110 protein-coding genes and 1 tRNA gene (2 of these 111 cut by a window edge) are annotated in these 111,835 nt (G+C 66.7%); 52 read left to right on the forward strand and 59 right to left on the reverse strand.

From position 1 onward, the window contains the following. The 5 genes from ACVWYO_RS20265 to ACVWYO_RS20285 form a co-directional block, all read right to left on the reverse strand. Nucleotides 1–363 carry the beginning of an aldehyde dehydrogenase (NADP(+)) gene (locus ACVWYO_RS20265; protein WP_457353907.1) on the reverse strand. Its footprint begins 1,218 nt before the window's first position, so 363 of the gene's 1,581 nt are visible here — the first part of the coding sequence; its start codon is at nt 361–363; its stop codon lies beyond the left edge, outside the window. Nucleotides 364–487: 124 nt separating this feature from the next. Next, the gene (gene xylA, locus ACVWYO_RS20270) at nt 488–1,798 is read right to left on the reverse strand and encodes a xylose isomerase (protein WP_457353909.1); all 1,311 of its coding nucleotides are present in this window, start codon (nt 1,796–1,798) and stop codon (nt 488–490) included. Nucleotides 1,799–1,817: 19 nt separating this feature from the next. Beyond that, nucleotides 1,818–3,272, reverse strand: coding sequence for a xylulokinase (gene xylB, locus ACVWYO_RS20275; RefSeq protein ID WP_457353911.1), 1,455 nt, complete (start codon nt 3,270–3,272; stop codon nt 1,818–1,820). Nucleotides 3,273–3,280: 8 nt separating this feature from the next. Then, nucleotides 3,281–4,360, reverse strand: a complete 1,080-nt coding sequence (locus tag ACVWYO_RS20280) for a glycoside hydrolase family 43 protein (protein WP_457353913.1) — start codon at nt 4,358–4,360, stop codon at nt 3,281–3,283. A 157-nt stretch (nt 4,361–4,517) separates the two neighbouring features. Then, nucleotides 4,518–4,607 (reverse strand) — tRNA-Ser (locus ACVWYO_RS20285). A gap of 106 nt (nt 4,608–4,713) precedes the next feature. Between ACVWYO_RS20285 and ACVWYO_RS20290 the strand changes: the two genes are divergently transcribed. From ACVWYO_RS20290 to mazG, 11 genes are all read left to right on the forward strand, one after another. Beyond that, nucleotides 4,714–5,760 (forward strand): lytic murein transglycosylase, encoded by a 1,047-nt coding sequence (locus ACVWYO_RS20290; protein ID WP_457353915.1) that lies wholly within the window; start codon nt 4,714–4,716, stop codon nt 5,758–5,760. Between the two features lie 2 nt (nt 5,761–5,762). Further along, nucleotides 5,763–6,662, forward strand: a complete 900-nt coding sequence (locus tag ACVWYO_RS20295; protein ID WP_457353917.1) for an SPOR domain-containing protein — start codon at nt 5,763–5,765, stop codon at nt 6,660–6,662. A gap of 18 nt (nt 6,663–6,680) precedes the next feature. Continuing rightward, nucleotides 6,681–7,850, forward strand: coding sequence for a D-alanyl-D-alanine carboxypeptidase family protein (locus ACVWYO_RS20300; RefSeq protein WP_457353919.1), 1,170 nt, complete (start codon nt 6,681–6,683; stop codon nt 7,848–7,850). Next, a complete protein-coding gene (gene tmk / locus ACVWYO_RS20305; protein ID WP_457353921.1) occupies nt 7,847–8,473 on the forward strand; it encodes a dTMP kinase in 627 nt (208 codons plus the stop codon). The genes ACVWYO_RS20300 and tmk overlap by 4 nt, the downstream gene beginning before the upstream one ends. Next, on the forward strand, nt 8,470–9,447 hold the full coding sequence (locus tag ACVWYO_RS20310; RefSeq protein WP_457353923.1) for a DNA polymerase III subunit delta': 978 nt from the start codon (nt 8,470–8,472) through the stop codon (nt 9,445–9,447). Before tmk ends, ACVWYO_RS20310 begins: the two co-directional genes overlap by 4 nt. A gap of 55 nt (nt 9,448–9,502) precedes the next feature. Further along, nucleotides 9,503–11,044 carry a methionine--tRNA ligase gene (gene metG / locus ACVWYO_RS20315; protein ID WP_457353925.1) on the forward strand — a complete coding sequence of 514 codons (1,542 nt, stop codon included), beginning with the start codon at nt 9,503–9,505 and terminating at the stop codon, nt 11,042–11,044. Next, nucleotides 11,044–11,820: a TatD family hydrolase gene (locus ACVWYO_RS20320; protein WP_457353927.1), complete on the forward strand. Its 777-nt coding sequence runs from the start codon at nt 11,044–11,046 to the stop codon at nt 11,818–11,820. The genes metG and ACVWYO_RS20320 overlap by 1 nt, the downstream gene beginning before the upstream one ends. Next, nucleotides 11,817–12,596, forward strand: a complete 780-nt coding sequence (locus ACVWYO_RS20325; protein ID WP_457353929.1) for an MBL fold metallo-hydrolase — start codon at nt 11,817–11,819, stop codon at nt 12,594–12,596. Before ACVWYO_RS20320 ends, ACVWYO_RS20325 begins: the two co-directional genes overlap by 4 nt. Continuing rightward, nucleotides 12,596–12,748 (forward strand): hypothetical protein, encoded by a 153-nt coding sequence (locus ACVWYO_RS20330; protein WP_457353931.1) that lies wholly within the window; start codon nt 12,596–12,598, stop codon nt 12,746–12,748. Before ACVWYO_RS20325 ends, ACVWYO_RS20330 begins: the two co-directional genes overlap by 1 nt. Before the next feature lie 468 nt (nt 12,749–13,216). Continuing rightward, nucleotides 13,217–13,897: an RBBP9/YdeN family alpha/beta hydrolase gene (locus ACVWYO_RS20335; RefSeq protein ID WP_457353933.1), complete on the forward strand. Its 681-nt coding sequence runs from the start codon at nt 13,217–13,219 to the stop codon at nt 13,895–13,897. 153 nt (nt 13,898–14,050) lie between these two features. Continuing rightward, nucleotides 14,051–14,794 (forward strand): nucleoside triphosphate pyrophosphohydrolase, encoded by a 744-nt coding sequence (gene mazG / locus ACVWYO_RS20340; RefSeq protein ID WP_457353935.1) that lies wholly within the window; start codon nt 14,051–14,053, stop codon nt 14,792–14,794. Here the strand turns inward: mazG and ACVWYO_RS20345 are convergent. From ACVWYO_RS20345 to dusB, 9 genes are all read right to left on the reverse strand, one after another. Beyond that, entirely contained in the window at nt 14,775–15,428 is a 654-nt protein-coding gene (locus ACVWYO_RS20345) for a GNAT family N-acetyltransferase (RefSeq protein WP_457353937.1), read from the reverse strand. The genes mazG and ACVWYO_RS20345 overlap by 20 nt on opposite strands. Next, a complete protein-coding gene (gene hflX / locus ACVWYO_RS20350; protein ID WP_457353939.1) occupies nt 15,406–16,692 on the reverse strand; it encodes a GTPase HflX in 1,287 nt (428 codons plus the stop codon). The genes ACVWYO_RS20345 and hflX overlap by 23 nt, the downstream gene beginning before the upstream one ends. Next, a complete protein-coding gene (gene hfq, locus ACVWYO_RS20355; RefSeq protein WP_457353941.1) occupies nt 16,689–17,180 on the reverse strand; it encodes an RNA chaperone Hfq in 492 nt (163 codons plus the stop codon). The genes hflX and hfq overlap by 4 nt, the downstream gene beginning before the upstream one ends. A gap of 567 nt (nt 17,181–17,747) precedes the next feature. Next, nucleotides 17,748–17,930: a hypothetical protein gene (locus ACVWYO_RS20360; protein ID WP_457353942.1), complete on the reverse strand. Its 183-nt coding sequence runs from the start codon at nt 17,928–17,930 to the stop codon at nt 17,748–17,750. Nucleotides 17,931–18,648: 718 nt separating this feature from the next. Further along, on the reverse strand, nt 18,649–20,022 hold the full coding sequence (gene ntrX, locus ACVWYO_RS20365) for a nitrogen assimilation response regulator NtrX (protein WP_140848707.1): 1,374 nt from the start codon (nt 20,020–20,022) through the stop codon (nt 18,649–18,651). Between the two features lie 3 nt (nt 20,023–20,025). Beyond that, nucleotides 20,026–22,245, reverse strand: a complete 2,220-nt coding sequence (locus tag ACVWYO_RS20370; protein WP_457353945.1) for a sensor histidine kinase — start codon at nt 22,243–22,245, stop codon at nt 20,026–20,028. 93 nt (nt 22,246–22,338) lie between these two features. Then, nucleotides 22,339–23,757, reverse strand: coding sequence for a nitrogen regulation protein NR(I) (gene ntrC / locus ACVWYO_RS20375; protein ID WP_457353947.1), 1,419 nt, complete (start codon nt 23,755–23,757; stop codon nt 22,339–22,341). Further along, nucleotides 23,754–24,836: a two-component system sensor histidine kinase NtrB gene (locus ACVWYO_RS20380; protein WP_457353949.1), complete on the reverse strand. Its 1,083-nt coding sequence runs from the start codon at nt 24,834–24,836 to the stop codon at nt 23,754–23,756. The genes ntrC and ACVWYO_RS20380 overlap by 4 nt, the downstream gene beginning before the upstream one ends. Then, on the reverse strand, nt 24,812–25,816 hold the full coding sequence (dusB, locus tag ACVWYO_RS20385; protein ID WP_457353951.1) for a tRNA dihydrouridine synthase DusB: 1,005 nt from the start codon (nt 25,814–25,816) through the stop codon (nt 24,812–24,814). Before dusB ends, ACVWYO_RS20380 begins: the two co-directional genes overlap by 25 nt. Before the next feature lie 110 nt (nt 25,817–25,926). Here dusB and ispF point away from each other — a divergent pair, with 110 nt between their 5' ends. From ispF to ACVWYO_RS20400, 3 genes are read left to right on the forward strand one after another with little or no spacing between them, the layout of a single operon-like run. After that, nucleotides 25,927–27,180: a 2-C-methyl-D-erythritol 2,4-cyclodiphosphate synthase gene (gene ispF, locus ACVWYO_RS20390; RefSeq protein WP_457353953.1), complete on the forward strand. Its 1,254-nt coding sequence runs from the start codon at nt 25,927–25,929 to the stop codon at nt 27,178–27,180. Next, nucleotides 27,177–27,698 (forward strand): hypothetical protein, encoded by a 522-nt coding sequence (locus ACVWYO_RS20395; RefSeq protein ID WP_457353955.1) that lies wholly within the window; start codon nt 27,177–27,179, stop codon nt 27,696–27,698. The genes ispF and ACVWYO_RS20395 overlap by 4 nt, the downstream gene beginning before the upstream one ends. After that, complete coding sequence (locus ACVWYO_RS20400; protein WP_457353957.1) at nt 27,691–28,221, forward strand: CinA family protein; 531 nt, start codon at nt 27,691–27,693, stop codon at nt 28,219–28,221. The genes ACVWYO_RS20395 and ACVWYO_RS20400 overlap by 8 nt, the downstream gene beginning before the upstream one ends. Here ACVWYO_RS20400 and ACVWYO_RS20405 read toward each other — a convergent pair. Next, nucleotides 28,161–28,640 carry a type II toxin-antitoxin system RatA family toxin gene (locus ACVWYO_RS20405; protein ID WP_457353959.1) on the reverse strand — a complete coding sequence of 160 codons (480 nt, stop codon included), beginning with the start codon at nt 28,638–28,640 and terminating at the stop codon, nt 28,161–28,163. The genes ACVWYO_RS20400 and ACVWYO_RS20405 overlap by 61 nt on opposite strands. Beyond that, complete coding sequence (gene lipA / locus ACVWYO_RS20410) at nt 28,640–29,560, reverse strand: lipoyl synthase (protein ID WP_457353961.1); 921 nt, start codon at nt 29,558–29,560, stop codon at nt 28,640–28,642. Before lipA ends, ACVWYO_RS20405 begins: the two co-directional genes overlap by 1 nt. A 66-nt stretch (nt 29,561–29,626) precedes the next feature. Here lipA and ACVWYO_RS20415 point away from each other — a divergent pair, with 66 nt between their 5' ends. Beyond that, nucleotides 29,627–30,256, forward strand: a complete 630-nt coding sequence (locus tag ACVWYO_RS20415; RefSeq protein ID WP_457353963.1) for a carbonic anhydrase — start codon at nt 29,627–29,629, stop codon at nt 30,254–30,256. A 45-nt stretch (nt 30,257–30,301) separates the two neighbouring features. Then, the gene (locus tag ACVWYO_RS20420; protein WP_457353965.1) at nt 30,302–30,748 is read left to right on the forward strand and encodes a hypothetical protein; all 447 of its coding nucleotides are present in this window, start codon (nt 30,302–30,304) and stop codon (nt 30,746–30,748) included. A gap of 19 nt (nt 30,749–30,767) precedes the next feature. On the opposite strand, the gene ACVWYO_RS20425 is transcribed toward ACVWYO_RS20420, so the two are convergent. Both ACVWYO_RS20425 and aspS read right to left on the reverse strand, forming a co-directional pair. After that, complete coding sequence (locus ACVWYO_RS20425; protein WP_457353967.1) at nt 30,768–31,541, reverse strand: polyphosphate kinase 2 family protein; 774 nt, start codon at nt 31,539–31,541, stop codon at nt 30,768–30,770. Nucleotides 31,542–31,688: 147 nt separating this feature from the next. Further along, nucleotides 31,689–33,512, reverse strand: coding sequence for an aspartate--tRNA ligase (aspS, locus tag ACVWYO_RS20430; RefSeq protein ID WP_457353969.1), 1,824 nt, complete (start codon nt 33,510–33,512; stop codon nt 31,689–31,691). Between the two features lie 173 nt (nt 33,513–33,685). On the opposite strand from aspS, the gene rnd reads away from it, so the two are divergent. Continuing rightward, nucleotides 33,686–34,864 (forward strand): ribonuclease D, encoded by a 1,179-nt coding sequence (gene rnd, locus ACVWYO_RS20435; RefSeq protein ID WP_457353971.1) that lies wholly within the window; start codon nt 33,686–33,688, stop codon nt 34,862–34,864. A 143-nt stretch (nt 34,865–35,007) separates the two neighbouring features. Here rnd and ACVWYO_RS20440 read toward each other — a convergent pair whose 3' ends face one another. Genes ACVWYO_RS20440 through ACVWYO_RS20455 form a run of 4 tightly spaced genes read right to left on the reverse strand, consistent with a single transcriptional unit; the run spans nt 35,008 to nt 40,639 of the window. Further along, entirely contained in the window at nt 35,008–36,516 is a 1,509-nt protein-coding gene (locus ACVWYO_RS20440; protein ID WP_457355075.1) for a Ppx/GppA phosphatase family protein, read from the reverse strand. Nucleotides 36,517–36,538: 22 nt separating this feature from the next. Beyond that, the gene (locus tag ACVWYO_RS20445) at nt 36,539–38,716 is read right to left on the reverse strand and encodes an RNA degradosome polyphosphate kinase (protein WP_457353973.1); all 2,178 of its coding nucleotides are present in this window, start codon (nt 38,714–38,716) and stop codon (nt 36,539–36,541) included. Then, nucleotides 38,713–39,348, reverse strand: coding sequence for an HdaA/DnaA family protein (locus ACVWYO_RS20450; RefSeq protein ID WP_457353975.1), 636 nt, complete (start codon nt 39,346–39,348; stop codon nt 38,713–38,715). Before ACVWYO_RS20450 ends, ACVWYO_RS20445 begins: the two co-directional genes overlap by 4 nt. 19 nt (nt 39,349–39,367) lie before the next feature. Continuing rightward, a complete protein-coding gene (locus ACVWYO_RS20455; protein ID WP_457353977.1) occupies nt 39,368–40,639 on the reverse strand; it encodes a heavy-metal-associated domain-containing protein in 1,272 nt (423 codons plus the stop codon). A gap of 62 nt (nt 40,640–40,701) precedes the next feature. Here ACVWYO_RS20455 and purM point away from each other — a divergent pair, with 62 nt between their 5' ends. From purM to ACVWYO_RS20475, 4 genes are all read left to right on the forward strand, one after another. Then, nucleotides 40,702–41,811, forward strand: coding sequence for a phosphoribosylformylglycinamidine cyclo-ligase (gene purM / locus ACVWYO_RS20460; protein WP_457353979.1), 1,110 nt, complete (start codon nt 40,702–40,704; stop codon nt 41,809–41,811). 84 nt (nt 41,812–41,895) lie between these two features. Beyond that, entirely contained in the window at nt 41,896–42,405 is a 510-nt protein-coding gene (purN, locus tag ACVWYO_RS20465) for a phosphoribosylglycinamide formyltransferase (protein ID WP_457355077.1), read from the forward strand. Then, entirely contained in the window at nt 42,402–42,779 is a 378-nt protein-coding gene (locus ACVWYO_RS20470; protein ID WP_457353981.1) for an MmcQ/YjbR family DNA-binding protein, read from the forward strand. Before purN ends, ACVWYO_RS20470 begins: the two co-directional genes overlap by 4 nt. Further along, complete coding sequence (locus ACVWYO_RS20475; RefSeq protein ID WP_457353983.1) at nt 42,776–43,438, forward strand: hypothetical protein; 663 nt, start codon at nt 42,776–42,778, stop codon at nt 43,436–43,438. Before ACVWYO_RS20470 ends, ACVWYO_RS20475 begins: the two co-directional genes overlap by 4 nt. Before the next feature lie 39 nt (nt 43,439–43,477). Here the strand turns inward: ACVWYO_RS20475 and ACVWYO_RS20480 are convergent, their stop codons facing one another. The 4 genes from ACVWYO_RS20480 to ACVWYO_RS20495 all read right to left on the reverse strand — a co-directional run bounded on the left by ACVWYO_RS20480 (nt 43,478) and on the right by ACVWYO_RS20495 (nt 46,638). Then, nucleotides 43,478–43,999: a GNAT family N-acetyltransferase gene (locus ACVWYO_RS20480; protein ID WP_457353985.1), complete on the reverse strand. Its 522-nt coding sequence runs from the start codon at nt 43,997–43,999 to the stop codon at nt 43,478–43,480. Further along, nucleotides 43,999–44,421, reverse strand: a complete 423-nt coding sequence (ndk, locus tag ACVWYO_RS20485; protein ID WP_140848663.1) for a nucleoside-diphosphate kinase — start codon at nt 44,419–44,421, stop codon at nt 43,999–44,001. Before ndk ends, ACVWYO_RS20480 begins: the two co-directional genes overlap by 1 nt. A gap of 81 nt (nt 44,422–44,502) precedes the next feature. Beyond that, nucleotides 44,503–44,949 (reverse strand): DNA polymerase III subunit chi, encoded by a 447-nt coding sequence (locus ACVWYO_RS20490; protein ID WP_457353987.1) that lies wholly within the window; start codon nt 44,947–44,949, stop codon nt 44,503–44,505. Nucleotides 44,950–45,162: 213 nt separating this feature from the next. Continuing rightward, nucleotides 45,163–46,638, reverse strand: coding sequence for a leucyl aminopeptidase (locus ACVWYO_RS20495; protein ID WP_457353989.1), 1,476 nt, complete (start codon nt 46,636–46,638; stop codon nt 45,163–45,165). Between the two features lie 197 nt (nt 46,639–46,835). Between ACVWYO_RS20495 and ACVWYO_RS20500 the strand changes: the two genes are divergently transcribed. The 4 genes from ACVWYO_RS20500 (at nt 46,836) to rsmA (ending at nt 52,405) form a co-directional block, all read left to right on the forward strand. Next, a complete protein-coding gene (locus tag ACVWYO_RS20500) occupies nt 46,836–49,073 on the forward strand; it encodes an LPS-assembly protein LptD (protein ID WP_457353991.1) in 2,238 nt (745 codons plus the stop codon). Between the two features lie 113 nt (nt 49,074–49,186). Continuing rightward, a complete protein-coding gene (locus ACVWYO_RS20505) occupies nt 49,187–50,575 on the forward strand; it encodes a peptidylprolyl isomerase (protein WP_457353993.1) in 1,389 nt (462 codons plus the stop codon). A gap of 16 nt (nt 50,576–50,591) precedes the next feature. Then, nucleotides 50,592–51,587, forward strand: coding sequence for a 4-hydroxythreonine-4-phosphate dehydrogenase PdxA (gene pdxA, locus ACVWYO_RS20510; RefSeq protein ID WP_457353995.1), 996 nt, complete (start codon nt 50,592–50,594; stop codon nt 51,585–51,587). Continuing rightward, entirely contained in the window at nt 51,584–52,405 is an 822-nt protein-coding gene (gene rsmA / locus ACVWYO_RS20515; RefSeq protein ID WP_457353997.1) for a 16S rRNA (adenine(1518)-N(6)/adenine(1519)-N(6))-dimethyltransferase RsmA, read from the forward strand. Before pdxA ends, rsmA begins: the two co-directional genes overlap by 4 nt. Before the next feature lie 90 nt (nt 52,406–52,495). Here rsmA and ACVWYO_RS20520 read toward each other — a convergent pair whose 3' ends face one another. The 3 genes from ACVWYO_RS20520 to guaB all read right to left on the reverse strand — a co-directional run bounded on the left by ACVWYO_RS20520 (nt 52,496) and on the right by guaB (nt 55,806). Continuing rightward, nucleotides 52,496–53,002: a tetratricopeptide repeat protein gene (locus ACVWYO_RS20520; protein WP_457353999.1), complete on the reverse strand. Its 507-nt coding sequence runs from the start codon at nt 53,000–53,002 to the stop codon at nt 52,496–52,498. Nucleotides 53,003–53,036: 34 nt separating this feature from the next. Next, nucleotides 53,037–54,209 (reverse strand): RsmB/NOP family class I SAM-dependent RNA methyltransferase, encoded by a 1,173-nt coding sequence (locus tag ACVWYO_RS20525; RefSeq protein ID WP_457354001.1) that lies wholly within the window; start codon nt 54,207–54,209, stop codon nt 53,037–53,039. 139 nt (nt 54,210–54,348) lie between these two features. Continuing rightward, a complete protein-coding gene (guaB, locus tag ACVWYO_RS20530) occupies nt 54,349–55,806 on the reverse strand; it encodes an IMP dehydrogenase (protein ID WP_457354003.1) in 1,458 nt (485 codons plus the stop codon). Between the two features lie 757 nt (nt 55,807–56,563). Between guaB and ACVWYO_RS20535 the strand changes: the two genes are divergently transcribed. The 3 genes from ACVWYO_RS20535 (at nt 56,564) to ACVWYO_RS20545 (ending at nt 58,550) form a co-directional block, all read left to right on the forward strand. Continuing rightward, complete coding sequence (locus ACVWYO_RS20535) at nt 56,564–57,025, forward strand: hypothetical protein (protein WP_457354005.1); 462 nt, start codon at nt 56,564–56,566, stop codon at nt 57,023–57,025. A gap of 98 nt (nt 57,026–57,123) precedes the next feature. Then, nucleotides 57,124–58,104 carry an SPFH domain-containing protein gene (locus ACVWYO_RS20540; RefSeq protein ID WP_457354007.1) on the forward strand — a complete coding sequence of 327 codons (981 nt, stop codon included), beginning with the start codon at nt 57,124–57,126 and terminating at the stop codon, nt 58,102–58,104. Continuing rightward, a complete protein-coding gene (locus ACVWYO_RS20545) occupies nt 58,101–58,550 on the forward strand; it encodes an NfeD family protein (RefSeq protein WP_457354009.1) in 450 nt (149 codons plus the stop codon). The genes ACVWYO_RS20540 and ACVWYO_RS20545 overlap by 4 nt, the downstream gene beginning before the upstream one ends. A 93-nt stretch (nt 58,551–58,643) precedes the next feature. On the opposite strand, the gene ACVWYO_RS20550 is transcribed toward ACVWYO_RS20545, so the two are convergent. The 3 genes from ACVWYO_RS20550 to ACVWYO_RS20560 form a co-directional block, all read right to left on the reverse strand. Beyond that, complete coding sequence (locus tag ACVWYO_RS20550) at nt 58,644–58,958, reverse strand: hypothetical protein (protein WP_140848638.1); 315 nt, start codon at nt 58,956–58,958, stop codon at nt 58,644–58,646. Nucleotides 58,959–58,993: 35 nt separating this feature from the next. Beyond that, nucleotides 58,994–59,449, reverse strand: coding sequence for a hypothetical protein (locus ACVWYO_RS20555; RefSeq protein WP_457354012.1), 456 nt, complete (start codon nt 59,447–59,449; stop codon nt 58,994–58,996). Between the two features lie 169 nt (nt 59,450–59,618). Continuing rightward, nucleotides 59,619–59,774 carry a hypothetical protein gene (locus tag ACVWYO_RS20560; RefSeq protein ID WP_457354014.1) on the reverse strand — a complete coding sequence of 52 codons (156 nt, stop codon included), beginning with the start codon at nt 59,772–59,774 and terminating at the stop codon, nt 59,619–59,621. Nucleotides 59,775–59,899: 125 nt separating this feature from the next. Here ACVWYO_RS20560 and ACVWYO_RS20565 point away from each other — a divergent pair, with 125 nt between their 5' ends. From ACVWYO_RS20565 to ACVWYO_RS20595, 7 genes are all read left to right on the forward strand, one after another. After that, entirely contained in the window at nt 59,900–60,607 is a 708-nt protein-coding gene (locus tag ACVWYO_RS20565; protein WP_457354016.1) for a response regulator, read from the forward strand. Then, on the forward strand, nt 60,576–62,201 hold the full coding sequence (locus ACVWYO_RS20570; protein ID WP_457354018.1) for an ATP-binding protein: 1,626 nt from the start codon (nt 60,576–60,578) through the stop codon (nt 62,199–62,201). Before ACVWYO_RS20565 ends, ACVWYO_RS20570 begins: the two co-directional genes overlap by 32 nt. A gap of 2 nt (nt 62,202–62,203) precedes the next feature. Next, on the forward strand, nt 62,204–62,638 hold the full coding sequence (locus ACVWYO_RS20575) for an HPr kinase/phosphorylase (RefSeq protein ID WP_457355079.1): 435 nt from the start codon (nt 62,204–62,206) through the stop codon (nt 62,636–62,638). Next, complete coding sequence (gene rapZ / locus ACVWYO_RS20580; RefSeq protein ID WP_457354020.1) at nt 62,635–63,600, forward strand: RNase adapter RapZ; 966 nt, start codon at nt 62,635–62,637, stop codon at nt 63,598–63,600. The genes ACVWYO_RS20575 and rapZ overlap by 4 nt, the downstream gene beginning before the upstream one ends. A 13-nt stretch (nt 63,601–63,613) precedes the next feature. Continuing rightward, complete coding sequence (locus tag ACVWYO_RS20585) at nt 63,614–64,021, forward strand: PTS sugar transporter subunit IIA (protein ID WP_457354022.1); 408 nt, start codon at nt 63,614–63,616, stop codon at nt 64,019–64,021. Further along, a complete protein-coding gene (locus tag ACVWYO_RS20590) occupies nt 64,021–64,293 on the forward strand; it encodes an HPr family phosphocarrier protein (RefSeq protein WP_140848627.1) in 273 nt (90 codons plus the stop codon). Before ACVWYO_RS20585 ends, ACVWYO_RS20590 begins: the two co-directional genes overlap by 1 nt. Before the next feature lie 125 nt (nt 64,294–64,418). After that, the gene (locus ACVWYO_RS20595; RefSeq protein ID WP_457354024.1) at nt 64,419–65,225 is read left to right on the forward strand and encodes a TrmH family RNA methyltransferase; all 807 of its coding nucleotides are present in this window, start codon (nt 64,419–64,421) and stop codon (nt 65,223–65,225) included. A gap of 9 nt (nt 65,226–65,234) precedes the next feature. On the opposite strand, the gene ACVWYO_RS20600 is transcribed toward ACVWYO_RS20595, so the two are convergent. Together ACVWYO_RS20600 and ACVWYO_RS20605 are read right to left on the reverse strand one after the other, a co-directional pair. After that, on the reverse strand, nt 65,235–65,933 hold the full coding sequence (locus ACVWYO_RS20600; RefSeq protein ID WP_457354026.1) for a tetratricopeptide repeat protein: 699 nt from the start codon (nt 65,931–65,933) through the stop codon (nt 65,235–65,237). A gap of 23 nt (nt 65,934–65,956) precedes the next feature. Next, on the reverse strand, nt 65,957–67,501 hold the full coding sequence (locus ACVWYO_RS20605) for a DNA recombination protein RmuC (RefSeq protein ID WP_457354028.1): 1,545 nt from the start codon (nt 67,499–67,501) through the stop codon (nt 65,957–65,959). Between the two features lie 152 nt (nt 67,502–67,653). Here ACVWYO_RS20605 and ACVWYO_RS20610 point away from each other — a divergent pair, with 152 nt between their 5' ends. Next, nucleotides 67,654–69,315, forward strand: a complete 1,662-nt coding sequence (locus tag ACVWYO_RS20610) for a formate--tetrahydrofolate ligase (RefSeq protein WP_457354030.1) — start codon at nt 67,654–67,656, stop codon at nt 69,313–69,315. Nucleotides 69,316–69,444: 129 nt separating this feature from the next. On the opposite strand, the gene ACVWYO_RS20615 is transcribed toward ACVWYO_RS20610, so the two are convergent. The 3 genes from ACVWYO_RS20615 to recR form a co-directional block, all read right to left on the reverse strand. Further along, entirely contained in the window at nt 69,445–69,771 is a 327-nt protein-coding gene (locus ACVWYO_RS20615; protein ID WP_457354032.1) for a hypothetical protein, read from the reverse strand. Between the two features lie 77 nt (nt 69,772–69,848). After that, a complete protein-coding gene (gene def / locus ACVWYO_RS20620) occupies nt 69,849–70,379 on the reverse strand; it encodes a peptide deformylase (RefSeq protein WP_457354034.1) in 531 nt (176 codons plus the stop codon). Between the two features lie 280 nt (nt 70,380–70,659). After that, on the reverse strand, nt 70,660–71,256 hold the full coding sequence (gene recR / locus ACVWYO_RS20625) for a recombination mediator RecR (RefSeq protein ID WP_457354036.1): 597 nt from the start codon (nt 71,254–71,256) through the stop codon (nt 70,660–70,662). A 170-nt stretch (nt 71,257–71,426) separates the two neighbouring features. Between recR and fmt the strand changes: the two genes are divergently transcribed. Both fmt and truA read left to right on the forward strand, forming a co-directional pair. Then, nucleotides 71,427–72,389 carry a methionyl-tRNA formyltransferase gene (gene fmt / locus ACVWYO_RS20630; protein WP_457354038.1) on the forward strand — a complete coding sequence of 321 codons (963 nt, stop codon included), beginning with the start codon at nt 71,427–71,429 and terminating at the stop codon, nt 72,387–72,389. Then, nucleotides 72,386–73,126: a tRNA pseudouridine(38-40) synthase TruA gene (truA, locus tag ACVWYO_RS20635; protein ID WP_457354040.1), complete on the forward strand. Its 741-nt coding sequence runs from the start codon at nt 72,386–72,388 to the stop codon at nt 73,124–73,126. The genes fmt and truA overlap by 4 nt, the downstream gene beginning before the upstream one ends. On the opposite strand, the gene ACVWYO_RS20640 is transcribed toward truA, so the two are convergent. The 7 genes from ACVWYO_RS20640 to ACVWYO_RS20670 form a co-directional block, all read right to left on the reverse strand. Then, nucleotides 73,117–74,301: a class I SAM-dependent RNA methyltransferase gene (locus ACVWYO_RS20640; RefSeq protein ID WP_457354042.1), complete on the reverse strand. Its 1,185-nt coding sequence runs from the start codon at nt 74,299–74,301 to the stop codon at nt 73,117–73,119. The genes truA and ACVWYO_RS20640 overlap by 10 nt on opposite strands. Continuing rightward, nucleotides 74,298–75,722 (reverse strand): NAD(P)H-hydrate dehydratase, encoded by a 1,425-nt coding sequence (locus ACVWYO_RS20645; RefSeq protein ID WP_457354044.1) that lies wholly within the window; start codon nt 75,720–75,722, stop codon nt 74,298–74,300. Before ACVWYO_RS20645 ends, ACVWYO_RS20640 begins: the two co-directional genes overlap by 4 nt. Further along, nucleotides 75,719–76,120 carry a hypothetical protein gene (locus tag ACVWYO_RS20650; protein WP_457354046.1) on the reverse strand — a complete coding sequence of 134 codons (402 nt, stop codon included), beginning with the start codon at nt 76,118–76,120 and terminating at the stop codon, nt 75,719–75,721. Before ACVWYO_RS20650 ends, ACVWYO_RS20645 begins: the two co-directional genes overlap by 4 nt. Next, complete coding sequence (gene ilvD / locus ACVWYO_RS20655; RefSeq protein WP_457354048.1) at nt 76,107–77,828, reverse strand: dihydroxy-acid dehydratase; 1,722 nt, start codon at nt 77,826–77,828, stop codon at nt 76,107–76,109. The genes ACVWYO_RS20650 and ilvD overlap by 14 nt, the downstream gene beginning before the upstream one ends. 9 nt (nt 77,829–77,837) lie before the next feature. After that, entirely contained in the window at nt 77,838–78,572 is a 735-nt protein-coding gene (locus ACVWYO_RS20660; protein WP_457354050.1) for an N-formylglutamate amidohydrolase, read from the reverse strand. 205 nt (nt 78,573–78,777) lie between these two features. After that, complete coding sequence (locus ACVWYO_RS20665; RefSeq protein WP_457354052.1) at nt 78,778–79,602, reverse strand: 4-(cytidine 5'-diphospho)-2-C-methyl-D-erythritol kinase; 825 nt, start codon at nt 79,600–79,602, stop codon at nt 78,778–78,780. 120 nt (nt 79,603–79,722) lie between these two features. Beyond that, complete coding sequence (locus tag ACVWYO_RS20670) at nt 79,723–81,366, reverse strand: electron transfer flavoprotein-ubiquinone oxidoreductase (RefSeq protein WP_457355081.1); 1,644 nt, start codon at nt 81,364–81,366, stop codon at nt 79,723–79,725. Between the two features lie 146 nt (nt 81,367–81,512). On the opposite strand from ACVWYO_RS20670, the gene ACVWYO_RS20675 reads away from it, so the two are divergent. From ACVWYO_RS20675 to moaB, 3 genes are read left to right on the forward strand one after another with little or no spacing between them, the layout of a single operon-like run. Next, nucleotides 81,513–82,265 (forward strand): uracil-DNA glycosylase, encoded by a 753-nt coding sequence (locus ACVWYO_RS20675; RefSeq protein ID WP_457354053.1) that lies wholly within the window; start codon nt 81,513–81,515, stop codon nt 82,263–82,265. Further along, entirely contained in the window at nt 82,262–84,064 is a 1,803-nt protein-coding gene (locus ACVWYO_RS20680) for a transglycosylase SLT domain-containing protein (protein WP_457354055.1), read from the forward strand. The genes ACVWYO_RS20675 and ACVWYO_RS20680 overlap by 4 nt, the downstream gene beginning before the upstream one ends. Continuing rightward, nucleotides 84,054–84,581 (forward strand): molybdenum cofactor biosynthesis protein B, encoded by a 528-nt coding sequence (gene moaB / locus ACVWYO_RS20685; protein ID WP_457354057.1) that lies wholly within the window; start codon nt 84,054–84,056, stop codon nt 84,579–84,581. The genes ACVWYO_RS20680 and moaB overlap by 11 nt, the downstream gene beginning before the upstream one ends. Here moaB and ACVWYO_RS20690 read toward each other — a convergent pair. Both ACVWYO_RS20690 and ACVWYO_RS20695 read right to left on the reverse strand, forming a co-directional pair. After that, nucleotides 84,578–85,612, reverse strand: coding sequence for an FUSC family protein (locus tag ACVWYO_RS20690; RefSeq protein ID WP_457354059.1), 1,035 nt, complete (start codon nt 85,610–85,612; stop codon nt 84,578–84,580). The genes moaB and ACVWYO_RS20690 overlap by 4 nt on opposite strands. Before the next feature lie 9 nt (nt 85,613–85,621). Continuing rightward, entirely contained in the window at nt 85,622–85,960 is a 339-nt protein-coding gene (locus ACVWYO_RS20695) for a VOC family protein (protein WP_457354060.1), read from the reverse strand. 56 nt (nt 85,961–86,016) lie between these two features. On the opposite strand from ACVWYO_RS20695, the gene ACVWYO_RS20700 reads away from it, so the two are divergent. Together ACVWYO_RS20700 and ACVWYO_RS20705 are read left to right on the forward strand one after the other, a co-directional pair. Further along, nucleotides 86,017–87,090, forward strand: coding sequence for a PA0069 family radical SAM protein (locus ACVWYO_RS20700; protein ID WP_457354062.1), 1,074 nt, complete (start codon nt 86,017–86,019; stop codon nt 87,088–87,090). Next, nucleotides 87,087–87,380, forward strand: a complete 294-nt coding sequence (locus ACVWYO_RS20705; protein WP_457354064.1) for a DUF167 domain-containing protein — start codon at nt 87,087–87,089, stop codon at nt 87,378–87,380. The genes ACVWYO_RS20700 and ACVWYO_RS20705 overlap by 4 nt, the downstream gene beginning before the upstream one ends. Before the next feature lie 6 nt (nt 87,381–87,386). Here the strand turns inward: ACVWYO_RS20705 and ACVWYO_RS20710 are convergent, their stop codons facing one another. From ACVWYO_RS20710 to ACVWYO_RS20740, 7 genes are all read right to left on the reverse strand, one after another. Beyond that, entirely contained in the window at nt 87,387–88,967 is a 1,581-nt protein-coding gene (locus ACVWYO_RS20710; protein ID WP_457354066.1) for a long-chain fatty acid--CoA ligase, read from the reverse strand. 103 nt (nt 88,968–89,070) lie between these two features. Continuing rightward, nucleotides 89,071–92,664, reverse strand: a complete 3,594-nt coding sequence (gene dnaE, locus ACVWYO_RS20715) for a DNA polymerase III subunit alpha (RefSeq protein WP_457354068.1) — start codon at nt 92,662–92,664, stop codon at nt 89,071–89,073. Between the two features lie 239 nt (nt 92,665–92,903). Next, nucleotides 92,904–93,383 (reverse strand): glutathione peroxidase, encoded by a 480-nt coding sequence (locus ACVWYO_RS20720; RefSeq protein ID WP_457354070.1) that lies wholly within the window; start codon nt 93,381–93,383, stop codon nt 92,904–92,906. Continuing rightward, entirely contained in the window at nt 93,380–93,955 is a 576-nt protein-coding gene (locus ACVWYO_RS20725; protein ID WP_457355083.1) for a GNAT family N-acetyltransferase, read from the reverse strand. The genes ACVWYO_RS20720 and ACVWYO_RS20725 overlap by 4 nt, the downstream gene beginning before the upstream one ends. 20 nt (nt 93,956–93,975) lie before the next feature. Then, the gene (locus ACVWYO_RS20730; protein ID WP_133188066.1) at nt 93,976–94,650 is read right to left on the reverse strand and encodes an ABC transporter ATP-binding protein; all 675 of its coding nucleotides are present in this window, start codon (nt 94,648–94,650) and stop codon (nt 93,976–93,978) included. Further along, nucleotides 94,643–95,893, reverse strand: coding sequence for a lipoprotein-releasing ABC transporter permease subunit (locus ACVWYO_RS20735; RefSeq protein ID WP_457354073.1), 1,251 nt, complete (start codon nt 95,891–95,893; stop codon nt 94,643–94,645). Before ACVWYO_RS20735 ends, ACVWYO_RS20730 begins: the two co-directional genes overlap by 8 nt. 500 nt (nt 95,894–96,393) lie before the next feature. Further along, a complete protein-coding gene (locus tag ACVWYO_RS20740) occupies nt 96,394–98,871 on the reverse strand; it encodes a TonB-dependent receptor (protein WP_457354075.1) in 2,478 nt (825 codons plus the stop codon). Between the two features lie 265 nt (nt 98,872–99,136). Here ACVWYO_RS20740 and ACVWYO_RS20745 point away from each other — a divergent pair, with 265 nt between their 5' ends. Beyond that, nucleotides 99,137–99,601 carry an Hsp20 family protein gene (locus ACVWYO_RS20745; RefSeq protein WP_457354076.1) on the forward strand — a complete coding sequence of 155 codons (465 nt, stop codon included), beginning with the start codon at nt 99,137–99,139 and terminating at the stop codon, nt 99,599–99,601. Between the two features lie 82 nt (nt 99,602–99,683). Here the strand turns inward: ACVWYO_RS20745 and ACVWYO_RS20750 are convergent, their stop codons facing one another. The 3 genes from ACVWYO_RS20750 to secG all read right to left on the reverse strand — a co-directional run bounded on the left by ACVWYO_RS20750 (nt 99,684) and on the right by secG (nt 102,176). Continuing rightward, on the reverse strand, nt 99,684–99,950 hold the full coding sequence (locus ACVWYO_RS20750; protein WP_457354078.1) for a DUF1294 domain-containing protein: 267 nt from the start codon (nt 99,948–99,950) through the stop codon (nt 99,684–99,686). A gap of 80 nt (nt 99,951–100,030) precedes the next feature. Beyond that, nucleotides 100,031–101,665, reverse strand: coding sequence for a CTP synthase (locus tag ACVWYO_RS20755; protein WP_457354080.1), 1,635 nt, complete (start codon nt 101,663–101,665; stop codon nt 100,031–100,033). Nucleotides 101,666–101,771: 106 nt separating this feature from the next. After that, nucleotides 101,772–102,176 carry a preprotein translocase subunit SecG gene (gene secG, locus ACVWYO_RS20760; protein ID WP_140848548.1) on the reverse strand — a complete coding sequence of 135 codons (405 nt, stop codon included), beginning with the start codon at nt 102,174–102,176 and terminating at the stop codon, nt 101,772–101,774. Nucleotides 102,177–102,422: 246 nt separating this feature from the next. Here secG and ACVWYO_RS20765 point away from each other — a divergent pair, with 246 nt between their 5' ends. The 8 genes from ACVWYO_RS20765 (at nt 102,423) to eda (ending at nt 109,792) form a co-directional block, all read left to right on the forward strand. Beyond that, nucleotides 102,423–102,758, forward strand: coding sequence for a MarR family transcriptional regulator (locus tag ACVWYO_RS20765; protein WP_029625324.1), 336 nt, complete (start codon nt 102,423–102,425; stop codon nt 102,756–102,758). Beyond that, nucleotides 102,679–103,071, forward strand: coding sequence for an SH3 domain-containing protein (locus tag ACVWYO_RS20770; protein ID WP_457354083.1), 393 nt, complete (start codon nt 102,679–102,681; stop codon nt 103,069–103,071). Before ACVWYO_RS20765 ends, ACVWYO_RS20770 begins: the two co-directional genes overlap by 80 nt. Then, nucleotides 103,068–103,997, forward strand: a complete 930-nt coding sequence (gene argC, locus ACVWYO_RS20775) for an N-acetyl-gamma-glutamyl-phosphate reductase (RefSeq protein ID WP_140848545.1) — start codon at nt 103,068–103,070, stop codon at nt 103,995–103,997. The genes ACVWYO_RS20770 and argC overlap by 4 nt, the downstream gene beginning before the upstream one ends. A 70-nt stretch (nt 103,998–104,067) precedes the next feature. Next, nucleotides 104,068–105,534, forward strand: coding sequence for a glucose-6-phosphate dehydrogenase (gene zwf / locus ACVWYO_RS20780; protein WP_457354085.1), 1,467 nt, complete (start codon nt 104,068–104,070; stop codon nt 105,532–105,534). Between the two features lie 51 nt (nt 105,535–105,585). After that, nucleotides 105,586–106,302 carry a 6-phosphogluconolactonase gene (pgl, locus tag ACVWYO_RS20785; protein WP_457354086.1) on the forward strand — a complete coding sequence of 239 codons (717 nt, stop codon included), beginning with the start codon at nt 105,586–105,588 and terminating at the stop codon, nt 106,300–106,302. 28 nt (nt 106,303–106,330) lie between these two features. Then, a complete protein-coding gene (edd, locus tag ACVWYO_RS20790) occupies nt 106,331–108,151 on the forward strand; it encodes a phosphogluconate dehydratase (protein WP_457354087.1) in 1,821 nt (606 codons plus the stop codon). Nucleotides 108,152–108,215: 64 nt separating this feature from the next. Continuing rightward, nucleotides 108,216–109,184 carry a glucokinase gene (gene glk / locus ACVWYO_RS20795; protein WP_457354089.1) on the forward strand — a complete coding sequence of 323 codons (969 nt, stop codon included), beginning with the start codon at nt 108,216–108,218 and terminating at the stop codon, nt 109,182–109,184. Continuing rightward, complete coding sequence (eda, locus tag ACVWYO_RS20800) at nt 109,181–109,792, forward strand: bifunctional 4-hydroxy-2-oxoglutarate aldolase/2-dehydro-3-deoxy-phosphogluconate aldolase (RefSeq protein WP_457354091.1); 612 nt, start codon at nt 109,181–109,183, stop codon at nt 109,790–109,792. Before glk ends, eda begins: the two co-directional genes overlap by 4 nt. 6 nt (nt 109,793–109,798) lie before the next feature. Here the strand turns inward: eda and ACVWYO_RS20805 are convergent, their stop codons facing one another. The 3 genes from ACVWYO_RS20805 to fabF form a co-directional block, all read right to left on the reverse strand. Then, the gene (locus tag ACVWYO_RS20805; RefSeq protein ID WP_457354093.1) at nt 109,799–110,386 is read right to left on the reverse strand and encodes a cupin domain-containing protein; all 588 of its coding nucleotides are present in this window, start codon (nt 110,384–110,386) and stop codon (nt 109,799–109,801) included. 130 nt (nt 110,387–110,516) lie between these two features. Next, nucleotides 110,517–111,482, reverse strand: coding sequence for an endolytic transglycosylase MltG (gene mltG, locus ACVWYO_RS20810; RefSeq protein ID WP_457354095.1), 966 nt, complete (start codon nt 111,480–111,482; stop codon nt 110,517–110,519). Between the two features lie 75 nt (nt 111,483–111,557). Beyond that, nucleotides 111,558–111,835: the end of a beta-ketoacyl-ACP synthase II gene (gene fabF / locus ACVWYO_RS20815; RefSeq protein WP_457354097.1), read on the reverse strand. It continues 982 nt past the right edge of the window; 278 of the gene's 1,260 nt are visible here — the last part of the coding sequence; its start codon lies beyond the right edge, outside the window; the stop codon is at nt 111,558–111,560.

Genomic DNA, 111,835 nt, shown 5'->3' on the forward strand with positions numbered 1-111,835 from the left:
GAGCCAGTCGCCCTGACGGACGACGGTCGCGAACAGGCGCAGCTGGCCGACGGTGCGGCCGCGCTCGCCTTCGATGCGCGGGCGGGGGAGGCCGCTTTCCTGGACCGCACGATCGATCAGCTCGTCGCCGATCGCGACGATCGCATCGGCGATCGCTTCGAGGAAGCGCGCGCGCGTCTCGAGATCGGTCGCGGCGTAATCGACGAACGCGGCCTCAGCCAGAGCGGCTGCATCGGCCACGGCATCCGTGCCGGCCGAGGAGAAATCGGGGGTGAGGGTCGCACCGGTCGAAGGGTCGATCCCCGAGAATCGCGTCGTCGCCTGCCGTTGCTCGGCACCGACCAAAATCGCTCCGTCGATCATAGATAACCTTCCTTGAATTAGTCCGACATAATAGAAGCTGCCGGCGCAGAGTACAAGGCGATCGGCGCAGGGCTCGGCGCGGACATCGGCCCGTCCGCGCGAAACGGACGGGCCGATCGCTTCGTCAGATGAAGCGGTTGATCAGATTCTCGATCCGCTCCTGACGGCCCGAGCGCGGCTGCGGGTCGATGCTGTGCTCGACCGCGAGATCGGCGATCCCGGCCAGATCGAGCGAGCCGATCTTCTGGCCGAAATCGGCGTCCCAGCCGGCATAGCGCTCGGTCTTGATCGCATCGAGCCGACCGTCCTCGATCAGCGCGGCTGCGTTGAGCAGGCCCTTCGCCACGACGTCGATCGCGCCGACATGGCCGTGGAACAGATCGACCGCGTCCATCGACTGGCGGCGCACCTTGGCGTCGAAGTTGAACCCGCCGGTGGTGAAGCCGCCCGCCCGGATGATCTCGAGATTGGCGAGCGTCAGCTCCTCGACCGAGTTGGGGAACTGGTCGGTATCCCAGCCATTCTGCGGATCGCCGCGGTTCGCGTCGATCGAGCCGAAGATGCCGAGCGCGGCGGCGGTCGCAATCTCATGCTCGAAAGTGTGGCTGGCGAGCGTCGCGTGGTTCGCTTCGATGTTGACCTTGACCTCGTTCTCGAGACCGTAGCGCTTGAGGAAGCCGTACACCGTCGCGGTGTCGAAATCATACTGGTGCTTTGTCGGCTCGAACGGCTTGGGCTCGATCAGGATCGTGCCGGTGTAGCCGATCTTGTGCTTGTGCTCGACGACGAGCGACAGGAAGCGACCGAGATTGTCGAGCTCGCGCTTGAGATCGGTGTTGAGCAGCGTCTCATAGCCTTCGCGACCGCTCCACAGCACATAGTTCGCGCCACCCAGGCGATGCGTCGCCTCGAGCGCATCGCGGACCTGCATCGCGCCGAACGCGAAGACTTCGGGGTTGGGGTTGGTCGCGCCGCCGGCGGCGAAGCGCGGGTGGCTGAACAGGTTCGCGGTGCCCCACAACAGCTTGCGGCCCGACGAGGCCTGGAGCGTCTCGAGATGATCGACTGCTTCGGCGAAGTTGCGGCGATGCTCGGTGATGTTGGCGGCGTCCGCCATCACGTCGACGTCGTGGAAGGCGTAGAAGGGGATGTCGAGCTTGGTGAAGAAGTCGAATGCGACCTCACGCTTCTGCGCGGCGGCGGCGGCGTCGTTCGCGCCGGCATGCCACGGGCGGTTGAACGTCCCGCCACCGAACACGTCCGAGCCCGGCCAGCAGAAGGTGTGCCAGAAGCAGGCGGCGAAGCGCAGATGGTCTTCCATCCGCTTGCCCATGACGACCCGGTCCTTGTCGTAATAGCGATAGGCGAGCTCGTCGTCGGTCTCGGGGCCCTTGAAGGCGATCTGGGGGATGTCGGAGAAGAAATCGGTGGCCATCGGGGCGCTCCTTGGGGTGTCAGTTGGAAGTGGTGAGGGGGGAAATCTGGGCATAGGCCGCGCGGAACGCTGCCTTCTTGGGCGCGAGCCGCTCGGTCAGCGTCCGATCGGGCGCGATGCGATGCGAGACGGGCGGCGCAACGCAAACCTCGGCGGGGGTTCCGCCATCGACCGCAATCTGCGCGAGCCGGGCAGCGCCGAGCGCCGGGCCGACTTCGCCGCCCTGGAGATAGACCAACGGCACGTCCATCGCTGCGGCGAGCGTCTCGCCCCAGTAGCGCGAGCGCGCGCCGCCGCCGATCACCGCGAGTTCGGCGACTTCGGTCCCGGCTTCGCGCAGCACGTCAAGCCCGTCGGCGAGCGCGAACGCGACACCTTCGAGCACCGCTTGTGCGAGCCGGTTGGGATCGGTGTCGTTGTCGAGCCCGACGAATGCGCCGCGGACCTGCGCGTCGTTGTGCGGGGTGCGTTCGCCCGAGAGATAGGGGAGGAAGATCTCGGGACCGTTGGCAGCACCCGCCGCCTCGGCGCGCTGGAAGAGTTCGGCAGCGCCGCTCGCGCCGGTGAGCCGCGCGACCCAGTCAATGCACGAGGCCGCGCTGAGGTGGACCGACATCTGGTGCCACATGTCGGGCAGGCAATGGCAGAAGGCATGAACCGCACGCGCCGGGTTGGGCCGGAACGCGTCGTTGGCGACGAAGATCACCCCCGACGTGCCGAGCGACAGCAGCGCCTTGCCGTCGGTCACGACGCCGACGCCCGCGGCACCGCCGGCATTGTCGCCCGCGCCGCCCGCGACGGGAACCTGCGGAATGCCCCACGCCTCGGCGGTGTCGGCACGTAACAGACCCGCGACATCGGTGCCCTCGACCAGCCGCGGCATCTGCGCCTCGGTCAATCCGCAGGCGGCGAGCAGCGTCTCGCTCCAGCGGCGACCCGCGACGTCGAGCCACAGCGTGCCCGCCGAATCCGACATGTCGGACGCCTTCTCGCCCGTCATCCGCAGCCGGACATAGTCCTTGGGCAGCAGCACGGTCGCAACCTGCGCGAAGATCTCGGGCTCATGCCGTCGCACCCATTCGAGCTTCGGCGCGGTGAAACCCGGCATGACGATGTTGCCGCCGACGGTGCGGAACTCGGGCGTTGTCGCCTCGAGCGCCGCGCATTCGGCAAACGAGCGGCCGTCGTTCCACAGGATCGCGGGGCGCAACGGACGGTCGTCGACGCCGAGCAAGGTCGCGCCGTGCATCTGCCCGGCGAGCCCGATCCCGCGGACCGCCCGCCGGACTTCGGGGTCGATCGCAAGGACCGCCGCGCTCGTTGCCTTCCACCAATCCTCGGGGTCCTGTTCGGACCACAGCGGCTGCGGTCGCTGGACGCTGAGCGCCGCGACGCCTTGGCCGACGACCGCGCCATGCGTGTCGAGGACGACGGCCTTGACGCCCGACGTGCCGATATCGATTCCCAGAAACATCGGCTGCCTTATTTGACCAGCGGATCGATCGCCTTGATCGTCCCGTCGGCGTTGAAGTTGAGTTCGGTCACCTTGACGTTCCGCAGGTGGTTCTTGTTGCTCAGCTGCGTGTCGGCATAAAACAGCCACCACTTCCCACCGGTTTCGATGATCGAATGGTGCGTCGTCCAGCCCTGTACCGGCAGCAGGAAATGCCCGCGATAGGTGAACGGGCCGTAGGGGTTGGTGCCGGTCGCATAGTTGAGGAAGTGCGTGTCGCCGGTCGAGTAGGTGTAATAATATTGCCCACCGCGCTTGAACATCCACGACGCCTCGAAGAAGCGCCGGTCATGGTCGCCGCCGAGGATCGGCTTGCCGGCTTCGTCGAGGATGACCGCATCGTGCGGCGTTTCGGCGAGGCTCTTCATGTCGGGGTTCATCCGCGCGACCTTGCCGGTCAGCGCGGGCTGGCCGTCCTGCAGCAGATCGGTATCGCTGCCGTTGGGATCGAATTTGCCGTTCTTCCAGCGCTGGAGCTGCCCGCCCCAGATTCCGCCGAAATACATATAGGCCTTGCCGTCGGTGTCGGTGAAGACCGCCGGATCCATCGAAAAGGCGCCGGCGATCGGCTTGGGATCGGCCTTGAACGGGCCCATCGGGCTTTTCGACGTGGCGACGCCGATCATGAATTTGCCCAGCTTGTTCTTGTCACGCGTCTTGTCGCGCGCGGGGAAGTACAGGTAATAGGTGCCGTTCTTGTACGCGGCATCAGGCGCCCACATCTGCTGCGACGCCCAGGAAACCTGCTTCACGTCGAGCGCGACCGGGCCGACGGTGACCGGGGCACCGATCTTGTCCATCTTCAGGACGCGGTAATCGTGCATCGCATATTCGTTGCCGAGATCGTCGTCGGGCGTCGCGGTCGGGACGTCATGCGACGGATAGACGTAGATCTTGCCATCGAACACGTGCGCCGACGGATCGGCGGTGTAGATCGATTTGACGAGCGGCTGCGATAGATACTGTCGACCGTCCGGCGCGCGATCCTGCGCTAGCGCGAGCGATGCTGTTCCACATGCCACCACGGCGGCTACGAAGCGATAAGCCATTGGTCCTCTCCCGGATGCGCGTAACCGCGCTATGGCGAACGGGTAGCGCTAACATTTAGCCGCCGCAAGCGGTTTCGAAAAGCCAATCCTTCTTTGGAACGCGCCTTCGTCGGCGCGGCCAGTTATCGTGAGCGGAGGCGACATTTGCGCGGGTGGCTGGCGGAGAGAGTGGGATTCGAACCCACGGTGAGCTTGCACCCACGGCGGTTTTCAAGACCGCTGCCTTAAACCACTCGGCCATCTCTCCGCGCCGCCGGTCGCATAGCCACGGGACGCCGCTTCGTGCAAGGTTTGTGATCAAGTGCGGGGCTTTGGGGGTTCATGTGCGCCCATGGCTGTGCCAATGTTGGCTTATGCGGGACAAACACACATTGCGGGCGCGGATCGTCCTTGGATTGACGGCGGCTGCGCTGTGCCTGGGGGTTGGCGGGGCCGCTGGAGCGCAGGATGATGCCGGTTTTCAGGCGTATCTGGCCACGCTGCGCGCCAAGGCCGAGGCGAAAGGGGTCAGCCGCACCACGCTCGACGCGGTGATCCCGACGCTGACGCTCAATCCGCGCGTCATCGAGCTCGATCGCGGGCAGCCCGGCGCCAATCCGAATGCCGGCATCCCCGATTTCGCGCCGTACAAGGCGCAGCATTTAAGCAATGCGATCATCGCCAATGGCCGAAGCGCGTATCAGGCCGAGCGCTGGCGGCTGCGGCGGATCGAACAGGAGACCGGTGTTCCCGAATCGATCATGGTCGCGATCTGGGGCCATGAGACAAGCTACGGTCGCGTGATGGGCGGGTTCGACCTGCCGCGCGCGCTTGCCTCACTCGCCTATGAAGGCCGGCGGCGCGATCTGTTCGTCGATGAGTTCATCGCCGCGATGCAGATGATGGACCGTGGCGTGACGCGCTCGCAGCTCGTCGGCAGCTGGGCCGGTGCGACCGGCGGGCCGCAATTCTTGCCGTCGATCTATTTGCGGCTCGCGCGCGACGGCGATGGCGACGGGCGCGCCGATATCTGGTCGAGCCACGCTGATACGCTGGCCTCGATCGGCAATTATTTTACCAATGCCGGATGGCGGCCGGGCCAGCCCTGGGGCCTCGCGGTGTCGGTCCCGCCCAGCTTCGACCGCAGCCAGATCGCCAATCGCTTGCTGTCGCCGCGCTGTCTCAAGGTCTTTGCACGCCACAGCGGGTGGAAGACGATGGCCGAATGGCGCGCGCTAGGCGTCGCGCCGGTGTCGCGCAGCTGGCCGGGCGACTCGGTGCTGGCGACGCTGATCGAGCCCGATGGTGTCGGACGCACCGCCTATCTGCTGACCGGCAATTATCGCGTGATCCTCGATTATAACTGCTCGAATTTCTACGCGCTGTCGGTCGGGCTGCTCGCCGACGCGGTCGAGCAATAAGCGTGGCGCCGCTGTTCGGTCTGGCGCTGCTCGGCGCCTTGCTCGCGTCCGATGGCGTTTCCCAGCGCGATCCGCGCGACGCGCCGGCCTTGCCGTCCGATGTCGCAGTGAAGCCGCAGGATGTGCCGCCCGAAGTCGCGCAAGGCGCCGGCCCGCGCGGCACGTCGGGGGAGGTCCACGAGGACGGCGTTGGCTATGCGGCCATGCTCACCGCACCGCCCGAAGGTCGCTGGGCGACTGTCGCGATCGGTGTCGGACACCCGACGCTTGCGGCTGGCACGCCGGTCGAGCTGACCGCGCTCGACAGCGGACGGACGATCATCGCCATGGTCGTCGCGCCGAGCAGCGGCGCGGTGGTGGCGCTCATGCCCGGAACTGCGGCGGCCTTGGGAGTCGGCGATCATGCGGGGATCCGCGTCCGCACCGTCGTCGCGTCGCCGCAGGAGTTGCGCGCGCTGCAAGCCGGGCAAGCGGCGTCGCCGCGGCTCGACGCACCGCCGACCTTGCTGGTGGCGCTCCGCCGCAAGCTACCCAATGAGCGCATCACCGCCGTGCCGCGCTTGCCCAGCCGGCCGGCGGTCAGCGCGATCCGTCCCGCTCCGGCACCACAGCGCCCTGCGCCCGTAAAACCGCGCCCCGTACCCGAGACCGAGCCGCCCGCTCGCGCAAAGCCCGCGCCTGCGCCGGTGCCGGCCCGCGGCCTTATGGTACAGGTCGCAGCGCTGTCGTCTGCCGACCGTGCCGCCGCGCTGGCCAAGCTGCTTGGCGGGCGCGTCGTTCCGCTCGGCAAGCTCTTCCGCGTCCAGCTCGGCCCCTTCGCCGATTCCGCCAGTGCGCAGCGCGCACGTGACGGCGCCGCACGACGCGGCTATGCTGACGCACGCATTTTCCACACCGACTGAAAAACGAGACCGAACCGCATGTCCTCGCGCCAGAAACTGCTTGCCGCCGCTGTCGTCGCCATCGCCGCGACGTGCCCGGCAGTTGCCGCCCCCGAATTCCAGACCCCGGCGCCGGTCGCCTACCTGCAGGATCTGTCGTCGGGCGCGATCTTGTACCAGAAGGACGCCGACCGCCGGATGCCGCCCGCCTCGATGGCGAAGATGATGACGGTCTATGTCGCGTTCGAGATGATCAAGTCGGGTGAATTGAAGCTCGACCAGAAATTCCCGGTGCGCCCCGAGACGTGGCGCGCCTGGCACTCGCAGGGCTCGACCATGTTCCTGTCGTCGGGCGAGGAGGTTAGCGTCGGGGATCTGCTCAAGGGCATCGTCACGCTGTCGGGCAATGACGCGTGCGTCGTCCTTGCCGAGGGCATTTCGGGGACCGAGAGCGCGTTCACCGAGCGGATGAACCGCGCTGCGACCAAGCTCGGCCTGTCAAACAGCCATTTCGGGACCGCCAATGGCTGGCCGGATAACGGCGTGACCTACGTCACCGCCCGCGATCTCGCCAAGCTCGCCTCATCGACGATCCGTGACTATCCTGATCTCTACAAGCGCTTCTATTCGCTGCGCAGCTTCACCTGGGGCAAGACCCTCGGCGGCGAGAAATCGATCGACCAGGCCAATCGCGATCCGTTGCTCGGTCGCGTGTCGGGTGCCGACGGCCTGAAGACCGGCCATACCGACGAGGCCGGCTACGGCTTCACCGGCTCGGCGATGCAGAACGGCCGCCGTCTCGTGCTGGTGATGGCGGGCTTCGGCAGTTCGGGCCAGCGCGCCGAGGAATCGGTCAAGTTCATGGAATGGGGCTTCCGCGCGTGGCAGGCCAAGCCGATTCTCGCGAAGGGCAAGCAGATCGAGACCGCCGAGGTCCAACTCGGCAGCGCGAGCAGTGTCGGGCTCGTCGCCGCCAATGATCTGAGCGCGACCGTCCCCGCCGGGACTGCGGGCGAGATGAAGCTCAGCGTGCAATATGACGGCCCGATCAAGGCGCCGATCAAGGCTGGCCAGCATATCGCCGATCTCGTCGTCGTTACGCCCGGAATGCCCGCCGAGCGCCTGCCGCTGGTGGCGGCGAACGACGTCAGCGAAGCCGGCTTTTTCGGGCGTGCCTGGGCGGGGCTGATGGGGCTGTTCGGCGGGTGAGCGGACGCTTCATCTCGCTCGAGGGCGGGGAGGGGGCCGGCAAGTCGACGCAAGCCAAGCGGCTCGCCGCGGCGCTCGCTGCGCGCGGGATCGATGCGCTCGTTACCCGCGAACCCGGTGGCAGCGAAGGGGCAGAAGCGATCCGCGCCCTCCTGATGCAGGGGGATGTGTCGCGCTGGAGCGCCCATAGCGAGGCGTTGCTGTTCGCTGCGGCGCGCGCCGATCATGTCGAAAAGACGATCCGCCCCGCGTTGGGTGCGGGGCGATGGGTGATCTGTGATCGTTTCCTCGACAGCAGTCGGGCGTATCAGGGCGTCGCAGGCGGGATCGATGACGCCGACGTGCTGGCGTTGCACGGGTTTGGGTCGCGTGGCTTGCTGCCCGATCGCACGCTCGTGCTCGAGCTGTCGCCAGAGCAAGGGAGCGCACGGGCGGCGGCGCGCGACGGCGCCGCCGCCGATCGCTTTGCGGTGCGCGGTGCGGATTTCCACACTGCCGTCGCCGCGGCGTTCCGGCGCTTCGCCAGCGCCGAGCCCGACCGATTCCGGCTGATCGATGCCGCCGGTGGAATCGACGAAGTTGCCGCTGCGGTGAACGCAGCCGTCGCGGACTTGCTGCCGTGAGCTTGCCGCTGGGCAACGACGCTGCGCATCAGGCTTTCGCCGCAGCGATGACGAATGGCGCGCTGCATCATGCTTGGCTGTTTGCCGGCCCTGAAGGGATCGGCAAGTCGAGCTTTGCGCGTGCGGCCGCATTGCGGTTACTCTCGCAGGGGACGCGCGATGACCTGCCGCCCGGTTTTGCGGTCCCCGAGAGCGACCCGCAGCGCAAGCTGATCGCCGCGGGATCGCATCCCGATTATCGCGAGCTGACGCGCCAGCCGAAGGAAGGCGACAAGACGGGCCTCGATCTTGCGCGCAGCATTCCGATCGCGCAGGTGCGCGCGCTCGGGCCGATGTTCGCGACGCGGCCCTCGATGTCCGACCGGCGCGTCGTGATCATCGACTCGGTCGATGATCTCGAGCGGCCCGGCGCGTCGAACGCGTTGCTCAAGAATCTCGAGGAACCGCCGCAGGGGACGATCTTCCTGCTGATCAGCCATGCGCCGGGTCGGCTGCTGCCGACGATCCGCTCGCGCTGTCGCCAGCTGCGCTTCGATCCGTTGAGCGACGCCGACATGACGTCGGTGCTCGAACATGCGCTGCCCGGCGTCGAGCCGGCCGAACTGGCGGCGCTGGTCGGCGTCGCGCATGGCTCGCCCGGACGCGCGCTGGGGTTCGCCGGGCTTGATCTTGCCGCGCTCGACCAGGCGCTGGCGGTCATCGCGCGCGATGGCGACCCTGGGAACGGAAAGCGCGTACGGCTGGCGAAGTCGCTCGCGCTGAAGGCCGCGCAGAAACGCTACGAGGCCTTTCTCGACCGCGCGCCCGCCTTCATCGCCGCACACGCCGCCGAACGGCGCGGTGAACGGCTGCGCATCGCGCTCGACGGGTACGACGCGGCGCGGACGCTGGCCGCCACGGCACGCGCCCTCACGCTCGATGCACAGGCAACGGTGTACGAAATGGCGGGGATCGTCGCGCGGCTTGCGGTGTAAGCGGAACGCGGCGGCGAGGCTTCAATAACCCCGCCCGATGTTCTAGGACGCGCGCATGACCGACCCCTATTACATCACGACCGCGATCAGCTATCCCAATGGCCGCCCGCACATCGGCCACGCCTATGAGGCGATCGCGACCGATGCGATTGCGCGCTACCAGCGCCAGCTCGGCCGCGAGGTCCGCTTCCAGACAGGCACCGACGAACACGGCCTCAAGATGGTCCAGGAAGCGCGCAAGCGCGACTTGACGCCGCGCGCGCTTGCCGATGAAATGAGCGGACATTTCAAGGCGATGGCGGACGCGCTTGATATCTCGTATGATCGTTTCATCCGCACCAGCGACAAGGATCATTACCGCGCCAGCCAGGCGATCTGGCGGGCGATGGAAGCGGCTGGCGATCTCTATCTCGATCGCTACGAAGGCTGGTATTCGGTTCGCGACGAGGCGTTTTACGACGAGAAGGAGCTCGTTGAAGGCGAGGGCGGCGCCAAGCTCTCGCCGCAGGGCACGCCGGTCGAATGGACCGCCGAGGAAACCTGGTTCTTCAAGCTCTCCAAATACCAGCAGCCACTGCTCGATTTCTATGCAGCCAATCCCGATTTCATCCGGCCGGAAGCGCGGCGCAACGAGATCCTGCGCTTCGTCGAGGGCGGATTGTCCGACCTGTCGGTGTCGCGTACCAGCTTCGACTGGGGCGTTCCCGTACCGGGCAGCCCCGGCCATGTCATGTATGTATGGGTCGATGCGCTGACCAATTACCTGACTGGCGTCGGCTATCCCGACGATGTCGAACTGTCCGAGACCTTCTGGCCCGCGAACCTGCACGTCATCGGGAAGGATATCGTGCGGTTTCACGCCGTTTACTGGCCAGCTTTTCTGATGAGCGCGAACATTCCCCTGCCGCGCGCGGTCTTCGGCCACGGCTTCCTGCTCAACCGCGGCGAGAAGATGTCGAAGTCGGTCGGCAACGTCACCGATCCGATGGAACTGGCGACGCGCTTCGGCGTCGATGCGCTGCGCTATTTCCTGCTGCGCGAAGTCAGCTTCGGCCAGGACGGCAGCTATTCCGAGGAAGCGATCGTGACGCGCTGCAACGCCGATCTGGCCAACAATCTCGGCAATCTCGCGCAGCGTTGCCTGTCGATCATCGCTAAAGCCTGCGGTGGCGTCGTCCCGGCGATGGGCGCGCGGACTGCGGCCGAAGACGCGCTTATCGCTAGCGTGGCGGCAGCCGAAGAGGGGATGCACACGGCGATGACCGACCTTGCGCTCCATAACGCGCTCGAGGCTGTCTGGTCGGCGGCGCGCGACGCTAACCAGTATCTCGCCGACCAGGCGCCGTGGAGCGTGCGCAAGACCGATCCAGAGCGTGCCGACACCATTCTGTATCACGCTGCCGACGCGATCCGTCGCATTGCGATCCTTGCCCGCTGGGCTATTCCGGGCGGCGCGGACAAGCTCCTCGATCTTCTGGGGCAGGCGGCCGATGCCCGCAGCTTCGAGGCACTCGGTCATCTGCTCGCGCCGGGGCTGACTTTGCCGGCCCCCGCGGGCGTCTTCCCGCGTCTCGAGGCGCCGGTTGGGGACGCGTGATGTTCGCCGACAGCCATTGCCACCTCAATTACAAGGGACTGATCGAGGGGCAGCAGGACGTGCTCGCGCGCGCACGGGCGCGCGGCGTCCATGCGATGCTCAACATCGCGACGCGCGAGAGCGAGTGGGACGCGGTGATCGCTACCGCCGAGCGCGAAAGCGACGTTTGGGGGACCGTCGGCATCCACCCGCACGAGGCCGATCAGCATCCCGACATCGGGACCGCGCGGCTGGTCGAACGCGCGCAGCACCCGCGCGTCGTCGGGATCGGTGAGAGCGGGCTCGATTACTTCTACGATCACAGCGACTGGGACCGCCAGCGCGCGAGCTTTCGTGCGCACATTGCCGCAGCGCGCGAGACCCAGCTGCCGCTCGTCGTCCATACGCGCGATGCCGAAGACGACACCGCCGAGATCATGCGCGAGGAAATGGGGAAGGGGGCCTACCCCGCCGTCATCCATTGCTTCACCGCGAGCGGGGCGTTTGCCGATATCGCGCTCGACCTCGGCTGCTACATCTCCATCTCGGGAATCGTGACCTTCAAGAATGCCAAGGATCTGCAGGAAACCGCGGCGCGGCTGCCGCTCGATCGGCTGTTGATCGAAACAGACGCGCCGTTTCTCGCGCCGGTGCCACATCGCGGCAAGACCGGTGAGCCTGCCTTCGTCGCCGATACTGCGGCGTTTCTGGCAACGCTGCGCGGCGAAACGCTCGAAACGCTCGCCGCTGCGACGGCGGACAATTTTCACGCTTTGTTCACCAAGACGCGCGTATGAAGGTTCGCATCCTCGGTTCGGGGACGTCGTCTGGCGTGCCGCGGATCGGCAATGATTGGGGCGCGTGCGATCCGGGCAATCCGCGCAATCGCCGCATGCGGGCAGCGATCCTCGTCGAGACCGCGACGACGCGCATCCTCGTCGATACCGGACCCGACATGCGCGAGCAGTTGCTGGCGGCGGGAGTCGATACGCTCGACGCGGTAATCTGGACCCACGACCATGCCGATCACACGCACGGCATCGACGATCTGCGCCAGGTCTTCCATGCGATGGGGCGGCCGGTTCGCGGGCTTGCCCGGCCTGATCTCAAGGCTCTGCTCGAGCGCCGCTTCACCTATGTTTTTCGCGGTCACGATGGCTATCCGCCGACCGTGGCGATCGAGACGCTACCCGATACGGTGACGATCGGCGACATCACGGTACGGACCGTCCAGCAACCGCATGGTCCGTTCGTCTCTGCGGGACTGCGGTTCGACAGCGCTGCGGGATCGATCGGATATGCGACGGATTTTAGTACGATGACACCCGATATGGCCGCGGTGTATCAGGATCTTGACGTCTGGGTGGTGGATGCGTTGCGTCGTCGTCCGCATCCATCGCACGCCGATCTGCCAAGCGTGCTGGGGTGGGTCGAAGCGTTCCGACCGGGGCACACCATTCTGACGCACATGGACCAGTCGATGGATTACGCGACGCTGCTCGGCGAACTGCCACCAGGCGTCGAGCCGGGCTATGACGGGTTGGAGCGGATGGTGTCGGCGACCACGGGATGATGATCCTGTTGTACCTGCTGGTATTGATCCTGCCGGTCAGCGCACTCGTTGCACGCCCTCTACCGCTCGGCGACGCGGTGAAGATGGCGCTGGCGTGGGTGGCGATCTTCGGCATTCTTGTGCTGATCGTCACGCTTTTCGCGAGTGGATGACGTCTACGGGCGCAAAGGGCCTGTCTTAACATTTGCTCTGCAATTAACATAATGTCTATTATCGGACTCAAGCGCTACGGTTGATCTTTGAAAGCGCTGCCGTCTCCGCTTCGCCCGACCTCCCGCATGTCGCGTGCAGCGGAAAGCCACTTCTTTCGTAACCGGATCGACCCGCGCAGCTTGGGCTAATATGCCGCGATCGCGCGATGCTACGGGATACGGTCATCCCACACCGCATCCAGCGTCCGGCGTCCATTGCACCCTGACCTGACATTCGGGATCGAACAACGGCGCAAAGATCAGCTTTAGCGGCAGCAAGAAAGCGGCGTTGGCAGCGATCCTCGGAGTGCGGGAGTATGTCCCACCAACAAGATCGGAATTGGCCATGTCGTCCGCACGCTTCGATCGAATGCAACAGCGCCATAGCTCGGGCCTCCTGTTCTGGCGTTGCGGCGAAGGCGCCGCGTCATGATCAGTCCGGTCATCCTCACGGTTCCTGGGCTGCTCGGCTCGGGCGACGACCATTGGCAAACCCGTTGGGAGCGCGAGCGTAGCGATACCCACCGGATCGACCTCGGCGCCTGGGACGATCCCAATCGGACCGTGTGGATGAGCCGGATCGATCAGGCGGTCGCGGCCGCACGTGGGCCGGTGGTGCTCGTCGCGCATAGCCTGGGATGCCAGGCCGTGACGTGGTGGGCCAATGCTTCGGGGCCAAGCGGCGCCTCTTCGGTGCTCGGCGCGTTGCTCGTCGCTCCACCGGCGACCGATCGCCCAGCGCTTGACCCGCGCATCGCCCGGTTTGGTAACGACCCGCGTCGGGCGTTGCCCTTCGTTTCGTTGCTCGTCGCAAGCGAAGACGACCCCTATGCAACGATGCGGGAATCACGCGCTCTGGCCCGGAAATGGGGCGCGGGCCTCGTCGAAATCGGGCGCGCCGGTCACATCAATGCGCGTTCGGGCCTGGCACATTGGCCGCAGGGTCAGGCCGCAGCCGAGCTTCTGCGTGACGCCCGTACCGGCAATGTCCGGATATTGGCTCGACAGGCGCAGGCGCTGCTGCTCGAACCCGATCTGAACTCTAGCCCGGGTCTGGCGATCGAGGTGGGCAGAACCTCCCGCGGTGAAGGTTCGCAGGTTCATCACTGATGGTCGAGGAAGGGATCGCGTTCGTTCTCTGATTGCGATAGGTCCGTGGTTCCGTTTCAGCTGTAAGTCCGGGACCTAGATGCACCGATCGAGTTCAGCGCGCGTGTCGACCGGGCATCGGCGTAGCGTCGCCAGCCGTGAAGGCTTCCTGCGATGATAGCGCGCCTTGTCTCGATCATGGCGCGGCTGCGCGATCCGGTGCGCGGGTGCGAGTGGGACGTCGCGCAGGATTTCGCGAGCATCGCGCCCTATACGATCGAAGAGGCCTATGAAGTCGCCGATGCGATCACGCGCGAGGACATGGCCGATCTCAAGGAAGAACTCGGTGATCTGCTGCTGCAGGTCGTGTTCCACAGCCGGATCGCCGAGGAAGCCGGGCACTTCGCGCTGCCCGACGTGGTCGCGGCGATCAGCGACAAGATGGAGCGCCGCCACCCGCACATCTTCGGCGACGCGGAGACTGGCGGAGATCAACGCTGGGAACAGATCAAGGCCGAGGAACGCGCCGCGAAGGGCGCGGGCGGAGCGCTCGACGGCGTCGCCGCCGGCCTGCCCGCCTTGCTTCGCGCGGAAAAGCTGCAGAAGCGCGCGGCGCGGACCGGGTTCGACTGGCCCGATGCAGCTGGCTCGCGGGCGAAGATCCACGAGGAGATCGCCGAAGTCGATGCCGCGGCGACGCAGGACGAGCGCGAGGACGAGATCGGCGACCTGCTATTCTCGGTGGTGAATTGGGCGCGCAAGCTCGGCGTCGATCCCGAGGCGGCGCTGCGCCGCGGTAATGCCAAGTTCGAGCGGCGCTTCACCGCGATGGAGGCCGCGGCCGGCGACGGATTCACCGCGCTTTCGCTCGAAGACAAGGAGGCCCTGTGGCAGGCGATCAAGACGCCGGCGGGCTGAGCGCGCTCGCATAGGCGCTCTGCACGCTCCAGCCGAGCGCTGTGTAAAGCGCCCTTCCCTCGTCGGTCGCGACGAGGATCTCGCGCGATGCAACGGAGCGACGCTGCGCGTGGAGCGTACTCATCACCGCATGGCCGAGCCCGCGGCGCTGGTGATCGGCACTGGTGCGGATCCGATCATAGGCGAACACGCCGTCGATCTCGACCGCATAGCCGCTCGCGGCGAGCGATCCGTCGGCGGCCGTGACGGTAACTGCGATGACGCGGTTCTCATGCTCGACCGCAAGTGTATACCCCTCCGCCAAGCGCCGCGCCGGCGGTTCGGCGAGACTTGTCATGACCCAGGCGCGATCCTGCAACGCCCATAAGTCGGGCAAAAGCGCTATTAATGCCGCCTCTTCTACACACGCTTTGATAAGAATTCGAGGTTGGTGGATGGAGTGCGCAAGTGTGGCGATCGCCGCGTCGCCGCGCACGAAGATGTAGCGGCAATATTCGACATCGCTGCGCGTATCGACGCGCCAGCCGCCATGATCGGCGACCGGCGCCGCCACGCCGCGCGCGATCGACCGCGCTGCGACCCAGCCCGCGAGCAGTTCGGGATCGACCCCGTCAGCGTTGAGCAAAGCGCTCATAGTCGCGCTCGGCCATCCGGACTTCGTAGATCGCCTGCTCGCCCTCGACCGTTTGGCTCAGCACCTCACCATGCGCGTGCAGCCACGCTGCGCCCGCCCCATCTCCGGCCTCGAGCAGGATCGTGTAGCGCCGATGCGTCGCGGTCAGCAGCGCGGCGACAGTGTCGAGCAGATGCGCCACCCCTTCCCCGCTCAGCGCCGAGATCGCGACGACATCGTCGCGCCGTGCGGCCTCGCCGAGCCATTCGGCGCGTTCATCCGCGTCGAGCAAGTCGAGCTTGTTCCACGCCTCGATCCGCGGGACCGACGTATCGACGCCGATGTCGCGCAGCACCGTCTCGACGTCGTCGCGCTGCACCAGCGTATCGGGATGCGCGATGTCGCGGACGTGGATCAGCAGATCGGCCGACACCACTTCTTCGAGCGTCGCCTTGAACGCCGCAACGAGCTGAGTCGGGAGTTCGGAAACGAACCCGACCGTATCCGACAGGATCGCCTTGTCGATCCCCGGCAGCGCGATCTGGCGGAGCGTCGGGTCGAGCGTCGCGAAGAGCAGATCCTCCGCCATGACGTCGGCGCCGGTCATGCGGTTGAATAGCGTGGACTTTCCGGCGTTGGTGTAGCCGACCAAGGCAATCACCGGCCACGGCGCGCGCTGGCGCCGGTCGCGGTGCAGGCCGCGGGTGCGCGAGACTTGCTCAAGTTCTTTCTTCAATCGCGCCATGCGGTCGCGGATCAAGCGCCTGTCGGCCTCGATCTGCGTCTCGCCCGGGCCGCCGAGGAAGCCGAAGCCGCCGCGCTGGCGTTCCAAGTGGGTCCAGCTGCGCACGAGGCGACCGGCCTGATAATCAAGATGCGCGAGCTCGACTTGCAGCCGCCCTTCGGCGGTCGCGGCGCGCTCGCCGAAGATCTCGAGGATCAGCCCGGTACGGTCGATCACCTTGGCCGACAGCGCCTTTTCGAGGTTGCGCTGCTGAACCGGCGTAAGGTTCGCGTCGAAGACGACGAGTTCCGCCTCGCCCATCCGCACCGTCGCGGCGAGCGCCTCGAGCTGGCCCTTGCCGATCAGCGTCGAAGGCTGGAGCGTGCGGACCTTGATCGCGACGCGATCGACCACCTCGACATGGATCGCCATGGCGAGACCGGCAGTTTCCGCCAGCCGTGCCTCGGCGTCGCGCGTAGACGCACCGGTATCGGGATAGACGACGACCGCCTTTGCACCGCGCGCTACGTCGTCGCGGTCACGTTCGAAACCTGTGGTCAATCTTCGTCCGAACCTGCTGTTTCATCAGCCAAATTGAGGGGGTGCGCGGGCTGGATCGTCGAGACCGCATGCTTGTAGACGAGCTGCGCCATGCCATCGCGCTGGAGCAGCATGCAGAACAGGTCGAACGCCGCGATCTGCCCCTGCAGCATCACCCCGTTGACGAGGAACATCGTGACGTTGTCCTCGGACTTGCGGACCGCGTTGAGGAAAATTTCCTGCAGCAGCGGCTGCTTGCGCTGCGCTTCGCCGACGGCGTTCACGATCGCATCAATGTCAACGCTGTTCGACGGCATGATCGTCGAAATGGCGTGCTTGTAGATCAGCTGCGACTGGCCGTCGCGGCGGAGCAGCACCGAGAAATTGTCGAACCAGGTAACGATTCCCTGGAGCTTGACGCCCTTGACGAGGAACATCGTGATCGGGGTCTTGGTGCGGCGCAGCGCATTGAGGAACAGGTCTTGCAGCGAGGTTTGCTTGTCGGCCATCGGTCGATCCTATGTTTTTGGCGGGTGGTTCCCGCAGTGCGCCGGTTCCGGCGTCGAAGTGCGCCTGATTGACGCTGAGGGTGATTTAGGGTGCCGGGGGCGGTTCGTCCAGCGGGTGGGGGTTAGAAAGGGATCGGGCTCGCGTTGGCGGCGTTCGATCGACCGCGGCTTGCACGGCGTTGCCAGTTGCTGGCGGCGTAGGAAAGTCGCACAAAAGTCTCACCATCGCCGGGATTTTTCGGAATCTCGCTGGTCGGAAGTTTTTTCGTCGGAATATCCCTCTCGGTGTTTGATCAAGATAGGGAACTATCGAGCATCGGAGGTAACACTATCACATTTTCGGTTTGTAGGACAGAATTGCCCGACTGACCAAATTCGGTGGATTGCCGCCATCGCCCACGACCGTCGCCCCGGCGGAGGCCGGGGCCGCCACGTTTTGGACCGGCCGCGCGCCCAGCCATTCAATGGCCCCGGCCTGCGCCGGGGCGACGAAGTTTAGGATGTCTGCTTCTGGGTGGGGAGCTGCCGTCGACCGCCCCCCGCAGATGGCGATTGGGTCTTATAAATCTATGCTGGCAGGTCGATCTTTACCGCGCTCGTTTGGCCGGATACCGGCACAAACAGCAGAAGCACGCCGCTAATGATCCCCAACGCGCCGCGAACGTAACGCTTTTGCTTCAAGTAAGCGAAACCAGTCGCAATGCAGTAGCAGGCCGCGACCAAACCTACGGCTGTCCAGACCCAGATCATCTCGGCTTCTCCGACATTGGCGTACAGGGGGCGTCGATGTTCATCCCTCGGTCGTAACCGCTTCTCGGGGCGATCGCTATTAGTCGATTTCTGCCCGACCCCTTTTTCGCCCAATAGCTGCCGGTCGGCTTTTGCGACGGGTGATCGCGCTGGCGGCGCTCGAACGGCGATAGTTGGTGGGAAGCAGCCATTAATCTTTGGACGGTCCATCCGCGACGTATCGTATCGTGACCGAGCCTCTCGGCCTTCCATTGCCTCCCAAACGTCTGATCGTTTGACCTGCGAGTTCCGCAGTGTGGACAGTTACCAGCAGTTCTGTCGGGGATGTCCATACAAGCTTCGGTCTAAGAGAATGTATAGCGCCTCCAGCTTCGAGCGGCCCCTCATAGAACGAGCCGTTGTCACCGTTTGCGGGTTGGGCGTCGATACGCAGGCTGAACTGGTTGCTTTCTCCGAGATTATAATCGTCTTCGGTAAGCGTCGCTTGATATGGTGATGTTGACGCTGGAATCGATTTCCAGCTTTTCCGATCGTGTTGAGGCGATCCACAACTCGATCAGAATATCAATATCACAAGCCAGCGCACCGTATTCTCCTAACTCGTAGGCAATCTACTCGGAACGCGAATGTCCGCAACTGGTCGCTACCGGCCGCACGATTCTCACCGCCTAGTGGAGCGAAACCAGAACGCGGTACCTGGACCCGCCCCTCCCCCCTCTCAGTCCTCCCGCACCTCGGTAATCCCCAGCAGCTTCAGCTTCCGGTGCAGCGCCGACCGCTCCATCCCGATGAAGTTCGCCGTCCGGGAGATATTTCCCGAGAAACGCCGGATCTGCACGCGCAAATACTCGCGCTCGAAGGTCTCGCGCGCCTCGCGCAGCGGCGAGCCCATGATCGCCGTGCCGCTCCCGCCGAGTTCGCCCGGATCGCCGAGGATATCGGCGGGCAGCATGTCGAGGTCGATCCGTCCGATCCGGTCGCCCGGCGCCATGATGATCGTGCGTTCGACCACGTTGCGGAGCTGGCGGACATTGCCCGGCCATTCGTACGATTGCAGCGCGACCATTGCGTCGGGCGCGACCTCGGGGGTCGGCACGCGGCGTTCCGAGGCGTAATGCGCCATGAAATGGTCGATCAGCGCGGGGATGTCCTCGCGGCGCTCGGCGAGACCGGGGATCGCGACGGGCACGACGTTGAGGCGATAATAGAGATCCTCGCGGAAGCGCCCCTCGGCGATCTCGTGCGTGAGGTCTCGCGCGGTTGCCGAGACGACGCGGACGTCGACCTTGACGATGCGCTGCCCGCCGACGCGGCTGAAGCTCTGGTCGGTCAGGACACGTAGGATGCGGCCTTGCGTGGCGAGCGGCATGTCGGCGATCTCGTCGAGGAACAGCGTCCCGCCATGCGCCTGTTCGAGCAGCCCCGAGCGCACGAGCTGCCCCGCTTCCTCGGCACCGAACAGCTCCTCCTCGACGCGTTCGGGCGTCATCCGGGCTGCATTGACGATGACAAACGGCGCATTGGCGCGCTGGCTCCAGCCGTGGAGCAGCCGCGCGGCGACTTCCTTGCCGACGCCGGCCGAGCCCATGATCAGCACGCGACTGCCCGTTGCGGCGACACGCTTCAAGGTCGCGCGGACGCCGTTGATCGCCCCGGAATTGCCGGTGAGATCGTTATTCTGGCCGACCGATTCGCGGAGAGACGCGATCTCGCGACGCAGGCTCTCGGTCTCGGTTGCGCGCGCGACCATCAGCAGCAGCCGCTCGGCCTCGAACGGCTTTTCGATGAAATCGGCGGCGCCGCGGCGGATCGCGGCGACCGCGGTGTCGAGATTGCCGTGCCCTGAAATCATCAGCACCGGGATCGACGGATCGCGCCGCTTGATCTCGTCGAGCAGTTCGAGCCCGTCGAGCCGCGAGCCGTGGAGCCAGACGTCGAGCAGCACGAGCGACGGGCGCCGCACCGAGATCGCCTCGAGCGCGGAGTCGCTGTCGGCGGCCACACGCGCGCCATAGCCTTCGTCTTCGAGGACGCCGGCTACGAGGTCTCGGATGTCGCGTTCGTCATCGACGACGAGGATGTCGAGGGGCATGGCTCAGGTCCGGTTCTGCAAAAGGGCGGGAACGGGCGTGGCGGCGATGCCCCCATCGCCTCCATCACCCTGGTCGAGAGTGGCGAGCATCGCCGTGTCGAAACGCACGGTGACGATCGTGCCCCCCCCGGGGCGGTCGGCAAACGCGATCGTGCCGCAATGCTCCTCAACGATCTTCTTGACGATGGCGAGGCCGAGCCCGGTGCCACGCGCGCGCGTGGTGACATAGGGCTCGACGATACGGTCGCGATTGGCGGGCAGGCCGATGCCGGTATCGGCGACGGTCAGCGTGGTACGCCCCTCACCTTCGCTCAGCGTCATCGCGATCTCGGCGGAGGACGCGTCGGTATGCGCCTCGACCGCTTCGACAGCGTTCTTGACGATGTTGGTCAGCGCCTGGCCAATCTGGCGGCGGTCGCACACCAGGCTTGGGCCGGGATCGTCATGCGTCAGCGTGAAGACGATGCCGGGATGCGCGACTTCGTGGAGGAACATCGTCTGGCGCGCGAGATCGACGAGCGATTCCTCGCGGAACACGGGTTTCGGCATCCGCGCGAACGAGGAGAATTCGTCGACCATCCGGCGCAGATCGCCGACCTGGCGGATGATCGTCTCGGTCAGGCGGGCGAAGGTGGTGTCCTCGGGGTCGATCTGCTTGCCATAGCGCCGCTGGAGGCGCTCGGCGGCGAGCTGAATCGGGGTCAGCGGGTTCTTGATCTCGTGCGCGATGCGGCGCGCGACATCGGACCAGGCGGCGCGGCGCTGGTCGAGCAATTGCCCGGTGATGTCGTCGAAGGTCAGGATCGGGCCCTCCGCCGCGCGCGTCACCTTGACCGCGAGCGTGCGCGCCTCCCCGCCGCCCGCGCCGAGTTCGACGATCGCCTCGCGCTCCTTGCCCTCGACGAGCGCTGCGAGTTCGGGCGAGATCAGGCTCAGCGGCTTGCCCGCGAGCGTCTCCTCGACGCTCTCGAGCAGGGTGATCGCCGAGCGGTTGATCAGCCGGATCGTGCCGTCGGGCGCAACCGAGATGACGCCCGCGGTCACCCCCGACATCACCGCCTCGATCAGCGCACGGCGGCTCTCGAGCGCGCTGTTCTGCGTCTGGAGGCGGCTGGTCATGCCGTTAAAGGCGTTGGCGAGCGTTCCGACTTCGTCATCGGTCGTCGGTGTCGGGACGCGCGCGCCGAGATCGCCCGCCGCGACGCGATGTGCGGCTGCGACGAGTTCGCCGACCGGGCGGACGAGGCGATCGGCCACGGCGAGCGCAATCCACACCGCGATCGCGACGATCAGCAGCGAAATGGCGAGCAGCGCGGCGTTGAATTTCAACTGCAGCGACCGCGCCTTGACCAGCAGATCGCGGTAGGTCGACAACACTTCGGTGCTGCGGCGCGACTGCTCTTCCATGACTTTGACGTCAGAGATTGCAACGCTCAGGAAATACTGGTCGGTTGTCCCGGGTATCGCGGTAAGTGTCTCGATGCGATTGCCCTTGACGGTCGTCACGCTCGGCGTCCCGCTCCGTACCCGGTTGAGATCGGTAACCGTGATCTCGTTACGCAAATCGAGCTTGTCAGGGTTGATCGCGTAGATCGGCTGGATGTCGTTCCGGGGACTGGCGGAAAAGATGAAACCGTCCGACAGGCTACGGAAGTAAATCTGGTAAAAGAATATGTTTTCGAACGCTGGCGAGCCCGACTTGAACTCGGGATAACCGGCAATATCCTGCGCCGCGGTCACGGTTGCTTGCTGCCAGCGCTTGAGCATCTGCTGATACGATGTCTTCGCGACGCCCGTCGCGTTCTCGATCATGTCGCGCGCCTGGTCGGAATACCAGAATTGAACGCCGTACTGGAACAGCAACGAGGCGAAGATCACGACGAGCAAGGTGGGCACGGCGGCGACCATCGAGAAGATCGCGACCAGCCGGACGTGGAGCCGCCCGCGCCCGCCGATCGGCGAGCGCGCGGCGCGCCGCATCGCGACGCGGCGGCCGAGCAGGACGAGCAAGGCGACGCCGGGCAGCAGATTGGATACGAGCAGCAGCGCGACCACGCCGGGGCTGAGCAGGCTCTGCGACGCAGCCCCGCTCGCGATCACGAAATAGCTCGCCACCGCGATCGCGACCGCGCCGGCGACGACCGAAAGCTCGAGCGCTGGCGTCACGCTGATCCACGACCGCGCGGCCGGGAGAGGCACAGGAGAGGCCGAAGCTTCGCTCATCGTGACATTGCTACAACGGTTGCGTTGCAAGGAAAACACACAATTCGGGTATTTGTCGCACTTCAACACCCATCGAGCGTCCCGGCGGCTCGTTCAGGGATCGATTCCAAGTACGTCCAGGCGCTTTCGCAGCGTGTTGCGATTGATCCCGAGCGCACGCGCGGTCCGCAGCTGATTCTGGCCATGGCGCGCGAGCAGCGTCTCGATCAACGGACGTTCGACCTCGGCGATGATCCGATCGTAGAGCGTCCCATCGTCGAGCGCGGCGGGTTCCTCGATCGCGAGTCGCTCGATGCGCGCTCGGATCGCCGCGTCGATCCCGGCGTCTCCGACCACCGCAACCGCTGGCATGGCGCCGCCGAGCATCGCGCGGATCTCGCCCGCGTCGATCCGCTCGTCGCGTGCGAGCACCGCGACGCGACGCATCATGTTCTCGAGCTCGCGGACGTTGCCGGGCCAGTCATAGGCTTCGAGCACCGCGATCGCATCCGAGTCGAGCTGCTTGCGCGGCAGCCCGTCCTCGGCCGCGCGGTCGAGGAAGTGCCGTGCGAGCAAGGCGATGTCCTGTCGCCGGGCGCGCAATGCGGGGAGCATCACCGGGACGACATTGAGGCGGTAGAATAGATCCTCACGGAACTGGCCGGTCGCGACGAGCTGTGCGAGCTCGCGATTGGTCGCTGCGACGATGCGGACGTCGGCGCGGATCGTCCGCGCCCCGCCGACCGTGGTGAACTCGCCCGATTGCAGCACGCGCAGCAGCCGCGTCTGCGCTTCCATCGGCATGTCGCCGATTTCGTCGAGGAACAGCGTGCCCCCCGCGGCCTGCTCGAAGCGCCCGGCCGAGCGTGCCTGCGCGCCGGTGAAGGCGCCGCGTTCGTGACCGAACAGCTCGGCCTCGATCAGTTCGCGCGGGATCGCCGCCATGTTGAGCGCGAGGAAGGGCGAGCGACGGCGCGGGCCGAGGTCGTGGATCGCGCGGGCGACCAGTTCCTTGCCGGTGCCCGATTCGCCCGAGACGAGCACGGTGAGGTCGTTCGACACGACGCGCGCGATGATGCGATAGACGTCCTGCATCGCGGGTGAGCGCCCGATCAGCGGCAGCGCGCGGTCCTCGGCTTCGATCGGCTCAGCGATGCCCCCCGACCCGCGCGCGAGCGCGCTCTGGACGGTCCGCGAGAGCGCATCGAGATCGAACGGCTTGGGCAGATAATCGAACGCGCCGACCTCGGTTGAGCGCACGGCGGTCGTCAGCGTGTTCTGCGCCGATAGCACGATCACCGGGAGCCCGGGATGCGCGCGCACAACGCGATCGACCAGGTCGAGCCCATTGCCGTCGGGCAGCTTGACGTCGCTGATCAAGACGTCGGGCAAGGCGGTCGCAAGCTGGACCTCGGCCTCGGCGATCGTCGCGGCGGTCAGCACGCGGTGGCCGTCGCGCTTCAACGCCTGCCCGACGACAGTGCGGATCGCAGCATCATCGTCGAGTACGAGGATTCTGCCGGTGCGACTCATGCGTCACCCCGTGGGAGCATGATACGGAAGACGGTCATCGGCGGGGCTCCTTCGCGCGCGAACTGGATGATCCCGCCCATGTCGCGGACGAGCTTGTCGACGAGCGCGAGGCCGAGCCCCTGCCCCTCGGGCTTGCCCGAAATGAACGGGTCGAACAGATGTTCGGCAATGTCGGCGGGCGGCCCGGGACCATTGTCGATCACGCAGATCTCGATCGGCAGCGGCCGCCGCGGCTTGCCCGGCGCAGGCGCGACCGCCATGCCGTGGCGATAGGCAGTGGCGAGCGTGATGCGCGCATCGGCCTGCTCGCGCGTCGCTTCGCTGGCATTCTTGAGCAAATTGAGCACGACCTGCAGCGTCGCGTCGCGGTCGATCTGAACGGTCGGCAGCGACGGATCGAAGCGCTCCTCGATCGTCACATGCCGTGCGAAGCCGGCGAGCGCGACGCGGCGTGCATGGCCGAGCAAAGGATAGATGTTCTCAGGCGCGAGCTTGAGCGGACGCGTATCGGTGAAATCCTGCATCCGGTCGATCAACGCAGCGATGCGGTCGACTTCGGTCGTGATCAGCGTGGTGAGCTCCTCGGCCCCCTTCCCCTTTGACAGCAATTGCGCCGCGCCGCGGATCCCCGAGAGCGGGTTCTTGATCTCGTGCGCGAGCATCGCCGCAGCGCCGATCGCGGCGCGCGCGGCCGCGGCGCGATCTGCGCTATGGCCCATGCGGCGCGAGGTCGCGGCGTGGTGCAGCGTGATCGTATGCCAGCCGGGATGATCGGCGACACGCGTCTCGATATAATCAACACGGATGGTGGCGCCGCGCTTGAGCGCGATCTCGGTATCGAACGCGGCGAGGCCGTGATTGTCGCGCGCGTTCGGCTGGCTGGGCGGCGTCATGATCGAGACGAGCGGATGCCCGAGCATCGCGCGTTCCGACAGGTTGAGCAGCGTTTCGCACTCGGCATTGGCGAAGACGATGCATCCGCCATCGTCAACGACCAGCACCGCCACCGGCAGCGCCGCGAAGAGCTCGGCGAACCCTGGCCCCCCGATCGCCTTCACGCGGCGGCGCGGCTGCACCAAGGCGCGTAGAACTCGGCGAGCATCGCCTGCACCGCCTTGGGGTCGGGGATCTGGTTGACCTTGTTGCGAAACTCGGCCGAGCCGTGAAGGCCACGCGTGTACCAGCCGATGTGCTTGCGGGCCATATTTACCCCGGTCTCGTTGCCGTAATGACTGAGCATCGCTTCATAATGCTCGGCGATCACGCGATACTGCTCCTCGATCGAGGGATCTTCGACGCGGCGGCCGGTGGCGAACCACTCCATCACCTGCCCGAGCAGCCACGGGCGACCGTAGGAGCCGCGACCGATCATGATGCCATCGGCGCCCGACTGGTCGAGCGCCGCCTCGGCATCCTCGATCGAATTGATGTCGCCGTTGGCGATCACCGGGATGCTGACCGCGTCCTTGACCGAGCGGATGAACGCCCAATCGGCACTGCCCTTGTACATCTGGTTGCGCGTGCGACCGTGGACGGTGACGAGCTTTACGCCGAGATCCTGCGCGATCTGCGCGAGTTCTGGCGCATTGAGGCTCGCATGGTCCCAGCCCATCCGCATTTTCAGCGTGACTGGCACGCTGACCGCGTCGACCACGCCCTTGATGATTGCGCCCGCGGTGTCGAGATCGCGCATCAGCGCCGAGCCGGCATCGCCATTGGTGACCTTGCGCACCGGGCAGCCCATGTTGATGTCGATGATCGCAGCGCCGCGATCCTCGCTGAGCTTGGCCGCCTCGCCCATTTCATACGGCGTGCAACCGACGAGCTGCATCGAGACCGGATCCTCGATCGGCGCCCAGGCAGCCTTTTGGAGTGACTGGCGCGTCTCGCGGATCGCCGCCTGGCTCGCCACCATCTCGGTGACGTTAAGCCCCGAGCCGTAGCGCCGCACCAGCGTGCGGAACGGCATGTCGGTGACGCCCGTCATCGGTGCGAGAATCACCGGCGAGGCGATCGTCACGGGGCCAATCTGAAGCGGGGCGAGGGTGCGCGAAGTCACTGGAAGAGTCTGCCTGAAAAACGGGCAGCCTATAGGGGAAAGCGCGGGAACCGGCAAGCATGTGCGGCTGGGCTGGCGGGGCGCTTCGGCTTGGGCTAGGCGCTCATCGCATGACGAACCCCCGCACTGGCGCGTTGATCGTCGCCGCCGGAACCGGCGTGCGCTCGGGCAGCCGCATTCCCAAGCAATATGCGCCGCTCGGCGGCAAGGCCGTTTTGGCGCATTCTTATGCCGCCCTTTGTGCGCACCCGGCGATCGATCGGGTGATCGTGGTGATCGGTGCGGGTCAGGAAGCGGCGCTGCGCGACGCGGTCGGTGACGTCGAATATGTGATTGGTGGCGCGACGCGACGGCTGTCCGTGCTGGCCGGGCTGGCAGCGCTGGCCCAGGATCGTCGCCCCGCCGAAGGCCGGGGCCGCCCCGTTTCCGCGGGAGACGCCGGCCCCATGGCGGTCCCGGCCTCCGCCGGGGCGACGAATGGGGTTGAGCGCGTGCTGATCCACGACGCGGCCCGCCCGTTCCTCACCGCCGCCGTCATCGACCGTCTCCTATCCGCTCTAGACGACCATGACGGTGCCGTCCCCGCCCTCCCCGTCGCCGATACGCTCGCCAAGGGCGAGACCGATCTCGGCGAGACCGTGTCGCGCGACTCGCTGCATCGTATCCAGACGCCGCAAGCCTTTGCCTTTTCCACCGCCCTCGCCGCGCATCGCGGCTGGCCAAATGACGAAGCGGGCCACGAACCGACCGACGACGCGCAGATGGTGCGCGCCGCCGGGGGACGCGTCGCCTTGGTCGCAGGAGATCCCATGCTCGAAAAGATCACCCACCCCGCCGATTTCGCCGCCGCCGAGGAACGTCTCGCCACAACGCTGCGCACGCGCATGGCGACGGGGTTCGACGTCCATCGCCTCGAAGTCGGCGAGGAGCTCTGGCTCGGCGGCGTCCTGATCCCGCACGACAAGGGGTTGTCGGGGCATAGCGATGCGGACGTCGCGCTGCACGCGATCACCGATGCATTGCTGGGCACGATCGCGGCGGGCGATATCGGCACGCACTTCCCGCCGAGCGACCCGCAATGGCGCGGGGCCGACTCGGCGCAGTTCCTGCAGCACGCGGCTTCGCTCATCACCGAGCGCGGCGGGATCATCGATTTCGTCGATCTCACGCTGATGTGCGAAGAGCCCAAGATCGGCCCGCACCGCGCCGCGATGCGTGACCGGATCGCAGACCTCTTGCAGCTCGACGCGGATCAGGTCAGCATCAAGGCGACGACGACCGAGCGGCTCGGCTTTACCGGGCGCGGCGAGGGCATAGCCGCGCAGGCGGCGGCGACGGTCCGGGTTCCGGGGGGCAAGCGATGAAGCGGCTGACGACACTCGCAGCATTATGGTTCGGGGCGACCGCAACGGTCGCCGCGCAGGCCGCGCCGGCCGACCTGCCGTGCCTGACCGAGCAAGAGGGGCAATCGCTCGTGCTGGTCGCGCTGCCCGACGTGCTCGATGCGGTCGGCAAGGCCTGTGCAAGCACTCTGCCGCCGACCGCGACATTGCGGGCTGGGCTCCCTGCCTTGGTCGCGCGCTACCGGGTCGATGGCGATTCGGCGTGGAACGCAGCGAAGCCCGCGATCGGCAAGCTCGGCGGCGAACAGTTGCGCGGGATGGACCCCGACGTGATCCGCCCGCTGGTGAGCAGCTTGCTGGGTCCGTTGGTCGTCAAGGATCTCAAGCCGGGCGATTGCCCGCGGATCGACCGGATCACCGGCCTGCTGGCGCCGCTGCCGGTCGGCAATACCGCAGCCCTTGTGGTTCAGCTGTTCCTGCTGGGCAGCGACTATTCGAAGAAGCGCGCGCCTTTCACGATCTGCCCGACTCATGGATAAGCGCGACACCATCCTTCCGGCCGAACTGGTCGCGGCGGCGCGCAAGGTGGTCGCAGCCAACCTTGCGGCCGGACGCCGTATCGCGCTGGCCGAAAGCTGCACCGGTGGCCTGGTCGCCGCGGCGCTGACCGAGATTCCGGGGTCTTCCGAAATGTTCGAGAGTGGCTTCGTGACCTATTCGAACGACGCCAAGCTCGAGATGCTCAACGTTAGCGCCGATGTGCTCGAGACGTTCGGCGCGGTGTCGGTGGCGACCGCGTGGAGCATGGCGCAGGGCGCGCTCGAGGCAAGCGGTGCGGACGTGGCGGTGGCGATCACCGGAGTGGCGGGGCCCGGCGGCGGGACCGAGAAGAAGCCGGTCGGCACGGTCGTCTTTGCGCGCGCCGAGCGTGGAGCCGATCCGGGGCATGTCGTCGCGGATCGCAAGGATTTCGGCGATCTCGGCCGCGGTGGCGTCCGGCTTCAGGCGGCGCTGTGTGCGCTCGAGCTGCTGCTGCCGCCGGAAGTCGAAGGCGCGGCGTAAAGCACTGCGGCGCGCTCCTCGAACGCACCGATCATCTTCCGAAGCGCGGTGCCGAACACCTGGCCTGCGAGCATCTCGAACACGCGGTTCTTGAACGCGAAGTCGACCGTGAAATCGACCGCGCAGCCCGTCCCGTCGGGGCGGAACACCCAGTCGTTGCGCAGATATTTGAGCGGTCCGTCGAGATACTCGACATGGATGCGATTCGGGCGCTCCTTGTCGACCTTTGACGTAAAGGTCTCGCGCAGCCCCTTGAACCCGACGATCATGTCGGCGGTCAGTTCGGTCGCGCTGCTCGAGCGGACGCGAATCGCCGAGACCCAGGGCAGGAATTCGGCGTATCGGCCGACATCGGCGACCAGATCGAACATCTGCTCGGGGCTGTAGGGCAATCGCCGCGTTTCGGAATGGCGCGGCATTACCGGACCGCGAGCTTCGCCTCTCGCGCCGCACGCAGGCGGGCGAAATCGTCTCCGGCGTGATAGCTCGAGCGCGTCAGCGGCGAACTCGCGACGAGGAGGAAGCCCTTGGCACGTGCAATCGCGGCATAGGCGTCGAACGCCGCCGGCGTGACGAAATCGAGCACCTTGGCGTGGCGCGGCGTCGGCTGAAGATATTGTCCCATCGTCAGGAAGTCGATCTCGGCGCTACGCATGTCATCCATCACCTGATGCACTTCAAGCCGCTCCTCGCCGAGCCCGAGCATCACGCCCGACTTAGTGAAGATCCGCGGATTATGGCGCTTGACGCTCTCGAGCAGCCGCAGCGACGCGTAGTAGCGCGCACCAGGGCGAATCGTGGTGTAGAGCCGCGGCACGGTCTCGAGATTGTGGTTGTAGACGTCCGGCCCCGCCTCGACGATCGACTCGATCGCGGCCTGCGCCTTGTTGCGGAAATCTGGGGTGAGGATCTCGATGCTCGTGTTCGGTGTCGTGGCGCGCAACGCCTGGATCACCTTGACGAATTGCGACGCACCGCCGTCGGGCAGATCGTCCCGATCGACCGAAGTTACGACGATATGCTGCAAGCCCATCTGCGCCGCCGCATCGGCGACGTTTTGCGGCTCGAGTCGATCGACCGCGCGAGGCATCCCCGTCTTGACGTTGCAGAACGCGCAGGCGCGCGTGCAGGTGTCGCCGAGGATCATCACCGTCGCATGTTTCTTGCTCCAACATTCGCCGATGTTGGGGCAAGCCGCCTCCTCGCACACCGTCGTCAGGCTCTTCGAGCGCATCAGTTCGCGGGTCGCGGCGAAGCCGGCCGAGGTCGGTGCCTTGACGCGGAGCCAGTCGGGCTTGCGTTCGCGGGGCGGACGGGCGAGCGGGGACATCTCGTTCATGGCTGTGCAGATAGCGATTGGCGTCGCCGCTTGCCACCCCCTCTTCTTATCCGATAAAAGCGCTGCATGACCGATTTCAGCGATCTCATCGGCGGCTATCGCCGCTTCCGCGTTTCCGACTATGTCCGCCAGCGCGATCGCTGGGCGGAACTGGCCGAGGGGCAGAGCCCGAAGGTGATGGTGATCGCCTGCTCGGACAGTCGAGTCGATCCAGCCCAAGTGTTCGATACGTCGCCGGGCGAGATCTTCGTCGTCCGCAACGTCGCCAATCTGGTGCCCCCATTCGAGCTCGACGGGTCGCGCCATGGTGTCTCGGCGGCGCTCGAATTCGCGGTGAGCCAGCTCAAGGTCGGCGAGATCGTGGTGATGGGCCACGGCTCGTGCGGCGGCGTCCATGCGGCGCTGACGCGCGCGTTCGAGGGCAAGGCGCCAGGTGAAGGCGGCTTCATCGCGCATTGGATCGACATGCTCGATACGGCGCGTGACCGGATCGTCGCCGAACACGGCACGGGCCCTGCCGCGATTCGCGAGATGGAACTCGAAACGGTCCGCGTCAGCATCGCCAATCTGCGCAGCTTCCCCAATATCCGCGAGGCCGAGGCGGCCGGCGCGCTGCGGCTGCGCGGCGCCTATTTCGCGATTGCCGATGGGGTGCTGCACGTGATGGACGACACGGGCAATTTCGCACCTGCGTAAGGTACACAATTGCCCGAGTCGTTACGTTCGCGTAGCGCACATCGCATGAGACCCAACACGCTGCGGACCTTGCGCCGCTATCACCATTATCTGGGCCTGTTTTTTGCGCCGATGATCCTGCTGTTCTCGGTGAGCGGCGCGTTGCAGACCTTCCGGCTGCAGGAAGCGCGCGGCTATGGCGGCACGCCGCCGAACTGGATCGTCTGGCTGGCGAGCGTTCACAAGGATCAGGGCCCGCCGCGTCCGCCGCGCGCGGAGAAGCCCAAGCCGCAGGCCGAAGCAGGCAAGCCGCGCGGCGAGGCCGAGCGCGCCGGGCCGAAGCGCCCTTCGCCCCTGCCGCTTAAGATCTTCGTCGTTTTGCTGTCGATCGCGTTGTGCGCTTCGACCCTCACCGGCATAGCGATCGCGCTGTCGATCCGTTCGATGCGGCGGGTTTCGATCGCGATGCTCGTCGCAGGCACGATCGTGCCGATCGTCCTGCTCTGGATCTGACCCGCCGCAGGCCTTGGCGCTAAAGCCCCAACGCCTTTCGCGCGATCGCTTCGACTTCGGGATCGAGCTCGGGGGGCGTCATGTCGATATGCGCCTCGAGTTGCTCGGCGATGGCCGTCAACGCGGCAATGCGCCCGGCTTTCTTGTCGTTGCCGTCGATCACCGTCCATGGCGCCCAGCGCGTGTCGGTCCGCTTGAACATGTCGTGCATCGCTTCGAGATATGCTGGCCGCTTCTCGCGGTTGCGATAATCCTCGGCGCCGGTCTTCCAGCGCTTCCAGGGATGATCGAGCCGGTTCGCCAGGCGCTTGTCCTGCTGCTTCTGCGAGACATGGATGAACAGCTTGACGATCGTCGTGCCAGCATCCGCCTGTTGCGCCTCGAATTCGTTGATCTCGTCATAGCCGCGCTTCCACTCGGCGTCTTTCGCGAAACCCTCGACCCGCTCGACCAGCACCCGGCCGTACCAGCTGCGATCGAACACCCCGATGTCGCCGCAGGCCGGCAGTTTCTGCCAGAAGCGCCACAGGAAATGGTGGTCGAGCTCGTCCTGGGTCGGCGCCTTGATCGGCCAGACTTCGAAGTTGCGTGGGTCCCACTCGGCGCAGAGCCGCTGGATGATGCCGCCCTTCCCCGCCGCGTCCCAGCCCTCGAACAGCACGATCGCGCGCTTGCGGTGGACGATATGCGCGACCTGGATATGCGCGAGCCGCTTTTGCAGTTTGGCGAGATCGGCGTCGTAGTCGCCGTCGTAGGACTTGCCCGATTCGTAGTCGGAGAGATCGATGCTCATATCCCCCTCCTGCTCGCGAAAGGGGTTAGGGGCGGGAATGTCGGGGAAGCTGGCATGGGGATGACATGCCCTCCCCCAGCCCCTCCCGCAAGCGGGAGGGGAGATTTAGGGCAGCCCCTCCCGCACGCGACAGGGCGTTAAGGCGCGTTAGGCGGGACGAACGGCTTCGTCAGCCGGCTTGGCCGTCGCTACGCCCGCGGTCGAGCGCAGGTTGAGTTCCTTGAGCTGCTTGGGCGTCGCGAAATTAGGCGCACCCATCATCAGATCCTCGGCCTTCTGCGTCATCGGGAAGGTGATGACCTCGCGGATGTTGGGCTCGTCGGCGAGCAGCATGACGATGCGATCGACGCCAGGTGCCGACCCGCCGTGCGGCGGGGCGCCGAACTTGAAGGCATTGATCATGCCTGCGAAGTTGGTGTCGACATCGGCCTGGGTATAGCCGGCGATCTCGAACGCCTTGTACATGATCTCGGGGCGATGGTTACGGATCGCGCCCGACGACAGCTCGATGCCGTTGCAGACGATGTCATACTGATAGGCCAGAATGTCGAGCGGATCCTTGGTCTCGAGCGCTTCCATCTCGCCCTGCGGCATCGAGAAGGGGTTGTGGCTGAAATCGACCTTCTTGGCGTCCTCGTCATATTCGAACATCGGGAAATCGACGATCCAGCAGAATTCGAAGCGCTTGTCGTCGATCAGGCCGAGCTGGTCGGCAACGCGCGTGCGGGCGAGGCCGGCGAGCTTGGCGGCCTGCGCCGCCTTGCCGGCCGCAAAGAAGATGCCGTCGTTCGGGCCGAGGCCGAGCGCTTCGGCGATCGCCTTCATGCCGTCCTGGCCGTGGTTGTTGGCGATCGGGCCGCCGAACACGCCGTCCTTCTGCGTCGCATAGCCGAGGCCGGGGAAGCCTTCGCTCTGCGCCCAGCTGTTCATCTCGTCGAAGAACTTGCGGCTCTTCTCGTGCGTGTTCGGCGCGGCTATCGCGCGGACGACATCGCCGCCCTCGACCATCGACGCGAAGCGGCCGAAGCCCGAGCCCTTGAAGTGCTCGGATACGTCGGTGATGATCAGCGGGTTGCGCAGGTCGGGCTTGTCGTTGCCGTACTTGAGCATCGATTCACGATACGGGATGCGCTTGAACGGCAGCGCCGAGACGGAGCGGCCCTTGCCCTGCCAGTTGGCGAACTCCTCGAACACGCCATGGAGCACGGGCTCGATCGCGGCGAACACGTCGTCCTGCGTGACGTAGCTCATCTCGAAATCGAGCTGGTAGAATTCACCCGGCGAACGGTCGGCGCGCGCATCCTCGTCGCGGAAGCACGGCGCGATCTGGAAATAGCGGTCGAAGCCGGCGACCATCAGCAGCTGCTTGAACATCTGCGGTGCCTGCGGGAGCGCGTAGAACTTGCCGGGATGGACGCGGCTCGGGACGAGATAGTCGCGCGCGCCTTCAGGGCTCGACGCGGTGAGGATCGGCGTCTGGAATTCGGTGAACCCCTGCCCGATCATCCGCTGGCGCAGCGACGAGATGACATTCGAGCGCAGCAGGACGTTGGCATGAAGCCGCTCGCGGCGCAGATCGAGATAGCGATACTTGAGGCGGATTTCCTCGGGGTACTCGGCCTCGCCAAACACCGGCATCGGCAGCTCGTGCGCGACCGACTGGACCACGACGTCGCGTGCACGGATCTCGATTTCGCCCGAGGGCAGGTTGGCGTTCACCGTCTCGGCCGAGCGGGCGACGACGTCGCCGGTGATCGTCACGACCGACTCGGGGCGCAGCTTGTCGAGCACGGCGTGCGCCGGGCTGTCGCTGTCGGTGACGATCTGGGTGATGCCGTAATGGTCGCGCAGATCGACGAACAGCAGATTGCCGTGATCGCGCTTGCGATGGACCCAGCCCGACAGCTTGACCGTGGTGCCGACGTCCGCGGCGCGGAGCTGGGCGCAAGTATGGGTGCGATAAGCGTGCATAGATCTTCTCATGTTCGTCGCCCCGGCGAAGGCCGGGGCCGCTGTGTATCGGAGCGCAATGCGTGACAACGTAACGGCCCCGGCCTCCGCCGGGGCGACGGCGAATATGGTCGATGCGCTTCCCTCTACAACCCACCTTTGTCAAGGCGCGCGGGCCTCGCTAAGGGGTGGTGATGCATATCCATCCGCTCATCACCGACAGTGCCACCCTCGCCAATCTCTGTGCCCGAATGTCGCAAGCCGATTTCGTCTGCATCGATACCGAGTTCATGCGCGAGAATACCTTCTGGCCGGAGCTCTGCCTGATCCAGATCGCCGATGAGAACGAAGCGGCGGCGATCGACCCGCTCGCGCCGGGGCTCGACATGAGCCCGCTGCTCCAGTTGATGGTCCATAACGAGGACGTGCTGAAGGTCTTCCATGCCGGCGGGCAGGATCTCGAAATCGTCTACAACCTTACCGGCACGACGCCGCATCCGTTGTTCGACACGCAGGTCGCAGCGATGGCGCTGGGGCAAGGCGAGCAAGTCGGTTACTCCAACCTCGTGGATGCATGGCTCGGTATCACGGTCGACAAGGGCGCGCGCTTCACCGACTGGAGCCGCCGTCCGCTCGATGCGCGCCAGATCGAATATGCGATCGGCGACGTGACGCATCTCGCCAAGATCTTCCCCAAGATGCTCGAGCGCCTCCGCCGGACGGGCCGCGGCGCGTGGCTCGACCAGGAGATGGAGCGCCTCGGCGATCCGAAGAATTACGCCAACGATCCCGAGGAAGCGTGGCGCCGGATCAAGGTGCCGAGCCGCAAGCCTGACGTGCTCGGCCGCCTCAAAGCGCTCGCACGCTGGCGCGAGATCGAGGCGCGCGGGAAGGATCTGCCGCGCGGGCGGATCGTCAAGGACGAGACGATCGCCGATCTGGCGGGCCATGCGCCCAAGCGGCAGGCCGATCTCGCCAAGGTGCGCGGGCTCTCGGCGACCTGGGCGCAGAACGATATCGGCGCGCGGCTGATGGCGGCGCTCGAGCATGCCGAGCCGATGTCGGCCGACGAACTGCCGTCGCGCGATGACCGCAAGCCGGGGATGGGCAAGGATGGGGCGCTGGTCGCCGATTTGCTCAAGCTGCTGCTCAAGATCCGCTCGAAGGAGATCGACGTCGCGGCGCGGTTGTTGGCGCGGACCGACGACCTCGACGCGCTTGCCGCAGGCCAGCGCGAAGGGCTGTCGATCCTTCAGGGTTGGCGGTTCGAGCAGTTCGGGCGCGATGCACTCGATCTGGTCGAGGGACGGCTGGCGTTTGCGGTGGTCAACGGCAAGCTCAAGATGACGCGGACCGAGGATATCGCGGTTTAACTCGGTCAGCCGGCGGGTTTAGCCACGCGCCGTCACCCCGGCCTTGTGCCGGGGGCCACCGTGCCGCGCGAGGTGCGGCTGCTGGGTGTGCATCCCGGATGACTCCGGGACGAGCCCGGGGTGACGGAGTGGGTTCCGCACGCCTATTCGACGATGACCGCCTTGCGCCCCAGCGCTGCCGCCAGCGAGGCATGCCGCCGTTCGACCGTCTCGCTGTACAGCGCAATGTCGCTGCTCTTCACCTTCAAGGTCACCGTCTCGCCATCGTCGTCGAGCGACGAGCGCTGCAGTGGCCCGGCGAGCCCGCCGCTCATCCGCTGCCCAAGGCGCATCGCCAGCCCCCAATGCACCGCCCGCTTCAAGTCGAGCGGATCGGCGAGCACCGCGAGCGGCGCCGGCGTATTGACCCCGCCGCCGAGACTCGTGTGGAGCGCCTGCGCGATCAACGCGCGACCGCGGGCATCGACGGCGACCCAATTGCCGTGGAGCGCGACCTCGACGCCGCGCTCGGCGCGGAATTCGGGATTGGCCCGCCAGCCGACATCGGCGAGCAGGCACGCCGCCAGCCGCAGCCGTGCCATCTCGGGCCGGTCGCGCGTGAACAGCGGCGCGATCCAGCGGTCGAGCAGATCGCCATGCTCGGCGAAGCGGCCGTGGCGCCGGCCTTCGTCGCGTGTCGCGACGATCAGCGGGTCTTGCGCCCGGACGTCCGGTTCGAGAGCCCCGTAGAGCAGCCCCTCGCGCAGCCCGAACGCCGAGACGACCGTGGTGTCGCTGCCGATATGCTTGAGCAGCGCAACGAGCAGTGTCGTTGCGTCGCTCAGCGTTGCAGCGCGCGCTGCGGACAGGCCGGGGATCGCGCGCAGCCAGCTCTTGTTGACGTGACTGATCGTCCGCCCCATCCGCGCGATCGCCTCGGCCGACATGGCATATTCGTGGATCACGGGGAGCGGATAGCTGGCGAGGTGCATGTCGAGCCGCGCCAGCGCACGCCACGATCCGCCGACAAGATAGAGCGGGAGCCCTGCCCCCTTCCCCGTCCAGCCCGCGCGATCGAGCGCGCGCGCAACTTCGCGCTGCAATACGCCCGGGCCCTTGTCGCGGATCGCGCCGATGCGCAGCACGCCGAGCGGAAACGACACGCGCTCACCGACCTTGCCGCCGCAGATCCGGATCAGTTCGAGGCTGCCGCCGCCGAGATCGCCGACAATGCCGTCGGCGCGCGGGATCGCCGACAGCACGCCGTATCCAGCGCCCGTCGCCTCCTGCTCGCCGCTCAACAACTCGACGTCGAGGCCGAGATCGTGCGCGGCATCGAGCAGGACCTTGCCGTTCGATGCGTCGCGTACCGCGGCGGTCGCGACGGTGCGCAATTGTGTCACCTCCATCTCTCGCGCCACCGCCGCGAAGCGCGCGAGCGCGTCCTTGGCGACCGCGATCCCCGATTCGGCGATGGCACCGGTCTCGGCCATGCCGCGACCCAGCCCAGCCATGACCTTCTCGTTGAACAGCGTCGCCGGAAGCCGCTCGGGACCCTGATAGACGACGAGACGGATCGAATTCGATCCGATGTCGATGATCGCGGTGCGCGGCTCTAGCCAGGTGTCGGAGACGGGATCGCGGCCCTTCGCCAAGGATGGAGCGACGGGCATATCAGCGGTGGTGGCCATCGGCTCAGCGCCGGCTTCTGAGCGACAGCTTGGGCACCGATCCGCTCGCGGCGAGCGAGGCGCCGCGTCCCGACAGCGACGGGTTGGTCATGAAATAGCGATGCAGATTGAACGGCCGGTCGCCCGGCTGGGTGCGGACATACGATCCGTCGCCCTGCAACTCCCAGCTCTGTTCGTTGTCGATCAGATTGGCGACCATCACCTGGTCGAGGATCTGCTGATGGACGGTCTTGTTCTCGATCGGCAGCATATACTCGATCCGGCGATCGAAATTGCGCTGCATCCAGTCGGCCGAGGAAATGAACACTTGCGCGCCGTCATTGGGCAGCATCCCGCCATTGCCGAAGCACCAGATGCGGCTGTGCTCGAGGAAGCGGCCGATCACCGACTTGACGCGAATATTCTCGGAAAGACCGGGAACGCCGGGCTTGAGGCAGCAGATGCCGCGGATGATGAGGTCGATCTGGACGCCGGCATCGCTCGCTTCGTAGAGCTTGTCGATCACCGCCGGATCGACCACCGAGTTCATCTTCGCCCAGATCGCGGCGGGGCGACCGGCCTTGGCGTTGGCGATCTCGGTATCGATCAGCCGCATCAGCCGCGGTCGCAGGTCGCGCGGGGACAGGCTGATCAGCGCCATGTTCTCGGGTTCGACGTACCCGGTGATGTAATTGAACATCTGCGCGGCATCGAGCCCGAGCCGCGGATCGGCGGTGAAGAAGCTGAGGTCGGTATACACTTTGGCGGTGATCGGGTGATAGTTGCCCGTGCCGAAATGGCAGTAGGTCCGGTACTGCCCGCTCTCGCGGCGCACCACCATCGAAACCTTGGCGTGGGTCTTCCAGTCGATGAAGCCATAGACGACCTGGACGCCCGCGCGTTCAAGCGCCGAGGCCCAGAGCAGATTCTGCTCTTCGTCGAAGCGCGCCTTCAGTTCGACCACCGCGGTGACCGACTTGCCCGCCTCGGCGGCGGCGATCAGCGCGTTGATGACCGCCGGCTGTTTGCCGGCGCGGTAGAGCGTCTGCTTGATCGCGACGACGTCGGGGTCGGCGGCGGCCTGCTTGAGGAAGGCGAGCACCACGTCGAACGTCTCGTACGGGTGGTGGACGACGATGTCCTTCGCCTTGATCGCGGCGAAACAGTCGCCGCCATATTCGCGGATCCGCTCGGGGAAGCGCGGCGAGAAGGGCGGGAATTTGAGATCGGGGCGATCCTCGTCGACGATCGCTTCGAGATCACCGACGCCGAGAAACGCGCCGCTCTCGGTGACGAAGCAATCCGCCCCGCCGAGTTCGTCGCGCAGCACCGAGCCGAGCCGCTTGGGCATCCCGCTCTCGAGCTCGAGCCGGATGACGCGGCCACGCCGCCGCCGCTTGATCGCATTGGCGAAGTAGCGGACGAGATCCTCGGCCTCTTCCTCGATCTCGAGATCGCTGTCGCGCAACACGCGGAACTCGGCGCCGCCGATCACGCGGTAGCCCGGGAAGACGAGCGGGGCGAACCGCTTCACCAGCGATTCGACCGCGATATAGCGCGCCTTCTCGCCCGGCAGGCGGAGGAAGCGTGGCATCGGCGCGGGGATCATGACGAGTTCGCGGATCGGCTGGTCGTCGGCAATCCGCACCAGGTCGAACATCACCGCCAACCCCTTGTTGGGGATGAACGGGAAGGGATGCGCCGGGTCGAGCGCCTGCGGGGTGAGGATCGGGAAAAGCTGCTCGCGGAACTGCGTCTCGAGCCAGGCGAGATCCTCGCCCGACAGCGCCTCGTCGATCGTGCGCGAGCTGAGCACCGCGATGCCGGTTTCGGCGAGCTGGCGGCGCAGGTCGCGCCACACATCGCGCTGGCTCGTGACCAGCGCATCGGCCTCGGCGACGATCGCCGCGAGCTGCTGGCCCGAGGTCAGCCCGTCGTTCGACAGGCGCGCGACGTCCTGCAGCTGCTGGCCCTTGAGCCCCGCCACGCGGACCATGAAGAATTCGTCGAGATTCGACCCCGAGATCGACAGGAAACGCACGCGCTCCAGGAGCGGATGCGCGGTGTTGCACGCTTCTTCCAACACGCGGCGGTTGAAGGCGAGCCACGACAGCTCGCGGTTGAAATAGCGGTCGCTCCCTTCGCTTCCGGCAAACGGGTCGTCGTCGTGGTCCAGGCTTGCGAGGTGGGCGGGGCGGGTCATGGGGTTTCCGTCGGTTCGGGGAACAAATCGGGTGCCGCGCCCGGGATCAGCCCGGCTTCCATCAACGTGGCCCGCGCGAGCGGGATCGACAGGCGCTTGTGCCGCGCCAGCAGCGCCTGGTCGAGCAGATCGACCGTGCGCAGCAAGGTTATGTGGGTGCGTTCCACCCGCAGGACGAGCCATTGAATCACCTCCGGCCGGGCGTCGATACCACGCCGAAGGAACTGACGCTCGAAGATTGCGCGCATCAACTCTTCGTCGGGGTCGCCGATCCGCACCGTCGGGCTTGCGGCGAGGCGCGAGCGCAGGTCGGGCAGCTTGATCGTCCATTCGGGCGGCGTCGCGTCCGCCACGATCACGACCGGGCGGCGATCCTCCTGCGCGCGGTTCCAGGCGTGGAAGATGCTCGTCTCGTTCTGCCGCTCGGCATCGTCGATCAGCCCGCCGCCGGTCTTGGCGGCGAAGATCCGCGCGAGCAGGCTGCGGCCCGATTTGCGCGGCCCCGTGACGACCACCGCCATGACGGGCCAGGTGCTCCAATGCTCGAGCTGCTGGACCGCCCGCGCGTTCGAATTCCCGATCAGGAATTCGTCGTCACGCGGGTCGGCCGGCCAGTCGAGGGGAAGTGCCATTTGTGCCGGGAGCATCAGATCACCCCGTCGGCGAATCGGTAGGTGTGGGTTGGCTCCCCTGCCCCGCCGCGCTGCTGCGGCGGATGCGGAACGTCGATCCGCTCGCGTTGACGCTCCAGCCGCGCGCCTCGAGCGCCGTGCGAAGCACCGCCGGATCGGCGTCATAGGCGATGCGCAGCACCGAGACCCCGCCGATCGCAAGGCTGGTGGTGATCGCAGAGCGGACGCCGGGGATCGCCTGGAGCGCGCTTTCGGTCGCGGTGACCGAACCGGCGTTCGGAGTATCGGCCTGGATCGTGATCGCCACGCTCGTCTTGGCCGCGTTCGGCCCCGGTAGACCGTCGATCCCGAGATCGATCGGCACGACTTCGGTCGGCGTGGCGGTCGGCGTCGGCGTGCCGACGGGGGCGACATAGGCCAAACCGGAATCGCCGCTGAGCCCGCCGCCGCGCAAAGCCGACTGATAGGCGTCGTCGATCCGCTTGACGCCGGCGTCGAGCAGCACCGGGAGCGCATCGGCGCGGTCGACGCGGAGCGTGAATTGCGTAACGATGCGATTGTCGGGGCCATGCCGCGCCTCGAACACACCGATGATCGGCCCGCCGGGCCATTCGCGGCGCAGCGTGACCTTGGGCACCAGCACGTCGGTCGCGCCATATTGGTCGAGCACGACGCGCCACCAGCCACGACCGGGCCGCTCTGTCTGGCCAAGGTTGAGCAACAGTGCATCGGCGCCGGTCCCGGTCGGGCGGACATAATCGACCAGGCTGTTGCCGGTGCGATAGCGGCTCCACGCCTCCTGCCAGCCCGTCTTCTGCTCGAGGCCGGTCGCGACTCCGCCGCTCACCTCGATCGGGATGACCAGCATCGGTGACGAGCGCGAAGCCTCGGCCGAGACGCCGAGGATCGACCCGGCGCGCGCCCGGCTAAACAGCACGCCGAGTTTGGCGACATAGCGGTTGGGGCCGATCTGCTCATTCTCGACGACGATCCCCGACACCATCGCGTCGAGCGTCCCGTCGGACAAGGTCCCGCCGCCGCTCCCCATCCGGCGCGACAGCATGTCCCAGCCCTTGCGCTGCGCGATCCGCCAGCCGGCATAGCGCGCGGCCTCGGCGCTCTTGCCGGTGACATCGACCTGGATGCCGCTCACCTCATAGCTGCCCGAGCTGTCGGCGGGCGCAACGCCCTGGTCGGGATCGTCCACTTGCGCGAGCACGAGCCCGCCTGTCGCGGTGAGAGCGAGCGCCGCGGCGAACTTCAGGGGCGTGGAAAGGCGGCGGATCGTCATGTCGGCGCCCTTTTGGCGAAGGAGGCGTGGAAATCCAAGCAGGATATGGCTAGGCGGGCACGATGAGCGAAACGAACCCGGACACCGAGTCCTACACCTATGCCCAAGCGGGCGTCTCGATTGCCGCTGGCAATGCGCTGGTGCGCGCGATCGCACCGCTCGCCAAGGCGACGCGCCGGCCTGGCGCCGATGCCGAGCTCGGCGGCTTTGGCGGTCTGTTCGATCTCAAGGCGGCGGGCTTCGTCGATCCCCTGCTGGTCGCGGCGAATGACGGGGTCGGCACCAAGCTCAAGCTGGCGATCGAGCATGATGCGCATGACGGGGTCGGGATCGATCTGGTCGCGATGTGCGCCAACGATCTGATCGTGCAGGGCGCCGAGCCGCTCTTCTTCCTCGATTATTATGCGACCGCGAAGATCGACCCCGCGGTCGCCGAGCGCGTGATCGCTTCGATCGCCGAAGGCTGCCGCCAGGCGGGCTGCGCGCTGATCGGTGGGGAAACCGCCGAAATGCCGGGCATGTACGCTGCAGACGATTACGATCTCGCGGGCTTCTGCGTTGGTGCGGTCGAGCGCGACCGGGTGCTGACTGGCGCGGCGATCGCGCCGGGCGACGTCGTGCTCGGGCTCGCTTCGGCGGGTGTGCATTCTAACGGGTTTTCCCTCGTGCGCCGGCTTGCCGCCGACAAGGGGTGGAAGCTCGATCGTCCGGCGCTGTTCGATGCCGACGTGCTGCTGATCGACGCGCTGATGGCGCCAACGCGGATCTACGTGAAGGCGTTGCTGCCGTTGCTGGCGGAAAAGCGGATCAAGGGGCTGGCGCACATCACCGGCGGCGGCTTGCTTGAGAACATCCCGCGCGTGCTGCCCGACGGCACGCATGCGCGGATCGACGCCGATGCCTGGGCGCAGCCGCGGCTGATGGCGTTTCTCCAGGCGCAGGGCAATATCGAGCCCGAGGAGATGGCGCGGACCTTCAATTGCGGGATCGGGATGGTCGCGGTGGTCGCAGCGGACGAGGTCGCGGCGGTGACCGCCGGGCTCGAGGCGGCGGGCGAGACGGTGTTCGCGATCGGGACGATCGAGGCTGGTGCGCGCGGGTGCACGGTGTCGGGCTCGGTCGAGACCTGGGGCGGTCGCGCCGATTGGACCGCGACGCATAATCATGGGTGAGCGCTTTCTCCCCCCCCTCCCGCAAGCGGGAGGGGAGAAGTGAGCGTCAAGGTTGGTATTCTGCTCTCGGGGCGCGGCTCCAACATGATGGCGCTGGTCGAAGCCGCGCAAGGCTATGACGTCGTGCTCGTCGCAGCGGACAAGCCCGATGCCGCCGGCATCGCCTGGGCGCGCGAGCGGGGCCTCGCCACCTTCACGCAATCGCCCAAGGGCATCCCGAAGGCCGACTATGAATCCGCGATTCACGCCGCGCTTGTCGAAGCTGGCGTCGAGATCATCGCGCTGGCCGGCTATATGCGCCTGCTCTCCGACGCGTTCGTCGCGCGCTGGGCGGGCCGGATCATCAACATCCACCCCTCGCTCCTGCCCAAATATAAGGGCCTCGACACGCATGCCCGTGCGATCGAAGCGGGCGATGCCGTGGCGGGCTGCTCGGTCCATATCGTCACAGAGGAGCTCGATGGTGGCGCAGTGCTCGGCCAGGCCGAGGTCCCGATCTTGCCCGGTGACACGCCCGACAGCCTCGCCGCGCGCGTGCTCGAAGCCGAGCATCGCCTTTACCCACACGTTCTGGCAGAGTTCGTAAGACGATGAGCCCCGATCCCGAATCCGTCCTCGCCAAGATCCGCGAACTCGCGCTGGCATTGCCCGAAACCACCGAGCGCCCGTCGCACGGCGCGCCCGGCTTCCTGATCGAGGACGGCAAGTTCTTCGCCTATTTCTGGCACGACCATCACGGCGACGGCGAGACCGTGGTGATCGTCAAGACGACGGGCGCCGACGAACAGGCGATGCTGATCGAAACCGACCCCGATTGCTATTTCAGCCCGGCCTATCTTGGCGCATCGGGTTGGGTCGCGATGCGGCTCGACCAGGACGAGCTGGATTGGGACCGCGTCGGCGACCGTATCGCGATCAGCTGGGAATTGGCCGCGCCGCGGCGCTTGCTCGAGGCGGGGGGACGATGAGCGATCAGTCGACCCCGCCCCGCGACCCCGCATTGCAGGTTGCCGCGACCGAGGCGGTCGCCAAGGCCGAGGCTGCAGCAACGCGCCGGCGCTGGATCAATCTCGGCGAGTTCATCGCAGTCGCCGGACTGATTATCGCGGGCGGCAGCCTGTATCTCAACTGGGCCGATCACCGGGCGGACGAGGCCGACAAGCAGGTCGCCGCGGTGAAGGCCGAACGCGCGCAAGCACGCTTCGACATCCGCGCGGCGCCGGCTTCGAACGGCAGCGCGCTGCTGCTGGCGCATGACGACCGCCATGCGATCCGTGACGCGACGGTCACCTTCCCGACGGCGCTCGGCGTCGGCACCAAGGATACCGTTGCGGATACGATCGATCGCGGGTGGTTCGACCACGCCCTGCTCAAGGCGACCGATGGCGGGCCCGACAAGAAGGCCGGGCGGTTGCCGGTGCTGATCGCGCTGACCTATTGGGACGGCGACACGCCGCGGACGACGCGCGGGATCTACGATATCGGGTGGAAGACCGAAACGAGCGGGCCGCTCGGGGTGTTTGGTCGCACGGTCAAGCTCGAGAGCCTGCGCCTGCACGAACTTGGCGGGACGCAGAAGCGGGTCGATGCGATCTGGGCGGGGCAGCAGCCGAAGTCGAAGGACTGAATTCAGGTCGGATATCGGTGATCGACCGATCGCCGATGCTCAAAGATTCCGCGCGTAGACCGGGTCGACATGCACCTCGCCGCCGACGACGAAGTCGCGGTTGCCGATGACGGTGAAACCGTTGCGTTCATAGAAGGCGCGGGCGCGGGCATTCGGGTCCCAAACGCCCAGCAACAACCGCGTGCCGCCAAGCAAGACCGCGTCGGCGATCGACTGCGCCAACAGCGCAGCACCGATGCCGCTGCCATAGGCCTGGCGCAGCGTATAAATCCGCCGCAGCTCGAGATCGCCCGGCTGCAGGTCGATCGGAAAGTCGGGCGCGGTCAGCACGGTATAACCGATCGGCGCCAGCCCGGGCTCGATCTCCGCGACGGTAACCACCGTCGCGGGATCGGCGAGCCATTTGGCGAACACCGCCGCATTATTGTTCTTGAGGCAATGTGCGACGAGATCGGCGCCGGCGAGCGACGGCGCATAGGTATCGAGAAAGGCCGCATTGGCGACGAGCGACAGCAGGTCGGCATCCGCCGGCCCTGCCCGTCGCACGCGCCATTGCAGCATCAGCCGACGATTTCTTCGGGCTTGAAGAAATAGGCGATCTCGATCTCGGCATTCTCGTCCGAATCCGAACCGTGCACGGTGTTGGCTTCGATCGACTCGGCGAGTTCCTTGCGGATCGTGCCGGCATCGGCGTTCGCCGGGTTGGTCGCGCCCATGATGTCGCGGTTGCGCTGCATCGCGTTCTCGCCCTCGAGGACCTGCACGACGACCGGGCCCGAGATCATGAAGCTGACGAGCTCACCGAAGAAGGGACGCTCCTTGTGGACCGCGTAGAAGCCCTCGGCCTGCTCGCGGGTCATCTGGATGCGCTTCGAGGCGATGACGCGGAGACCCGCTTCCTCGAGCATCTTGGTGACGGCACCGGTGATGTTGCGACGCGTCGCGTCGGGCTTGATGATCGAAAACGTGCGGTTCGCGGCCATGACCGTGAATCTCCTGTGGTGTTTGAAAAGTGTCGCGGAAAGTCGCGGTTCCCTAGTCGGGAGCCCGGTGGGATGCAAGCCTCAGGCGGCCTGCTCCCACCGGCCGCTGTCATTCTGCTTCCAGTAGCGGCGCTCGATCCCCGCGCGATCAGCGAGCGCTTTCCAGGCAGCGCGCGCCTGCGGGATGCGATCCTCGTCGAAAAAGTGAAAGGCGCGGTCGAAGCCGAGCGCTTCTTCGCGCCACACGCCATCAGCGAGCGCGATGTTGCGCGCGGCGTTGGCGGCATCGGGTCGTTCGGCGATGAGGATCGGCTGGGCGGCATCGCCCTCCCCCTCCCCGACGGCCTGCGCGTGCGGCAGGAAGCTGTCGGGCGTGTAGGTCCACAGCAAGCGGTCGAGCGCGCCGCGTTGGTCGGCGCTTTCGGCGACGATCAGCAGGCGGCTGCCGCTCTCTACGACGCGCTCGGCGATGCGCGGGAGCACCCGCTCGAGCGGTTGCGCGGTGAGGTGGTAGAAATCGACTTGCATGTTTCTCCTCCCCTCCCTTCTCTCACGCTTCTTCTTACCCCCCTCCCGCTTGCGAGGGCGAGGTCGGTCATGCCCCCGGCATGACCTAAACGATGCGGGGCATCGTTTACCTCGACCTGGGTTGGGGGAGGGGCGTGCCTCAGGCGGACCGCAAGTGTTCCAGGTCGTTCCCTCCCCTAGCCCCTCCCGCAAGCGGGAGGGGGATTTTGCGGCTTATGCTTCGAAGTTATCCGCCACGAATCGGTCGAGCAAACGCACGCCATACCCGGTCGCGCCCTTGTCGTAATTCGGGCCGGGCTTGTCGGCCCAGACCATCCCGGCGATGTCGAGATGCGCCCATTTCACGCCGGGCTCGACGAAGCGCTGGATGAACTGCGCCGCGGTGATCGACCCTGCGCCGCGTGGGCCCACGTTCTTCATGTCGGCGATCGGCGAGTCGATCAGCTTGTTGTACGCATCCGACAGCGGGAAACGCCACAGCAGGTCGCCCGAGGCCTTCCCGGCGGCGAGCAGTTCGTCGGCAAGCGCGTCGTCATTGGCGAAGATGCCGCCATGCTCGGTGCCGAGGCTGACGATCATCGCGCCGGTCAGCGTGGCGAGATCGACAATCGTCTTGGGATGATGCGTGCGCTGCACCCAGGTGACCGCGTCGCACAACACCAGACGCCCCTCTGCATCGGTGTTGAGGATCTCGATCGTCTGCCCCGACATCGAGGTCAGCACGTCGCCGGGACGGATCGCATCTCCGTCGGGCATGTTCTCGACCAGACCGCAGACGCCGATGACGTTCGCCTTGGCCTTGCGTCCGGCGATTGCCTTCATTGCGCCGACGACCGCGCCGGCACCGCCCATGTCCCACTTCATGTCTTCCATGCCGGGTCCGGGCTTGAGCGAAATGCCGCCGGTATCGAAGGTCACGCCCTTGCCGACCAGCGCCAGATCGGGATCGCCCGCCCCTGCCCCACTCCATTTCAGCGCGAGCAGCCGCGCATCCTTGGCCGAGCCCTGCGACACGCCGAGGATCGCGCCCATGCCGAGCTCGCGCATCTCGTCCTCGCCGAGCACGGTGACTTCGAGACCGAGGCCCTCGACTTCGGCGAGCACCTTGGCGACGAAGGTCTCGGGATAGATCTTGTTTGGCGGCTCGGCGACGAGCGTGCGCGTCAGTTCGAGGCCCTCGGTCAGCGCCTTCTGTTTGCTCCACGCGGCGTCGGTGCCGTCGGGCGCGCCGTGGAGCACGATCGAAGCGAGCGTCGGCTTCGATTTTTCGGGGAGCTTGGTGCGATAGACGTCGTGACGCCAGCCGCGCTGTGCCGCCGCGCCGGCAAAGCGCGCGACCGCATTCGGGGTCGCGCCCGCCCCGGTGAAATCGACGCTCGCGCTGGTGACGCCCGAGGTCAGCAAGCGGGCGGTCAACGCGCCGCCGGCGCGCTCATAGTCGGGCTCGCTGCCAGCACCCGTGCCGAGCAGCAGCACGCGCCGCACCCCGCCAGCGCCGTCGGCGACGAAGGTCTCGACGACGCTCGCCGCCTCGCCCTCGAAGCGGCTTGCGCGCGCCGCCGCCTTGACCAGATCGAGCGCTGCCGCGTCGATCAGCGTCGTCGCGAGCCGGGCGACCCCGTCTTTCTCGACGAGGAAGGCGATCGCCGCGGCGGATGCCGGCGCGGCAGTGGAAAAGTCGATCTGCATGAAAGCCTCGATGTGGGTCTGGTCGTCGATTGAGTCGGTTGTCTCTAGGACAGCCAGAAGCAGCTGGCAAAGGATCGACCCACGAATTCGCCGCAGCACGATTGCAGCAAGGCGAGGTCGATGCGATAGGGCGGGATCGACCAGCGGCATCCGGCGACAGATCGGGCGCTTTCTCGCATCAGGGTGTTTGTTCCGACGTGAAGCGTGCCGTTTTCCTCGCCAGCTGTGTGATTCCGTTCGTTTTGGCGGCCGCGCCCGCGTCCGCGCAAGATCTGCAGACGCGTACCGTCCCGCCGCCGCCGCCCGCGACGACTCCGAGCACGAGCGACGATCAGGTCCAGTTCAACGCAACCACGCTCGAATATGACAATACGGCGGACCTGGTCACCGCGACGGGCGACGTCCGCATGTACCGGGCGGGCAACCGCCTGCGCGCCGATACGGTGGTGTGGGACCGTAAGACCGGCAAGGTCCATGCAAGCGGCAACGTGGCGGTGGTCAACCCGGGCGGAGATACCGCGTATGGCGATTCGATCGACCTGACCGATGCGCTGAAGGACGGCATGGTCGACAACATGCTGCTCGTGCTCGAGAAAGGCGGTCGGCTGGCGGCGCGCAAGGGCACGCGCGCGCTCGACGAGACGGTCGTGCTCGACGACGCTGCTTACACGCCGTGCGGCGTGACCGATTCGGACAATTGCCCGAAAGAGCCGTCGTGGAAGATCACCGCGGTGCGCGTCATTTATCGGCCCGACCGCAAGCGCATCTATTACAAGGGCGCGCGGATCAATCTGTTCGGTCTGCCGACCCTCCCGCTCCCGGCCTTCTCGAATTCGATCGGCGACGGCAACGACAACGGGCTGCTCGCACCCGATCTCCGCTACAGCCGCACCAACGGCTTCGAATTCGCGCAGCCCTATCATTTCGCGCTGGGATCCAACCAAGGGCTGACGGTGACGCCGCGGATCTTCAGCGCGGTGCTGCCGATGCTCAAGGCGGAATATAGCGCGCTCAATACACTCGGGGCGTATCGCATCGCTGGCTATGTCACCGCGAGCCCACGCAGCACCGATCTGCTGACCCCGACACCTGCGGGAACCCCCAATTCTTTCCGCGGTTATCTCGACGGCGTCGCCAAGTTCCAGCTCAGCCCCGATTGGACTCTCAGCGGATCGCTCCGGCTGACGACCGACCCGACCTTCCTGCGCCGGTACGACATCTCGACCGACGACCGGCTGCGCAGCACGGTCAAGCTCGAGCATATCGACAAGAGCAGCTATTTCTCGGTCGCCGGCTGGTATGTGCAGACCCTGCGCGTCGGCGACCGGCAGGCATTGCAGCCGATCGCGCTGCCCGAGATCGATTACCGCAAGCGGATCCCAGACAGTCTCCTCGGCGGCGTCTTCACGTTCCAGGTCAACAGCCTGGGGATCGAGCGCCCCGCCGGACAGGATACGCAGCGGGCCTTTGCCAGCGCACAGTGGGAATTGCGCAAGCTGACGCCGTTCGGCCAGGAAGTGACCTTCACCGCGCTCGGCCGTGGCGACATCTACCATACGAGCGACATTCTCGCGACGACGGTGGCGAATTATCGCGGCGAGTCCGGGGTCAGCGGCCGGATTATCGGCGCATTCGCGGTCGATGTGAAATGGCCGTTCATCGGGTCGTTTCTCGGCGGCACGCAGCGGCTGACTCCGCGCGTGCAGCTTGTCGCCTCGCCGCAAGCCGGAACGACGACGGTGCCGAATGAGGATTCGCGCTCGGTCGATCTCGAGGACACCAATCTGTTCTCGCTCAACCGCTTTCCAGGTTACGATCGCTTCGAGGATTCGGCGCGCGTGACCTACGGGCTCGACTGGTCGGTCGATCTGCCAGGCTTCTCGTTCACGACCAATATCGGCCAGAGCTATCGGCTCAACAGCCGCCCGACATTGTTCCCCGATGGCACCGGACTGTCGGGGCGCGTCTCGGACATCGTCGGCCGTACCGAGCTGCGCTTCCACGATTGGGTGTCGGTCATCCACCGCTACCGGCTCGACCAGGGCGACCTTGCGGTCCGCCGCAACGAGCTCGACGCGACGATCGGATCGCGCAGCACCTATTTCCTGGTCGGCTATCTGCGGCTCAACCGCAATATCGACCAGACGCTGGAGGATCTGCGCGATCGCGAGGAATTGCGTGTCGGTTCGCGCGTGCAGATCTCGCGTTTCTGGTCGGTGTTCGGCTCGACCGTGATCGACTTGACCAATCGCGACGAGGATCCGCTGTCGCTGGCGGACGGGTTCGACCCCGTCCGACACCGCCTCGGCGTGCAGTATGAGGATGACTGCCTGCGGCTCGGTGTCACCTGGAAGCGCGATTATCAGACCACCGGCGACGTCAAGGCGGGCAACGGCTTCCTGTTGACGCTGGCGTTCAAAAACCTTGGCCGCTAAGCACAGGTTCAGACGGATTGGCGCAGTGCAGCGTCCAACGGTTTGGGCTGGGGTTCCGGCTCAAGCTTTGTGGGCTGATCGGGGCACGCCATGCGGGATGGGATTTTGATTACGTGAAGACTGATATTGCAAAGCCGACCCGCCTTGGTCGCCGTGTGGGATTTGGCGCCGCGATCATCGCGCTGCTGGCGACGAGCGGCGGTTCGATCGCGCAGACCGCGCCGGATACCGCTCCCTCGGATCAGGCAGGCGTGACCGCGCTCGACCTGCCGAAGAACCCGACTATCTTCGGCAAGATCGATCCGACGATCCGCAAGCCGACCGCGATCGTCAACGGCGCGGTGATCACCGGCACCGATATCGACCAGCGCGTCGCGCTGCTGCTCGCCGCGCGTGATCTCAAGCTGTCGGCGCAGGAAATGGCGCAGTACAAGCTCGTCATCGTGCGCCAGCTGATCGACGAAACGCTCGAGATCCAGCAGGCGAGGACCGCCGACGTCAAGATTGGCCCCGACGAGATCGGCAAGAGCTACGATACGGTCGCGCGCAATTTCGGCAAATCGCAGCCCGAGATGCGCTCGTATCTGCGCTCGGTCGGGTCGTCGGAGCGATCGCTCAAGCGCCAGATCGAGGCCGAACTGTCGTGGAACCGCTATTTGCGTCGCAAGGTCGACGTCAATGTCGGTGACGAAGAGGTCAATGCGATCATCGACAAGATCAAGAAGCAGCAGGGCACGACCGAATATCACGTCCGTGAAATCTATCTGAAGGCCGATGCCGACCGTGCGCCCGAGGTGTTCGCGCAGGCGCAGCAGATGATGCAGTCGATCCAGAAGCGCGACAAGGGTGAGGACACGTTCGGCTATTACGCCCGCCTGTCCGACGCGACGACGCGCGCGACCGGCGGCGATCTCGACTGGTTGAGCGAGCAGCAATTGTCGCAGCTCCCCGCGTCGCTGGTCGAGGCGATCAAGTCGATGACGCCTGAGCATCTTGCCGGGCCGATCGAGGTGCCGGGCGGCTTCTCGATCATCTATCTGGTCGACACGCGGAAGATCGGCGTCGCGGATCCGCTTGATGCACGCCTGACGCTCAAGCAGGTCAGCGAACGCTTCCCCGAGGGCATCACGCAGGAGCAGGCCAACGCGCGCGTCGCCGAGTTCGCCAAGCTCAGCGCTACGATCAAGGGTTGCGGCGAAGTCGCCAAGGTCGCCTCGGCCCTCGGGGCCGACGTGGTCGACAACGATTCGGTGCGGATCAAGGATCTGCCAGTCGCGTTGCGCGAGATCATGCTCAAGCTGCAGGTCGGCGAATCGACCCCGCCGTTCGGTTCGGCCAAGGACGGCATCCGTTCGCTGGTCCTGTGCGGCCGCGATGAGGCGGTGGCGAATATTCCGGGCATGGAGCAGGTCCGCAGCACGATGGAAAATCAGCGGGTCAATCTGCGCGCCAACCAGTTGCTCCGCGATTTGCGGCGCGATGCGATCGTCGAATATCGCTGACCGGGGGGATAGGACGATGGTCGCGCCGCTCGCCATATCGATGGGGGATCCGGCGGGCATCGGCCCCGAGGTCATCGCCAAGGCGTGGTCGCGCCGGATCGAGGCCGGGCTCCCGCCCTTCTTCGCAACGGGCGACGCGCGTGCGATCGCGGCGGTGTGGGACGGTCCGGTCACTGCCATCGCGCATCCCGATGCGGCGAACGGCGTGTTCGAGACCGCGCTGCCCGTTCTGACCGTTGAGGATGGCGGCGAGATCGTGCCGGGCTCGCCCGATGTCGAGGGCGCACGCTGTGCGCTGCGCGCGCTCGAGCTGGCCGCGGGGCTGGTTCGATCGGGCGCAGCACGGGCACTCGTCACCGGGCCGGTTTCGAAAAGCCAGCTCTACCAGATCGGCTTCAATTATCCCGGCCAGACCGAGTTCGTCGCCGAACGCTGCGGGATCGCCGGCGAGAATGCCGTCATGATGCTCGCCGGCCCTGATCTGCGGGTCGTTCCGATCACGACGCACGTCCCGCTCGCCGCGGTCAGCGGCCTGCTGTCGATCGAGCTGATCGTCGCCAAGGGGCGCGCGACCGCGCGGGGCCTCGCGCGCAATTTCGGGATCCTCAACCCGCGCATCGCCTTTGCCGGGTTCAACCCGCATGCGGGCGAGAGCGGCGCGATCGGGCGTGAGGAGATCGAGCTCATCGCGCCTGCGGTTGCGGTATTGCGCGGTGATGGGATCGACGCGATCGGACCGTTCGCCGCGGACACGCTATTCCATCCACGGGCGCGTGCCGGGTATGACGCGGTGCTGTGCTGCTATCACGACCAGGCGCTGGTACCGATCAAGACGCTCTACTTCGACGAGGGCGTCAACATCACGCTCGGTCTTCCGATCGTGCGGACCTCGCCTGACCACGGCACCGCCTTCGACATTGCCGGCAAGGATCGCGCAGAGCCCGGCGCGACAATCGCGGCGATCCGCCTCGCGGGCGAAGCCGCCGACCGCCGCGCTGCAGCCGACGCGTGAGCCTTCCCGATTTGCCACCGCTGCGCGAGGTGATCGCGCGCCATGGTCTCAACGCGAGCAAGGCCCTGGGGCAGAACTTCCTGCTCGACGCGCAATTGCTCGCGCGGATCGCGCGAATTCCCGGTGATCTAACGGATGCCGAGGTGCTCGAGGTCGGCCCTGGGCCCGGCGGGCTGACGCGCGCGCTACTGGGCGCCGGCGCGAGGGTTACTGCGATCGAGCGCGACCATCGCTGCATCCCGGCATTGGCGGAATTGGGCGAGGCGTTTCCCGGCAAGCTGCGCGTAATCGAGGGCGATGCGCTCGAGATCGATGCCGCGAGCCTGTTCGAGGGCAAGCCGCATATCGCCTCGAACCTGCCCTATAACATCGGCACGGCGTTGCTGGTGCGCTGGCTCTCGGCCGACTGGGCGCCGTGGTGGCAGAGCCTCACGCTGATGTTCCAGCGCGAGGTGGCCGAGCGGATCGTCGCGCCGACCGATGGCGAGGCGTATGGCCGGCTCGCGGTGCTCGCGCAGTGGCGGAGCAAGGCGACGCTGGCGATGCCGGTGCACCGCTCGGCCTTCACCCCACCGCCCAAGGTGATGTCGGCAGTGGTGCATATCGTGCCGGGCGCGGCGCCCGACGGCGTACGCTTCGCGACGTTGGAGCGCTTGACCGCGGCGGCGTTCGGGCAGCGGCGCAAGATGTTGCGGCAGAGCTTGAAGGGGGTGCCGGGTGCGCTCGCGGCACTCGACACGGTCGGGATCGAGGCGACGCGGCGCGCGGAAACGGTCAGCGTTGCGGAGTTTGTGGCGCTGGCGAAGGCGCTTTCCTGACATCGTCGCCCCGGCGAAGGCCGGGGCCGCTGGATGTAGCAAAGCGCCGCCGACCAACCGGGCGGCCCCGGCCTCTGCCGGCGCGACGGATCAGTCGGTCTTTGGCATCGCTGCCGGTACCGTCGCGGCAGCCGTCACGATCGGCGGCCCCTTGGCGATCGAGGCGGTCAGCGTCGCCACTTCGGGGCACGCGCGCTTGGCGCAGACGAGCTTGACCTTCGCCAGATTTTCGCGCGCACGGACGACAGCACCCTTGGCGACGAGGGCCTCGCCCTGCCCGCTGAGCGCTGCGACATCGTTGGGGTCGAGCGACAGCGCCTCACGGTAAAGGCGGATCGCCTTGCCCGGCAGACCGCGCGTTTTGGCGACTTCGGCGAGGCTGACGAACGCACCGCGATTGCGTGGATCGACCGCGACCGCGCTCTCGAGCAGATCGGTCGCGGCATCAAGATTGCCCGCCGCCTGCTGTGCCTGTCCCTTGGCGAGCAGCGCGAGCGAGCGCGCATCGACCGCGTCCTCGGGCCGCTGGCCCTGCACCGCGGTCGCGACGGTAACCAGCGTCAGCGCGGCAGCGACGGCGACGGACGTGTAACGCATGAGATACTCCAGCTTCGACACGGCCACAGGGCTATCACGGCGCGATGAGGCGCGCGACAAAAAAGCCGTCGGTGGCATCATGCGCTGGCGTCAGGCGGACGCCGGCACCGTGCTTGCGCCCGACCGGGAGTTTGAGCGGCTGCGCCTTCCAGCCTGGGTTGGCGGTCAAGAAGTCGGCGACCTGCCCCGCCCCCTCTTCGTCGAGCAGCGAGCAGACGATGTAGACCAACGCGCCGCCCGGCTTGACGAGGTTGGCGCCGACTTCGAGCACATGCTTTTGTGTCTCGACGAGGCGCTCGATCCGGTCGGGCGTCAGGCGCCAGCGCGCCTCGGGGTTGCGGCGCCAGGTGCCGGTGCCCGAGCACGGCGCGTCGATCAGCACGCAGTCGGCGCTGTGGAGCCAGTCGTCGAGCATCTCGACCTCGCGACCGGGGTTCAGCAGCCGCGTCTCGATGATCCCTGAGCGCGCGCGTTCGGCACGCGGCGCCATGCGCGAGAGGCGCATGCGGTCGGTGTCGGTGGCGAGCACTTCGCCCTGCCCTTCCATCACCGCGGCGAGCGCGAGCGTCTTGCCGCCGGCGCCGGCGCACAGATCGACGATCCGCTGGCCGGGCTTGGCCTTGGCGGCGAGCGTGACGAACTGGCTGCCGGCGTCCTGCACCTCGATCGCGCCGTGATTGTAGGCGGGGAGGTTTTCGACCTGGGTGCCCGAGGGGAGCCGCAGGCCGTCGGGCAGGCCGGCGATCGGCTCGGCGCCTTCGATGTCGATCTCCTCGACAATCATGCGGTTGATGCGCGCGTCGAGCGGGGCGCGGCTGATGAGCGCCTCGAACTCTTCATAGCCCAGGTCGGACGAATGCAGGCGGTCGATGATCCACGTGGGCGCGACGCCCGAGGGGGCAGCGGTCTCGTGCTTGCCGATCGGCGCGGGGCCGTGGCCGACGCCGTCGAAGGTCGCGGCGACCTCGGGATCGGCCTGCGCGACGGCGATCATTGCGGCGCGGCCCGAGGCCGGGCGTTCGCCTGCCAGCCGGATCGCGGCGTAGACGAGCTCGCGGACGGCGCGGCGGTCCTTGCTGCCGGCGTAGCGGCGCGTGCTGAAATAGCGCGCGATCAGCGTGTCGGCGGCGGCGCCGCTGTCGCGCGCGCCGGCGATGATCTGGTCGAGCAGCTCGATCGCGGCCTGGGTGCGGGCGGATGGGGTCATTGTTTTCTTTCTCCCTCTACCCGCTTGCGGGGAGAGGGTCGGGGAGAGGGGCAGTGCTGCGTTACCTGGGGCGACGAGTGTTGAGGCGCCCCCCTCCCCGGCCCTCTCCCCCACAAGTGGGGAGAGGGAGAAGAAGAAGTTACCGCGTCGGGTAGTTCGGGGCTTCGCGGGTGATGTCGACGTCGTGGACGTGGCTTTCCTTGAGGCCGGCGCCGGTGATCTGGACGAAGCGGGCGCGCGCCTGCAGGTCCTCGAGCGTCGCCGAGCCGGTATAGCCCATCGCCGCGCGGATGCCGCCGACGAGCTGGTGGATCACGTCCTTGGCGGGTCCCTTGAAGGCGACCTGGCCCTCGATCCCCTCGGGAACGAGCTTCATCTGGTCCTTGATGTCGCCCTGGAAATAGCGGTCGGCAGAACCCCGGCCCATCGCGCCGACCGAGCCCATGCCGCGATACGATTTGTAGGCGCGGCCCTGGAACAGGAAGGTCTCGCCGGGCGCTTCCTCGGTGCCCGCGAGCAGCGAGCCGATCATGCACGCCGATGCGCCCGCCGCGAGCGCCTTGGCGAGATCGCCCGAGGTGCGCAGGCCCCCGTCGGCGATCACCGGCACGCCGTGTTTCTGGCCGATCTCGGCGCAGTCCATCACCGCGGTCAGCTGCGGCACGCCGACGCCGGCGACGACGCGCGTAGTACAGATCGAGCCCGGGCCGATGCCGACCTTGATGCCGTCGGCCCCGGCGTCGATCAGCGCGCGGGTCGCCTCGGCGGTAGCGACGTTGCCGGCGATGACCTGGACCGAATTGCTGAGCTTCTTGACCCGCTCGACCGCGCGCGCGACGTCGCGATTGTGGCCGTGCGCGGTGTCGATCACCACCAGGTCGAGCTCGGCATCGACCAGCGCCTCGGTCCGCGCGAAGCCCTTGTCGCCGACCGTGGTGGCGGCCGCGACGCGCAGGCGGCCGGCATCGTCCTTGGTCGCGTTGGGATAGGTGACGGCCTTCTCGATATCCTTGACGGTGATCAGGCCGACGCAGCGATACTGGTCGTCGACGACGATCAGTTTCTCGATCCGGCGCTGGTGGAGCAGGCGGCGCGCCTCTTCCTTGCCGACGCCGGTCGAGACGGTCGCGAGATTCTCGTGCGTCATCAGCTCGGAGACGGGCTGTTGCGCGTTCTCGGCGAAGCGCGTGTCGCGGTTGGTGAGGATGCCGACGAGCGTGCCGTCGGCCTCGACCACCGGGATGCCGCTGATCTTGTGGCGGAGCATCAGCGCCTGCGCCTCGGCGAGCGTCGCCGAGGGGGCGATCGTGATCGGGTTGACGACCATGCCGCTCTCGAAGCGCTTGACCGCACGGACCGCGGCGACCTGCTCGTCGATCTCCATGTTGCGGTGGAGCACGCCGATGCCGCCCAATTGCGCCATGACGATCGCCATGTCGGCCTCGGTCACGGTGTCCATTGCCGAGGAGAGGATCGGGATGTCGAGCGAGATGCCGCGGGTGACGCGCGTCGCGGTGTTGGTCTGGCTGGGCACGATGTCCGATTCAGCCGGCACGAGCAGGACATCGTCGAAGGTGAGGCCGAGGCGAATGTCCATGAAAATGCCGTTTCCTGCTGGCCCGGGGAGGTCGGGTGGGTGCGAGTCGTGGCGGTCCATGTAAACAACGGGCGCGCGGGGCGCTAGGGGGCGGTTTGGGTGCGGGGTGGGTTGGGCGCTGGCGCCGGGCGCGCGGCGGAAAGTCACACGAAAGTCGCACCATCGCGGGTGGCTCAAAAGCCCCTCCCCTTCAGGAGTGGCGGGTGAACAGCGCCCCGCGCTGTTCAGGTTATGCCGGGGGGCATGGCCGACCCGCCACTGGATTGGGGTGGGGGCGTGCCTCCTATGCGGCGGCGGACTCGCGGAGAGGCCCCACCCCCTACCCCTCCCCTGAAGGAGAGGGGCAAGAAGAAGAAGAAGAAGGCGGGCCCTGTGCGACGAACCGTGCCTCGGTTGACTCGATTGACCCCAAGACGTGATGTTTGCTCTTCCGATCGTTTCCGTTTCTGCGCCAATGCCGAGCGCTTGTGATCTCCCCTTTCGTTCCACCGCCCGGCGCAGGCCAGACAAAGGCAAGCGGAAGTGTCGCGAACCGCGGGGAGAATGAGCCAGACCGTTCAAAGAGCAAACTAGAACATACTACGAACACGCTTTGTAGGAAAGAGTAACTGGAGCGTTACGCGAATACAGCCGACCAGCGTTGCATAGAGGTTTGCGATCCGCGCCGCGTGGTGTCACTATCGCGCCATCAGCCGCTGATACGAACGGTGTTATGACATCGGTGGTGACCTGAATATTCCATAGCCGAGGAAACGACATGAAAACGTTCGCGATCACGGTGCTGCTCTTGCTCGTGCCAGCGACGTCTTCTGCTGCGGGATCGTCCGCGGGCATGCCGAAACCCATTTTCAGTTGCGGCGTCGGCACCAAGCGCGTGTCGGTCAATCTGGTGGGCAGTCAGCTGGTCTATCATTACGGCACGCAGCAAAAAGAGGAGATGTCGATCATTGGCGACCGGCAAAGCGGCAACGTCTTCTGGCTTACACAGCGGATGGCAGCGGTCGAATACCAGCTTCGTTTCAAGAGCGGTGCCTATAGTTACATCGTCTACAACGTCGAAAGAAATGCGATGTCTGGCGCGAGGCCTGCAGCGGGCCTTGTTGTCATGCAGGGCACAAAGACGATTTCGGACAAGAGATGCGCGAAATATACCGAGTTTCAGCCAAACTTTGATTTCTCTTCGCTGCCGGAAGACTCTCCAGAGTATTCCGCCATGTAACGAGGGGCTGCCGAGGAGCCCCCCCTACCCACCACCCCTCAATCTGCTAAAACACTGTAATCGCGCCCGCCCCTCCGCGGTCGCGCAAGGGGATCCCCATGGCACTCATCATCGCCGGCCTGCTCGTCTTCGTCGTTCTGCTCTACCTCATGCTCGGCATGAAGGTCGTGCGCCAAGGCTATCAGTACACGATCGAACGCTTCGGCAAGTTCACCGCGGTCGCCAAGCCCGGGCTCACCTTCATCGTGCCGCTGTTCGACCGGGTCGGTCGGAAAGTGAACATGATGGAGCAGGTGCTCGACATTCCCGGCCAGGAGATCATCACCAAGGACAATGCGATGGTCGCGGTCGACGGCGTCGTGTTCTTCCAGGTGCTCGACGCGGCCAAGGCGGCGTATGAGGTGAGCGACCTGTATCTCGCGATCATGCAGCTCGCGACGACCAACTTACGCACCGTGATGGGGTCGATGGATCTCGACGAGACGCTGTCGAAGCGCGACGAGATCAACACGCGGCTGCTGATGGTGGTCGATCACGCGACCGAGAGCTGGGGCGTCAAGATCACGCGGGTCGAGCTGAAGGACATCCGTCCGCCCGCCGACATCGTCAACGCGATGACGCGCCAGATGAAGGCCGAGCGCGAGAAGCGCGCAACCATTCTCGAGTCGGAAGCGGCGCGCCAGAACGCGATCAACCGCGCCGAGGGGCAGAAACAGTCGCAGATCCTCGAGGCCGAAGGGCGCCGCGAGTCGGCCTTCCGCGACGCCGAGGCGCGCGAGCGCGCGGCCGAGGCCGAGGCGGCGGCGACCAAAGCGGTGTCGGACGCGATCGAGGGCGGCAGCGTTCAGGCGATCAACTATTTCATCGCACAGAAATATGTCGAGGCGATCGGCAAGTTCGCGACCTCGCCCAATGCCAAGACGATCCTCTTCCCAGTCGAGGCGACGCAGCTGATGGGGACGCTCGGCGGGATCGGCGAGCTGGCGCGCGAGGCGATCGTCGGGTCGCCGTCGGCGTCGCCGGTGGTCAAGCCGCGGCCGCGGCCGGGTCCATTCGAAGAGGGGGACCCTGCGGCGTGACGCTGTTCGGGATCGAGTGGAGCCTGGGCGCGCTGTGGCTGGCGGCGGCGCTGGCGCTGGTGATCGCCGAGATGCTCGTGCCGGGGTTCTTCCTGGTGTTTCTCGGCGTAGGTGCGGCGGTGACGGGGCTGCTGGTGCTGATCGTACCGGGGGTGCCGATCGTGCTGCAGGCATTGGTGTTCGCTGGGTTGACGGCGGCTGCCGTGGCGATCGGGTGGCGCTGGTATCGCGGTCTCGCGACGACCGCGGCGGAGCCCGCGCTCAACGATCGCGCGGCGCGGCTGATCGGTCGGCGCGTGCTGGTGTGCGAGGCGATCGTCGACGGCGAGGGCCGCGTGACGGTCGGCGACGGCGCGTGGAGCGCGACCGGGCCCGATGCGGCGGTTGGCGCGAGCGTCCGGATCGTCGGTGCGGACGGCAGCGTGTTGCGGGTCGAGCTCGGCTGACGCCGTTGCGGCTTCGTGGGGACGTTCTTCCAGGAAAGTGCGGCACGAGTAGCGCCTGGGCGGGAGGGGGCCGGCCCCCTCCCGCCCGTTCGCTCATTTCTTGCCGAAGAACCCCTCGGCCAGGCCGCCAAGCTGCCCGAGCACGCCGCCTTGCTGTCCGAGCTGGCTTGCGAAGCCGGCAAGCGCGCCCTCGCCGCCGATATGCGCGACGATCTGCTGCAGGATCTCGGGCGACAGGCCGGTGCTGGTGGCTGCCGTTCCGACCGTATCGCCGGGGGCGGGATGCGCCACGCCGAGCGCCTGGACCGCGGACAACACCTGTTCGGGCGTCAGGCCGACCTTGGCGGCAAGGTTCTTCACCTCGACATTGTCCGAAACCTGAGCGAGCAATCCGTCGAGCAATCCCATACGTGTGTCCTTGTATCGCGGCTAACGTGCCAAGATTAGCACGCGCGTGGCAGCGGCGCGAGATCGGGTTCGACGAAAGCGCGCCGTGCCGCGCGCGAAAACAGAAGGTCCCGGCTGTAGAAGCGCAGCGGCCAGTCGCGCTGCCCTTCGGGACTGGCAAGTAACGTATTGACGCTGTCGACCAGCGGCTCGTCCGGATCGCGGGCCGCGACATGCGCGCGGACGCCGGCGAGATAGGTCCGCGTGATCGTGTCGTGATAGCCGCTATCGGCGTCGTTCACCCCGCCGACCGCGAGATTGTAGCGCGAGATGATCGTTGCGATGTGCGCGTCGAGATCGAGATCGGGCCGCTCGCGGACCAGCCAGGTCGCCGCGCCGAGGTGCGCTTCATGCGTCCAGTCGGCGCGCGGCAGACTGCGGTCGAGCAGGCGCTGGCCGACCTCGCGGACGGCGGCATCATCGGGGAACGGGCGAAACGGCATTTCGGGCATCGGAGCGGGCTTTCATGCGCCCGATCCGACGATCGGGCAGGTCGGGCGTCGCGGGCGGCGGATCGGCGGACGCCTGCGTCGACATGCTCGGCGAATCGCGCGACGTTTTCCACGCACAAATCGACCAGTTTGGCGGCAGTCGTGTTCTATGCCGCCGGGTCGGACCGGGTCACGCGGCGTTTTCGGCTGCATCGTCACGACCCATGCACCTGTCCTGCGCCTTGCGCCCGGGATGCGCGCCAGTTTCACGGATGCCCTGCGGGTCGAGCCCGGCCGCCATGCGGTTTTTCACGGGATGGGTCTTCCAATGGCCCATGCGGGTCATCCAAAGCTCGCGCCTGTCGGTGTCTCGCATATCGAGGCGGCACACTCCGGTCGTTCAGCTTGCGTTGAGGCTGGCCGCCTAATGGATTAAGCCGCCTGCGAAATGATGAAGGATTGCCCCCGCCGATGACGGCAACGATCGCGCTGGTCGATGACGACCGCAACATCCTCACCTCGGTCTCGATCGCGTTGCAGGCCGAAGGCTTCGTCACGCGGCTCTATTCGGATGGCGAGACCGCGCTCAAGGCGCTGATCGACAATCCGCCCGACATCGCGATCCTCGACATCAAGATGCCGCGGATGGACGGGCTCGAACTGCTGCGCCGGCTGCGCGAGAAGAGCATGATCCCGGTGATCTTTCTGACCTCGAAGGATGATGAACTCGACGAGGCGCTGGGCCTCGCGATGGGGGCGGACGATTACATCGCCAAGCCCTTCTCGCAGCGGCTGCTGATCGCGCGGATCCGGGCGATCCTGCGGCGGACCGAGGTCTCGCAGGGTGGCCCGGCGGGTGACGAGCCAGCGGCCGACACCGCCTTGGTCCGCGGGCGGCTCGCCATGGACACCGCGCGGCACCGCGTCACCTGGGGCGGCGAGACCGTCGTGCTGACGGTTACCGAATTCCTGATCCTCGAAACGCTCGCGCAGCGGCCCGGCATCGTCAAGACGCGCAACCAGCTGATGGATGCCGCCTATCACGACGACATCTATGTCGACGATCGCACGATCGACAGCCATATCAAGCGCGTGCGGCGCAAGTTCCGCCAGGTCGACCCCGAGTTCGACGCGATCGAGACTCTCTATGGAGCGGGCTATCGTTTTTCCGAGGATTGACGCCGCACGGGCGCAGCTGCGTCCCGATCCGGGCGACGAGGATGCGCGCGCGCTGTCGCTGCGCTGGTCGGCGCGTGTCTCGCTCACGCCGCGCATCCTGTTCGTCAACGTCTTTGCCCTTGCCATGCTCGCGGGCGGCTTCTTCTATCTCGATTCGTATCGCAGCCGGATCGTCGACGGGCGCGTCACGCAATCGATTCGCGAGGCGCGGCTGATCGCCGAGGCGATCGTCGCGGTGCCGACGGCGCAGCGCCCCGACCTCGCGGTCAAGCTGGCGCGCGATATGGGCAGCTGGGTCCGGATCTACGACGCCGATGCGAAGCTGGTCATCGACACGCGTGCGCTCGGCCTGCGCAACTTCGTGCTGCAGGACCCCGACAAGCAGGATTGGCGGCAGGCCGCGGCACGCTTTCTCGATGCCGGGATCGACACCGTGGTCGGCACGCCGCGCGCGCCGCTCTACCGCGAGCGTCGTAGTGGGCTCGCCTGGCCCGACGTGCGCACGGTGCGCTCGGCCCCGACCGTCGCTGCGACGGTGTGGCGCGCGCCCGATCGCACGCCCGTCATCACCGCCGCCTCGCCGATGCCTGGCGGCAGCGTGGTGATGACGACCTTCAATGCGCGCGACATCACGCAAACGGTGCGCGTCGAGCGCTTCCGGCTGAGCATCGTTTTGTTCGTCGTCGCGATCGTCTCGGTGCTGCTGTCGCTGTTCCTCGCACGCACGATCGTGCGGCCGCTGCGGCGGCTCGCCTGGTCGGCGGTGCGCGTGCGGTTGGGCCGCGCGCGCGAGGTCGTCGTACCGCGGCTGCCCGAGCGACGCGACGAGATCGGGATGCTCGCGCGGGCGCTGTCGGACATGAGTCTGGCGTTGCGCGCGCGGATCGACGCGATCGAGGCGTTTGCCGCCGATGTGACGCATGAGATGAAAAACCCCCTCGCCTCGCTGCGCTCGGCGGTCGAGGGGCTGGCGCTGGTCAAGGATCCCGACCTGCAGGAGCGGCTGCTCGCGATCGTGCGCGACGACGTCCACCGGCTCGACCGGCTGATCACCGACATTGCCGAGGCGTCGCGGCTCGACGCGCAGCTCAGCCGCGCCAAGTTCGAGCCGGTCGATCTCGGCGCCATGATCGCCGCGCTGATCGGCAGCCGCGAGGCACGCGGGGTCGAGCGCGGCATCCGGCTGCAGTTCGACCGTCGTTCGGCCGGATCGCCCCCCAAACCGCTCGTCGTGCTCGGCGAGGGCGCCCGGCTCGAGCGCGTGCTCGAGAATGTCATCGAGAATGCGATCTCCTTCTCGCCCGACCATGGGCTGGTCCGGATCATCGCGCGGTACGACCACGACATGCTTCACGTCGCGATCGAAGACGAAGGCCCCGGCGTTCCCGAGGAAGCCCGCGAACAGGTGTTCCAGCGCTTCCAGTCGCTGCGCCCGGCGGGCGAGGCGTTCGGCAAGCATTCGGGGCTCGGCCTCGCGATCGCGCGGACGATCGTCGATGCGCACCATGGCAGCATCGTCGCGACCGAACGCGACGACCGCGCGACCGGCGCACGCTTCGTCATCCACCTGCCCGCCGCGGCGCCCGACGCGTGAGCATGCGGATCCATGCCACGACGGTTGCGATCGACGGCCACGGCGTGATGCTGATCGGGCCATCGGGCAGCGGCAAGTCCGATCTCGCGCTCCGCCTGATCGACCGCGGCGCGCATCTCGTCAGCGACGACTATAGCGAGGTCGCGGTGGTGGCGGGCGAACTGCGCGCGACAGCACCCCCACCGATCGCGGGCAAGATCGAAGTGCGCGGGCTCGGCATCGTGGCAATGCCGTATCTCCCCGACATTGCGGTCGCGCTCGTCGTGCGGCTTGGTGACGCGGTCGCGCGGATGCCCGAGCCGGGCGAATCGACCGAGATCGCCGGCATCGCGGTGCCGGTTGTCTCACTCGATGCGTTCGAGCCTTCGTCGCCGATCAAGGTAGAACTGGCGATCAAGGTGGAATTGGCGCTCCACGCCGCTAGAGAGGCGCTATGAAACGCGATCCCAAGGATATCCTCCTCGTTACCGGCATGTCGGGCGCGGGGAAATCGACCGTGCTGCGCACGCTGGAGGATCTCGGCTGGGAGGTGGTCGACAATCTGCCGCTGCTGCTGCTCGATCGCTTGCTCAGCGCGCCGTTGCCCGAGGGGGTCGAACGCTCGGCACAGCCCCTCGCCCTCGGCATCGGCGCTCGGACGCGCGATTTCGATCCCGAGCGGATCGTCGAGCGGATCAAGCAATTGCGCGAGGCGCATGGCTACGACATCGGCACGCTGTTCCTCGATTGCGCGGGGGGCGAGCTCGAACGGCGCTATTCCGAGACGCGGCGCCGGCATCCGCTGGCGCTCGACCGGCCGGCATCGGACGGGATCGCGCGCGAGCGCGAGTTGCTGGCGCCAATGCGTGGCTGGGCCAACCGGCTGATCGACACGACCAGCCTCACCGCCAACGAGCTTGCGCAGCAGGTCCGCGCGACCTTCTCGGGCGAGCAGCTTGGGGAACGCCTGGGCGAGCCGACGCTTTCCGTCATGTCGTTCGGCTTTGCCCGCGGGCTGCCGCGCAACGCCGATCTGGTGTTCGACATGCGCTTCCTGCGCAATCCGCACTGGGTGCCCGATCTGCGGCCCGGCACCGGACTCGACGCCGACGTTTCGGCGTATATTGCGCAGGATCCGGCGTATGATGCCGCGCTCGCGCAGATCGAAGACCTGCTGTTGCTGCTGCTGCCGCGCTATCGTGCCGAGGGAAAATCGTACGTCACGATCGCGCTGGGGTGTACCGGAGGGAGACACCGCTCGGTCCATGTCGCGCAGCGGGTGGCAGCGCGGTTGCGCGCCGAAGGATTTTCGCCCACGGTCGCGCACCGCGATCTCGCCGCTGCACCGCAAGACTCGCTCGAAGGTGCGCGCGACGGGACGCCCGATGAAATCAAGGACGATGGGGCGCGTGTTGCATGAAGTGGGTGGTACGATGATCGGACTGGTTCTCGTGACCCATGGCCGGCTGGCCGATGAGTTCGTGACGGCGATGGAGCATGTCGTCGGCAAGCAGGAGCATGTCGCAACCGTCAATATCGGCCCTGACGACGATATGGAGGCGCGCCGCAACGACATTGCCGAGGCGATCGGCCGTGTCGATAGCGGGCGTGGCGTCATCCTGCTGACCGATCTGTTCGGCGGCACGCCCTCGAACCTCGCGATTTCGCTGATGGAGCGCGGGCGGATCGAAGTGATCGCAGGGATCAACTTGCCGATGCTGATCCGGCTCGAATCGGCGCGCAAGAAGATGAAGATCGTCGATGCCGTCGCCGCCGCGCGCGAGGCGGGACGGAAATATATTTCGGTCGCCTCCGAAGTGCTCGGCGAGGCGGCGGCCTGATGTCGGTGACGCGGTCGGTGCTGATCACCAACAAGCGCGGGCTGCATGCGCGCGCCAGTGCGAAGTTCGTCACGCTCGCGGCATCGCAGCCGTGCGAGCTGCAGGTTGAGAAAGATGGCGCAGGGTCGGTGACCGGGACGTCGATCATGGGCCTGATGATGCTCGGTGCGGCGATGGGCGACACGATCTCGATTTCCGCCGAGGGCGAGCATGCCGAGGTCGCGGTCGGCGCGCTGTGTGAGCTGGTCGAGGCGAAGTTCGGCGAGGATTAGGATCCCCCCCCCGCTTGCGGGAGGGGCTGGGGGTAGGCGCGCGCTTTCCTCCGGCGTGGCGCTCTCGATGGAGCGCGAGCCCACCCCCAACCCCTTCCGCAAGCGGGAGGGGAGAAAATAGAAGTATGCCCCGCGAGATCACCGCCTATTCCAACCCGCTCATCAAGCGCATCCGCGGCTTGCGCGAGAAGCGCCACCGCCGCGAGGAGGGCCTGTTCCTCGCCGAGGGGCTGCGCATCCTGACCGAGGCGCGCGAGGCCGGGCGCATTCCGCACTATCTGTTCTTCGCGCGCGACAGCGCCGCACATCCGCTCGTGCTCGCCTTGGTCGATGCGGTCGAGGCGGCGGGCGGCGAGGCGATCGAGACGGTGCCCGACATCCTTTCCAAACTCTCGGGCAAGGATAACCCGCAGGCGGTGGTCGGCGTCTTCGCCGAATTCGCCCGCACGCTCGACTCGCTCGACCGCACGAGCGCCGCGATCTGGCTCGTTGCCGAGCGGATGCGCGATCCGGGCAATCTCGGGACGATCCTGCGCACCGGCGACGCGGTCGGTGCAGGCGGGCTGATCCTGATCGGCGAATGCGTAGATCCGTTTTCGGTCGAGGCGGTGCGCGCAAGCATGGGGGCGCTGTTCACCGTGCCCGTCGTCCAGTGCGAGTGGGACGCATTCGTCCCGTGGCTCCGCAGCGGACCTGGGCAACTGGTCGGTTTGAGCCTCGACACCTCGGTCGACTATCGTTCGGCACACTATGCAGCGCCGACCTTCCTGCTGACCGGCAATGAAGCGCAGGGCATGCCCGACGCGTACGCCGCGGAGTGCGACCTGCTGGTCAAGATCCCGATGCTCGGCAAGGCCGACAGCCTCAACGCCGCGGTCGCGACCGCGGTGATGGCGTATGAGGTGCTCGGGCAGCAACCCGGACGCGGCTGACCCGACCGATCAGGTCTTCGTGCGGCGTTGCTCGGCGATATAGCTGAGCTCGCTCCTGGCCTTGGCGTCGTTGGCGTCGAGCTCGAGGCACTTGCGATAGAGCGCCTCGGACTCATCGTATTTGCCCTGCTCGGTCAATGCATAGCCCATGCAGCGCCAGGCGAAGCCGTGTTCGCTCGCGACCTTGTCGGGTGGCGCGAGATCGGCAAGCCCGGCCGCGTTGGTGCACAGGTCGAGCATCTTGGGCCAGTTGCGATCGGGTCGGTAGGTCTGGCCGAGTTCGGTCAGGAAGTGTGCGTGCATCGGCGCGAGCGCAACGACTTGCTCATAGACGACGCGGGCTTCCGGCAGTCGCTTGAGATCGACCAAAGCGAAGCCCTTGACGTAAAGCGCCTCGCAATAGCCTGGGCCGAGCGCGACGGCGTCGTGCTTCTCGGATGTGGCCAGCGCCATATAGGCAAGCGTCTGCACGGTGGACATGCCGCAATAGGTCTTGCGCGTCTCGGCGGCATAAGCGGATCGATACGCCGCGATCACCGGCTCGATCCTGGCGAGCGCCTCGTCGGGATGACCGTCGAGCAAGGCGCGCGAGGCGGTGTCGAGGCCAGCCTTCTGCGATGCGTCGACATCGGGGCCTGCCGGCGTGGCGACACCGGCGGTCGGCGCCGCGATCAGCAGCGTCAGTGCGATCCACGTTCTGCCGCCCATTCGCCGTCTCCACTGTGTGAGGCTTATTCTGACGCCTTTTCCTCGGCATGCGTCAAGAGCTTCGAACTGTCGTCATACCGCGCCAGCGCCTCGACGGGCGAGACATCCTCCAGCTCGCGCGCGCCGGTCTCGATGTTGAGGTCGCGGAACTTGCGGCCCGTTACCATCAGGCGGCCGTTGAACGAATTCGTGAAACTGTTGAAATTGTTGACCGCGCTGTTGAGCCCCGCCCCGACCTTGCGCAAATCGTCTGCTACTTTGGCAAGGCGGTCGTGCATTTCCTTGCCGAGCCGGCCGATCTCGGCGGCCTCCTTGGCCAGCCGTTCCTGCCGCCATACCGCCGCGACGGTGCGCGCGATCGCGATCAAATTGGTCGGCGTGGCGAGCAGTACGCGCTTTTCGAACGCGAAGTCCCACAAGGTCGGATCCTGATCGAGCGCGGCGGAGAGGAAATGTTCGCCGGGGACGAACATGATGACGTAGTCGGGCGCGTCGGCGAACTGGCTCCAATAGGCCTTGTTGCCGAGGCCGTTGACGTGCGCGCGCATCGCCGCTGCGTGGAGCGCGAGGCCCTTCGCCCGCTCCTCCTCGTCGACCGCGCCGAACGCATCCTGATAGGCGTTGAGCGACACCTTGGCGTCGATCACCAGCGCGCGACCCCCGGGAACCTTGACGATCGCATCGGGGCGCAGCCGCCCCCCTGCCCGCTCATCGGCGTCGCCGCTGGCGACCGAGACCTCGGTCTGGAAATCGGTGTGTTCGGAAAGACCGCAGGTCTCGAGCACGTTCTTCAACTGCTGCTCGCCCCAGCGGCCGCGCGACTTGGGCGCGTTGCGGAGCGAATTGACGAGCTTGGCGGCCTCGCTCGACACCTTCTCCTGGCCGACGCGCAGGCCTTCGATCTGGCCCTTCAACTGATCGAACGCGCTGACGCGGTCGAGTTCGACCTTGGTCACCGCTTCCTCGTAGCGCAGCAGGCGGTCGCTGACCGGCTGGAGCATCGATTTGAGGTTGGCGCCGGCGGTCTCCTCCGATTGGCGGAAGCGTTCGTCGGCGCGCTTGAGAAAGGCGTTCTGCGCGTCGGCGAGTAACTTGTTCGAGACCTCGGCGAATTGCGTCGCGAGCAGCTCCTTGGCGTGGAGCAGCTCCGCAATACGTGTCGCGTGCGTGTCGGTAATCATTTTCTCGCGCGCGGCGGTGACCTGACGGATATCGGCGATGCGCCCCTCATACGTGTCGCGCTCCGCGCGTTGCCGCGCATCGTTGGTCGCGTGCATGTCGGCGAGCCGGCTTTCGAACGCCGCGGTGTGGGTCTTGAGCGCGGTGTTCTCGAGCCGCGCGACATCGCGCTCGTCGCGGATCGTGGCGAGCTCGGCGCGCAGCTGGTCGGCGGCGCGGGCGCGTTCCTCGGCGCTCGCGAGATCGACGATCGCGCGCTTGAAATCGGCCTCGCGCGCGGCGGAATCGGCGCGCGCCGCGGCGACCGGCTTGCTGCCGAACACCCAGCCGAGCGCGAGCCCGATCAGAAGCGCGGCTATCGCCACCAGGGCTATCGTCAATCCGGTCATCGTGGGTCTCGCTGGAACATTCTGTGAACCCGTAGCCCGACCGATCCGGATGGTAAATGCTTGCGCGACGGACCGAGTGGCGGCGCCTGCGTGCGGCCGTCGCGCATCATTCTCCATCTCCCCTTTTGCGCGGGATTTGGTAGGGCCTTCTTATGCTCACCGACATCGCGATCTCGCGCGCCGCCACTTTGCAACCCATCGGCGCGATTGCCGCCGCAGCCGGGATCCCGCCCGCGGCGGTCGAACCGTATGGCCATCACAAGGCGAAGATCGATCTGGCCGCGCTCCCCGCCCGCGTGGCGCAGGGCAAGCTGATCCTCGTCACCGCGATCAACCCGACGCCAGCGGGCGAAGGCAAGTCGACCACCTCGGTCGGGCTCGCCGACGCGCTCAACCGTACCGGGCGCAAGGCGATGCTCGCGCTGCGCGAACCGTCGCTCGGACCATGCTTCGGCACCAAGGGCGGCGCTACCGGCGGCGGCTATGCGCAGGTGGTGCCGATGGAGGACATCAACCTCCACTTCACCGGCGATTTCCACGCGATCACCTCGGCGCACAATCTGCTCGCGGCGATGATCGACAACCATGTCCATTGGGGCAACGCCCTCGATATCGACGTGCGGCGGATCGTGTGGCGACGCGTGCTCGACATGAACGACCGCGCCTTGCGCGATATCGCGCAGTCGCTAGGCGGACCGGCGAACGGGTATCCGCGCGAGAGCGGGTTCGACATCACCGTTGCGTCCGAAGTGATGGCGATCCTGTGCCTTGCGAGCGACCTGCACGATCTGGAGGCACGGCTCGGGCGGATCGTCGTCGCCTATACGCGTGGGAAGCAGCCGGTGACGGCGCGCGAACTCAAGGCCGATGGCGCGATGGCTGTGCTGCTCGCACAGGCGATCAAGCCCAACCTCGTCCAGACATTGGAGGGCACGCCGGCGTTCGTCCATGGCGGGCCGTTCGCCAATATCGCGCATGGCTGCAACTCGGTGATCGCAACGCGCGCCGCTTTGGGGCTGGCCGACTATGTCGTGACCGAGGCGGGCTTCGGCGCGGATCTGGGGGCGGAGAAGTTCTTCGACATCAAATGCCGCCAGGCCGGGTTGAAGCCCGCGGCGGCGGTGATCGTCGCGACAGTCCGGGCGCTCAAGATGAACGGGGGTGTCGCCAAGGGCGATCTCGGCGCACCCGATGCCGAAGCGGTGCGACGCGGTGGCGTCAACCTCGCGCGGCATATCGAGAATGTGCGCGCGTTCGGGGTGCCGGTGGTGGTGGCGATCAATCGATTCGACGGCGATACGCCGGAGGAAGTCACGGTGATCCACGAGATCGCCGGCGCGCAGGGCTGCGAGGCCGTGTTGTGCTCGCATTGGGCCGAGGGTGGCGCGGGTGCGGTAGAACTGGCGGAGAAGGTTGCGGCGCTGGCCGAGCACCCGTCGCAATTCGCGCCGCTGTACGCGGACGACCTATCGCTGTTCGACAAGATCAATACCGTCGCGACGCGCATCTACCGTGCCGAGGAAGCCGTCGCCGAGCCTTCGGTGCTGGCGCAGCTTGCGCGGTTCGAGGCGGCGGGGTTCGGGGATCTGCCGGTGTGTATGGCGAAGACGCAGTACAGCTTCTCGACCGACCCGGCGAAGCTGGGAGCGCCAACGGGGCATGTCGTGCCGGTGCGCGAAGTGCGGCTGAGCGCGGGGGCCGGGTTCGTGGTGGCGATCTGCGGGGAGATCATGACGATGCCAGGGCTGCCGCGCGTTCCGGCGGCGGAGGGGATCCGGTTCGGGGCCGGGGGCGAGATCGAGGGGCTGTTTTAGGAACTGCCCGCACCCACTGCCCTCTCCCGGCCAAGGCCGGGGTCGAGTTGCAAGGTTGGCGTTGCCAAAGGTAGCCGCCCGCTATGGGGGCCGGCCTTTGCCGGGGGACCGTTGCGCACAGAAAGCGCGTCACCATACGTCGATCACCGGATTCAGGCCGCCGGGTTTCTTGCTGCTGGTCGCGTGCATCACGATCCGACTCGGCACGATGCTGTCCCGCTTATATTCTGGGGTGACATCGAGCTTGTCGATCAGCCCCTGCTGCGCGAAGCGATGAATCGTCCCATCGATCATAGCCTTGGCCTGCGCCGCGGATGGGGTGACATAGACCGTATTTTGAGGAATGTTTTCCCCGCCCAGTTCTGCCGGAAACAGCAGGACCGCCTCCAGTTTCCCCTCTGTGACGAGGTGCCTGGCCGCAACGACGGTCTTGATGCCGGAAAAATCAGGCTTCATGCGAGGCTCCTGGGCGGCCGCCGTGTTGGCCGATCCCGCCGGGACGACGCAAAGCGCCAGCAGAAGCCGCGCTAGCCTCACCCTGCCTTGCGCATCTTGGTCAGCTTCTTGAGCAGCATGTCGCGCTTGAGCTTCGAAATGTGGTCGATGAACAGCACGCCGTTCAGATGGTCGATCTCGTGCTGCAGCGCGGTCGCGAGCAAGCCATCGAAATCGCCTTCGTGGGCGGCGCCCTGCTCGTCGAGCCAACGGGCGCGGCAACTGGTCGGGCGCTCGACCTCGGCATATTGCTCGGGGATCGACAGGCAGCCTTCGTTGTAGAAAGACGTTTCCTCGCTGACCGAGATCAGCTCGGGATTGATATAGACGGGCGGCGTGCGGACGGGCTTGGCGTCTTCGCCCTCGCCTTCGGTTTCCTGCAAGTCGATCACGACGATGCGTTGCTCGATGCCGACCTGCGTTGCCGCAAGACCAATGCCGCGCGCGTCGTACATCGTGTCGAACATGTCGGCGACGATCTTCTTCACGGCGTCGTCGACATGTTCGACGGGCTTGGCGACGGCGCGGAGGCCGGCGTGCGGGACTTCAAGTATTTCTAGGACAGCCATTTCCGCGAGCTAGGAAAGGTCGGGGGTCGCGTCAAGGTTTCTGCAGTGGATTGGAGCCACGCGAAACGGCGCAGGTGCGGAGCAAGGGGGGGCAGCGTGGGCGCGGAGATCGCCGCCGCAGCGGATAGCGAACGGGATCGCGGCTGGCGATACAGCGGATCGCTGCGCGGCTGGAGCAGAGCTTCGTGTCTTCGCGCCTCCGCGTAAATTCCCGCTATCCATTCTTCTCCGCGGGCTTTCCGCCTCCGCGCGAACACCATCGTCGCCACAGCCTGGCTGCCTAGGCCACCGGCCGCCGCGCGCGCAGCGCCTGCGCCAAGGTGCCCTCGTCGAGATAGTCGAGCTCGCCCCCGACCGGCAGTCCGTGCGCGAGTTGGGTGATGCGGATCGGGAAGCGCTCGATCCGTTCGGCAAGGTAGTGGGCGGTCGTCTGCCCCTCGAGCGTGGCGTTCATCGCGAGCACGACCTCGTCGATCCCGCCATCGGCGATCCGCCGCACGAGCGATTCGATCGCGAGATCCTCGGGCCGCACGCCCTCGAGCGCCGACAGCCGCCCGCCAAGCACATGGAAGCGCCCTGGGAAGAGCCGCGAGCGATCGAGCGCCCACAGATCGGCGACCTCCTCGACCACGCACAGCGCGCGCGCGTCACGCCGCGGGTCGGCGCATACGCCGCACGGGTTGGTCGTATCGATATTGCCGCAGATCGAACACGTTGAGAGATTTTCCTCGACCGCCATCAGAGCATTCAGCAACGGCCCGAGCGCGCCTTCCCGCTTCTTGAGGAGATGCAGCACCGCACGCCGCGCCGATCTCGGACCGAGGCCGGGCAATTTTGACAGCGCTTGCGTGAGTGCTTCGATTTCGGGTGAGGCCATCGCCATGAGATAGGGGGCGGAACGCCGTTCGTCACTATCCGTCGCCCCGGCGCAAACCGGGGTCGTTCCGAGGGGCGCGCACCCGCCGGCTTGCGCCCGACCGAGCGGCCGGTCCTGCCCCGGGGCGACGAAGTCTTGTGTTTACCGCCGCCCGATCGCAAAGCGCGGGCATGCGGATTATCTTCATGGGCACGCCCGATTTCTCGGTCCCGGTGCTGCAGGCGCTCGTCGATGCCGGGCATGACGTCGTGGCGTCGTACAGCCAGCCGCCACGGCGCGCCGGGCGCGGCAAGGCGCTGACCCCCTCGCCCGTCCAGGCGCGCGCCGAGGCGCTGGGGATCGCGGTGCGCACGCCGGTGTCATTACGCGATGCCGATGCGCAGGCGGAGTTCGCTGGCTTCGGTGCGGAGGTGGCGGTGGTCGCGGCCTACGGGCTGATCCTGCCGCGCGCGGTGCTCGATGCGCCAGTGCGTGGGTGTCTCAACGTCCATGCCTCGCTGCTGCCGCGCTGGCGTGGGGCGGCGCCGATCCAGCGGGCGATCCTTGCAGGCGATTCCGCGACGGGGGTGTGCATCATGCAGATGGAGGCCGGGCTCGATACCGGGGCGGTATTGCTGCGCGATGCGACGCCGATCGATGCCAAGACGGCGGGTGCGCTGACCGACGAACTGAGCGCGATGGGGGCGCGGCTGATGGTGGCGGCACTCGCCGACCTCGACGCCTTCGTGCCGGTGGTGCAGCCCGACGACGGCGTTACCTATGCCGCCAAGATCGACAAGGCCGAGGCGCGGCTCGATTTCAGCCAGACCGCTGACGCGGTCGAGCGGCAGGTGCGCGGGTTCAATCCGGTGCCGGGGGCGTTCTTCGAGTTTCAGGGCGAGCGGATCAAGGTGCTGGCGGCGGAGATCCGTCATTCCGGCGAAGGCCGGGATCACCTCGAGGAGCGCGACTTCGATCAACCGGGCGGCCCCGGCGTTCGCGGGGGCAACGGCGTGGTGCTGGACACGCGGCTCACCATCGCCTGTGCTGGCGGCGCGATCCGCCCGACATTGCTCCAGCGCGCGGGGCGCGGCGTCATGACCGCGGGTGAGCTGCTGCGCGGCTTTGAGATCCCTGTGGGGACCCAGCTTTGACGCGCTTTGCGTTGACGGTCGAATATGACGGTCGTCCGTTCGTCGGCTGGCAGCGGCAGGACAATGGCGCGAGCGTCCAGGCGTCGATCGAGCGCGCCGTCCATGCCGTCACTGGCGAGACCGTCGCAGTCCAGGCGGCTGGGCGGACCGACGCAGGCGTCCATGCGCTTGGCATGCGCGCGCATGTCGATGTCGCACGCGAGATCACGCCGTTCCGGCTGATGGAGGCACTCAACGCGCTGGTCCGACCCGACCCGGTTGCGATCGTCGATTGCGAGGTCGTCCCCGACGACTGGCATGCGCGCTTTTCGTGCATCCGACGGCATTACGAATTTCGCATCGTCACGCGCCGGGCGCCGCTAACGGTCGAGCGCGGGCTGGCGTGGCGCGTTCCCGCGCCGCTCGATGCGGCGGCGATGGCCGAGGGGGCGGCGCATCTGGTGGGGCGGCATGACTTCACCACCTTTCGTGCGGCGCACTGCCAGGCGGACAGCCCGGTTCGGACGCTCGACCGGCTCGATGTCGTCGCGGACGGGGATCGGATCAGCGTGTTCGCGTCGGCGCGGTCGTTCCTGCATCATCAGGTGCGCTCGATGGTCGGGAGCCTGTCGCTCGTCGGGCTGGGCAATTGGTCGCCCGACGACATGGCGGCAGCGCTCGCCGCGTGCGACCGCACCCGGCTCGGGCTCAACGCGCCGCCCGACGGGCTCTACTTCCTCCGCGCGGATTATCCCTGACGGCTGAACCGCGCGGCGAGCTCGGCATGCGTCGACCAGCGGAACTGGCCGACCGGCTGGATCCAGTCGAGCGTGTAGCCACCCTTCGACAGAATTTCAGCATCGTGCGCGAAACTGCTGGGATTGCACGAGACATAGGCGATCACCGGGACCTTGGAGCCAGCCAGCTGGGCGATCTGCTCCTTGGCGCCGGCACGCGGCGGATCGAGCACGATCGCGGCGAAGCGGTCGCATTCGGCCGAGGTCAGCGGGCGGCGGAACAGGTCGCGATGCTCGGCGAACACCGCCCTTCCCGCCTGCGCCGCCCCCGCCTTGAGCGCGAAGATCGCGTCGCGTCCCGCCTCGGCGGCATAGACCTTGCCCGGCAGCGACAGCGCGAAGGTGCCGAGTCCGGCGAACAGATCGGCGCTGATCCTGGCATCGCCGATCGCTTCGCGCACCGCCGAGACGAGGGCGGCCTCGCCTTCCTGCGTCGCCTGGAGGAAGCTGCCGGCGGGGAACGGCACCGCGACGCCGCCGAGCGTGATCGTCACCGCCTCGGGCTCCCAGCGCGTCTCGGGGCCGATCCCGTCGTCGATCGCGAGGCGCGCGACGCCGTTCGCGCTGCAGAAGGCGGTGATCGCTTCGGCGATCGCGAGGCCATCGGCGATCGTGCCTTCGATCAGCACGTCCACGCCCTGGTCGAGCTCGGTCAGATGGACGCGGGCGCGGCCCTTCAGTGCGCGGGCGAGCAGCTTGCGCAACGGCGCGACGAGCGCGAACAGGCGGGGCGTCAGGATCCAGCATTCGCGCAAGTCGACGATCGCGTGGCTCGCTTGCTCGCTGAAGCCGAGCTGGAGGCCCCCGCCCTTCGCCTCGGCATGGAGCGTCGCGCGGCGGCGGGTGTGCGACGGCGACAGCGCGGGCGGGCGGATCGGGGTGGTCAGCCCCTGCGCGGCGAGCGCACCGGCGATCCGGTCGGTGAGGAAATCGGCGTAGCTCGCATCGTCGAGATGCTGGAGCTGGCAGCCGCCGCAGACGGGGAAGTGGCGGCATGGCGGGGTCTGGTGGTGCGGGCCGGGCACGACGACATTGTCGGCGGTCAGCGTGTCGCCGGGGGCCGCATAGGCGGCGTGGCGGCCGTCGGCGGTGATGCCGTCGCCGCGGGCTGCAACTCGAACGATGACGTCGCTCACAGGGCGCCCCTTACGTTGGAAAGTTCTATCGCCAGATCATCGGCGAGGAAGGCCGCGCCGAGCCGCCGCGCGGCTTCGGCATGGAGCCACACCCCCGCTTCGACCGGGTGCGGCGCGTCGCTGGCGAGCATCGCGCCGATCGTTCCGGCGAGGACGTCGCCGGTGCCGGCGGTCGAGAGCCAGGGATTGGCGTGCGTCGCGGTGCGGGTGCGGCCGTCGGGATAGGCGATCGAGGTATCGGGTCCCTTGAAGACGACGATCGCGCCCGAGCGCGCGGCGGCGGCGCGGGCGGCGTCGATCTTGCTGCCGGCATAGGTGCCGAAGACGGCGTGGAATTCGCCGGCATGCGGGGTGAACACGACGGGCGCGTTGGCGTCGCGCGCCTTGATCCGGTCGAATATCGCAGCGTCGAGGCGGTGGAGCGCGTCGCCGTCGATGACAACGGCGTAGCCGCTCGCCAGCGCGTGCTCGAGCTTTTCGGCGGCATCCTCGCCTTTGCCAAGCCCGGGGCCGACGATAATCGCGGTGGTCGCGTGTATCTTGCCGTCGAGCGTCGCGGCCAAGGTCTCCGGCGACCAGGCGCGCTGGACGAGCGCGTGCGGCATGTCGGGCGCCGCGCCGAGCAGCGCGGTGTAGCCCGCGCCGACATGCATCGCCGCGTTCGCCGCAAGGGCTGCTGCGCCGGGCATTGCGCCGCCGATGACGACGACGAGCCCGCGCGAATATTTGTGCATCGCCGGGGTCGGCGGCGCGAGCTTTGGCCGCGCGAGCGTCCAGTCGTGGCTGGCGGTCGCGTCGAGCCCGATATCGAGCACGCGCACCGCGCCACACAAGGCTGCCGAGGGTTGCAGGACATGCGCGGGTTTGAGGGCACCGAGCGCCAGCGTCAGCGCGAAGGCGGCGATCTCGGTATCCCCGAGCACCGCGCCGGTATCGGTATCGACCCCGCTCGGCACATCGACGGTGATTGCGAGCTGCGCATGGCGGGTCAGCGTGGCGAGCAGCGCTGCCGTTTCCGCCGCGAGCGGACGCGTGAGGCCGGTGCCGAACAGCGCGTCGACCAGCACCGCGCCGTGGCTTGCATCTGGGGCAAGCGTCGCGAAATCGTCGACTGCGTCATCCCAGCCGGCGCGCGCGCCCTTGGCCGCTTCGGTCTTGGGGGCTCCGAGCGCAGCCAAGCGGACGTCGGTCCCGTTCGCCTTGAGCAGCCGCGCTGCGACATAACCGTCGCCGCCGTTATTTCCCGGCCCGCACAGCATCAGGACGGGCGCGCCGCCGGCAAGCCGCCGCACCGCCTCGGCGACGGCCGCGCCGGCGCGCTCCATCAGCGCCTCGACGCTCACGCCGGTATCGATCGCGCGCTGCTCGACGGCGCGCATCGCTGCTGCGCCGACGATCGGCTGCCCGTCGATCCGGATCATGACGCCGTGGCGGCCTTGCCCTTGACCGTTGCGGGCAACCGATAGCGATCGCCGCTGAGCGCGACTTCGATCTCGCCGCTGCCGATCACGCTGACCATGGCCTTTTCGGCGCCATCGGCGGCGATCACGCCACGCCCGTCGCGCGTCACCAGCAGGCGGTGGAACGCGCCGTCGGGATGCCGGAGCGTCAGCACCAGCCCGTCGGCGCTCTGCGTGCGGTCGACCGTGCAGACGCGCGCGAAGTCGTTCGAGCCACGCTCTGCGCAGACGATGTTGCCGCTGTCATCAGCGCGCGCGCGCTGTTCGGCCTCTGCCTTGGCGAGCGTCGCCTTGTCGGTCTTGGGCTCGCCGCAGCCGGCGAGCGCGAGTAGCAGCAAGGCTCCGCTAGATATCCGCATAGACATGGGTTTCGGCACTGGCTCCTGGGTGCGTGACCGCGCCCCTATACGCCGGGCCGACGGTTTTGGCATAGCGCCACAGCACACCCGATTGATAATCGTTGACCCGCGCCTGCCACGCCGCCTTCCGCGCGGCGAGAACATCGGCGGGAACATCGAGGTCGATCGTGCCCGCCTCGGCGTCGATCCGGATCGAATCGCCATCCTCGATCAGCGCGATCGGACCGCCCTCGGCGGCTTCCGGCCCAACATGGCCGATGCAGAAACCGCGCGTCGCGCCCGAGAAACGGCCATCGGTGATCAGCGCGATCTTCTCGCCCATGCCAAGGCCATAGAGCGCAGCCGTGGTCGAGAGCATCTCGCGCATGCCGGGGCCGCCCTTGGGGCCTTCGTAGCGGATCACGAGCACTTCGCCCTCGTTGATCGAGCGTGCTTCGACCGCGGCGAAGCAGTCTTCCTCGCAATCGAACACGCGCGCCGGGCCGGTGAACTGGAGGCGGTGCATGCCGGCGACCTTGACGATCGCGCCGTCGGGAGCGAGCGAACCGCGCAGGCCCACCACGCCGCCGGTCGCCGAGAGCGGCGCCTTGACGTCGTAGATGACCTTCTGGTTGGGGTTCCAGGTGACCTGATCGATGTTCTCGCCGAGCGTCTTGCCGGTAACCGTCAGGCAATTGCCGTCGAGGAACCCGCCCGCGAGCATCGTCTTCATCAGCATGTAGACGCCGCCGGCTTCGTACATGTCCTTGGCCACATACTTACCACCGGGCTTGAGGTCGGCGATGTAGGGCGTTGATTTGAAAGCCTCGGCAACATCGAACAGGTCGAAGTCGATCCCCGCCTCGTTCGCCATCGCGGGCAGATGCAGCGCGGCGTTGGTCGAGCCGCCGGTCGCCGCGACGACGCGGGCGGCGTTGATGAACGCCTCGCGCGTGCAGATGTCGCGAGGGCGGATGTTGCGGGCGACGAGCTCCATCACCTGATCGCCGGCGGCCCGCGCGATCTCGTCTCGACCGCGATAGGGCGCGGGCATCATGTTCGAATTGGGCAGCGACAGGCCGATCGCCTCGCCGACGCACGCCATCGTATTGGCGGTGAACTGGCCGCCGCACGCGCCGTGGCCGGGGCATGCGACCTTCTCGAGCTCGATCAGCTCCTGCAACGGGCACGATCCCGCGGCGAACTGGCCGACCGCCTCGAACACGTCGACGACGGTGACGTCCTTGCCGTGATAGCTGCCGGGCAGGATCGAGCCGCCATAGACGAAGATGCTCGGGATATTGAGGCGGAGCATCGCCATCATCATGCCGGGGAGCGATTTGTCGCAGCCGGCAAAGCCGACCAGCGCGTCGTAGCAATGCCCGCGGACCGACAGCTCGACCGAATCGGCGATCACTTCGCGGCTGACGAGCGAGGATTTCATCCCCTGATGCCCCATCGCGATGCCGTCGGTGACGGTGATCGTGTTGAAGCGCCGCGGCATGCCGCCGCCCGAAATGACGCCGGCCTGCGCGGCATCGGCCTGCGCATCGAGCGTGGTGTTGCAGGGGGCCGAGTTGTTGCCAGCGGACGCGAGCGCGACGAACGGCTTGGCGATATCCTCCTCGGCGATTCCCATCGCGTAATAATAGCTGCGGTGCGGGGCGCGCTCGGGGCCGACGGAGACGTGGCGGCTGGGGAGCTTGGATTTGTCGAAGGTGCGAGTCATGGCGACAGCCTATTGCGTAGGAAGATCCTCGGACGCAAGTCTGTTGCCGATATCGCACAAGATTGGCGCGAGGATCGCGGTCCAGCGATCGACACCCGCCGGGTCGGCGATGAGATCGTTGCGGATTTCGATCGACAGGCTGGGAATGTGGTTGCCCTCGCCGTGACGGTCGAGCGTCGCGTTGAGCAGCTGCCCCGAATAGGGCTCGTTGTCGCCGGTAACGAGACCCTGCGCGGCGAGCAGCGGCAGCGTGAGATCAGCAGCGCGGCGATCCGTGTTCGAGAGGATGCCGATCTCCCACGGACGTGGCGCACCGTCGCCGTGTTCGAGCCTTGGCGTGAAACTGTGGATCGCTGCGATCAGCAATGGCTGCGTCGCGACGACCAGCTCGGCGAGCGCGTCGTGGTAGGGGGTGTGGAAGCGGGCGATCCGGTCGGTGCGGTCGGCGGTAGCGTTGCCGGGGATGGCATGGCCGTCGCTCGCCAGCGGGATCAGGCCGGGATGGTCGGTCGAACGATTGAGGTCGATCACCAGTCGCGAGAGCGTGGCGAGCAAGGCGGGGGCACGCAGCTCTGCTGCGAGCGATTCGGTGAGCGCGGCGGTCCCGATATCGATCGCGACATGCTTTTGGAGCAGGTCGGGCGCGACGCCGAGGTCGATGCCGTCCGGCACCGCATTCGACGCGTGATCGCAGACCAGCAGGATGCCGCCGGGTTTCCCGGGAATGATGTGAGGCAGCGTCATCGGGTCACGACCGGGGGGGTGAAGTCGATATCACCACCCCGGCCGGGGAATGGCGCACGGCAAGACCATGGACCATCAACGGGCGCTCCGCGGCGGGCGGCGGACCCATCTTGCTCTACCACAGCAAGGCGCGCGCCACTCGCGGTTTTCCGTCGATTTTGCGGCTGGCACGCGAGCGCCTGTCCCAGAATGACGCTCCGGTGTGTCACGCGAGTGTCGTTTCGAGACACCAATAGCCGGGCCGCGCCGCGCGGATCCGCTCGGCGGCGGCGCGGCGCTCGGCCGTGGTCGCGTAGAGCGCGAAGCACGTCGCGCCCGAACCCGACATGCGCGTGAGCCGCGGCGTGCCCTCGGCCAGCAGCGCAAGTACGGCGTCGATCTCAGGCGCGAGGCGGCGCGCGGGCGGCTCGAGGTCATTGTGCGCGGCAAGCGCTACGTCGAGCACGTCGCCCTCGGGCATCGCGCCGAGATCCACGCCGTCCCACGCCTTGAACACCGCAGCGGTCGACACCGCGACGCCCGGATTGACGAGCAGCACCGGCATTCCGGTGGGGCCGTCTAAGGGAACCAGGCGCTCGCCCCGCCCCTGCCCCAACGCGGTCCGGCCGAGCAGGCACGCCGGGACGTCCGAGCCGAGCGCGGCGGCGATGTCGAACAGCTTGGGATCGTCGATCGCAATGTCATTGGCGCGGGCGAGCGCGCGGAGCGCCGCCGCGGCATCGGCCGAGCCGCCGCCGATCCCCGAGGCGACGGGCAAATGCTTGTCGAGCGTGAAGGCGCCTTCCTCCGGTAGGTCGAAGGCGGCAGCGAAGGCACGGGCGGCGCGCAGCACGAGGTTGTCGCCCTCACCGCTCAAGCCTTCCGAGAAAGGCCCGGTGATCGCCAGCGAGAGTGGCCCCGGCGCGAGCGTCACCGTGTCCCCATCGGCGACGAATGCGAACAGCGTCTCGAGCTCGTGATAGCCGTCGCTCCGCCGCGCGCGGACGTGGAGCGCGAGGTTGATCTTGGCGGGGGCGGTTTCGGTGATCATTCGCTTCGTCCGGTTGAGAGCGCCGCGGCGAAGCCGCGTCGTCGGACGGCGCTGTTGACGCCGCCGGCCGGGCGCGCCTTGGGGCTTGCTGCAGTTTCGCTGCGGCTTGCCCGGCGCGCCTCACATATTGGGATAATTGGGCCCCCCGCCCCCTTCAGGCACGACCCAATTGATGTTCTGCGTCGGGTCCTTGATGTCGCACGTCTTGCAGTGGACACAGTTCTGCGCGTTGATCACGAACTTGGGATCGCCGGTTTCCTCACCGACGATCTCGTACACGCCCGCCGGGCAATAGCGCTGCGCGGGCTCGTCATACAGCGGCAGGTTGTGCTTCACCGGAACGTCCGGATCCTTGAGCGTCAGATGGACCGGCTGGTCCTCCTCGTGATTGGTGTTCGAGACGAACACCGAGGACAGGCGGTCGAAGGTCAGCACGCCATCCGCCTTGGGATAGACGATCGGCTGGACCTGATCCTTGCGCCACAGGCTCTCGTGATCGGGATGATGGTGCAGCGTGAACGGCACCTTGAGCCCCCAATGCTCGAGCCACATCGTCACGCCAGCGAGCCCCGAGCCGACGAAATCGCCGAACTTCTTGACCAGCGGCACGACGTTGCGGACGACCGACAGCTCCTGCTTCACCCAGCTCTGCTCGAACGCCGCGGGATAGGCCGCAAGCTCGTCATGTTCGCGCTGGCTGAGGATCGCCTCGGCGGCGGCCTCGGCGGCAAGCATGCCCGATTTCATCGCGGTGTGCGTACCCTTGATCCGCGGCACGTTGAGGAAGCCCGCGCTGTCGCCGATCAGCGCCGCTCCGGGCATGACGAGCTTGGGGATCGACTGCAGCCCGCCATCGCTGATCGCACGCGCGCCATAGCTCACGCGCTTGGCGCCCTTGAGCAGCGCGGCGATTTCGGGATGCGTCTTCCAGCGCTGCATCTCCTGGAACGGCGAGAGGTAGGGATTGGTATAGTTGAGCCACGTCACGAAGCCGATCGACACCTGGCCATTGGCCTGGTGATAGATCCAGCCGCCGCCGTTCGACCCGTGCGTCTCGCTCAGCGGCCAGCCCTGCGTGTGGATCACCCGGCCGGGCGAATGCAGCGCGGGGTCGATGTCCCACAATTCCTTGACGCCGAGGCCATAGACTTGCGGATCGCTGTCCTTGGCGAGATCGAAGCTGCGGATCAGCTGCTTCGACAGATGCCCGCGACACCCTTCCGAAAAGAAGGTGTATTTCGCGTGGAGCTCGAGTCCCGGCGTATAGTCGCCCTTGTGCGTGCCATCGCGCGCGACGCCCATGTCGCCGGTCGCGACGCCCTTTACCGAGCCATCGTCGTTATAAAGGATCTCGGCCGCAGCGAAGCCGGGGAAGATCTCGACGCCGAGCTCTTCGGCCTTGCCCGCGAGCCAGCGGCACAGATTGCCGAGACTTCCCGTGTACGTGCCCTTGTTGTGCATGAACGACGGCGTGAGGAAATGCGGCAGGTTGCGCTTGCCGCTTTTGCTCAGCACCCAGTGATGGTTCGAGGTGACGGGCACTTCTGCGAGCGGGCAGCCATCCTCGCGCCAGTTCGGCAGCAATTCGTCGAGGCTCTTGGGATCGATCACCGCGCCCGAAAGGATGTGCGCGCCGACCTCGGAGCCCTTTTCGAGCACGCAGACCGAGAGATCGGCGCCCTTCTCGGTCGCCACCTGTTTCAGCCGGATCGCCGCCGATAGGCCCGATGGGCCGGCGCCGACGATGACGACATCGTACGGCATGGACTCGCGATGGTTTTCGCCTTCACTCACGTTACATCTCCACCCGGGGTGCCGTCGCGTCGGTCTCGTCGCGCGCGCGGCACTTCCTGTCCTGCTGCGCGTGCCAGCGAATTGACCTTCGCGTCAACATCGTACCTATAGGACATATGGGGGCTGACCAAAATATCGACTGGCGGATCGCCGCGGCGAGCGCGCTCGAGTGGTGGCGCGACGCCGGCATCGATGCGCTGGTCGACGAGGTGCCGCGCGACTGGACCGCCGCCCCGGCCGTGCCGGTCGTCGTCCCAGAGCAGCGCGCACGCGTTGCCGCCGTAGCGGAACCGGTCGTCCTGCCGCTGCCGCGCACGCTCGAAGATTTCCTGACGTGGCGCGGCGGCATGGATGCGCCTGAGGCCGAATGGCGCGGCGATCCGATCGGCGCTTCGGGCGATCCGTCGGCCGACATCATGATTTTGACCGACGTGCCCGATCGCGAAGATGGCGAGTCGGGCAGCCTGTTCAGTGGGCCGGTCGGGCAGTTGTTCGACCGGATGCTCGCCGCGATCGGGCGGAGTCGCGATTCGGTCTATCTCGTGCCGATGTGCAGCAAGCGTCCGACCGCGGGGCGGATCGCGCCCGAGATCGAGCAGCGGATCGTCGAGGTTGCGCGGCATCACGTCACCTTGGTGAAGCCGATGCGGCTGCTCGTGCTCGGAAATGCGCCGAGCCGTGCCTTGACGGGGATGGACGTCGCGCATGCCCGCGGTAGTTTACACCCAATTAACCTAGAGGGTGGCATGCCGGCTGTGACGGTCGATGTGGTGGCCAGTTTCCATCCGCGGCTCTTGCTGGAACGCCCGGCCGAAAAGGCCCGGGCGTGGAAGGATTTACAGATGTTGATCGCAGGGTTGGGCGCATGAGCGCAAAGCGGGTTCTTCTCACCGCTCTTCTTTTGGCGGTGCCCGGCATCGCCCAGGCGGCGGGCGAGCCGCCGATGGCCTCTGTCCAGACCAGCCAGCGCAGCATCATCCCAACGCAGCTCGATCCCGAACAGCGCGACGGCTATCGCGCGGTGTTCGCGAGCATCCGCGCGCAGAAGTGGCAGGATGCGCAGCTGCTGCTAACCTCGCTCAAGCCCGGTCCGCTCCACGCGATCGCGCAGGCAGAACTGCTGACCGCCAAGGGATCGCCCAAGGCCGATCTCGACCCGCTGATGAAGCTGCTCGCCGATGCGCCCGAATTGCCGCAGGCCAAGCAGCTCCTGACGATGGCGGCCTCGCGCGGCGGCGTCGGCCTGCCGCCCTTGCCCGAGGCGCGCGCGCTGCGCTGGATCGACGGCGCACCGGCCCGCAAGCGCGCCAAGAGTTTTGGTAATGGCGACATGGTCGCGGTCGAGCTCGCGCTCAAGATGCAGCCGCTGATCAAGGAGGATCGCGGCTTCGAAGCGCAGCAATTGCTTGAATCGACTCCCGGCCTATCGTCCGATTCGATGACCGAATGGCAGCGCAAGATCGCCTGGATGTATTATCTCGCGGGCGACGACGCCAACGCCCGCACGATGGCGGCGCGCGCCGGCAGTGGGTATGGCGATTTCGCGGTCGAGGCGGTCTGGGTCGGCGCGCTCGCGGCGTGGCGCCAGCATGATTGCGCCGCGGCGGGCGATCTCTTCCAGAGCGTCGCTGCCCGCGCGAGCGATATCGAACTGCGCGCCGCCGGCCTCTATTGGACCGCACGCGCCGACATGCAGTGCGGCCGGCCCGACCGGATCGAGAACCGCCTCAAGAACGCCGCGCAATATCGCGAGACCTTCTACGGCCTGCTCGCGCGCCAGGCGCTCGGTATCAAGGACGCCCCCAATCGCGCGGTGACGCTGTCGGCGGCGAGCGACTGGCAGCAGGTCGGGCGCCGCCCCAATGTCCGTGTCGCCGCCGCACTGGTCGAGATCGGCGAGAACGGCCTTGCCGATACGGTGATCCGCCAGCAGGCGCGGATCGGCGATCCTTCCGAATATCCCGCCCTGGTGCGTGTCGCGGCGGCGCTCGATCTGCCCGCGACGCAGGTCTGGCTGTCGCATAACGGCCCGGTGGGTGCGACGCCGCCGCTCGAGGCGCGCTTCCCCGCGCCCAATTGGACCCCCGACGGCGGCTGGCGCGTCGACAAGGCGCTGGTGTTTGCGCATACGCTCCAGGAATCGCGCTTCCGCACCGATGTGGTGAGCCCGGCCGGCGCCTACGGTCTTATGCAGGTGATGCCGCGCGCGGCGACCGACATCGCGCGCAAGCAGGGCCGCAGCTTCGACCGTGGCGCGCTGTCGCGACCTGGCACCAATTTCGAAGTCGGCCAGAGCTATCTCGAGCAATTGCGCGATCAGCATTGCACCGAGGGGCTGCTCCCCAAGGTGATCGCAGCGTACAATGCCGGCCCGGGGCCGGTCGAACTGTGGAACGCACAGGTCCGCGATGGCGGCGACCCGCTGCTCTACATCGAGTCGATTCCGTATTGGGAGACCCGCGGCTATGTCACCACGGTGCTGCGCAATTACTGGGTCTATGAGGCGCAGACCGGCAAGCCCGCGTCGGTCAGCCGCGCGGCCCTCGCGCAGGGCATGTGGCCACGCTTCCCCGGCCTGCCGGGGGCGACGGCGGTGCGGCTGACGTCGAGCAACGGCTATCGCGCCTCGGCGAGCCTTCCCAGCAAGGCGGTCGCCAGTGCCAATTGACGAAGGTGCGACGTTCCTTCCCGTCCGGATTGCCGTCCTCACCGTTTCCGACACGCGCGGCCTTGCCGATGATCGTTCGGGCGACACGCTCGTCGCGCGGCTGAGCGAGGCGGGGCACGTCCTCGCAGCGCGCGAGATCGTGAAGGACGATGCCGATCTGCTCGTCGCCACGCTGCACCGCTGGATCGACGATCCCGAGGTCGACTGCATCATTTCGACCGGCGGCACCGGCGTGACCGGGCGCGACGTCACGCCCGAGGCGATCGAGCGCGTCGCCGACAAGCTGATCCCAGGGTTCGGCGAGCTGTTCCGCTGGCTGAGCTTCAAGACGATCGGCACCTCGACCGTCCAGTCCCGCGCCTGCGCCTGCGTGACGCGTGGAACCTACATCTTCGCGCTGCCGGGTTCGACCGGCGCGGTGAAGGATGGCTGGGACGGCATCCTCGCGAGCCAGCTCGATAGCCGGCACAAGCCCTGCAACTTCGTCGAACTGATGCCACGGCTGCGCGAGCGCTAGATCGCACGCGCGGCGGGTTGCGCCCCGCGCGCCAGCACCCAATCCATCGCGAGATTGACGAGCAGCACGATCGCACTGCCCGCCAGCGTCGCGATGAGCCGGTCGAGCAGCAGCCCCGCGGCGCTCGGATGGTCGAAGTCGAGCACCAGCAGGATCATCGGCGTCATCGCCGCGGAATAGAGCAGATAGCTCCGCGCGCGCAGCACCGGCATCGCGCTGGCCAGGGCGGCGATCGCGACGACGGTGGCCGCGAGCGTTTGCGTCACCGCGAGGATCGACCACGTCAGCACCACCCCTAGCGTCACCCCCAAGGTGCGCTGCGTTAGCTTGACCGGAAAGCGTTCGAAGGTCCGGCCGGTTAGCAGGACAACCGTGATCAGCAGCCAGGCGCCGTGATGCGCGCTCCAGGCATGCCGTGCGATGCTGGCGGCGGCGAGACCGGCCGTTAGCCGTACGCAATACTGCCACGCGTTCCATCCGCGCACTCGCTTGCGAAACGCCACGATCTGCTGCTTGTGGCGATGGGGCGACGGCGGGTCGGCGGCAACTTGGCGGCCGATCATGCGGCACAAGACGATGTTCCACACCGCGCCGAGCGCGAAGGCCGCCGCGGCCAAGGCGAGATCGGACGCGCTTTCGAACACGCTGATGCACAACACGAGATAGACGCAGAACTGCACGCTGGCGACCGCCAGCCGCCGGCTGTAGCCACCAGCAAGTGCCGCCACGCCGGCGACGACGATCAGCGCCGCGTCGCCCCAGGGAGTCCCCGCGAAGGCCAGCGCCGCGCCCACCGCCGCTAGGGACAGGCCAATCGCCTCGGTCACGCCCCGCGCCTCCCGCGTTCCGCCGCCGAGCAGCATCGCGCCGAGCCCGATCCCAAGCCCGATTTGGGTAGGCCCGATCCACCAGCCGATCAGCACCGGCACTGCGACGCCGACGATCCCGATTACCACGGCGCGCGACGGGATCGCCGTCTGTTCGGTGGCGAACACCGCGCGCACATGAGGGTGAGCGAATCGCGTCTTCATTCCAATAGCTTAAGCCTCGTAGGTGGCAGCCGCCAGTTCGTGCCCGGCACTATCGCGAAAATGAAAGCGGCGGCCTTTGGGGAAAACGAAGATGGCGCGGGTGATTTCGCCGCCGGCCGCCCGGACTGCGGCTTCGGTCGCTTCGAGGTCGTCGACCTGGATCACCGCAAGCGCCGCAGCGGTGGCCTCGGCCGGATCCGCCTGGAACCCGATCTCGGTATCGCCGGTCGTCGTCGCGGCATAGCTCGGGCCGAAATCGCTGAACTGCCAGCCGAACGCCGCCGAATAGAAGGCCTTGGCCGTTGCGGTGTCGCCCACTGGCAGCTCGAGATAGTTCAGTCGCGCCATGACCCGTTCCCCTTAATGTTCTTGTTACGTTCTGATATGCTCGCTACACGCTGTCAATGGCCGACAAACGCCCCCAGCGCGGCGCCACGCTCAACCGCGAGAGCGCCCGATTCAATCTGCCCGAACGCGCGATGGATGGCGACTGGCTCGATGATCGCGAGGGGCTCGACGGTGCGCCGCCGCGGTTGCGGACCACGGTGACGGTCGAGCGGGCCCGCACAATCATCAGCCGCAACAGTTCGCCCGACATCGGCTTCGATCGCTCGATCAACCCGTATCGCGGCTGCGAGCATGGCTGCATCTACTGCTTCGCGCGGCCGACGCATGCGTTCCACGATATCTCGCCCGGGCTCGATTTCGAGAGCAAGCTGTTCGCCAAACCCGATGCCGCAACCTTGCTCCGCGCCGAACTGGGCAAACGGGGCTATGTCGCGCAGCCAATCGCGTTCGGCACCAATACCGATCCCTATCAGCCGATCGAGACCGATTGGCGCATCACGCGTGCCTGTCTCGACGTTCTCGCCGAGACCAACCACCCGCTGACGATCACGACCAAATCCGACCGCGTCGTCCGCGATATCGATCTGCTCGCGCCGATGGCGGCGAAGGGGCTGGCGGCGGTGGCGATGTCGCTGACCTCGCTCGACCCGAAGATCGCGATGACGCTCGAGCCGCGCGCGCCGACCCCGACGCGGCGGCTGGCGGCGGTGCGTGCGCTTGTCGCGGCGGGGATCCCGACGCACGTCTCGATCGCGCCGGTGATCCCGGCGATCACCGATCACGAGATCGAGCAGCTGATCGAGCGGGCGGCGGATGCGGGCGCGCGCTCGGTGTCGTTCATTCCGGTGCGGCTGCCGTGGGAGGTGGCGCCGCTGTTCAGGGCGTGGCTCGACGCGCACTTCCCCGACCGCGCGAGCAAGGTGATGGCGATCATCGGCTCGATCCGCGAGGGCCGCGAGAACGATCCGGGCTTCTTCACGCGGATGCGCGGCAGCGGACCATGGGCCGAGCTGCTGCGGACGCGCTTCCAGATCGCGTGTCGCAAACATGGCATGAATATGGAGCGGATTGCGCTACGCAGCGATCTGTTCCGCCCGCCGGCGGGGCCGCAGGGGGATTTGTTCGGATGAGCCGCGTCAAACATCGCCTGCCCGACCGTGCGGCGGTGCTCGCTTTGGTCGACGCGCGCGGACAGATCGCGGTTCGCGCGACGCCCAACGCAAGCGCCAACACGGTCGTGCTGCCCGCCGCGGGGGCGCCGCGCGTGCTGATCGTTCGCACGACGGTCACGCCTGAGGACGGCAAGGCAAATGAGGCGATCCTGAGCCTTCTCGCCGAGGCGCTCGGCTGCCCGAAATCGGCGTTGACGCTGGTGCGCGGGGCGACCGCGCGCGACAAGCTGGTACAGGTCGCGCGCTAGGTCGGGCTATTTCGCCAGCACATGATCCTTGAAGCGCGCGCGCAGCGCGGTCTTGAGGATCTTGCCGGTCGCGGTGTGCGGCAGATCGTCGACGAACACGATCTCGTCGGGCAGCCACCATTTCGCGACATGCTCGCCCAGATGCGTCCGGATTTCGGCGGCGCCAACCGTGCTGCCGGGCTTGCGCACCACCACCAGCAGCGGGCGCTCGTCCCATTTCGGATGGTAGATGCCGATCGCAGCGGCTTCCGCAACGCCGGGGCAGCCGACCGCGGCGTTCTCGAGATCGACCGACGAGATCCACTCGCCACCCGACTTGATCACGTCCTTGGCGCGATCGGTGATCTGCATCGTGCCGTCGGGGTGGAGCACCGCGACGTCGCTGGTGTCGAACCAATTGTCGGCATCGACCGCGTCCTCCTCGGCGCCGAAATAGCGCTGGACGATCCAAGGACCGCGCACCTGCAGCCTTCCCGAAGAAACGCCGTCGCGCGGCTGCTCCCTGTCATCGTCGTCGAGCACGCGGAGTTCGATCCCGAACGGGATGCTGCCCTGTTTCTGCAACAGGTCGAGCTGATCATCGCGCGACAGCTCGTCCCACTCCGGCGGCGGCGCGGCGGCGGTCGCGACGGGCGATGTCTCGGTCATCCCCCACAGATGGATCACCTTGATCCCCATATCGAGGAAGCGCGCAATCATCGCGCGCGGTGCGGCGGAGCCGCCGACGGTGATCGCCTCGAGCGTGCGCGGCAGCTCGCGGGTTGCGTCGATATGCTGGAACAAGGCAAGCCACACCGTCGGCACGCCGCCCGCCAGCGTCACACGCTCGCGGTTCATCAGGCCGCACAGCACCGCGGCATCGTTGACCGCCGAGAAGACGAGCTTGGTCCCGGCAAGCGGCGCGGCGAAGCACAGCCCCCAGGCGGCGGCATGGAACAGCGGCACGATCGGCAGCACGGTCGAACGCGCGCTCAGCGTCATCACCGCGGGCGAGGCGGCGTGCATCGCGTGGAGCAGCGTCGAGCGGTGCGTGTAGAGCACGCCCTTGGGATTGCCCGTCGTACCGCTGGTGTAGCAGAGCATGCACGGCGTGCGCTCGTCGCCCTCGACCCAGGCATAGGCGCCGTCCTCGGCGTCGAGCAGCGCATCGAAGGCGCCGTCGTCGAAGCAGATGTAATGCTCGATGCTGGTCCAGAGCGGCTTGAGGCGATCGATCAGCGGCTGGAACTGTTTGTCGTAAAGCAGCACGCGGTCTTCGGCGTGGTTCGCGATGTAGACCAGCTGTTCGTCGAACAGCCGCGGATTGATGGTGTGGACCACCCCGCCCATCCCGATCGTACCGTACCAGGCGACGAGATGCGGTCCGTGGTTCATGCCGAGCGTGGCAACGCGGTCACCCGGCGCGATACCGAGCCGCTCCAGCGCTTGCGCGAGGCGTTTGGCGTCGTGCGCGACACCTGCCCAACTGCTGCGCGTCTCGCGGCCATCGGCCCAGCGCGTGACGATCTCGCGCCGGCCATGTTCGCGCGCGGCATGATCGAGCAGCCGCGGCACCCGCAATTCGAAATCCTGCATTCCACCGAGCATCTTAAACTCCCCTCCCGCTTGCGGGAGGGGTTGGGGGAGGGCATGTGTTCGCCCGCTCTCCACACTCCCCTCCCCTAGCCCCTCCCGCAAGCGGGAGGGGGATTTAGCCCACCAGCGACAGCTGTGCGCCGCTGGTGCGCAGCACCACATTGCCGACATCCTGCAGCGCTTCGATCCGCCCGACAAGCTCGCCGTCGAGCAGGAAGTCGCGCCCGAGCAGGACGCGTGCAGTATTCCCGTCGGGAACCGCCACCGTCGCCCACACCTCGCCGCGCGCGCCGCGCGCATCGCCGAGCATCGCAGCGAGCGACGCCATGCCGGCCGGCGAGTCGATCGTGAGATCGAGGCTGAAGCGCGCATCGTTGGCGAGCGCCTCGAACGGCTGGATTCGCTTGACCGAAACGCGCGGCGTTTCCTCGCCCGGACGCCGGTCCAGCTCGACCGTCACCAGCCCGCAGCCGCCGTTGCGCGCCGCTTCCTCGAGATCGGCGGCGACCGAATCGTCGAAACAGGTCGCGACGAACTGCCCCGATGGATCCGACAAGGTCGCCATCAGGTAGCGCTTGCCACGCGCCGAAGTCCGCCAGCGCGCATCCTCGACCAGCGCGGCCATCGTCGCCCCGGTGCGCGTGCCGTCGTCGGGGATGTTGAGCTCGCCCAGCGTCGCAAAGCTGCGCGCGCCGTGCATCTTGGCGAGGTGGCTGTGGCGATCGACCGGGTGCGCCGAGAAATAGAATCCGAACGCCTCGCGCTCCTGATCCATCCGCTCGGCGAGCGTCCAGCGCGCCGACAGCGGGAGCTTGATCGGCGGCTCGGATGCCTCGGCGGTGCCGAACAGACCGCCCTGCCCGCTGGTCTTCTGCTCGTGGATCCGCGCCGCGGTCGCCAGAATCGTCTCGGCGCAGGCGAGAATGCCGGCGCGATTGTCGTTGAGCCCGTCGAACGCACCCGCCGCGGCGAGCGTCTCGAGCTGGCGCTTGTTCATCACGCGCGGGTCGATCCGGCGCGCGAGATCGTCGATCGACTCGAACCGCCCGCTCGCATCGCGCTCGGCGACGACCTTCTCCATCGCCCCCTCGCCGACCGATTTCAGCGCGGCGAGCGCGTAGCGGACCGCCAGCCCGTCGCCGCTGTCCTCGACCGTGAAGTCGGCTTCGCTGCGCAGGATGCACGGCGGCAGCAACTTGACGCCAAGCCGTCGCATGTCGTCGACGAAGATGCTGAGCTTGTCGGTCAGCGTAAGATCGAAGCACATCGAGGCGGCGAAGAATTCGTGCGGGTGATGCGCCTTCAGCCACGCCGTCTGGTACGACAGCAAGGCGTAGGCCGCGGCGTGCGATTTGTTGAAGCCGTAGCCGGCAAACTTGTCGATCAAGTCGAACAGCTCGTTCGCCTTGGCAGCCTGGATGCCGTTGATCGTCAGGCACCCTTCGGCGAAATGGGCTCTTTGCGCGTCCATCTCGGCCTGGTTCTTCTTGCCCATCGCGCGGCGCAGCATGTCGGCCTGGCCGAGCGAATAGCCCGCGAGGATCTGCGCGGCCTGCATCACCTGTTCCTGGTACACGAAGATGCCGTAGGTCTCGGACAGGATCCCTTCGAGCAGAGCATGCGGATATTCGATCGGCTCGAGCCCGTTCTTGCGCCGCCCGAACATCGGGATGTTGTCCATCGGGCCCGGGCGATAGAGCGAGACGAGCGCGATGATGTCGCCGAAGTTCGACGGGCGGACGGCGGACAGCGTGCGCCGCATCCCCTCGGATTCGAGCTGGAAGACGCCGACCGTGTCGCCCTTCTGGAGCAGTTTGTAGACGCCCTCATCATCCCATTCGAGCGCATCGAGATCGAGCACCACGCCGCGCGCGGCGAGCAGGTCGATCGCCTTCTTGAGCACCGACAGGGTCTTGAGGCCCAAGAAATCGAACTTCACGAGACCCGCGCCCTCGACATATTTCATGTCGAACTGGGTGACGGGCATGTCCGAGCGCGGGTCGCGATAGAGCGGCACGAGATCGGCGAGCGGCCGGTCGCCGATCACCACGCCCGCGGCGTGCGTCGAGCTGTGGCGCGGGAGGCCCTCGAGCTGCATCGCGAGGTCGAGCAGGTGGCGGACGTTGCTGTCCGACTTGTATTCGGCGTGGAGCTCGACCACGCCGTCGATCGCGCGCTTCAGCGTCCAGGGGTCTGCCGGCAGGTTGGGGATCAGCTTGGCGAGCCGGTCGATCTGGCCATAACCCATCTGCAGCACGCGGCCGGTGTCCTTGAGAACGGCGCGCGCCTTCAAGCGCCCGAAGGTGATGATCTGCGCGACCTGGTCTCGGCCATATTTCTCCTGGACGTAGCGGATCACCTCGCCGCGGCGGGTTTCGCAGAAATCGATGTCGAAGTCGGGCATCGACACGCGTTCCGGGTTGAGGAAGCGCTCGAACAGCAGGCCGAGCTTGATCGGATCGAGATCGGTGATCGTCAGCGCCCAGGCGACGACCGACCCTGCGCCCGAGCCACGCCCCGGGCCGACCGGTATGTCGTGATCCTTCGCCCATTTGATGAAATCGGCGACGATCAGGAAGTAACCGGGGAAGCCCATCTGGATGATGACGTCGAGCTCGAAATCGAGTCGCGTGCGGTAGACGGCGCGCCAGTCACTATCCCTCTCCCGCTCGCGGGAGGGGTTAGGGGAGGGCCTGTCAGCGGGCGTCGGGCTCTCAGCAGACGCCCCTCCCCCAGCCCCTCCCGCGAGCGGGAGGGGAGCAGAAACGGCCAGCTCCGCGATCCGGTCGAGCCTTCGTTCCAACCCCGCATGCGCATCCGCGCGCAGCTTCGACGCTTCGGCGGTCGGATCGCCCGCGAGGCTCGGCAGGATCGGCTTGCGCTTCGGCGCTGCGACACCGCAGCGCTGCGCCACCACCAGCGTATTGGCTATCGCCTCGGGCAAATCGGCGAACAGCTCGCGCATGTCCTTGGCGGGCTTCATCCATGCATCGGGCGAGCTGCGGACGCGGTCTTCGCTCGCGATATAGGTCGAGCTGGCGATGCACAGCAGGATGTCATGCGCCTCGCTGAACCCCGGCTCGGTGTAGCAGCACGGATTGGTCGCGACGATCGGCAGGTCGCGCGCATAGGCCAGATCGAGCAGCGCACCCTCGGCCTTGCCCTCGATTTCGTCGAGCCGGCGGGTGAGTTCGATGTAGAGCCGGTCGGGGAACAGCGCCTGGAGCTTGTCGCAATAGGCGAGCGCGCGATCGGGCTGATCCTCGGCGAACAACCGCGCGAGCCCGCCCTCGCGACCTGCGGTGAGCGCGATCAGGCCATCGGTGCGGCCTTCCAACGCGGCGAAATCAACGTGCGCAGCGAGTTCGAGCGGGCGGTCGAGATGCGCCTGCGACACCAGCACGCAGAGGTTCTGATAGCCGACATCGTCCTGCGCATAGAGCGCGATCCAGTCGAGCACCGGCGTCGTGCCCTCGGGCATACCAGGGCGGCAGACGCCGAGCATCGCGCCGATGATCGGCTGCACGCCTGCGGCGCGCGCCGCGTCGGAATAGGCCATCGCGGCGTAGAGGCCGTTGCGATCGGTCAGCGCGGCGGCGGGAAACCCGAGTTCCTGCGCGCGCTTGGCAATGGCTTTCGGCTCGATCGCGCCGTCGAGCATGGTGAAGGAGGAGAAGATACGAAGGGGTACGAAACCGGAATGCGACATGGAAATGACTATGGGGGGTGCGCCGGTTTTGGGGAAGGCGGTGACTCGGAAAATGCGGTGGATATCCTCCCGATTTAGCCAGATGAGACGGGTCGGCTCGTCTCATCCCCCATCGTCATGCCGGGCTTGTCCCGGCATCCACCGCGCCGCACCTCCCACGGCCGCTCGTCTCGTACGACGGTGGACCCCGGCACAAGGCCGGGGTGACGAGCGGCGTGCGAGATGAACCGCGGCGCCGCTTACAGCAGCTTAGCGATGTCCGCCTCGATATCGGCAGGCTTGGTCGTCGGCGCATAACGCTCGACCACACGGCCGTCCTTGCCGACGAGAAACTTGGTGAAGTTCCACTTGATGCCCTGCAGGCCGAGCAGCCCTGGCGCTTGTTTCTTGAGCTCGGCGAACAACGGATCGGCGTTCGGTCCGTTGACGTCGACCTTGGCGAACACGGGGAAGGTCACATCGTAGGTCAGCGAACAGAAAGTGGCGATCTCGGTGGCATCGCCCGGTTCCTGCGCGCCGAACTGGTTGCATGGAAAGCCGAGCACCTCGAACGGCTGCCCGGCGAACTTGCGGTGTAGCGCCTCGAGCCCCTCATATTGCGGGGTGAAGCCGCATTTCGAGGCGGTGTTGACGATCAGCAAGACCTTGCCGGCATAGGCGGAAAGAGCGACAGGCGAACCATCGGCGGCCCTGACGGTAAGGTCGGTGATCGCGGTCATGCGGATTTCCCTTCGTTGCGCGCGAGCAGGAAGCGCAAATTGCGCTCGACGCCCGCCCATTCGCTGGCGATGATCGAATAGACCACAAGATCGCGCACCCGGCCATCCATCACCTGATGGTTGCGCAGCACCCCGTCGCGCTTGGCGCCGAGGCGCTCGATCGCTGCCTGCGAGCGCTTGTTGAACCAATCGGTGCGGATCTGCACGACATTGCAGCCGAGCACCTCGAAGGCATGGCGCAGCAACAGCAGCTTGGCCTCGGTGTTGACCCCGCTGCGCTGGACAGACCTGGCGTAGAAGGTGCCGCCGATCTCGAGCCGCTTATGCTGCGCGCTCATCCGCATGTAGCGCGTGAGCCCGACCACGCGACCGTCGGGCGTGCAGACGGTGAACGGCATCGCGCGGCCGAAGTCGCGTTCCTTGAACAAGGCCGCCATGAAGGCGTCGGGGTCGGTCAGCGTCGAGACGTTGGTGAAGAACAGCGCGCTGATGTTCCCGTCCGCCGCCGCCGCGACGATCGCGTCGCGATCCTCGGGCACCGTCGGGCGCAGCGTGACGTGCCGCCCGACCATCGTCGGCGCCTCGGTCCAGCTCACGCCAGCCGCCCCTCGTGCAACCGCACCACACGGTCCATCTTGAGCGCCATCCGCTCGTTGTGCGTCGCGACCAGCGCCGCGGTCCCCTCGCCGCGCACCAGCCGGAGGAATTCGGCGAGCACCACGTCGGCGGTCGCCTCGTCGAGATTGCCGGTCGGCTCGTCCGCCAGCACCAAAGCCGGCTGGTTGGCGAGCGCGCGCGCGACCGCGACGCGTTGTTGCTCGCCGCCCGACAATTGGCTCGGACGATGCGTCAGGCGATGGCCGAGGCCGAGCGCGGTGAGCAACGCCGTCGAGCGCTCGTTGGCTTCCGCGCGAGTCTTGTCGCGGATCATCTGCGGCAGGACGACATTCTCGGTCGCGTTGAAATCGGGCAGCAGGTGATGGAATTGGTAGACGAAGCCGAGCTTGTCGCGCCGGACGCGCGTGCGCCCGTCCGAATTGAGCCGCGCGGTCTCCTCGCCATCGATCAGGATCGAGCCGCCGAAGCCGCCTTCGAGCAGTCCGACCGCCTGAAGGAGCGTCGACTTGCCCGAGCCCGAGGGGCCGAGCAGCGCGACGATCTCGCCCGCGCCGACTTGCAGATCGACGCCGCGCAGGACCTCGATCGTCTGCCCGCCCTGTTCGAAGCTGCGCGTCAGCCCGGTGACGCCGAGAACCGGATTATTCATAGCGCAACACCTGGACTGGGTCGGTGCTCGCCGCTTTCAGCGCGGGGTAGAGCGTGGCGAGGAAGCTGAACAGCAGGGCCATCAGCGCGATGACGGTGACTTCGACCGGGTCGGTCTTCGACGGCAGTTCGCTCAGGAAGCGGATCGAGGGATCCCACAGGTTCTGGCCCGTCACGAGCTGGACGAAATCCACCACGCTCTGGCGGAAATAGAGGAAAATAAAGCCGAGGATCAGCCCTGCGACCACGCCTAGCGCGCCGATCGTCGTGCCGACCGTCATGAAGATGCGGATCATGCCGCCCCTGCTCGCCCCCATCGTCCGCAGGATCGCGATGTCGCGCGTCTTGGCGCGCACCAGCATGATCAGCGACGACAGGATGTTGAACACAGCGACAAGGATGATGATCGACAGCACGGTGAACATCGCGACCCGCTCGACCGCAAGCGCCTCGAAAAGCTGCGCGTTCATCTGCCGCCAGTCCTGGATCACGCCCATCTTGCCGACCTTGGTGGCGAGCGGTGCGAGGATCGGTCCGACCTGATCCGCATCCTTCGTCTGGAGTTCGACCATGTTGACCGAATCACCGAGCATCAGGAGCGTCTGCGCATCCTCCATCGGCATGACGATATAGGCCTTGTCGTAATCATAGACGCCGATCGTGAAGATCGCGCCGACGGTATATTGCACGATCCGCGGGACCGTTCCGAACGGCGAGGTCTGGCCTTGCGGGCTGATCAGCGAGATCTCGCTGCCGACCACCGCGCCCAATTGGTCGGCGAGCCCCGAACCGATCGCGATCTGGCGGCTGCCCGGCACGAGCGACGCCAGCGAGCCCATCACGACCTTGCTACCGATCGCCTTGTTCGAACGGATGTCGGAAACGCGCATGCCGCGGACCAGCACGCCTTCGACACGGCCGTTATAGGTCGCCATCAGCGGCTGTTCGATCAGGGGCGTCGCGCTGGTGACACCCGTGGTCGTCTCGGCAAGTCCGACGACTTGACGCCAATCGCGCATCTGGCCGCCATAGGCCTGGACGACGGCATGGCCGTTGAGGCCGACGATCTTGTCGAACAGTTCGGCGCGGAAGCCGTTCATCACGCTCATCACGATGACGAGCGCGGCGACTCCGAGCATCACGGCGACGAGACTGATACCGGCGACGAGGAAGATGAACCCCTCGCCCTTGCCAGGCAGCAAATAGCGCCGGGCGATCATGCGTTCATAGCGGGAGAGGATCATGCGCTGCGCTCTAGGCCGCGGCCGATGCGCTGGCAACCGCTTCCCCCGAACGTTGCAGCTGTTGCGAAAGCGCCACAGGAGTGTCGCAATCGGTTCGCAACGGCCACATTCCCCATGACAAGCACCCGACGCGCTCGTAACGCTTTTGTCACTGACACACAGGCAATGGCCGTGGGTTCGGGGACTGGCCTTCAGCGCCGCCGCAGGGCTGGCAGCGAAGGTCGAAATGGGGGCTGACGAGCGATCGTCACGCAGGCGTCCGGGTCGGAAACGGCCCGGACGTTTGCGTTTGGGCGAAGGCGGCCGTGCCGGCCGCCGGTCCGCACAGCGGATCGCCCAAACCGGGCGGCGGGTCGAGCGAGGCGCGAACCCGTCCGACGGCGGCTTTGCCGACCGGCGCTTTCCCACTCGTCGCCCCGGCGAAGGCCGGGGCCGCTGTGAGTGTGGCACCCGCCGGACATACCTCCAGCGGCCCCGGCCTCCGCCGGGGCGACGCTTCCTCAAAACGTCTTGGAAATCGTCCCCCCGAACGTCCGCGGATCGCCCGGCTGCCCGACGATCAGCCCCGTGCTCCCCGACTGCGTCGACAGCAGCTCGAAATAGTCCTGATCGAACGCATTGCGCACCCAGGCGTAGACGTTGAAATCCTTCTTGCGATAGCCGAGCCGGAAGTTCGAAAGCGCGTATCCGTCGATATAGGTGTACACCGACGGCGACGGGTTCGACGAGAAGCGCGTGCGGTAATTGCCGTCATAGCCGAGATAGACCTGGCCCCCGGAGGAATCGACCGGAACGTTATATTCCGCGCCGTACGACAGCGACCATTTCGAGATGCCGGGCAGACGCTGGCCGGAAATGTCGCACGCTGCCGGGCTGACGCCACCCGCAACGCCCGCCGCGGTCGCGGGGCTGGTCGCGCTGGCCGCGGTGCCGCCGGTCAGCTCGGGCGGGCACGGCGCATTCTTGAAGTCGATATATTTGGCGTCGGTGTACGCACCGTTGAAATAGAGATTGAAGCGCGGCGTCGGGCGGTAGGTCGTGTCGAATTCGAACCCGCGCGAGCGGACCTTGCCGGCATTGGCAAGATAACCGCGGATCACGTTGATCGCATTGTTGTTCACGGTCGCCTGGTAATCCTTGATGTCGGTCCAGAAGCCCGCAAGGTTCACGGTCAGGCGGCGATCGAGGAACTGCGTCTTGAGGCCGATTTCGTAGGCGGTGACCTCTTCGGGCTTCACCGTCTGCGTCGTCAGATCGACCCCAGTGCTGGTCGAGTTGAGGGGCAACCCGGAAAGATTGATGCCGCCCGATTTGAAGCTGCGCGAATAGGTCGCATAGCCGTGGACGTCGGACCCGAAATCGTACGACGCAGTCAGATCGCCCGACACGTTCCAGGCGCTGAACCGGGGATTGTAGCTCTGCGGCGCGAGCGTGTTGATCTGGTTCTGGAAGGTCGTCCCCGCCGCGATGCTGCGCGCGCGCGCGGCAGCGAGCAGGCTCGCGACATTGTCGGCGGTCGCGACGAAATCGTACTGGCTGTTGTGGATGCTGACGACCGAAACGTACGATCCCGATTTCTTGTCGTAATTGACGCGCAGACCCGGCTGGAGGTGAAATTTCTCGGTCACCGCCCAGTTGAGCTTGCCGAACACCGCGAAGCTGGTGTTGTCGAACGCGATCGTGTTGGTCGAGGTCAGCCCGTTAAGCACATTGGGGTTGGCCGCATCGGCGCCCGACAGCAGGAAGCGACTCGCCGCCGCCCCTTGCGCCTGGACGCCCTGGGTATTGATCGTCTGATTGAAGAAGAACGCGCCGACGGTGTAATCGAGCCTGTTCTTCCCGTTCGACGCGATCCGGACTTCCTGCGAATATTGCTTCTGCTGCGACGGGTTCTGCGAGATCGTCGTAATCGGCAGGCCGATGAAATCGCGGTCGTTGGCGGGCTGCCAGTCCCAATAGCGCCACGCACTGACCGACGTCAGCGTCGCGGGCCCCAGATCCCAATTGGCGACGAGCGAGGCGCCGCCGACTTCCTGGCGCGAATTGATCGTCGAATCGAGATCGGTGACGCGGTCGAACGGATTGGTGCTCGGCGGGGTATAACCGAAATTCGCCGCGAGCGCGGCATATTGCCGGCTGGCGACCCGCTGCGTCGTACCGACGCGCGCATAATATTGCGCGCAGCACAGCGGGTTCTGGACGTTGAAATCGCCCGACAGCGTCAGGCTCAGCGAGTCGGTTGGCTTGTAGAGCACCTGCCCGCGGAAGCCGACATTGCGCTGGCGGTGGAGATCGGTCTTGCTCGTGACGTCATAGATCGTGCCGTGCCGCGTCGTCGCCGAGGTCGACAGGCGAATGGCGAGGTTGTCGGTGATCGGCCCCGAGATCGATGTCTTGGCCTGGACGAAATCGTAATTGCCGACGCTCACTTCCGCGCGCGCCTCGGGCGAGAAGCTCGGCGCGCGGGTCGTGATGTTGAGCGCGCCCGACGTGGTGTTCTTGCCATAGAGCGTGCCCTGTGGCCCGCGTAGCACCTCGACGCGGTCGACATCGATGAAGTCGAAGGTCGCCGCCCCCACGCGGCCGATATAAACGCCGTCGATATAGAAGCCGACGCCCTGCTCGATCCCGTCATTGGTCAGCCCGAACGGCGCGCCGAGCCCGCGGATGTTGATCGCCGAATTGCGCGGGTTGCTCGAATAGAATTGCAGCGAGGGGACCTGCTGCTGCAGCCGGTTGACGTTGAACGCGCCGCTCTCCGCCAGCGATTTGCCGGTCAGCACCGACAGCGCGATCGGCACGGTCTGCTGGGTCTCGGCGCGGCGGCGGGCGGTGACGAGGATGTCGCCATTATCCTGGCTCTCCGCCGGCGTGGCGGCTTGCGGTTCCGCCGTCGGCGCGGTCGGTGGATCGGTAACGACGGCGGGGCCTCCCAATACGGTCGAAGCGAGCAGCAAGGCCGAAACGGAAGCGAGCATGAAGATCCCCTGTGGTCGGGTTGTTTCCGAGTCGCTCGCATATGCCCACTAAACTGGAGGAGTATCACTCGCCCTCGTTCTTGGGGCGTGGATAGATACGCTTTAGCGGTGCTTCAAAAATCCGGCGCGCGGCCTCTTGAACCCGGTGCGAGGCCAACCAGATTGAGCGCGTGCGGCGCTCGACACGAGGCTGCACCGGGCGGGTCGCGCAGCAGCGGACCCGGCTCGATCTGGACGACACTCGCTTTTTCGAAGGAGTAACCCCATGCGTACGTTCGATCTTACCCCCTATCGCCGCTCGACCGTTGGCTTCGACCGGCTGTTCGACATGCTCGAGGCCAATGCCCGCCAGGCGAGCGCGGACAATTACCCGCCCTTCAACCTCGAGCGACTCGATGGCGACCGCTATCGCATCACGCTCGCCGTCGCCGGCTTCGGGCGCGACGATATCGAGATCACCGCGCAGCAGAATTTGCTGCAGGTGAAGGGCCGCAAGGAAGCGCAGGACGAGAACTCGGCCGCGTTCCTGCACATCGGCATCGCCAATCGCAGCTTCGAACGGCGCTTCGAACTCGCCGATTTCGTGCGGGTTGAGGATGCGCGGCTCAACGACGGCCTGCTGGTGATCGACCTGATCCGCGAAGTGCCCGAGGCGATGAAGCCCAAGAGCATCGCGATCAAGACCGGCGCGCCGTTGGCCGCGGTCGAGGACAAGGCGCAGGCGGCGTAAGCGCTGCCACTGTCAAGGTATCGGTTAGGGCGCCCGGAGCGATCTGGGCGCCCTTTTCACGTCGGCAGCGATGACCGATCGATCAAAGGATCCAGAAACCCAGCGCTAGTCCCATCTGGATCGCGCAGATAAGCAGCAACCGGGTGGAGAACGGCGCCTTCCGGGTTTTGTGGCGGAACCAACGTCGCGCCAGAAGCGCGCCGGGCGACCCGCCTATTGCCGCCAAGGTCAGAAGGTCGGCTTCGGATATCCTGCGCGCACGGGCTATCGCCCGCTGCTTATCCTGACGGAAGCGCACTATCGTCCAGAGGTTGATGACCAGCAGGACGGGAATCGCAAACCACACCATCGCTAACGCGCGAAGCGAAAACCTTCCTGTTGGGTAACGGCTGGAATGGTGACGCGACGTCGAAGACTATCGCGTACCGCTCAGACGAGACGCGATTGCTTCACCGCCGCCGCAATGAAGCTCTTGAACAGCGGGTGCGGGTCGAACGGCTTGCTCTTCAGCTCCGGATGGAACTGAACGCCGACAAACCACGGATGGTCGGGCCGCTCGACGATTTCGGGCAAAGTACCGTCGGGCGACATGCCGCTGAACACCAGGCCACCCTTTTCGAGCCGCTCGCGATACGCCGTATTGACCTCGTAGCGATGACGGTGCCGCTCCGAGATGTCGGTCTCGTCATAGATGCTCGAGACCACGCTGTTGCCGTCGAGCTTCGCCGGATAGGCGCCGAGCCGCATCGTGCCGCCGAGATCGCCGCCATGTTCGCGCTTCTCGATACCCGCAGCACTCATCCATTCGGTGATCATGCCGACGACGGGCTCATCGGTCGGACCGAACTCGGTCGAGCTGGCGTCGGGAATCCCGGCGAGATCGCGCGCGCCTTCGACGCACGCCATCTGCATGCCGAAGCAGATCCCGAAATAGGGAATCTCGCGCTCGCGCGCAAAGCGCACGCTGGCGATCTTGCCCTCGGCGCCGCGCGACCCGAACGCGCCGGGGACGAGGATCGCGTGCAGCGGCTCGAGCCGTGCGGTGATGTCGGCGTCGTCGGCCTCGAACAGCTCGGCGTCGATCCACTCGACGTTGACCTTCACCTTGTTGGCGATGCCGCCATGCACCAGCGCTTCGCCGAGCGACTTATAGGCATCCTGCAGCCCGACATATTTGCCGACCACACCGACCGTCACTTCACCCTCGGGGTTGGTCACGCGGTCCATGATGTCGGTCCAGCGCGACAGATCGGGGGCGCTGCCCGGCATGATACCGAACGCGTTGAGCACCGCGTTGTCGAGGCCTTCCTCGTGATACTGCACCGGCACCGCGTAGATGCTCTTGGCGTCGAGCGCCGGGATCACGGCTTCCTTGGGGACGTTGCAGAACAGGGCGATCTTGGCGCGGTCGCTCTCGGGGAGCGGCTGCTCGCAGCGGCACACCAGGACGTCGGGCTGGACGCCGAGCGCCGCGAGCTCGCGCACCGAATGCTGCGTCGGCTTGGTCTTCAGCTCGCCGGCTGCCGCGATATAGGGCACCAGCGTCACGTGGATGCTGACTGAATTGCCGCGGCCGAGATCGTTGCGCAGCTGGCGGATCGCCTCGATGAACGGCAGCGACTCGATGTCGCCGACGGTACCGCCGATCTCGCACAGCACGAAATCGAGATCGTCGGTCTCGGCCTGCGCGAATTCCTTGATCGCGTCGGTGACGTGCGGGATGACCTGGACCGTCGCGCCAAGATAATCGCCGCGGCGTTCGCGCGTGATGATCTGCTGATAGATCCGGCCGCTCGTGATGTTGTCCGACTGGCGCGAGGCGACGCCGGTAAAGCGTTCATAATGGCCGAGATCGAGATCGGTCTCCGCCCCGTCGTCGGTCACATAGACTTCGCCGTGCTGGTAGGGCGACATGGTGCCGGGATCGACGTTGAGATAGGGGTCGAACTTGCGAATCCGTACGCGGTATCCGCGTGCCTGCAGGAGAGCCGCGAGGCTCGCTGCCATGAGACCCTTGCCGAGCGAGGAGACCACGCCGCCGGTGATAAAGATGAACCGCGCCATGGGAGAAGAGGCCTAGCGTCAAACGGGGTGGCGCGGCAAGCGCGCGACTCCAAACAATGAAGGATATGCGCGACCCGTCGGGTCGCGCGCGAAACGGACCCGAAGGTTACTGCGCGAGCGGAACGGCGCTGTTGCCGACCGGTGCCGCGCTGTTCGGCGCCGACTGAAGGGCGCTTCGCGCGCCCGAGGCGAACGGCACGTTAGGATCCCCCGGCGCGACCGGCGCCTGGACCGGCGCGGTGACCGCCGCAGGCTTGGCGCTGGCGTCGACCTTGACCGACTTGCCCTGCGCCGCGAGCACCGCGAGCAGAATGCTGAGCGCGATGAACAGGCCGCCGAGAATCGACGTCGCGCGCGTCAGGAAATCCGCCGCGCCGCGCGCCGACATCAAACCGGCAGGGCTGCCGCCCATGCCGAGCCCGCCGCCCTCGGACCGCTGCATCAGGACGACCGTCACCAGCGCGAGAGCGATGACGAAATGGACCACGAGAAGAAACTGGAACAGAAACATGAAGCGGGCTGATTCCTTGGGGGCGCTTTGACAGCGAAGCCGGGCACATAGGCGAGGTAGGCCGCGCGATCAACCGGGCGCGCAACGACTGTCGCGGCACCTTCCCTGTCACATTTCGCCATCGAACTGAAACCTGTGGCTTCCCGGAACGTTAGTGAACCGGGAATTACCCCGCTGGTGGGGTATCCGAGTTATTTGCGGACACCTGCCGTGGCTATACAAACAGATCATGCGCTCGCCGATTGGATGCATACGCTGGTGGATTATGTCCGGTCGGGCGAGCCTGACCTGACCAATCGCCAGATGGCACTGCTGCTCGTGGTCTATCTGAAACCGGGGCCTCATACGGTGCGCGGGCTGGCGGCGATGCTCAACGTCTCGAAGCCCGTTGTCACGCGCGCCTTGAACAGGCTCGGCACCCTGGGCTATCTGCGCCGCCAACGGGACGACAATGACAAGCGCAACATCTTTGTTGCGCGTACGTCCGAGGGGGCAAGTTTTCTTGACGATTTCGGCCAATTTATCGGCGACACCACGCCCCAGCCCGCACGACAGCGGATCGTCCGGCACGCCGCCGCGTAGGAGCTTCGCGCTCGCCGGGCAGTCGGTCGAACTCGATCCGCGCACCCACGCCGTGCGCCGTGACCTTGCCGACATTCGCCTCGCGGAGCGCGTGTTCGCGCCGCATTACACTTCGTGCGTGCAACGCATCGTGATCACCGCTACGGGGCTTCGCGAAGGCGCTGATCCGGAGTCTGCCGTGCTGACCGATCTCAAGACGGGCGATGTGTTCGAAGTGCTCGAATTCGTCAAAGGCCGCGCCTGGGGGCGTGCGCCCGGCGCAGGACTGGTCGGCTATGTCGATGCCGATACGCTTTCCTGGCCGGCAGCATGAGCGTCTCGGTCTTCATCGATGGCGCCGCCGGTACGACCGGCCTCGAGATCCGCGAGCGGCTCGCCGGGCGGGACGATATTTCGCTCGTCTTGCTCGACGATGCCCGCCGCAAGGACCCCGCGGCGCGAGCCGAGGCGCTCAACGACAGCGACTTCGTGATCCTCTGCCTGCCCGACGATGCGGCGCGCGAGGCGGTCTCGCTGATCGCCAATGATCGCACGCGGGTAATCGACGCTTCGACCGCGTTTCGCGTCGCCGACGGCTGGACCTACGGTTTCGCCGAGGTCGAGCCCGGCCAGGCGAACGCGATCGCCGAGGCGAAGCGCGTCTCCAACCCCGGGTGTTACCCCACCGGCTTTCTCGCTTTGCTGCGCCCGCTGGTGCGCGCCGGACTGGTGCCGGTCGATTGGGGGATCAGCGTCAACGCCGTGTCGGGCTATTCGGGCGGCGGCAAGGCGATGATCGCCGAGTATGAGGGCGTCAATCCACCGCCAGCGTCGCGCGCCTACGCACTGAGCCTCGCGCACAAGCATGTGCCCGAGATGCAGAAGCATGCACGGCTCGAGCATCCGCCGATCTTCACGCCGTCGGTCGTCAACACCTATCGCGGGATGATCGTCGAGGTGCCGCTGGCACTCTATCGCTTCCCGCGGCGGCCGACCTTGCTCGCGTGCGAGACCGCGTTGCGCGAGGCCTATCCCGAGGGTGGGCTGATCCGGATCGCCGAGGGCGATGCGTCCGCGGTGCAGGTCGAGGATGATGCCGGCACCGATCGCCTGACGCTGCGCGTCTGCGGCAATGCCGATATCGGCCAGGCGCGGCTGATCGCGACGTTGGACAATCTCGGCAAGGGTGCGGCGGGGGCCGCCGTGCAGAACCTCAACATCATGGCCGGGCTCGATCCGCTCGCCGGCCTCACCGTGTAACCCAAGGTTTCATCTTGGCGGGGCGCCTGGCGTTCCCTAGGTGATGCCTTCCCCAGGAGCTCGAATTCGCATGGCCAACCGTACGCCCGTCGGCAAACTCCTTCTGTTCGGCGCGACCGGCGACCTTGCGCAGCGCATGTTGCTGCCTTCGCTCTACGGCCTTCATGCCGATGGGCTGCTGCCCGAGGGGCTGACGATCACCGGGACCGCACGGTCGGAGAATAGCGACGAGAGCTATCGCAAGTTTGCAAAGGACGCGCTCGAGAAGTTCGTGCCCAAGGACCGGATGGATGCCATTGCGATCAAGTCGTTCCTCGAGCGCGTCCAGTACCAGGCGCTCGATGCAACCGACATGGCGCATTACAAGGATCTGTCGGCCAAGGTCGGCGATGTCGCGGGCGGTCTCGCGATCTTCCTGTCGACCGCGCCGTCGTTGTTCGAGGCGGTCATTCGCGGGCTCGAATCGGCGGGCCTCGCCGGAGAGACCGTCCGCATCGGGCTGGAAAAGCCGCTCGGCTACGATCTCGCATCGAGCCGCGAGATCAACGATACCGTGGCAACCGCCTTCCCCGAGGAGCGCACCTTCCGGATCGATCACTATCTCGGCAAGGAGACGGTGCAGAACATCCTCGCGCTGCGCTTCGGCAATTCGTTCTTCGAGCCGGTGTGGAATGCGCGGGGGATCGACAACGTCCAGATCACGATCTCCGAGACCGTCGGCCTCGAGGAGCGGGCCGCGTATTACGACGGCGCGGGCGCGTTGCGCGACATGGTTGCCAACCACATGCTGCAATTGCTCGCGCTGATCGCGATGGAGCCCCCTGCCCGTTTCGACGGCAATGCGATCCGCGACGAGAAGGCCAAGGTCTTCCGGTCGCTGCGCACGATCGAGCCGCAGGACGCGCCGCGCGACACCGTGACCGGGCAGTATGGCGCGGGCGCGAGCGGTGGCGAGATCGTCAAGGGCTATATCGACGAGTTGACCAAACCCTCGACGACCGAGACCTTCGTCGCGATCAAGGCGCATGTCGACAATTGGCGCTGGCAGGGCGTGCCCTTCTACCTGCGCACCGGCAAGCGCATGCCGACGCGCCGCAGCGAGATCGCGATCCAGTTCAAGCCCGTCCCGCATTCGATGTTCTCGAACCGTGGCGGGCTGCTCCAGCCGAACGTGCTGGTGATCCGCCTGCAGCCCGAGGAATATGTCCAGCTGCTGGTGATGGCGAAGGAACCCGGTCTCGACCGCGACGGCATCCGGTTGCGCGAAGTGCCGCTCAACCTCAGCCTCGACGCCGAATTCGCGGGCTCGCGCCGGCGGATCGCGTATGAGCGGCTGCTGCTCGATCTGATCGAGGGCGACCAGACGCTGTTCGTGCGTCGCGACGAGGTCGAGGCGCAATGGACCTGGATCGACGCGATCCGCGCCGGCTGGGTCGCCAACGACATGAAACCCAAGAGCTATGCCTCGGGCAGCTGGGGCCCGAGCGCCGCGATCGCGCTGACCGAGCGCGACGGCGTGACCTGGCTCGACGAATAGAGAATTTCCCTCCCCCGCTTGCGGGAGAGGGACAAGGAAAAAGGAAGTATTATGAGCGACGACCACGAAATCGAATGGTGGGACTATGAAGACGCCGAGGAGATGGCCGCCGCCGTCGCCGGCGATATCGGCTTCATCATCGACAGCGCGATCGACGCGCGCGGCGCGGCGGTGATCGCGCTGTCGGGCGGCAAGACGCCGATCCCGATCTACGCCAAGCTCGCCGCCGCCAAGCATGACTGGAAGCGCGTGACAATCGTCCCCGTCGACGAGCGCATCGTGCCGCTGGGCGATCCGCTGTCGAACGTGACCATGATCGCCAAGGCGTTCCTGCCCAAGGGCGCGCGCGTCATGCCGATCGTCCCAACCGCGACCGCCGACTACAAGGCCGCCGGTCGCTCGGCCGATGCGCTGATGCAGGATCTGCATTGGCCGCTCGATCTGTGCCTGCTCGGCGTCGGCGCCGACGGCCACACCGCGTCGATCTTCCCCGGCCCTGACTATGACGAGGCGCTGTCGGGCCCGAACGAGCGCCGGGCGCTCGGTGTGATGCCCGATCCGCTCCCCAAGGACGCCCCGGTCGCCCGCGTCACGCTCAGCCGCGCCGCGATCGTCTCGGCGCGCGCACTGCTGATCGCGGTGACCGGCGACGCGAAGAAGAAGGTGATCGAGGACGCGATCAAGCAGGGTCCGTCGTCGAAATACCCGATCGGACGCGTGCTTGCCGATGCCGAGCTGCCGGTGGATATTCACTGGGCCGCCGAATGATCTCCAACCCCTCCCCGGGAAGATTGTCGTGACCCTCCATTCCGAAATCGCCGCGGTAACCGACCGCATCATCACCCGCTCGAAGCCGACCCGCGACGCCTATCTGTCGCTGATCGGCCGGGCCCGCGACACGCATATCGAACGGCCCGCGATGGGCTGCGCCAACGCGGCGCATGCCTATGCCGGCACCGAGGAGGACCGCCCCGCGCTCACCGCTGCCAAGGCGATGAACATCGGGATCGTCACCTCGTACAACGACATGCTGTCGGCGCATGCGCCGTACTATCGCTACCCCGAGCAGATGAAGATCTGGGCGCGCGAGGCCGGCGCGACCGCGCAGGTCGCGGGCGGCGTGCCGGCGATGTGCGACGGCGTGACGCAAGGCTATGCCGGCATGGAGCTGTCGCTGTTCAGCCGCGACACGATCGCGCTGTCGACCGCCATCGCGCTCAGCCACGGCATGTTCGAGGGCGCGGCGCTGCTCGGCATCTGCGACAAGATCGTGCCGGGCCTGCTGATGGGCGCTTTGCGCTTCGGCCATCTGCCGATGGTGCTGATCCCGGCAGGGCCGATGCCCTCGGGTCTCGCCAACAAGGCCAAGGTGGCCGTGCGCGAAGCCTATGCTGAGGGCAAGGTCGGCCGCGACGCCTTACTCGAGGCCGAGATCGGCGCGTATCATTCGAAGGGCACCTGCACCTTCTTCGGCACCGCCAATTCGAACCAGATGATGATGGAGTTGATGGGCCTGCACATGCCCGGCGCCGCCTTCATCAACCCCGGCACCAAGCTCCGCCAGGAACTGACGCGCGCCGCGGTCCACCGCGTGACCGAGATCGGCTGGCATGGCGACAGTTATCGCCCGATCGGCCTGTGCGTCGATGAAAAGGCGATCGTCAACGCGGCGATCGGCCTGCTCGCGACCGGCGGCTCGACCAACCATCTGCTGCATCTGCCCGCGATCGCCGCCTGCGCCGGGATCGTGATCGACTGGGAGGATTTCGACCGTCTGTCCAAGGCCGTCCCGCTCGTCGCGCGCGTCTATCCCAATGGCGCGGCCGATGTGAACGGCTTCGAGGATGCCGGCGGCATGCCGTACGTCATCCGCGAACTCGCCGATGCCGGGCTGCTCCACCGCGACCTGATGACCGTCGCGGGCACGGACATGACCGATTACGGCCGCAAGCCACGACTCGACGAGAGCGATACGCTGACCTGGGCAGATCCGGGCGAGAGCGGCGACGACACGATCCTGCGCACCCCCGCCGCGCCGTTCGCGCCCGAGGGCGGCTTCCGCATCCTCACCGGAAATCTCGGCCGTGCGTGCATCAAGGTCTCGGCGGTCGAACGTGATCGCTGGACGATCGAGGCGCCCGCGGCGGTGTTCCAGGACCAGGCCGCGGTGCTCGCCGCGTTCCAGGCGGGCGAACTGACGCGCGACGTCGTCGTGGTGATGCGCTTCCAGGGACCGCGCGCCAACGGCATGCCCGAATTGCACAAGCTCACGCCAGCGCTCGGCGTGCTGCAGAACCGCGGCTTCCGTGTCGCCCTCGTCACCGACGGGCGCATGTCGGGCGCGAGCGGCAAGGTGCCCGCGGCGATCCATTGCTCGCCCGAGGCATTGGGCGACGGCCCGCTGTCGCGCGTGCAGGACGGTGACATCATTCGGCTCGATGCCGAGGCTGGCGTGCTCGAGGCGCTGGTCGATCCGGCCGAGTGGGCCGCGCGCGTCCCGGCAACCGCGCCGCCCGAGGCTGACGGCATGGGTCGCGAACTGTTCGGCCTGTTCCGCGCCAATGCGAACGAAGCCGAACGCGGGGCGTCGCCGCTGTTGACGGGTATGAGCTGGTAGGCGCCCCAGGCTACGCTGCTTCAAACGCAGCGGCGCGCGCGCGGTGACATTGAAGGGGAATAGAATGGAAGTCGTTTCGGTCGATATCGGCGGCACGCACGCCCGCTTTGCGATTGCGGAGGTCGACAAGGGCCGCGTCGTCGCGCTCGGCGAGCCGGTCACGCTCAAGACCGCGGAATATGCCGGTTTCCAGACCGCGTGGGAGGCGTTCGGCCAGCAGATCGGCCGGCCGTTGCCGCGCGCTGCGGCGATCGCGGTCGCCTCGCCGATCAGCGGCGACGTGATCAAGCTGACCAACAACCCCTGGGTAATCCGCCCGCCGTTGATCAAGGAGCGGCTGCACGTCGACAATTTCGTGCTGATCAACGATTTCGGCGCGGTCGGCCAGGCGGTGGCGCAGGTCGATCACGGCGATTTTCTGCATCTGTGCGGCCCCGACGTGCCCTTCCCCGACCACGGCGTGATCACGGTGTGCGGCCCCGGCACCGGGCTCGGTGTCGCGCAGGTGCTGCGTACGCCCGACCGCTATCACGTGCTCGAGACCGAAGGCGGCCATATCGATTTCGCGCCACTTGATGCGATCGAGGATGCGATGGTCAAGCGTTTGCGCACTGCCTACACACGCGTTTCGGCGGAGCGTGTCGTCTCGGGTCCCGGCATCGTCGCGATCTACGAGACGCTCGCGCATATCGAGCATCGGTCTATCACGCGGCTCGACGACAAGGCGATCTGGAGCTCTGCGCTCGACGAGGGCGACAGCCTGGCGGTCGCAGCGCTCGATCGCTTCTGTATGGCGCTCGGCGCGGTCGCGGGCGATCTCGCGCTCGCGCACGGCTCGAACGCGGTCGTCATCGCCGGCGGGCTCGGGCTGCGGCTCAAGGACCACATCCGCAAATCGGGCTTTGCCGAGCGCTTCGCTGCCAAGGGCCGTTTCCAGGGCCGCATGGCAGCGATCCCGGTCAAGCTCATCACCTATCCGCAGCCCGGCCTGTTCGGCGCGGCCGCCGCCTTTGCCCAGGAGCACACGCTATGACGACGATCACCGACATCATGCGCACCAGCGCCGTCATCCCCGTGCTGGTGATCGACGATGCCGCAACCGCCCGCGCGCTCGCCGAGGCGCTCGTCGCCGGCGGGCTGAAGGTGCTCGAAGTCACGCTGCGCACCCCTGCCGCGCTCGAGGCGATCGCCGAGATGAAGAAGGTACCGGGTGCGATCGTCGGGGCGGGCACCGTAGTGAACCCCGACCAGTTCAAGCAGGCGGTGGATGCCGGCGCCGAGTTCATCGTCTCGCCCGGCCTGACCGAGCGCCTCGCCAAGCCGATCATCGCGAGCGGCGTGCCGTTCCTGCCCGGCATCGCGAATGCCGCCGACATCATGACCGGGCTCGACCTCGGTCTCACCAACTTCAAGTTCTTCCCGGCCGAGGCGAATGGCGGGCTCAAGGCGCTCAAGGCGCTCGCCGCACCGTTCTATCAGTGCAGCTTCTGCCCGACCGGCGGGATCACCGAGGCAAGCGCACCCGAATGGCTGAGCTTCAAGCCCGTGCTGTGCGTCGGCGGCAGCTGGGTCACGCCAAAAGGCGCGACGATGGCCGAGGTCGAGGCGACCGCGCGTGCGGCGAGCGGGTTGCGCGGATAATCCGGCTCACAGTTGGATCGGCGGCCCGATGCGCTCCATGCCGTAGGAACGCAGCAGGGCCGCGTCCTTTTCCTTGGAATAGCCGCCGGGGCTGAAACCGAGCTGTTCCCACGCGTTGAAGAACGCCTCCATCTTGCCTGCGGGCGCATAGCTCAACAGCATGCGCCCCGGCGTGGTGCCGACAAACGCCCAGGCGTGCGGGACGCCGCGCGGCCCGAGCACGCAATCGCCGGTCTTGAGCGGGAAGCGCGTGTCGCCGACCTGGACGAGATAGTCGCCCTCAAGCACGAAGAACAGTTCGTCCTCGCCGTGATGGACGTGGAGCGGCGGCCCGCCGCGTCGCTGGTTGGCCTGTTCGATGACGAACAGATCGCCCTTGGTTTCGCTCGTCACGACCTTGTAGCTGGTCGCGCTGACGCCGATCTGACGCTTGCGGCCTTCGCGATCTCCCCCGGCGGCGACCGAGGCGACTGGCGGAGCGATCGGAGCGGGATCGGCTGAAAAGAGAGACCGGGCCGGGCTCGGTGAAGCCCCGAGGCCCGCGCCGCCGATCAGCGCCGCGAGCGGAAGACCCAGGATCGACCGGCGTTCCATACAGCCTCCAGCATAACGGGTTACGGCGCAATCTTTACAGTATCTTGGTCGATAAAGACGACACGCAGCCTCGCCTGTCAACTGCAGACCCGCCGCATCCAGCGCATAGACAGTAAACCGGTGCTTAGGATCAGATCCCGTGCGCCGCGCGATACGCGCGCCACTTCACCACATTGGCGTTATGCTGTTCCAGCGTATCGGCGAAGACATGCCCGCCCGATCCGTCTGCGACAAAATACAGCGCATTCGACTTGGCGGGGTTGAGCACCGCGTCGATCGACGCGCGCCCTGGATTGCAGATCGGCCCGACCGGCAGCCCGACCATCGCATAGGTGTTGTAGGCATTCACCGCATGCACCTCGGACAGCAGGATCTTGCGTCCCAGCGGCCGCCCCTTGGTGATCGGGTAGATGATCGTAGGATCGGCCTGCAGCATCATGCCGCGCTTCAGCCGGTTCGAATACACCGCCGCGACCATCGCGCGCTCACTCGGCTTGCCGGTTTCCTTCTCGACGATCGAGGCGAGGATCAGCGCCTGTTCGGGCGTCGTCACGGCGAGCCCCGGCGCGCGCTTGGCCCAGGCGGCGGCAAGGTAGCGTTTCCGCACGTTCTGCATCCGTGCGAGGATGAAAGCGCGCGTGTCGCCGCGCTGGAAAGCATAGCTGTCGGGGAGCACGCTCCCCTCGCCGGGGACCTCGACCGTCCCCTTGAGCTCGGTCGCGCGGTCGAGCGCGTCCTTGACCATGACTGACGGCCAGCCCTCAGGGATCGTGACGAACCGCTGGATCGTCTTGGTGCCCTGCAACACCTTGAGGATGTCGGCCTGGCTCAGATGCGCCGGGATGCGATATTCGCCCGCTTTGATCGGCGCGTCGGATCCGAACACCTTCGCGAACATGCGGAAGCGATTCGCCGAGGCGATCGCCCCTGATTTCTCGAGCACGACCGACGCCGCCGCAAGACTGCTCCCCGGCGCGATCTGTACGCTGATCGGACGCGCAAGCGGCCCGCGTCCGCCCCACATCTGCACGACGACGAACACCGCCACGATCGCCGCGAGGCCGATCAGCAGTCCGAAGCACCCGACCTTGCGCATCGCTCTATCCTTGCTGCGAGGTGCGCGCTGCGCCGAACGCCGCGCGCCACGTTGGGGCGGGCGCACGGCGCGCAATCACATCGCGCGCAGGACGAGGCTCGCATTCGTCCCGCCGAAGCCGAACGAATTGTTGAGCACCGCCTTGACCGAACGCTTTTTGGCGACGTGCGGCACGAGATCGACGCCCGCGCAATTGTCGCTCGGATTGTCGAGGTTGAGCGTCGGCGGGACGATCTGATCGCGCATCGCGAGGATGCAGAAGATGCTCTCGACCGCGCCCGCGCCGCCGAGGAGATGCCCGATCGCCGACTTGGTCGAGCTCATCGACATCGTCTTGATATTGTCGCCGAACA

This window comes from Sphingomonas sp. UYP23 (assembly GCF_054059235.1).

Coding starts and splice junctions, on each gene's coding strand:
- xylA (WP_457353909.1), bottom strand. CDS start 1,798: ATGGCCACCGATTTCTTCTCCGACATCCCCCAGATCGCCTTCAAGGGC.
- xylB (WP_457353911.1), bottom strand. CDS start 3,272: ATGTTTCTGGGAATCGATATCGGCACGTCGGGCGTCAAGGCCGTCGTC.
- ACVWYO_RS20280 (WP_457353913.1), bottom strand. CDS start 4,360: ATGGCTTATCGCTTCGTAGCCGCCGTGGTGGCATGTGGAACAGCATCG.
- ACVWYO_RS20290 (WP_457353915.1), top strand. CDS start 4,714: ATGCGGGACAAACACACATTGCGGGCGCGGATCGTCCTTGGATTGACG.
- ACVWYO_RS20300 (WP_457353919.1), top strand. CDS start 6,681: ATGTCCTCGCGCCAGAAACTGCTTGCCGCCGCTGTCGTCGCCATCGCC.
- metG (WP_457353925.1), top strand. CDS start 9,503: ATGACCGACCCCTATTACATCACGACCGCGATCAGCTATCCCAATGGC.
- ACVWYO_RS20320 (WP_457353927.1), top strand. CDS start 11,044: ATGTTCGCCGACAGCCATTGCCACCTCAATTACAAGGGACTGATCGAG.
- ACVWYO_RS20325 (WP_457353929.1), top strand. CDS start 11,817: ATGAAGGTTCGCATCCTCGGTTCGGGGACGTCGTCTGGCGTGCCGCGG.
- ACVWYO_RS20330 (WP_457353931.1), top strand. CDS start 12,596: ATGATCCTGTTGTACCTGCTGGTATTGATCCTGCCGGTCAGCGCACTC.
- ACVWYO_RS20335 (WP_457353933.1), top strand. CDS start 13,217: ATGATCAGTCCGGTCATCCTCACGGTTCCTGGGCTGCTCGGCTCGGGC.
- mazG (WP_457353935.1), top strand. CDS start 14,051: ATGATAGCGCGCCTTGTCTCGATCATGGCGCGGCTGCGCGATCCGGTG.
- ACVWYO_RS20345 (WP_457353937.1), bottom strand. CDS start 15,428: ATGAGCGCTTTGCTCAACGCTGACGGGGTCGATCCCGAACTGCTCGCG.
- hfq (WP_457353941.1), bottom strand. CDS start 17,180: ATGGCCGACAAGCAAACCTCGCTGCAAGACCTGTTCCTCAATGCGCTG.
- ACVWYO_RS20360 (WP_457353942.1), bottom strand. CDS start 17,930: ATGATCTGGGTCTGGACAGCCGTAGGTTTGGTCGCGGCCTGCTACTGC.
- ntrX (WP_140848707.1), bottom strand. CDS start 20,022: ATGCCCCTCGACATCCTCGTCGTCGATGACGAACGCGACATCCGAGAC.
- ACVWYO_RS20370 (WP_457353945.1), bottom strand. CDS start 22,245: ATGAGCGAAGCTTCGGCCTCTCCTGTGCCTCTCCCGGCCGCGCGGTCG.
- ntrC (WP_457353947.1), bottom strand. CDS start 23,757: ATGAGTCGCACCGGCAGAATCCTCGTACTCGACGATGATGCTGCGATC.
- ispF (WP_457353953.1), top strand. CDS start 25,927: ATGACGAACCCCCGCACTGGCGCGTTGATCGTCGCCGCCGGAACCGGC.
- ACVWYO_RS20395 (WP_457353955.1), top strand. CDS start 27,177: ATGAAGCGGCTGACGACACTCGCAGCATTATGGTTCGGGGCGACCGCA.
- ACVWYO_RS20400 (WP_457353957.1), top strand. CDS start 27,691: ATGGATAAGCGCGACACCATCCTTCCGGCCGAACTGGTCGCGGCGGCG.
- ACVWYO_RS20405 (WP_457353959.1), bottom strand. CDS start 28,640: ATGCCGCGCCATTCCGAAACGCGGCGATTGCCCTACAGCCCCGAGCAG.
- lipA (WP_457353961.1), bottom strand. CDS start 29,560: ATGAACGAGATGTCCCCGCTCGCCCGTCCGCCCCGCGAACGCAAGCCC.
- ACVWYO_RS20415 (WP_457353963.1), top strand. CDS start 29,627: ATGACCGATTTCAGCGATCTCATCGGCGGCTATCGCCGCTTCCGCGTT.
- ACVWYO_RS20420 (WP_457353965.1), top strand. CDS start 30,302: ATGAGACCCAACACGCTGCGGACCTTGCGCCGCTATCACCATTATCTG.
- ACVWYO_RS20425 (WP_457353967.1), bottom strand. CDS start 31,541: ATGAGCATCGATCTCTCCGACTACGAATCGGGCAAGTCCTACGACGGC.
- aspS (WP_457353969.1), bottom strand. CDS start 33,512: ATGCACGCTTATCGCACCCATACTTGCGCCCAGCTCCGCGCCGCGGAC.
- rnd (WP_457353971.1), top strand. CDS start 33,686: ATGCATATCCATCCGCTCATCACCGACAGTGCCACCCTCGCCAATCTC.
- ACVWYO_RS20440 (WP_457355075.1), bottom strand. CDS start 36,516: ATGCCCGTCGCTCCATCCTTGGCGAAGGGCCGCGATCCCGTCTCCGAC.
- ACVWYO_RS20445 (WP_457353973.1), bottom strand. CDS start 38,716: ATGACCCGCCCCGCCCACCTCGCAAGCCTGGACCACGACGACGACCCG.
- ACVWYO_RS20450 (WP_457353975.1), bottom strand. CDS start 39,348: ATGGCACTTCCCCTCGACTGGCCGGCCGACCCGCGTGACGACGAATTC.
- ACVWYO_RS20455 (WP_457353977.1), bottom strand. CDS start 40,639: ATGACGATCCGCCGCCTTTCCACGCCCCTGAAGTTCGCCGCGGCGCTC.
- purM (WP_457353979.1), top strand. CDS start 40,702: ATGAGCGAAACGAACCCGGACACCGAGTCCTACACCTATGCCCAAGCG.
- purN (WP_457355077.1), top strand. CDS start 41,896: ATGATGGCGCTGGTCGAAGCCGCGCAAGGCTATGACGTCGTGCTCGTC.
- ACVWYO_RS20470 (WP_457353981.1), top strand. CDS start 42,402: ATGAGCCCCGATCCCGAATCCGTCCTCGCCAAGATCCGCGAACTCGCG.
- ACVWYO_RS20475 (WP_457353983.1), top strand. CDS start 42,776: ATGAGCGATCAGTCGACCCCGCCCCGCGACCCCGCATTGCAGGTTGCC.
- ACVWYO_RS20480 (WP_457353985.1), bottom strand. CDS start 43,999: ATGCTGCAATGGCGCGTGCGACGGGCAGGGCCGGCGGATGCCGACCTG.
- ndk (WP_140848663.1), bottom strand. CDS start 44,421: ATGGCCGCGAACCGCACGTTTTCGATCATCAAGCCCGACGCGACGCGT.
- ACVWYO_RS20490 (WP_457353987.1), bottom strand. CDS start 44,949: ATGCAAGTCGATTTCTACCACCTCACCGCGCAACCGCTCGAGCGGGTG.
- ACVWYO_RS20495 (WP_457353989.1), bottom strand. CDS start 46,638: ATGCAGATCGACTTTTCCACTGCCGCGCCGGCATCCGCCGCGGCGATC.
- pdxA (WP_457353995.1), top strand. CDS start 50,592: ATGGTCGCGCCGCTCGCCATATCGATGGGGGATCCGGCGGGCATCGGC.
- ACVWYO_RS20520 (WP_457353999.1), bottom strand. CDS start 53,002: ATGCGTTACACGTCCGTCGCCGTCGCTGCCGCGCTGACGCTGGTTACC.
- ACVWYO_RS20525 (WP_457354001.1), bottom strand. CDS start 54,209: ATGACCCCATCCGCCCGCACCCAGGCCGCGATCGAGCTGCTCGACCAG.
- guaB (WP_457354003.1), bottom strand. CDS start 55,806: ATGGACATTCGCCTCGGCCTCACCTTCGACGATGTCCTGCTCGTGCCG.
- ACVWYO_RS20535 (WP_457354005.1), top strand. CDS start 56,564: ATGAAAACGTTCGCGATCACGGTGCTGCTCTTGCTCGTGCCAGCGACG.
- ACVWYO_RS20540 (WP_457354007.1), top strand. CDS start 57,124: ATGGCACTCATCATCGCCGGCCTGCTCGTCTTCGTCGTTCTGCTCTAC.
- ACVWYO_RS20550 (WP_140848638.1), bottom strand. CDS start 58,958: ATGGGATTGCTCGACGGATTGCTCGCTCAGGTTTCGGACAATGTCGAG.
- ACVWYO_RS20555 (WP_457354012.1), bottom strand. CDS start 59,449: ATGCCCGAAATGCCGTTTCGCCCGTTCCCCGATGATGCCGCCGTCCGC.
- ACVWYO_RS20560 (WP_457354014.1), bottom strand. CDS start 59,774: ATGACCCGCATGGGCCATTGGAAGACCCATCCCGTGAAAAACCGCATG.
- ACVWYO_RS20565 (WP_457354016.1), top strand. CDS start 59,900: ATGACGGCAACGATCGCGCTGGTCGATGACGACCGCAACATCCTCACC.
- ACVWYO_RS20570 (WP_457354018.1), top strand. CDS start 60,576: ATGGAGCGGGCTATCGTTTTTCCGAGGATTGACGCCGCACGGGCGCAG.
- ACVWYO_RS20575 (WP_457355079.1), top strand. CDS start 62,204: ATGCGGATCCATGCCACGACGGTTGCGATCGACGGCCACGGCGTGATG.
- rapZ (WP_457354020.1), top strand. CDS start 62,635: ATGAAACGCGATCCCAAGGATATCCTCCTCGTTACCGGCATGTCGGGC.
- ACVWYO_RS20585 (WP_457354022.1), top strand. CDS start 63,614: ATGATCGGACTGGTTCTCGTGACCCATGGCCGGCTGGCCGATGAGTTC.
- ACVWYO_RS20590 (WP_140848627.1), top strand. CDS start 64,021: ATGTCGGTGACGCGGTCGGTGCTGATCACCAACAAGCGCGGGCTGCAT.
- ACVWYO_RS20595 (WP_457354024.1), top strand. CDS start 64,419: ATGCCCCGCGAGATCACCGCCTATTCCAACCCGCTCATCAAGCGCATC.
- ACVWYO_RS20600 (WP_457354026.1), bottom strand. CDS start 65,933: ATGGGCGGCAGAACGTGGATCGCACTGACGCTGCTGATCGCGGCGCCG.
- ACVWYO_RS20605 (WP_457354028.1), bottom strand. CDS start 67,501: ATGACCGGATTGACGATAGCCCTGGTGGCGATAGCCGCGCTTCTGATC.
- ACVWYO_RS20610 (WP_457354030.1), top strand. CDS start 67,654: ATGCTCACCGACATCGCGATCTCGCGCGCCGCCACTTTGCAACCCATC.
- ACVWYO_RS20615 (WP_457354032.1), bottom strand. CDS start 69,771: ATGAAGCCTGATTTTTCCGGCATCAAGACCGTCGTTGCGGCCAGGCAC.
- def (WP_457354034.1), bottom strand. CDS start 70,379: ATGGCTGTCCTAGAAATACTTGAAGTCCCGCACGCCGGCCTCCGCGCC.
- recR (WP_457354036.1), bottom strand. CDS start 71,256: ATGGCCTCACCCGAAATCGAAGCACTCACGCAAGCGCTGTCAAAATTG.
- fmt (WP_457354038.1), top strand. CDS start 71,427: ATGCGGATTATCTTCATGGGCACGCCCGATTTCTCGGTCCCGGTGCTG.
- ACVWYO_RS20645 (WP_457354044.1), bottom strand. CDS start 75,722: ATGATCCGGATCGACGGGCAGCCGATCGTCGGCGCAGCAGCGATGCGC.
- ACVWYO_RS20650 (WP_457354046.1), bottom strand. CDS start 76,120: ATGCGGATATCTAGCGGAGCCTTGCTGCTACTCGCGCTCGCCGGCTGC.
- ilvD (WP_457354048.1), bottom strand. CDS start 77,828: ATGACTCGCACCTTCGACAAATCCAAGCTCCCCAGCCGCCACGTCTCC.
- ACVWYO_RS20660 (WP_457354050.1), bottom strand. CDS start 78,572: ATGACGCTGCCTCACATCATTCCCGGGAAACCCGGCGGCATCCTGCTG.
- ACVWYO_RS20665 (WP_457354052.1), bottom strand. CDS start 79,602: ATGATCACCGAAACCGCCCCCGCCAAGATCAACCTCGCGCTCCACGTC.
- ACVWYO_RS20670 (WP_457355081.1), bottom strand. CDS start 81,366: ATGCCGTACGATGTCGTCATCGTCGGCGCCGGCCCATCGGGCCTATCG.
- ACVWYO_RS20675 (WP_457354053.1), top strand. CDS start 81,513: ATGGGGGCTGACCAAAATATCGACTGGCGGATCGCCGCGGCGAGCGCG.
- ACVWYO_RS20680 (WP_457354055.1), top strand. CDS start 82,262: ATGAGCGCAAAGCGGGTTCTTCTCACCGCTCTTCTTTTGGCGGTGCCC.
- ACVWYO_RS20690 (WP_457354059.1), bottom strand. CDS start 85,612: ATGAAGACGCGATTCGCTCACCCTCATGTGCGCGCGGTGTTCGCCACC.
- ACVWYO_RS20695 (WP_457354060.1), bottom strand. CDS start 85,960: ATGGCGCGACTGAACTATCTCGAGCTGCCAGTGGGCGACACCGCAACG.
- ACVWYO_RS20700 (WP_457354062.1), top strand. CDS start 86,017: ATGGCCGACAAACGCCCCCAGCGCGGCGCCACGCTCAACCGCGAGAGC.
- ACVWYO_RS20705 (WP_457354064.1), top strand. CDS start 87,087: ATGAGCCGCGTCAAACATCGCCTGCCCGACCGTGCGGCGGTGCTCGCT.
- ACVWYO_RS20710 (WP_457354066.1), bottom strand. CDS start 88,967: ATGCTCGGTGGAATGCAGGATTTCGAATTGCGGGTGCCGCGGCTGCTC.
- dnaE (WP_457354068.1), bottom strand. CDS start 92,664: ATGTCGCATTCCGGTTTCGTACCCCTTCGTATCTTCTCCTCCTTCACC.
- ACVWYO_RS20720 (WP_457354070.1), bottom strand. CDS start 93,383: ATGACCGCGATCACCGACCTTACCGTCAGGGCCGCCGATGGTTCGCCT.
- ACVWYO_RS20725 (WP_457355083.1), bottom strand. CDS start 93,955: ATGGTCGGGCGGCACGTCACGCTGCGCCCGACGGTGCCCGAGGATCGC.
- ACVWYO_RS20730 (WP_133188066.1), bottom strand. CDS start 94,650: ATGAATAATCCGGTTCTCGGCGTCACCGGGCTGACGCGCAGCTTCGAA.
- ACVWYO_RS20735 (WP_457354073.1), bottom strand. CDS start 95,893: ATGATCCTCTCCCGCTATGAACGCATGATCGCCCGGCGCTATTTGCTG.
- ACVWYO_RS20740 (WP_457354075.1), bottom strand. CDS start 98,871: ATGCTCGCTTCCGTTTCGGCCTTGCTGCTCGCTTCGACCGTATTGGGA.
- ACVWYO_RS20745 (WP_457354076.1), top strand. CDS start 99,137: ATGCGTACGTTCGATCTTACCCCCTATCGCCGCTCGACCGTTGGCTTC.
- ACVWYO_RS20750 (WP_457354078.1), bottom strand. CDS start 99,950: ATGGTGTGGTTTGCGATTCCCGTCCTGCTGGTCATCAACCTCTGGACG.
- ACVWYO_RS20755 (WP_457354080.1), bottom strand. CDS start 101,665: ATGGCGCGGTTCATCTTTATCACCGGCGGCGTGGTCTCCTCGCTCGGC.
- secG (WP_140848548.1), bottom strand. CDS start 102,176: ATGTTTCTGTTCCAGTTTCTTCTCGTGGTCCATTTCGTCATCGCTCTC.
- ACVWYO_RS20765 (WP_029625324.1), top strand. CDS start 102,423: ATGCATACGCTGGTGGATTATGTCCGGTCGGGCGAGCCTGACCTGACC.
- argC (WP_140848545.1), top strand. CDS start 103,068: ATGAGCGTCTCGGTCTTCATCGATGGCGCCGCCGGTACGACCGGCCTC.
- zwf (WP_457354085.1), top strand. CDS start 104,068: ATGGCCAACCGTACGCCCGTCGGCAAACTCCTTCTGTTCGGCGCGACC.
- pgl (WP_457354086.1), top strand. CDS start 105,586: ATGAGCGACGACCACGAAATCGAATGGTGGGACTATGAAGACGCCGAG.
- glk (WP_457354089.1), top strand. CDS start 108,216: ATGGAAGTCGTTTCGGTCGATATCGGCGGCACGCACGCCCGCTTTGCG.
- eda (WP_457354091.1), top strand. CDS start 109,181: ATGACGACGATCACCGACATCATGCGCACCAGCGCCGTCATCCCCGTG.
- ACVWYO_RS20805 (WP_457354093.1), bottom strand. CDS start 110,386: ATGGAACGCCGGTCGATCCTGGGTCTTCCGCTCGCGGCGCTGATCGGC.
- mltG (WP_457354095.1), bottom strand. CDS start 111,482: ATGCGCAAGGTCGGGTGCTTCGGACTGCTGATCGGCCTCGCGGCGATC.